Annotated in this window: 95 protein-coding genes, 8 tRNA genes, 1 other RNA gene and 1 pseudogene (2 of these 105 only partly in view); 34 read left to right on the top strand and 71 right to left on the bottom strand. The window is 52.0% G+C overall.

What is annotated here, in order from left to right:
- The 4 genes from CBE72_RS17485 to CBE72_RS17470 all read right to left on the bottom strand — a co-directional run.
- On the bottom strand, positions 1-402 hold the beginning of the coding sequence (locus CBE72_RS17485) for a CoA-acylating methylmalonate-semialdehyde dehydrogenase (RefSeq protein WP_025009786.1). It extends 1,092 nt beyond the left edge of the window; 402 of the gene's 1,494 nt are visible here — the first part of the coding sequence; the start codon lies at positions 400-402; the stop codon falls past the left edge of the window.
- A 125-nt stretch (positions 403-527) separates the two neighbouring features.
- Positions 528-1,709: a thiolase family protein gene (locus tag CBE72_RS17480; protein WP_093982682.1), complete on the bottom strand. Its 1,182-nt coding sequence runs from the start codon at positions 1,707-1,709 to the stop codon at positions 528-530.
- A gap of 375 nt (positions 1,710-2,084) precedes the next feature.
- Positions 2,085-3,029 (bottom strand): homoserine O-acetyltransferase MetA, encoded by a 945-nt coding sequence (metA, locus tag CBE72_RS17475; RefSeq protein WP_100145371.1) that lies wholly within the window; start codon positions 3,027-3,029, stop codon positions 2,085-2,087.
- Positions 3,030-3,080: 51 nt separating this feature from the next.
- The gene (locus CBE72_RS17470; protein ID WP_100145369.1) at positions 3,081-3,494 is read right to left on the bottom strand and encodes a YbaY family lipoprotein; all 414 of its coding nucleotides are present in this window, start codon (positions 3,492-3,494) and stop codon (positions 3,081-3,083) included.
- A gap of 117 nt (positions 3,495-3,611) precedes the next feature.
- On the opposite strand from CBE72_RS17470, the gene CBE72_RS17465 reads away from it, so the two are divergent.
- Complete coding sequence (locus tag CBE72_RS17465) at positions 3,612-4,358, top strand: SDR family NAD(P)-dependent oxidoreductase (protein ID WP_100145367.1); 747 nt, start codon at positions 3,612-3,614, stop codon at positions 4,356-4,358.
- A 102-nt stretch (positions 4,359-4,460) separates the two neighbouring features.
- Here CBE72_RS17465 and ompW read toward each other — a convergent pair whose 3' ends face one another.
- From ompW to purL, 6 genes are all read right to left on the bottom strand, one after another.
- Entirely contained in the window at positions 4,461-5,108 is a 648-nt protein-coding gene (gene ompW / locus CBE72_RS17460; protein WP_039032772.1) for an outer membrane protein OmpW, read from the bottom strand.
- Between the two features lie 482 nt (positions 5,109-5,590).
- Positions 5,591-6,181, bottom strand: coding sequence for a nucleotidyltransferase family protein (locus CBE72_RS17455; RefSeq protein ID WP_229671925.1), 591 nt, complete (start codon positions 6,179-6,181; stop codon positions 5,591-5,593).
- Positions 6,182-6,244: 63 nt separating this feature from the next.
- Positions 6,245-6,358: a cytochrome bd-I oxidase subunit CydX gene (cydX, locus tag CBE72_RS17450; RefSeq protein WP_039032771.1), complete on the bottom strand. Its 114-nt coding sequence runs from the start codon at positions 6,356-6,358 to the stop codon at positions 6,245-6,247.
- Positions 6,359-6,370: 12 nt separating this feature from the next.
- On the bottom strand, positions 6,371-7,510 hold the full coding sequence (cydB, locus tag CBE72_RS17445) for a cytochrome d ubiquinol oxidase subunit II (RefSeq protein ID WP_100145365.1): 1,140 nt from the start codon (positions 7,508-7,510) through the stop codon (positions 6,371-6,373).
- 16 nt (positions 7,511-7,526) lie between these two features.
- Positions 7,527-9,101, bottom strand: a complete 1,575-nt coding sequence (locus CBE72_RS17440) for a cytochrome ubiquinol oxidase subunit I (protein ID WP_100145363.1) — start codon at positions 9,099-9,101, stop codon at positions 7,527-7,529.
- 1,177 nt (positions 9,102-10,278) lie between these two features.
- Entirely contained in the window at positions 10,279-14,160 is a 3,882-nt protein-coding gene (purL, locus tag CBE72_RS17435; RefSeq protein ID WP_100145361.1) for a phosphoribosylformylglycinamidine synthase, read from the bottom strand.
- A 290-nt stretch (positions 14,161-14,450) separates the two neighbouring features.
- Between purL and mltF the strand changes: the two genes are divergently transcribed.
- Complete coding sequence (mltF, locus tag CBE72_RS17430; RefSeq protein WP_100145359.1) at positions 14,451-15,899, top strand: membrane-bound lytic murein transglycosylase MltF; 1,449 nt, start codon at positions 14,451-14,453, stop codon at positions 15,897-15,899.
- A gap of 244 nt (positions 15,900-16,143) precedes the next feature.
- On the opposite strand, the gene tadA is transcribed toward mltF, so the two are convergent.
- Together tadA and CBE72_RS17420 are read right to left on the bottom strand one after the other, a co-directional pair.
- Positions 16,144-16,656, bottom strand: a complete 513-nt coding sequence (gene tadA / locus CBE72_RS17425; RefSeq protein ID WP_100145803.1) for a tRNA adenosine(34) deaminase TadA — start codon at positions 16,654-16,656, stop codon at positions 16,144-16,146.
- A gap of 353 nt (positions 16,657-17,009) precedes the next feature.
- Entirely contained in the window at positions 17,010-18,266 is a 1,257-nt protein-coding gene (locus CBE72_RS17420; RefSeq protein WP_025886539.1) for an adenylosuccinate synthetase, read from the bottom strand.
- Between the two features lie 253 nt (positions 18,267-18,519).
- Between CBE72_RS17420 and CBE72_RS17415 the strand changes: the two genes are divergently transcribed.
- Positions 18,520-19,407: a LysR family transcriptional regulator gene (locus tag CBE72_RS17415; protein ID WP_025009774.1), complete on the top strand. Its 888-nt coding sequence runs from the start codon at positions 18,520-18,522 to the stop codon at positions 19,405-19,407.
- Between the two features lie 99 nt (positions 19,408-19,506).
- On the opposite strand, the gene CBE72_RS17410 is transcribed toward CBE72_RS17415, so the two are convergent.
- The 7 genes from CBE72_RS17410 to guaB form a co-directional block, all read right to left on the bottom strand.
- Positions 19,507-19,929: a VOC family protein gene (locus tag CBE72_RS17410; protein WP_045282449.1), complete on the bottom strand. Its 423-nt coding sequence runs from the start codon at positions 19,927-19,929 to the stop codon at positions 19,507-19,509.
- 105 nt (positions 19,930-20,034) lie between these two features.
- Positions 20,035-21,123 carry an alkene reductase gene (locus CBE72_RS17405; protein ID WP_100145357.1) on the bottom strand — a complete coding sequence of 363 codons (1,089 nt, stop codon included), beginning with the start codon at positions 21,121-21,123 and terminating at the stop codon, positions 20,035-20,037.
- An 8-nt stretch (positions 21,124-21,131) separates the two neighbouring features.
- Positions 21,132-22,229, bottom strand: a complete 1,098-nt coding sequence (locus CBE72_RS17400; RefSeq protein WP_100145355.1) for an alkene reductase — start codon at positions 22,227-22,229, stop codon at positions 21,132-21,134.
- Positions 22,230-22,465: 236 nt separating this feature from the next.
- Positions 22,466-23,347: a LysR family transcriptional regulator gene (locus tag CBE72_RS17395; RefSeq protein ID WP_100145801.1), complete on the bottom strand. Its 882-nt coding sequence runs from the start codon at positions 23,345-23,347 to the stop codon at positions 22,466-22,468.
- Between the two features lie 896 nt (positions 23,348-24,243).
- Positions 24,244-27,897, bottom strand: coding sequence for a restriction endonuclease (locus CBE72_RS17385; RefSeq protein ID WP_100145353.1), 3,654 nt, complete (start codon positions 27,895-27,897; stop codon positions 24,244-24,246).
- Positions 27,898-28,622: 725 nt separating this feature from the next.
- Positions 28,623-30,200, bottom strand: coding sequence for a glutamine-hydrolyzing GMP synthase (gene guaA / locus CBE72_RS17375; RefSeq protein WP_028779200.1), 1,578 nt, complete (start codon positions 30,198-30,200; stop codon positions 28,623-28,625).
- A 103-nt stretch (positions 30,201-30,303) separates the two neighbouring features.
- Positions 30,304-31,770, bottom strand: a complete 1,467-nt coding sequence (guaB, locus tag CBE72_RS17370; protein ID WP_100145351.1) for an IMP dehydrogenase — start codon at positions 31,768-31,770, stop codon at positions 30,304-30,306.
- Positions 31,771-31,887: 117 nt separating this feature from the next.
- On the opposite strand from guaB, the gene xseA reads away from it, so the two are divergent.
- Positions 31,888-33,231 (top strand): exodeoxyribonuclease VII large subunit, encoded by a 1,344-nt coding sequence (xseA, locus tag CBE72_RS17365; RefSeq protein WP_100145349.1) that lies wholly within the window; start codon positions 31,888-31,890, stop codon positions 33,229-33,231.
- Between the two features lie 172 nt (positions 33,232-33,403).
- Here xseA and der read toward each other — a convergent pair whose 3' ends face one another.
- From der to rlmN, 8 genes are all read right to left on the bottom strand, one after another.
- On the bottom strand, positions 33,404-34,870 hold the full coding sequence (gene der, locus CBE72_RS17360) for a ribosome biogenesis GTPase Der (protein WP_025887505.1): 1,467 nt from the start codon (positions 34,868-34,870) through the stop codon (positions 33,404-33,406).
- Between the two features lie 79 nt (positions 34,871-34,949).
- Positions 34,950-36,137 carry an outer membrane protein assembly factor BamB gene (gene bamB, locus CBE72_RS17355; RefSeq protein ID WP_100145347.1) on the bottom strand — a complete coding sequence of 396 codons (1,188 nt, stop codon included), beginning with the start codon at positions 36,135-36,137 and terminating at the stop codon, positions 34,950-34,952.
- 9 nt (positions 36,138-36,146) lie between these two features.
- On the bottom strand, positions 36,147-36,767 hold the full coding sequence (locus CBE72_RS17350; RefSeq protein ID WP_100145346.1) for a YfgM family protein: 621 nt from the start codon (positions 36,765-36,767) through the stop codon (positions 36,147-36,149).
- Between the two features lie 18 nt (positions 36,768-36,785).
- Complete coding sequence (gene hisS / locus CBE72_RS17345; protein WP_100145344.1) at positions 36,786-38,063, bottom strand: histidine--tRNA ligase; 1,278 nt, start codon at positions 38,061-38,063, stop codon at positions 36,786-36,788.
- Positions 38,064-38,181: 118 nt separating this feature from the next.
- A complete protein-coding gene (gene ispG, locus CBE72_RS17340) occupies positions 38,182-39,294 on the bottom strand; it encodes a flavodoxin-dependent (E)-4-hydroxy-3-methylbut-2-enyl-diphosphate synthase (protein ID WP_100145342.1) in 1,113 nt (370 codons plus the stop codon).
- A gap of 63 nt (positions 39,295-39,357) precedes the next feature.
- The gene (locus CBE72_RS17335) at positions 39,358-40,320 is read right to left on the bottom strand and encodes a RodZ domain-containing protein (protein ID WP_100145340.1); all 963 of its coding nucleotides are present in this window, start codon (positions 40,318-40,320) and stop codon (positions 39,358-39,360) included.
- Complete coding sequence (gene pilW, locus CBE72_RS17330) at positions 40,320-41,105, bottom strand: type IV pilus biogenesis/stability protein PilW (RefSeq protein WP_100145338.1); 786 nt, start codon at positions 41,103-41,105, stop codon at positions 40,320-40,322. The genes CBE72_RS17335 and pilW overlap by 1 nt, the downstream gene beginning before the upstream one ends.
- A 32-nt stretch (positions 41,106-41,137) precedes the next feature.
- Entirely contained in the window at positions 41,138-42,259 is a 1,122-nt protein-coding gene (gene rlmN / locus CBE72_RS17325; RefSeq protein ID WP_039035076.1) for a dual-specificity RNA methyltransferase RlmN, read from the bottom strand.
- Positions 42,260-42,461: 202 nt separating this feature from the next.
- Between rlmN and CBE72_RS17320 the strand changes: the two genes are divergently transcribed.
- Positions 42,462-43,538 (top strand): CNNM domain-containing protein, encoded by a 1,077-nt coding sequence (locus tag CBE72_RS17320; RefSeq protein ID WP_100145336.1) that lies wholly within the window; start codon positions 42,462-42,464, stop codon positions 43,536-43,538.
- Positions 43,539-43,675: 137 nt separating this feature from the next.
- Positions 43,676-45,421 (top strand): bifunctional metallophosphatase/5'-nucleotidase, encoded by a 1,746-nt coding sequence (locus tag CBE72_RS17315; RefSeq protein WP_100145334.1) that lies wholly within the window; start codon positions 43,676-43,678, stop codon positions 45,419-45,421.
- Positions 45,422-45,738: 317 nt separating this feature from the next.
- Here the strand turns inward: CBE72_RS17315 and CBE72_RS20175 are convergent, their stop codons facing one another.
- Positions 45,739-45,942, bottom strand: coding sequence for a hypothetical protein (locus CBE72_RS20175; protein ID WP_157929106.1), 204 nt, complete (start codon positions 45,940-45,942; stop codon positions 45,739-45,741).
- Between CBE72_RS20175 and CBE72_RS20450 the strand changes: the two are divergent.
- Positions 45,893-46,030, top strand: a pseudogene (locus CBE72_RS20450) (oxidoreductase); the annotation flags it as partial. The gene CBE72_RS20175 and the pseudogene CBE72_RS20450 sit on opposite strands and share 50 nt — an antisense overlap.
- Positions 46,022-46,237 carry a pirin family protein gene (locus CBE72_RS20170; protein WP_229671951.1) on the top strand — a complete coding sequence of 72 codons (216 nt, stop codon included), beginning with the start codon at positions 46,022-46,024 and terminating at the stop codon, positions 46,235-46,237. The pseudogene CBE72_RS20450 and the gene CBE72_RS20170, both read left to right, overlap by 9 nt.
- A 75-nt stretch (positions 46,238-46,312) precedes the next feature.
- On the opposite strand, the gene CBE72_RS17305 is transcribed toward CBE72_RS20170, so the two are convergent.
- The 4 genes from CBE72_RS17305 to CBE72_RS17290 form a co-directional block, all read right to left on the bottom strand.
- On the bottom strand, positions 46,313-46,810 hold the full coding sequence (locus CBE72_RS17305) for a GNAT family N-acetyltransferase (RefSeq protein WP_157929104.1): 498 nt from the start codon (positions 46,808-46,810) through the stop codon (positions 46,313-46,315).
- 19 nt (positions 46,811-46,829) lie between these two features.
- On the bottom strand, positions 46,830-47,351 hold the full coding sequence (locus CBE72_RS17300) for a GNAT family N-acetyltransferase (protein WP_100145330.1): 522 nt from the start codon (positions 47,349-47,351) through the stop codon (positions 46,830-46,832).
- Positions 47,352-47,476: 125 nt separating this feature from the next.
- Positions 47,477-47,776, bottom strand: a complete 300-nt coding sequence (locus CBE72_RS17295) for an NrfJ (RefSeq protein WP_100145328.1) — start codon at positions 47,774-47,776, stop codon at positions 47,477-47,479.
- An 88-nt stretch (positions 47,777-47,864) separates the two neighbouring features.
- Entirely contained in the window at positions 47,865-48,080 is a 216-nt protein-coding gene (locus CBE72_RS17290) for a DUF3820 family protein (RefSeq protein ID WP_028779188.1), read from the bottom strand.
- A gap of 701 nt (positions 48,081-48,781) precedes the next feature.
- Between CBE72_RS17290 and CBE72_RS17285 the strand changes: the two genes are divergently transcribed.
- The 4 genes from CBE72_RS17285 to CBE72_RS17270 all read left to right on the top strand — a co-directional run bounded on the left by CBE72_RS17285 (position 48,782) and on the right by CBE72_RS17270 (position 51,547).
- Positions 48,782-49,525, top strand: coding sequence for an AAA family ATPase (locus CBE72_RS17285; protein WP_100145326.1), 744 nt, complete (start codon positions 48,782-48,784; stop codon positions 49,523-49,525).
- Complete coding sequence (locus CBE72_RS17280; protein ID WP_100145324.1) at positions 49,485-49,889, top strand: CopG family transcriptional regulator; 405 nt, start codon at positions 49,485-49,487, stop codon at positions 49,887-49,889. Before CBE72_RS17285 ends, CBE72_RS17280 begins: the two co-directional genes overlap by 41 nt.
- A 179-nt stretch (positions 49,890-50,068) precedes the next feature.
- Positions 50,069-50,893: a M90 family metallopeptidase gene (locus CBE72_RS17275; RefSeq protein ID WP_100145322.1), complete on the top strand. Its 825-nt coding sequence runs from the start codon at positions 50,069-50,071 to the stop codon at positions 50,891-50,893.
- Between the two features lie 108 nt (positions 50,894-51,001).
- Entirely contained in the window at positions 51,002-51,547 is a 546-nt protein-coding gene (locus tag CBE72_RS17270) for a nuclear transport factor 2 family protein (protein ID WP_100145320.1), read from the top strand.
- On the opposite strand, the gene CBE72_RS17265 is transcribed toward CBE72_RS17270, so the two are convergent.
- From CBE72_RS17265 to aceB, 3 genes are all read right to left on the bottom strand, one after another.
- Positions 51,527-52,915 (bottom strand): HDOD domain-containing protein, encoded by a 1,389-nt coding sequence (locus CBE72_RS17265; RefSeq protein WP_100145799.1) that lies wholly within the window; start codon positions 52,913-52,915, stop codon positions 51,527-51,529. The two genes, CBE72_RS17270 and CBE72_RS17265, sit on opposite strands and share 21 nt — an antisense overlap.
- Positions 52,916-53,208: 293 nt before the next feature.
- Positions 53,209-54,531 (bottom strand): isocitrate lyase, encoded by a 1,323-nt coding sequence (gene aceA, locus CBE72_RS17260; protein WP_044734155.1) that lies wholly within the window; start codon positions 54,529-54,531, stop codon positions 53,209-53,211.
- 73 nt (positions 54,532-54,604) lie between these two features.
- Positions 54,605-56,215, bottom strand: a complete 1,611-nt coding sequence (gene aceB, locus CBE72_RS17255) for a malate synthase A (RefSeq protein WP_051472589.1) — start codon at positions 56,213-56,215, stop codon at positions 54,605-54,607.
- A 734-nt stretch (positions 56,216-56,949) separates the two neighbouring features.
- Here aceB and CBE72_RS17250 point away from each other — a divergent pair.
- Positions 56,950-59,376, top strand: coding sequence for a TonB-dependent receptor (locus tag CBE72_RS17250; RefSeq protein WP_100145319.1), 2,427 nt, complete (start codon positions 56,950-56,952; stop codon positions 59,374-59,376).
- Between the two features lie 45 nt (positions 59,377-59,421).
- Here CBE72_RS17250 and CBE72_RS17245 read toward each other — a convergent pair whose 3' ends face one another.
- The gene (locus CBE72_RS17245) at positions 59,422-61,191 is read right to left on the bottom strand and encodes a monovalent cation:proton antiporter-2 (CPA2) family protein (protein WP_100145317.1); all 1,770 of its coding nucleotides are present in this window, start codon (positions 61,189-61,191) and stop codon (positions 59,422-59,424) included.
- A 417-nt stretch (positions 61,192-61,608) separates the two neighbouring features.
- On the opposite strand from CBE72_RS17245, the gene CBE72_RS17240 reads away from it, so the two are divergent.
- A complete protein-coding gene (locus CBE72_RS17240) occupies positions 61,609-62,106 on the top strand; it encodes an outer membrane protein assembly factor BamE (protein WP_100145315.1) in 498 nt (165 codons plus the stop codon).
- Between the two features lie 85 nt (positions 62,107-62,191).
- Here CBE72_RS17240 and CBE72_RS17235 read toward each other — a convergent pair whose 3' ends face one another.
- Both CBE72_RS17235 and CBE72_RS17230 read right to left on the bottom strand, forming a co-directional pair.
- On the bottom strand, positions 62,192-62,527 hold the full coding sequence (locus tag CBE72_RS17235) for an RnfH family protein (RefSeq protein ID WP_100145313.1): 336 nt from the start codon (positions 62,525-62,527) through the stop codon (positions 62,192-62,194).
- Entirely contained in the window at positions 62,517-62,954 is a 438-nt protein-coding gene (locus CBE72_RS17230; RefSeq protein ID WP_025009744.1) for an SRPBCC family protein, read from the bottom strand. The genes CBE72_RS17235 and CBE72_RS17230 overlap by 11 nt, the downstream gene beginning before the upstream one ends.
- A 208-nt stretch (positions 62,955-63,162) precedes the next feature.
- Between CBE72_RS17230 and smpB the strand changes: the two genes are divergently transcribed.
- Together smpB and ssrA are read left to right on the top strand one after the other, a co-directional pair.
- Complete coding sequence (gene smpB / locus CBE72_RS17225) at positions 63,163-63,648, top strand: SsrA-binding protein SmpB (protein WP_025009743.1); 486 nt, start codon at positions 63,163-63,165, stop codon at positions 63,646-63,648.
- Between the two features lie 116 nt (positions 63,649-63,764).
- Positions 63,765-64,119, top strand: a transfer-messenger RNA (tmRNA) gene (gene ssrA / locus CBE72_RS17220).
- 467 nt (positions 64,120-64,586) lie between these two features.
- Here the strand turns inward: ssrA and CBE72_RS17215 are convergent.
- From CBE72_RS17215 to gltX, 14 genes are all read right to left on the bottom strand, one after another.
- Positions 64,587-64,850 (bottom strand): hypothetical protein, encoded by a 264-nt coding sequence (locus CBE72_RS17215; protein WP_100145311.1) that lies wholly within the window; start codon positions 64,848-64,850, stop codon positions 64,587-64,589.
- A gap of 215 nt (positions 64,851-65,065) precedes the next feature.
- Entirely contained in the window at positions 65,066-65,209 is a 144-nt protein-coding gene (locus tag CBE72_RS20165) for a hypothetical protein (protein ID WP_157929103.1), read from the bottom strand.
- Between the two features lie 164 nt (positions 65,210-65,373).
- Positions 65,374-65,622, bottom strand: a complete 249-nt coding sequence (locus CBE72_RS17210) for a DUF3297 family protein (RefSeq protein WP_025011888.1) — start codon at positions 65,620-65,622, stop codon at positions 65,374-65,376.
- A gap of 388 nt (positions 65,623-66,010) precedes the next feature.
- Positions 66,011-68,254, bottom strand: coding sequence for a catalase/peroxidase HPI (katG, locus tag CBE72_RS17205; protein WP_100145309.1), 2,244 nt, complete (start codon positions 68,252-68,254; stop codon positions 66,011-66,013).
- 401 nt (positions 68,255-68,655) lie between these two features.
- Positions 68,656-69,231 carry a dTDP-4-dehydrorhamnose 3,5-epimerase gene (rfbC, locus tag CBE72_RS17200; protein WP_229671922.1) on the bottom strand — a complete coding sequence of 192 codons (576 nt, stop codon included), beginning with the start codon at positions 69,229-69,231 and terminating at the stop codon, positions 68,656-68,658.
- A 313-nt stretch (positions 69,232-69,544) separates the two neighbouring features.
- Positions 69,545-69,620 (bottom strand) — tRNA-Ala (locus CBE72_RS17195).
- A 35-nt stretch (positions 69,621-69,655) separates the two neighbouring features.
- Positions 69,656-69,731, bottom strand: a tRNA-Glu gene (locus tag CBE72_RS17190).
- 62 nt (positions 69,732-69,793) lie between these two features.
- Positions 69,794-69,869 (bottom strand) — tRNA-Glu (locus tag CBE72_RS17185).
- 37 nt (positions 69,870-69,906) lie between these two features.
- Positions 69,907-69,982 (bottom strand) — tRNA-Ala (locus tag CBE72_RS17180).
- 35 nt (positions 69,983-70,017) lie between these two features.
- A tRNA-Glu gene (locus CBE72_RS17175) sits at positions 70,018-70,093 on the bottom strand.
- Between the two features lie 61 nt (positions 70,094-70,154).
- Positions 70,155-70,230: transfer RNA gene (locus CBE72_RS17170), tRNA-Glu, on the bottom strand.
- Positions 70,231-70,291: 61 nt separating this feature from the next.
- A tRNA-Glu gene (locus CBE72_RS17165) sits at positions 70,292-70,367 on the bottom strand.
- A gap of 51 nt (positions 70,368-70,418) precedes the next feature.
- A tRNA-Ala gene (locus tag CBE72_RS17160) sits at positions 70,419-70,494 on the bottom strand.
- 106 nt (positions 70,495-70,600) lie between these two features.
- Positions 70,601-72,010: a glutamate--tRNA ligase gene (gltX, locus tag CBE72_RS17155; RefSeq protein WP_100145307.1), complete on the bottom strand. Its 1,410-nt coding sequence runs from the start codon at positions 72,008-72,010 to the stop codon at positions 70,601-70,603.
- A gap of 263 nt (positions 72,011-72,273) precedes the next feature.
- Between gltX and CBE72_RS17150 the strand changes: the two genes are divergently transcribed.
- The 4 genes from CBE72_RS17150 (at position 72,274) to CBE72_RS17135 (ending at position 75,863) form a co-directional block, all read left to right on the top strand.
- Positions 72,274-72,501: a hypothetical protein gene (locus CBE72_RS17150; protein ID WP_025890110.1), complete on the top strand. Its 228-nt coding sequence runs from the start codon at positions 72,274-72,276 to the stop codon at positions 72,499-72,501.
- Positions 72,502-72,753: 252 nt separating this feature from the next.
- Positions 72,754-73,773, top strand: coding sequence for a TRAP transporter substrate-binding protein (locus CBE72_RS17145; protein WP_100145305.1), 1,020 nt, complete (start codon positions 72,754-72,756; stop codon positions 73,771-73,773).
- Positions 73,774-73,818: 45 nt separating this feature from the next.
- Positions 73,819-74,457, top strand: coding sequence for a TRAP transporter small permease (locus CBE72_RS17140; RefSeq protein WP_100145303.1), 639 nt, complete (start codon positions 73,819-73,821; stop codon positions 74,455-74,457).
- An 8-nt stretch (positions 74,458-74,465) separates the two neighbouring features.
- Positions 74,466-75,863: a TRAP transporter large permease gene (locus CBE72_RS17135; protein WP_100145301.1), complete on the top strand. Its 1,398-nt coding sequence runs from the start codon at positions 74,466-74,468 to the stop codon at positions 75,861-75,863.
- 207 nt (positions 75,864-76,070) lie between these two features.
- Here the strand turns inward: CBE72_RS17135 and CBE72_RS17130 are convergent, their stop codons facing one another.
- Positions 76,071-77,333: an MFS transporter gene (locus CBE72_RS17130; RefSeq protein ID WP_229672005.1), complete on the bottom strand. Its 1,263-nt coding sequence runs from the start codon at positions 77,331-77,333 to the stop codon at positions 76,071-76,073.
- Positions 77,334-77,480: 147 nt separating this feature from the next.
- Between CBE72_RS17130 and CBE72_RS17125 the strand changes: the two genes are divergently transcribed.
- Positions 77,481-78,362 (top strand): LysR family transcriptional regulator, encoded by an 882-nt coding sequence (locus CBE72_RS17125; RefSeq protein ID WP_100145297.1) that lies wholly within the window; start codon positions 77,481-77,483, stop codon positions 78,360-78,362.
- Positions 78,363-78,415: 53 nt separating this feature from the next.
- Here the strand turns inward: CBE72_RS17125 and CBE72_RS17120 are convergent, their stop codons facing one another.
- The 7 genes from CBE72_RS17120 to phhA all read right to left on the bottom strand — a co-directional run bounded on the left by CBE72_RS17120 (position 78,416) and on the right by phhA (position 86,458).
- Entirely contained in the window at positions 78,416-78,877 is a 462-nt protein-coding gene (locus tag CBE72_RS17120) for a hypothetical protein (protein WP_229672004.1), read from the bottom strand.
- Positions 78,878-78,887: 10 nt separating this feature from the next.
- Entirely contained in the window at positions 78,888-81,005 is a 2,118-nt protein-coding gene (locus tag CBE72_RS17115) for a S8 family serine peptidase (RefSeq protein WP_100145295.1), read from the bottom strand.
- Positions 81,006-81,467: 462 nt separating this feature from the next.
- Positions 81,468-82,127, bottom strand: a complete 660-nt coding sequence (maiA, locus tag CBE72_RS17110) for a maleylacetoacetate isomerase (protein WP_100145793.1) — start codon at positions 82,125-82,127, stop codon at positions 81,468-81,470.
- Positions 82,128-82,285: 158 nt separating this feature from the next.
- On the bottom strand, positions 82,286-83,275 hold the full coding sequence (locus tag CBE72_RS17105) for a fumarylacetoacetate hydrolase family protein (RefSeq protein ID WP_025010901.1): 990 nt from the start codon (positions 83,273-83,275) through the stop codon (positions 82,286-82,288).
- Positions 83,276-83,536: 261 nt separating this feature from the next.
- The gene (gene tyrR, locus CBE72_RS17100; protein ID WP_100145293.1) at positions 83,537-85,075 is read right to left on the bottom strand and encodes a transcriptional regulator TyrR; all 1,539 of its coding nucleotides are present in this window, start codon (positions 85,073-85,075) and stop codon (positions 83,537-83,539) included.
- Positions 85,076-85,273: 198 nt separating this feature from the next.
- A complete protein-coding gene (locus CBE72_RS17095) occupies positions 85,274-85,612 on the bottom strand; it encodes a 4a-hydroxytetrahydrobiopterin dehydratase (protein ID WP_025010903.1) in 339 nt (112 codons plus the stop codon).
- Positions 85,613-85,666: 54 nt separating this feature from the next.
- Positions 85,667-86,458 carry a phenylalanine 4-monooxygenase gene (gene phhA, locus CBE72_RS17090; protein ID WP_100145291.1) on the bottom strand — a complete coding sequence of 264 codons (792 nt, stop codon included), beginning with the start codon at positions 86,456-86,458 and terminating at the stop codon, positions 85,667-85,669.
- Between the two features lie 286 nt (positions 86,459-86,744).
- On the opposite strand from phhA, the gene galU reads away from it, so the two are divergent.
- The 6 genes from galU (at position 86,745) to CBE72_RS17060 (ending at position 93,319) form a co-directional block, all read left to right on the top strand.
- Entirely contained in the window at positions 86,745-87,656 is a 912-nt protein-coding gene (galU, locus tag CBE72_RS17085) for a UTP--glucose-1-phosphate uridylyltransferase GalU (protein WP_100145791.1), read from the top strand.
- Complete coding sequence (galE, locus tag CBE72_RS17080) at positions 87,653-88,666, top strand: UDP-glucose 4-epimerase GalE (RefSeq protein WP_100145289.1); 1,014 nt, start codon at positions 87,653-87,655, stop codon at positions 88,664-88,666. Before galU ends, galE begins: the two co-directional genes overlap by 4 nt.
- 2 nt (positions 88,667-88,668) lie before the next feature.
- Entirely contained in the window at positions 88,669-89,148 is a 480-nt protein-coding gene (gene napF / locus CBE72_RS17075; RefSeq protein ID WP_100145287.1) for a ferredoxin-type protein NapF, read from the top strand.
- 113 nt (positions 89,149-89,261) lie between these two features.
- Positions 89,262-89,666 (top strand): bactofilin family protein, encoded by a 405-nt coding sequence (locus CBE72_RS17070; protein ID WP_100145285.1) that lies wholly within the window; start codon positions 89,262-89,264, stop codon positions 89,664-89,666.
- A 141-nt stretch (positions 89,667-89,807) separates the two neighbouring features.
- Positions 89,808-90,770 (top strand): LysR family transcriptional regulator, encoded by a 963-nt coding sequence (locus tag CBE72_RS17065; protein WP_100145283.1) that lies wholly within the window; start codon positions 89,808-89,810, stop codon positions 90,768-90,770.
- Positions 90,771-91,051: 281 nt separating this feature from the next.
- Positions 91,052-93,319 (top strand): OmcA/MtrC family decaheme c-type cytochrome, encoded by a 2,268-nt coding sequence (locus tag CBE72_RS17060; protein ID WP_100145281.1) that lies wholly within the window; start codon positions 91,052-91,054, stop codon positions 93,317-93,319.
- A 106-nt stretch (positions 93,320-93,425) separates the two neighbouring features.
- On the opposite strand, the gene CBE72_RS17055 is transcribed toward CBE72_RS17060, so the two are convergent.
- The 7 genes from CBE72_RS17055 to CBE72_RS17025 all read right to left on the bottom strand — a co-directional run bounded on the left by CBE72_RS17055 (position 93,426) and on the right by CBE72_RS17025 (position 100,606).
- Positions 93,426-94,100, bottom strand: a complete 675-nt coding sequence (locus CBE72_RS17055; RefSeq protein WP_100145279.1) for a DUF2982 domain-containing protein — start codon at positions 94,098-94,100, stop codon at positions 93,426-93,428.
- A 68-nt stretch (positions 94,101-94,168) separates the two neighbouring features.
- Positions 94,169-94,948 (bottom strand): YdcF family protein, encoded by a 780-nt coding sequence (locus tag CBE72_RS17050; protein WP_308419687.1) that lies wholly within the window; start codon positions 94,946-94,948, stop codon positions 94,169-94,171.
- A 196-nt stretch (positions 94,949-95,144) separates the two neighbouring features.
- On the bottom strand, positions 95,145-96,047 hold the full coding sequence (gene mak / locus CBE72_RS17045) for a fructokinase (protein WP_100145276.1): 903 nt from the start codon (positions 96,045-96,047) through the stop codon (positions 95,145-95,147).
- Positions 96,048-96,075: 28 nt separating this feature from the next.
- On the bottom strand, positions 96,076-96,837 hold the full coding sequence (gene cysQ, locus CBE72_RS17040) for a 3'(2'),5'-bisphosphate nucleotidase CysQ (protein WP_100145787.1): 762 nt from the start codon (positions 96,835-96,837) through the stop codon (positions 96,076-96,078).
- A 188-nt stretch (positions 96,838-97,025) separates the two neighbouring features.
- Complete coding sequence (locus CBE72_RS17035) at positions 97,026-98,297, bottom strand: SDR family oxidoreductase (protein ID WP_157929102.1); 1,272 nt, start codon at positions 98,295-98,297, stop codon at positions 97,026-97,028.
- Positions 98,298-98,365: 68 nt separating this feature from the next.
- Entirely contained in the window at positions 98,366-99,127 is a 762-nt protein-coding gene (locus tag CBE72_RS17030) for a phosphatase (RefSeq protein ID WP_100145272.1), read from the bottom strand.
- A 255-nt stretch (positions 99,128-99,382) separates the two neighbouring features.
- Positions 99,383-100,606, bottom strand: coding sequence for a DEAD/DEAH box helicase (locus CBE72_RS17025; protein WP_100145270.1), 1,224 nt, complete (start codon positions 100,604-100,606; stop codon positions 99,383-99,385).
- 227 nt (positions 100,607-100,833) lie between these two features.
- Here CBE72_RS17025 and CBE72_RS17020 point away from each other — a divergent pair, with 227 nt between their 5' ends.
- The gene (locus tag CBE72_RS17020) at positions 100,834-103,212 is read left to right on the top strand and encodes a Lon protease family protein (protein WP_100145268.1); all 2,379 of its coding nucleotides are present in this window, start codon (positions 100,834-100,836) and stop codon (positions 103,210-103,212) included.
- A gap of 43 nt (positions 103,213-103,255) precedes the next feature.
- On the opposite strand, the gene CBE72_RS17015 is transcribed toward CBE72_RS17020, so the two are convergent.
- Positions 103,256-104,209, bottom strand: a complete 954-nt coding sequence (locus tag CBE72_RS17015) for a LysR substrate-binding domain-containing protein (protein WP_100145266.1) — start codon at positions 104,207-104,209, stop codon at positions 103,256-103,258.
- Between the two features lie 117 nt (positions 104,210-104,326).
- Between CBE72_RS17015 and CBE72_RS17010 the strand changes: the two genes are divergently transcribed.
- Entirely contained in the window at positions 104,327-106,114 is a 1,788-nt protein-coding gene (locus CBE72_RS17010; protein ID WP_100145264.1) for a flavocytochrome c, read from the top strand.
- A 210-nt stretch (positions 106,115-106,324) separates the two neighbouring features.
- The gene (locus CBE72_RS17005; RefSeq protein WP_100145262.1) at positions 106,325-108,193 is read left to right on the top strand and encodes a methyl-accepting chemotaxis protein; all 1,869 of its coding nucleotides are present in this window, start codon (positions 106,325-106,327) and stop codon (positions 108,191-108,193) included.
- 191 nt (positions 108,194-108,384) lie between these two features.
- On the opposite strand, the gene CBE72_RS17000 is transcribed toward CBE72_RS17005, so the two are convergent.
- Entirely contained in the window at positions 108,385-109,428 is a 1,044-nt protein-coding gene (locus CBE72_RS17000) for an alkene reductase (protein ID WP_100145260.1), read from the bottom strand.
- Positions 109,429-109,611: 183 nt separating this feature from the next.
- Here CBE72_RS17000 and CBE72_RS16995 point away from each other — a divergent pair, with 183 nt between their 5' ends.
- On the top strand, positions 109,612-110,193 hold the full coding sequence (locus CBE72_RS16995; RefSeq protein WP_028781551.1) for a TetR/AcrR family transcriptional regulator: 582 nt from the start codon (positions 109,612-109,614) through the stop codon (positions 110,191-110,193).
- Positions 110,194-110,239: 46 nt separating this feature from the next.
- On the opposite strand, the gene CBE72_RS16990 is transcribed toward CBE72_RS16995, so the two are convergent.
- Complete coding sequence (locus tag CBE72_RS16990; RefSeq protein WP_229672003.1) at positions 110,240-111,814, bottom strand: methyl-accepting chemotaxis protein; 1,575 nt, start codon at positions 111,812-111,814, stop codon at positions 110,240-110,242.
- Between the two features lie 262 nt (positions 111,815-112,076).
- On the opposite strand from CBE72_RS16990, the gene CBE72_RS16985 reads away from it, so the two are divergent.
- Positions 112,077-112,799, top strand: a complete 723-nt coding sequence (locus CBE72_RS16985) for a YebC/PmpR family DNA-binding transcriptional regulator (RefSeq protein ID WP_100145258.1) — start codon at positions 112,077-112,079, stop codon at positions 112,797-112,799.
- 75 nt (positions 112,800-112,874) lie between these two features.
- On the opposite strand, the gene hpf is transcribed toward CBE72_RS16985, so the two are convergent.
- Positions 112,875-113,231 carry a ribosome hibernation-promoting factor, HPF/YfiA family gene (gene hpf, locus CBE72_RS16980; protein ID WP_039033763.1) on the bottom strand — a complete coding sequence of 119 codons (357 nt, stop codon included), beginning with the start codon at positions 113,229-113,231 and terminating at the stop codon, positions 112,875-112,877.
- A gap of 362 nt (positions 113,232-113,593) precedes the next feature.
- On the opposite strand from hpf, the gene CBE72_RS16975 reads away from it, so the two are divergent.
- Together CBE72_RS16975 and CBE72_RS16970 are read left to right on the top strand one after the other, a co-directional pair.
- Positions 113,594-113,896, top strand: coding sequence for a hypothetical protein (locus tag CBE72_RS16975; RefSeq protein ID WP_100145256.1), 303 nt, complete (start codon positions 113,594-113,596; stop codon positions 113,894-113,896).
- Between the two features lies 1 nt (position 113,897).
- A protein-coding gene (locus tag CBE72_RS16970) for a PepSY-associated TM helix domain-containing protein (protein ID WP_100145254.1) crosses the window boundary here: on the top strand, positions 113,898-115,343 show its 5' portion. Its footprint extends 162 nt past the window's final position; 1,446 of the gene's 1,608 nt are visible here — the first part of the coding sequence; its start codon is at positions 113,898-113,900; its stop codon lies beyond the right edge, outside the window.

The following is a 115,343-nucleotide window of genomic DNA, read 5'->3' as shown; positions in this document are numbered from 1 at the left end:
GGTATCTATGCTGCGGGCCACGTTCTCAACCGTTTCACCCATCAGCAAGGAGGCGATGTTGCAGGCATGCTCGGCCACTTCAATGCCGCGCCAGACATCACCCTTGGCATCTTCAAAGGTTTTACCCGTTTCCTGGGCCAAAATGGTGGCCAGCTCGTCATGGTGTTCTTTCAAAAGGTGTTGATAGCGCAGCATAACCCGAGCGCGTTCGGAAACGGCCACTTCCTTCCAGCTCTTGAAGGCTTCCTTGGCGCTGGCGATGGCGCGCTCAACTTCCGGCTGGGTCGCACAGTTGATAAAGGCGATGGTTTCATTGTTGGCCGGATTGGTAACATTGATCTGCTTGCTGCCGGAACCGTTGACGAATTCGCCATCTATGTAGTGCTTGACTTGTGTGCTCATAAGAATTCCTTGTAAGTAGTGGAACGGCGCGGCAACAGCTCTTGTGGCTGCTTTTTGATGACGCCGTGTCCTGTCTTGTTGATAGCTTTAATTTGTTGTCGGCCGCTGCCGCGGCCGACGGGATATCAGATCTCAATCGCCATGGCAGTGGCTTCACCGCCACCTATGCACAGCGATGCCATACCACGCTTGAGGCCTCGGGCCTTGAGCGCATGAATGAGAGTCACCAGCAGACGGGCGCCGGAGCAACCTATCGGATGACCGAGCGCACAGGCACCGCCATTGACGTTGACCTTGGCGGCATCCAGTCCCAACTCGCTGATGGCCAACATGGTCACCATGGCGAAGGCTTCGTTGATTTCGAAAAGGTCGACCTCATCCTTGCTCCAGCCGGTCTGTGCCAAGAGTTTTTGCATAGCTCCCACGGGCGCCGTGGTAAACATGGCCGGCTCTTGGGAATGGGTAGCATGGCCCTTGATGGTGGCCATCACTGCCAGCCCCAGGTTTTCAGCCTGCTCACGGCTCATCAGCATCAAACTGGCGGCACCGTCGGAAATCGAACTGGAGTTGGCGGCGGTAATGGTGCCGTCTTTGGCAAAAGCGGGCCGTAGCGCCGGGATCTTGTCAGGGCGGGCATTGCCGGGCTGCTCATCGGTATCAATCAGAGTATCGCCGCGGCGGCTGCTTACGGTTACCGGGACTATCTCCGCCTTGAAGGCACCTGAGGCGATGGCCGCATTGGCTTTTTCCAGTGAGCTCAGGGCGAAGGCGTCCATGGCTTCACGGGTCAGGCCAAAATCATCGGCGGTTTTCTGGGCGAAAGTTCCCATGGCGCCACCTGTATAGGCATCTTCCAGCCCATCGAGGAACATATGATCCAGCACCTTACCGTGGCCCATACGCATGCCGCCGCGAGCCTTATCCAGCAGATACGGCGCCTGACTCATGCTCTCCATACCACCGGCAATCACGATATTGGCACTGCCGGCCTTGATAAGATCGTGCGCCAGCATCACGGTTTTCATCCCCGAGCCGCACACCTTATTGACTGTGGTTGCGCCAACAGACTGGGGCAAACCTGCCCCCAAAACCGCCTGTCTGGCAGGGGCCTGACCGAGGCCAGCCGGCAATACACATCCCATCAGCACTTCATCGACCTGTTCGCCCTTCACTCCTGTAGTTTCCATCAAGGCCTTGATGCTGGAAGCCGCCAGCTGAGGAGAAGGCACGGTGGAAAGACAGCCCTGAAAACCGCCCATGGCGGTTCGTTTGGCGGCGACGATAACAATATCCTGAGGACGACTCATTGTTGACTCCCTTGTTGGGCACCCAAACACCGGCCCAACAGCAGGCCGGCGGTGTAAGGTGCAGCAAATTTGCACTCTGTTGCTGCCACTTTGACGTTTACGCGAACGTAAGGCAAGTAATAATTAGTCTAATACGGACTCTGTTTATAGGTATTTTTGTCAGGGAGGATTTACAGCAGGATGACAGCGCGTGCCCTGAAAGAAAGCCAAAACACTGCGGCTTAGAAAAGGTTAGGGAAGGAAGTATCAGTTTGAGGAAGCATAAGCAGTAGAGGCCGACGCCATCTGGCTTGATATGAGCTAAGCCCTTTTGGACTTAGGCGACAGGAATCACAAGACTGCGACTCCCGCCAACAAAACATTTGGCGTTACGGCTCAGCCACTCTGTTCCCAGGGCGTAATAGCACTGAGATCCGATAAGTCATAAGGGGTCAACTGGTAGACATAATAGTTGAGCCAGTTGCTCACCAACAGACTACCGTGACTATACCAACGGGCAATCGCTTCCGCCTCTGGGTCATCGTTGCGGAAATAGTTTTGCGGGATCTTGGGCGCCAACCCGGCCGCTAGATCTCTTTGGTACTCATCTTTAAGGGTCGACTTGCGATACTCTGGATGCCCCATCACGAACAGGTTGCGATTATCCTTACTGATCACCAGGTAGGCACCTGCTTGATCTGACTCAGCCAGCACTGTCAGTTCGGGATGCGCCCTAAGCTCGTCCACATCCATCTGGGCATAACGGGAGTGCGGAGCATAAAACTCATCATCAAAGCCACGCAGCAAGGGCACGTGGGCGCGAATACGCCTATGCTGATAAACCCCGGAGCATTTTTCAGCGAGGATCTTACGCTCGAGTTGATACAGGTGATAAAAACCGGCGTGGGCCGCCCAGCAGAGAAACAGTACCGAGGTAACATGCTCCTGTGACCAATCGATAATCTCGCGGATATGATCCCAGTAGGTGACCTCCTCGAAATCCAGCTGTCCCAGGGGAGCACCAGTGATGATCAGGCCATCATAGTTGCGATGGCGTACATCTTCAAAGTCACGGTAAAAGGTATTGAGATGATCGCTCGGCGTATGTTTCGACTCTTTGTCGTGGATCCTCAGCAGGTCGATATCCACCTGCAACGGAGTGTTGCCCAACAGCCGCAGCAACTGGGTTTCTGTCTCAATCTTGTTGGGCATCAGATTGAGGATCAACACCTTCATCGGCCGTATATCCTGCATCGCCGCCCGGCTCTCGGACATAACGAAGATATTCTCCGACTCAAGAACGTCGGCGGCTGGCAGGTTATCGGGTATTCTTACGGGCATAAAGCGCCTCTCCTGAACTTTCAGGGCAAGGCGCTTGGCTTGGTATACCTGTTAGCGCCCTACCTTTTGCACCATGACGGATACCGGCTCAACCTTGTCGATATTGACAGGATAGGCCTGGGTATTGATAAAGAGTAAGTCATCCTTGAGGGTGATCCTGGCGCTGACACTGTAGCTGTGGCCACTCTGGAACTGATCCCGGGCAAGAATGAACTTAAAAGGCGTTGGGCTGGTTACGCTGTCGCGCTGAATAACCGCCAGCACTTCTGCCGGAGCATCCGCTTTGGAAACGTCCTGAACCTGAACCGTCAATACGGCTTCCGGTGGCAGGGCAATACGCTCGCGGTACCAGACATCGCCATCAATTTCGACTGTGGCATTCGGGGTCGCACAACCTGTGAGTGCCATCATTCCTGCTACAGCCGCCATCATTGGCATGCGCAGCCAGTTGCCTGTCATTTTCATTGCTAGCTCCTAATCATACACAAAGACTTCTGGATGTCTACACATCCAAGTTTAATCATTGAGAACCTGTGAGGATAATCCTATCATAGGACTCCATTTTTGAGTTCAAATATCCTTATGACACAAGCAACTGCGATTATTGTGGGCGCCAGCTCACTCCTCAGCCGTGAAATAGCCCGCCGCCTGGCCGATGAAGGCACTAAACTGGCATTGCTGGCACAGGATCCCGACTCATTGAAAGAGTTTGCCGCCACCCTGGCAACCGAGGCTCAAGTGTTTGGCCTGGACATAGATAAACCGCAAACCTTGATAGCCGAGCTGGAACAGATTTGGCAACAGTTGGGGGGCGCACATCTGGTGTTGGTCAATACCGGGCTCAACTCCTATCATCCGGATCTGCCTTGGCAGTTGGAAGATGAGATCATCAGTGTCAATGTCCGTGGCTTTGCCGCCGTTTGCAACACAGCTTTCAGGCTGTTTCGCGAGCAGGGATATGGCCAGCTTGCGGCTATCAACTCCATTGCCGGTCTTCGCGGTGGTCCCAGCGTAGCCTTTCATGCCTCCAAAGCCTTTGGGATGAACTATCTCGAAGGGCTGTCCATGCATGCCCAAAGACTCAAGCTACCGATCACCATTACGGATATTCAGTTGGGGTTGCTGGATAAGGCCGCGTTACAACAAAGTAAGCTGTGGTTATCCCCAGTCAACGTAGTCGCCGGACAAATCATCCGCGCCCTGCAAAAAGGCAAGCGCCGGGTCTATGTCACCAAACGCTGGGCGACAGTTGCCTGGCTCACCAAACTGCTGCCCGAGTTTATCTATAACACCCGCCATTGGAAGGTGAAGAAACGCAAGGGACAATAGGGATAAAATAGACTTCTCATTGTTTTTCATAAAAAAGGCGCCGACGGCGCCTTTTTTATGGTTGGGAGTTTGTTGGGTTTGGGAGCTTAGGTTTGAAAGAGATTAGAAGGTGTAACCTATGCTGACCATATAGACCCAAGGATCTATGTCAGTATCAACAACTTGTTCGGCACCGCCCATAGTGAATTTCACATCTGTACTGATCTTGGCATACCACACTGAAGCATTCACCAACCAGTTATCGTTGATCTGGTAATCCAGACCCGCTTGTGCGGCCCAGCCCCAGGAGTTGCTCAAACTCAGGTTGTCCAGACCCAGACCTTTAGCTTCATCGGTGAAGTCATTGTCAAAGAAGTTGGTGTAGTTAACACCGACACCCACGTAAGGACGCAGCTTGGACTCGGCATTACCGAAGTAGTACTGGGCCACCAAGGTAGGCGGCAGATGCTTGGTTTCAGCAATCTTGCCAAGTGCACCCAGAGATACGTCATGGCTGAACGGGGTCGCGGCCAGCAGTTCGATACCAAAGTTATCTGTCAGCATATAGCCGAAGTTCAAACCCAACTGAGTGTTATTGTCCACGCCAAAAGAGGCGATATCGGCCACAACCGGGCTGGACTCGTCCGGGGCGACTACAACGGCACCGGCACGAACGATAAAGTCACCGGCCTTGTGGGCCAGTGCAGGGGCAGCAACAGTGGAAAAAAGGGCGGCGGCAATCAATCCTGATACGATATTTTTTTTCATCATCTCACTCCGTAGCGACAACACAGCGCTTTGTTTTTTATTACATTCATAACAACTGAGGCCACACTGCCAGATTTATTCGTTCACATTTTTGATCTACATCAAACGCTTTGAGTGGTACCCAGTTTTAGATAGCGCAAGCGCGAAATAGATCACACAATCTAAAGGTTTATTGATATAGCACCTTTAAAATTAGTGAGCCGGTTCAAAACTCCACTAACCCCAAAGTGAAAGAAAAGTACATTTTTCAACCTACGCCACCCATAAGGTTTGCAACCAAAAATTAACAGACAGCAGCAGAGTGATATGCTGCACACTGCCATTTAAACAGCTTTTTAAACTAACAATCGACAGCAATGAGACCTCTGACAATGCAGCCAATGGCAGCATCAAGAAAGTGGTTTATCTGCAAAGACTTAATCAGGAGAAGGGCTCAAATTGTGCAAACGATTAGTGGGGGGCTTAATTAAAGGACGATTGAATCACTAGCTCTTAAGTGATGGGATCTTAAGTAATGGATAGTCTGCCAACCAATTCTTGGCCTTGAGCCGACTCTCGAATACTCCGGGAGTGCTCTTGGGGTTAGGACTGAGTTTCAGCGCCAGTAAAGGGCCAAGTGGGAACAGATTGAGCAGTTGCAACTCCCCTGCCCTTAACCTGACAGCCAACGCCGTTTGCTGCTCTGGCCAGTAGCTCATGGCATCAGACACTGAAACATAGGGGTTATGATTGTTTTTAAGGTGCATCCTGGCTTGGTTTTTTACCGACCAAGGTAAGTCGAGCATGGTAGATAACCTCACCTCATAGGCCCTATCGGTGACTTCCGAGCAGTCGTTCGGCTCATAGTAGATCACATCAATATCGCTTAGTGCTGTTACTGTGCCGTGCAACTTGTCCCACACCAGGTTGCGGACAAATCCCGCCGCCAGCCAGGCATCAATGACCCCAAGGTTTGCAACACACTCAAGTGCTTGCATCCGCATCCTATCTTGCCTGAGCCAGTTTTTGATCAGCTCAACCGCCTCGGTTTCGCTAACCTGCTGCGGCCCTTTCGGCTCAAGCTTATCATTTGCCACTATAGTCCCCTTGAAAAACAAAAGCCTCCGCAGAGCGGAGGCTTTCGATTCTAACTCAAGCTATCACTTATCTTCAGTATCTCTATCCATGTTCTCTGTATTTTCCAACCAGAGCGCATTGATAATGCCGAAAGAACAAGCCAATAAAATGCCGAGTATCCAAGTGAAATACCACATAATCCAGGCTCCTTAGTAAAGTGATGTGCTGTTGTTTTCAATGTGCTTGCGATTCAAGCGACCATACATCTTGAAGTAGGTCCAACAAGTGTAACTAAGCACAATAGGAACAAAGATAATTGCCACCCAAGTCATAACATTCAGTGCCATCTGGCTAGCAGTAGCATCCCACATGGTCAGACTGACGTTAGGATCCAGTGATGAAGGCATCACGAAGGGGAACATAGCTGCGCCACAGGTCAGGATGATACCGGCAATCGCCAGTGAGCTGAACAGGAAGGCGAAACCACTGCGGCCGAAACGGCTAGTCAGCAATACCAAGGCGGGTGCCAACAGGCCCAAGACCGGGAACAACATGGTCATTGGATACTTGTCATAGTTGGCCAGCCAGGCACCGGAAACCACTTCCACTGTCTTCTGAGTTGGATCAGATACGGCGTTAGTATCCAGCGCCGAAGTCACTACATAGCCATCGATACCGTAAGCCAGCCACACACCGGCGGCACCAAACAGTACTATCAGCAATACAGCAGTCAACTGAGCGGTAGCAGCGGCACGATTGCGCAGCTCACCTTCTGTCTTCATCTGTAGCCAGCAAGCACCCTGCATCATGAACATACAGGCACTGACCAGACCGGCTAGCAAGCCAAAGCCATTGAGCAGACCCAGCAGGCCGCCATCATAGTGGGCGCGCATATATTCATCGAAGCTGAATGGCACACCTTGCAGCAGGTTACCGAAGGCAACACCTATGATGAGTGGCGGTACAAACCCGGCCACAAACAGGGCCCAGTCCCAGCTCTTACGCCAGCGTGGATCTTCTATCTTGGAGCGATAGTCAAAACCCACAGGACGCAGGTACAGCGCCAATAACACTATGATCATGGCGACATAAAAGCCGGAGAATGATACGGCGTAAACAGTTGGCCAAGCGGCAAACAGAGCACCGGCACCGGTGATCAGCCATACTTGGTTACCATCCCAGTGAGGAGCAACCGAGTTAATCATGATCCGACGTTCAGTGTCGTCTTTGCCGAGGATAGGCAGCAAGGCACCTACCCCCATATCAAAGCCATCGGTGACCGCAAAGCCAATAAGCAAAACGCCAACCAACAACCACCAGACAAATCTTACTATTTCATAATCAAACATAATGAAATCCCTCTGCTCAGGCTTCTAGTTTTTCAAAGTGATAACGGCCGGTCTTGAGACTGCTAGGACCCAGGCGCGCAAACTTGAACATTAGGAAGAGTTCGATAACCAGCAGCACAGTGTAGAACAGAGTAATGCTGATGATACTGAACCAGAGATCGCCTGCGGTCAGGCTGGAAGCAGACACAAAGGTCGGCAACACTTCGGAGATAGTCCATGGCTGACGACCATACTCGGCCACAAACCAACCACACTCGATGGCGATCCAAGGCAGAGGTAAGCTGTAAAGTGCGGCTTTGAGTACCCACTTCTTCTCTTCGATCTGGTGACGGGTGCTCTGCCAGAATGCGGCCGCAAACACCACCAACATCACAACGCCCAGGCCCACCATGACACGGAAGCTCCAGAACAGCGGGGCTACGCTTGGAATAGAATCCAAAGCGGCAGCCTTAATCTGTTCTTCGGTGGCATCGACCACTTTATCTGTGTAACGCTTCAGCAGCAGACCATAACCCAGGTCAACTTTTTGCTCTTCGAAGGCGGCACGAACCGCTGGATCTTCTTCAATAGCAGGGTCGGCCTTGGCGGCACGCAGTTGCTCGAGCAATGCATAAGCCTTCATACCGTTACGGATACGAACTTCGTGCTCGGCTACCAGATCCTTAATGCCAGTCACTTCCTCGTCGATTGAACGAGTGGCGATAATCCCCATGACATATGGGATCTTGATGGCATAGTCGGTATGCATAGTTTCCTGATTAGGGAAACCAACCGCAGTAAAGGCCGCAGGAGCAGGTTCTGTATGCCATTCGGCTTCAATAGCCGCCAGCTTAACCCGCTGAGCTTCACCAACCTTGTAGCCGGATTCGTCACCCAGGACGATAACGGACAGGATAGAAGCCATACCAAAACTAGCCGCAATGGCGAAAGACCGGCGGGCAAATGGCAGGTCACGCTTCTTGAGGATGTAGTAGGCACTGATAGCCAGAACAAACATGGCACCGGCCACATAACCAGAGGCCACAGTGTGGACAAATTTAACCTGAGCGACAGGGTTGAGTACCACGTCTGCGAAACTGGTCATTTCCATACGCATGGTTTCATAGTTGAACACACTACCCACAGGGTTTTGCATCCAGCCGTTGGCAACCAGGATCCACAGCGCAGACAAGTTACTTCCCAAGGCTACCAGCCAGGTCACCGCCAAGTGTTGACGCTTGGAGAATCTGTCCCAACCGAAGAAGAACATACCCACGAAAGTGGATTCCAGGAAGAAGGCCATCAAACCTTCAATGGCGAGAGGAGCACCGAAAATGTCACCCACGTAGTGTGAGTAATAAGACCAGTTGGTACCGAACTGGAACTCCATTGCCAGACCTGTGGTAACCCCCAGGGCAAAGTTAATACCAAAAAGCTTGCCCCAGAATTTGGTCATGTCCTTGTAGATCTGCTTATCTGTCATCACATAGAGTGACTCCATGATTGCCAGCAGAAAGGCCAGACCCAAAGTCAATGGAACAAACAAGAAGTGATACATGGCTGTCAACGCAAATTGTATGCGCGATAGCTCAACGACTTCTTCAACTATCATTTGTGACTCCTTACATGGTGCTCCGCCCGTTGCCTTCAGATCCCCATCAAAGACAGCAGGTGGTGAGTTGGATAGCTTAGTTCATTAATTTCTTATCTACCCGAGGTTCCGGGTAAACCACCCAAATGATTCACTTTGTCGCGCTTTGGCCCGCCAAGAGCTTGAAAATCTGTATTTGACAAGCAAAGTGAGAGATGAATCACGCTTTTGCGAATGAACGAGATCCGCATCGGCTTTTGTCAGTGTCGTGATATTTCTAAATTATTAAATATCAGTCACTTGCATTATTAGTTCAGCTAAAAATTGCCCTAATTTTATACCACTTGAATTTGACGCAAATCAATCAAACTCCGGGCTTTAGCTGGGTTTTGCGGAGGGTGGCACAGACACCATTCGAGACGATTGACATAGAGGCGAAGTCATGCTAGGAAAAACTCAGCAATACATTTAAAGAAGCATTTTCTAACAGTTCAATGAAAAATCCACATAAAAGCCACAAAAACAACTTTTAAACATATTAAAAACCTAAATCAACTAATCCAGATATCATCAAATCTTAACGTTAAATCCATAACAAATTGTTTTTCAAAGACAAATATTAAAACAGACAAATATGGATTGATATAACCACAAATATGGATTAGATTTTCTAATCTCAAATTGAATTATTTCTAGTTTGAAAGTAAGGCGGGCAGCGAATAATATATAACCTGTGTTAAGGAGACGCTCAGGTCAGCCGAAAGCAACATCTGCAGACCTTCCTCCGCGCACATTGACTGAACTTTGTGTGGAGATATTGCTATGAAAAAATTTTTCGAACGTCTGGTTAACTGCTATAAGCCTGTTTTTGTTGAACTTTACAAGTCTCAACTGGTTTGCTAAACACTGTTGAGTAACTTCTTGTCTTGAAGTTTTGTTAGCGCAGAACGGCCCCATAGGCATGCCTATGGGGCTTTTTTATTTACATAAAGGGCAAAAAGGAATTAGGGGATGTAACCAGGTTTAGCCGGTTAAAGTCCATAAGGTCCAAATTCCTTTACTTCAACAGATGGGAATATACAAGAAAGTTTTTAACTCATTAAAATTAAACGACTTTAAAAAGTTAACAAAAGTGAAATAAAAAAGGCGGGTTATAAATACCCGCCTTTTTTTACCCTTTACGGGGTGATTTTTAACCTTATCCCAACTTCACTCTGGCGTTACGGAACATTCTCATCCAAGGGCTATCTTCGCCCCAGTTTTCCGGATGCCAGGAGTTGGCGACTGTGCGGAACACCCGCTCAGGGTGAGGCATCATGATGGTGACTTTGCCATCCAGGCTACAGATCCCGGACAAGCCGTTGGGCGAGCCGTTAGGGTTCTGTGGATACAAGCTGGCCACCTCACCTTTACCATTGACATAACGCAGCGCCACTGTGCCGCTCTGCTCGGCTGCTGCCATGGCGGCAGCTGAAGCAAACTCGGCACGCCCTTCCCCGTGGGAAACGGCAATCGGCATTCTGGAGCCGGCCATACCGCTGAAGAACAGCGATGGGCTTTGCTGCACTTCCACCAGGCTGAAACGCGCTTCAAAGCGTTCAGAGCGGTTACGAACAAAGTGCGGCCAATGCTCGGTACCCGGAATGATCTCCTTGAGGTTGGAGAGCATCTGGCAACCATTACAAACACCCAGAGCAAAGCTGTCGGCACGCTCGAAGAAGCGGCTGAAGTCCTCACGGGCACGGCTGTTGAACAGGATGGACTTGGCCCAACCTTCACCGGCGCCCAGTACGTCACCATAAGAGAAGCCACCACAGGCCACCAATCCCTGGAACTCTTCCAAGCTGATACGGCCACTGAGGATATCCGACATATGCACATCACGGCTTTCAAAACCGGCACGCTCGAAGGCGGCTGCCATCTCAATATGCGAGTTGACCCCTTGCTCCCGCAAAATCGCCATCTTGGGCGCAGCGCCCTTAAGGATATAAGGCGCGGCAACATCTTCTGCCGGATCAAAGCTTAAGTTAACCGTGAGGCCGGGATCGGTTTCATCCAGCTTGAGGTCAAACTCTTCACGGGCACACTCAGGGTTGTCCCTGAGCGCCTGCATTCTGTAGGTGGTTTCAGACCAGAGCTTACGCAGCTCGGTACGTGAAGCACTATAGATTTCAGCACCTTGATCCTGGATACGGATGAAGCCATCGTCGCTCAGCTCTGCTATGGGATGACAATCCACACCGGCATCTGTGTAAGCCTTGATAATCTCGGCGGCTTGGTCTTTGCTCACCTGCAGCACGGCGCCCAACTCTTCGTTGAACAGGCGCGCCAGGGCGCTGCCGGCCAGCGCAGAAATATCCACCTTCAGGCCAGTGTGACCGGCGAAGGCCATTTCCACCAAGGTGGTGAACAGACCGCCGTCACTCTTGTCGTGGTAAGCCAGCAAACTCCGCTCGGCCACCAACTGCTGAGTCACCTCGAAGAAACCTTTCAATACGGCTGCCTGATCCAGATCTGGCGCAATATCCCCCAGCTCACCAAACACCTGTGCTAGGCAGGAACCGCCCAGACGAGTCTTGCCATTGGCCAGATCGGCCAGCAGCAGTAGGGTTTCGCCCTTGTCGGTACGCAGCTCAGGAGTCACGGTATTACGAATGTCGCGCACCGCACCGAAGGCAGAGATGATCAGCGACATAGGGGCGGTAACCGCCTTCTGCTCGCCCTTGTCTTCCCAGGCGGTCTTCATCGACATTGAGTCTTTGCCCACGGGAATGGTCAGTTCAAGCTCGGGACACAGCTCTTCACCCACCGCCTTGACCGCCTCATAGAGGCCGGCATCTTCACCTGGGTGACCGGCGGCAGACATCCAGTTGGCCGACAGCTTAATGCGCTTCAGCGAGCCGATATCGGCACCGGCCATGTTCAGCAAGGATTCGGCCACGGCCATCCGCGCCGAGGCGCCAAAATCCAGCAAGGCCAGCGGAGTGCGCTCACCCATGGACATGGCTTCGCCCACATAGCTGTCGAACGAGGCGGCGGTAACGGCGCAATCCGCCACAGGTACCTGCCAGGGGCCGACCATCTGATCGCGGTTCACCAAGCCGGTTACCGTGCGATCGCCTATGGTGATCAAGAAGCTCTTGTCGGCAACGGTTGGCAGAGTCAGCACCCGCTTAACGGCTTGTGCCAGATCGATGGACGCTTCATCCAGCGCCTCAGACTGCGCCTTTTGACTCACTACATCACGGCTCATCTTGGGTGGTTTGCCCAACAAGACTTCCAGCGGCAAGTCGATAGGCTTGTTGTCAAAGTGCTCGTCGCTCAGGCTCAGGTGCTGCTCGGCAACCGCCTCGCCCACCACGGCAAATGGTGCACGCTCGCGCTCACAAATGGCGGCGAAGGTATCGAGGTTTTCGGCCGCCACAGACAGCACATAACGCTCCTGGGATTCGTTACACCAGATCTCCAGCGGGCTCATGCCTGGCTCATCGGAAGGCACGTTACGCAGCTCAAATTTACCGCCGCGACCGGCATCGCTTACCAGCTCAGGGAAGGCGTTGGACAAACCACCGGCGCCCACATCATGAATAAACTGGATTGGGTTGGCATCGCCCATCTGCCAGCAGCGGTCGATAACCTCCTGACAGCGGCGCTCCATTTCCGGGTTTTCCCGCTGCACCGAGGCAAAGTCCAGATCTTCACTGGACTGGCCGGACGCCATGGAGGAAGCCGCGCCGCCGCCAAGGCCAATGTTCATCGCCGGGCCACCCAGTACAATCAGCTTGGCACCTAAGGAGATCTCCCCTTTCTGTACGTGCTCTTCGCGAATGTTGCCAAGGCCACCAGCCAGCATAATAGGCTTGTGATAACCGCGCACCTCGACACCGTTATGGCTGCAAACCTGCTGCTCGTAGGTGCGGAAGTAACCCAACAGGGCCGGACGACCGAATTCGTTGTTGAAAGCGGCGCCGCCCAGAGGGCCGTCGATCATGATGTCAAAAGCGGTCACAATCCGGTCCGGCTTACCGTAGTCGCCTTCCCAAGGCTGCACAAAGCCTGGGATCTTGAGGTTGGATACACTAAAGCCGGTTAAACCCGCCTTGGGCTTGGAGCCGCGGCCGGTAGCGCCTTCGTCACGGATTTCACCGCCCGAGCCTGTGGCAGCACCAGGATAAGGACTGATGGCGGTCGGGTGGTTGTGGGTCTCCACCTTCATCAGAATATGCATCGGCTCTGTGTGATAGCGATAAACGCCGTCACTGTCGGGGAAGAAACGCCCGGCTTCAAAACCTGTCATTACCGCGGCGTTGTCTTTATAGGCCGACAACACATAGTCCGGGGTCTTCTCATAGGTATTCTTGATCATCTTGAACAGCGACTTGGGCTGCACTTCGCCGTCAATGGTCCAGTCGGCGTTGAAGATCTTGTGACGACAGTGCTCTGAGTTCGCCTGGGCGAACATCATAAGTTCAATGTCGTTGGGGTTGCGCTCAAGGCGCAGGAAATTGGTGACCAGGTAGTCGATTTCATCATCGGCCAGGGCCAGGCCCATTTCGCGGTTGGCGATTTCCAGCGCCCGGCGGCCTTCGCCGAGAATGTTGACGCTGACAAAAGGCTTGGGCTCAGTGCGGGCAAACAGCATATCGGCCGCTTCAAAGCTGTCCAGTACCACTTCCATCATGCGGTCGTGCAGCAGCGCCTTAAGGCTCTTGAGCTGTTCGCTGCTCAGAGCGTCGGATTCCACATAGTAAGCCAGACCGCGCTCCAGACGTTTTACCTGCTTGAGGCCGCAGTTGTGGGCGATGTCGGTGGCTTTGGAAGACCAGGGAGAAATTGTACCGGGACGGGGAGTTACAAAAAGAAGAGTGCCTTGAGGTTCGTGGGATTCGATGGCCGGACCGTAGGTTAGAATCTTACTCAACTGCGCTTGGTCATCGGGGTTGAGCGCTTCGCTCAAATAAGCCAAATGAACATATTCGGCATAGATTTGCTTTACCGGAAGCTGAGCGGCTTCACAGGCCTGCATCAACTTTTGCACTCTGAATGCCGAGAGTGCGGGGGCTCCGCGGATGATCTCCATCACGTCTTATCACCTTATTATTTATAATTACAGGGTCAGAGGTGGCGCTATTATAGGTAAATGCGCCCTACAAATCACCTCAGACTTTGCTTAAAACAGTGTTTCCTGTGATATAAAGTAATCCTATGGGGTAATATACCCTCCGGCGCAAAACCTCCGCTTAAATCAACGGGAAACAGCGCCGACAATCGATATACAATCCATTGAATTTATTTACAAATAAATCAGACAAAAGGAATAAACCCTATCCCGACAGTAAACGATAGGCTAAGAGCTTTTACCGATAGATAATGAAACGAATTACCGCGACTCTCACCCTGATCATCTTGCTGGCCGGCTGCCGGCAAGCTGTCGTGGATGAAACTCAGGTAACCCCGGCGGTGAAGGAAGCCAAAGAGCTCAGAGTGGGTACCCTCTATGGCCCACAAATCTATGTTTCCTCTACTCAAGGAAACACAGGGTTTGACTATGAGATGGCGGCGCGCTTTGCCGACTTTCTCGGCAAGCCGCTGGAGATGAAGCCCTATGGCAATATCAATGAGCTCTACCAGGCACTGAAACAAAACGAGATAGATTTGATTGCCGCCGGACTATCGGATACCCGCAGCCGCCGACAACAGTTTCGCCTCGGACCGCCGCTTTATCGGGTCAATCAGGTGATGGTCTACCGCGCCGGCACCCCTGCCCCCAAAGATCTCAACGCCTTGGATGCGCCTGTTACTGTGATAGCCGACTCGTCGTTTGTGGAAACCCTCAACCGACTCAAGGCAGATAATCCCAACCTTGAGTGGCAACAGGTCGCAGATAAAGATAATGAAGAGCTGCTGAGCATGATAGCCAGCGGCGAACTCAGCTACACCATCTCTGACTCCACCAGCATCAATATCAATCGCCGTTTTATGCCTGAGCTGAGATCCGGCCAGGTGCTGGAGCAACAACAGGCTGTGGTCTGGCTGTTGCCCCCCAGAGGCAGCGATCAACTGATGAGCCAACTGCTGCGTTTCTGGCATCAGGAACAAAGAGACGGCACACTGGAACACTTGGTGGAAAAGTACTTCGGCCATGTTAAACGTTTCGACTATGTCGACACCCGAGCCTTTATCCGTGCGGTGGACAGCAAGCTACCCAAGTACCGCCATCTGTTTGAAACCTATGCCGGTGAACTCGACTGGCGTAAGCTGGCCGCCACCAGTTATCAGGAGTCGCACTGGAACCCCAGGGCCCGCTCACCGACCGGCGTGCGCGGCATGATGATGCTGACCCTGGCAACCGCCAAACAGTTGGGGGTGGAGAATCGCCTCGATCCCGAGCAGAGCATCCGTGGCGGTGCCCGCTATCTGAGCGACATTTTGGTGCGCTTGCCTGAATCTATTCCGGAGGAGGAGCGGATGTGGTTTGCCCTCGCTTCTTACAACATAGGCTATGGCCATGTGGAGGATGCCCGTAAGTTGGCACAGGCCAAAGGCCTCAACCCCAGTGCCTGGAAAGATCTCAAACAGGTACTGCCCTTGTTGCAAAAGCGCAAATACTACCAACATACCCGCTATGGCTATGCCAGAGGTAACGAGGCGGTACACTATGTTGACAGTATCCGCCGTTACTACGACACCCTAGTGTGGATAGACAATCAAGCCAAGCAGGAAATGCTGGCTAAAGAACAAGCCCAGCAAGAAACCCAGGCTGAGGCGCAACGACAGAGCGAGGAAGCAACCGAGCTCAGTGGCGCCCAGCCCGACTGAAAACCCTGCACACGACTCATTTTCGCAACAAACTATCCAGCTTGGCCGGATCTGCCCTCATTTGGGGCTAGCGTAACGCTCGAGAAGCTGCTAGCTTGTCATTGATACCAAAACACTAACAAAAACATCTAAATAGACTAAGGTAAGCTTATGAGAAGAAAGATTATTAATAATACAATGGCCCGCCGCCGTAGCCTGGTTAAAACCCGTCACAAACGCATTCTCAACCGTCACAAACTCTTCTTCAATTTTCTGCAACAGGCGGATTAAGCTTCTTAGCCTGCTTCAATGCCTTCTGTTCTTGTCTGCGTCGTCTGAAAAAGGCACTCAGCTGTTCGCTGCATTCCTGCTCCATCACCCCGGCACTGACGGCCAGCTTGTGGTTGAATAGCGGATGACGCACCAGATCCAGTACAGAACCGGCCGCACCTGTCTTGGGATCGGCTGCGCCATAGACCAGACGACCAACTCTGGCATGCACCATGGCCCCGGCACACATGGCGCAAGGCTCTAGGGTCACATAGAGGGTAGTATCCAGCAGACGGTAGTTTTCCAGTTGACTGCCCGCCTGCCTGAGGCAGAGGATTTCTGCATGGGCACAGGGGTCGTTGGCGGCAATAGGTTGGTTCCAGCCGCAGGCAATGAGCTGGTCATCTTTGACCAGCACCGCCCCTACCGGCACTTCCCCTAGGGCCTCAGCCTTTTGCGCCATCTCCATGGCCAACTGCATCCAATGTAAGTCGCGATTCTCTGTCATTTTACCCATCCGTTCTCAATGCGGCGCCAGTATAACAGCATGCGTGATACCGCCAAACTGCCGCTCAGTAGCGGCGCTAACAACTTATCCCTTTGCCGCCCAGATTTTGGCTCTCAGTCTGTAGATTGAAACAAAGCGGCACACTTTCACACTCTTGCAGACTTGTGTGCTCATACCGGGAAATAAACGCAATCCAAAGCATTCACGTGAATAAGCAAGAGCTGCAAACGACAAGGCCTCATTCACCAACCGAGTGAATGAGGCCTTCAATATACAGCCTGTTGCTGTCAGAGACTTCCAGCGCATTGTTTTGGGGCGCTCACACACCCGCCCCAATGCACTGAGAAAAACCGTTAGCGGAGGATCATCTGCGCCCGCTCTGGGCCGACAGAGATCATTTTTACCGGTACGCCCATCAGCTCTTCAACCCGCTGCACATACTTTTGCGCCGCCAGAGGCAGGCTCTCAAAGGTACGGCAAGCCGTGATGTCTTCGCTCCAGCCTTCCATCTGCTCATAAACCGGCGCCAAGGCTGAGGTTTGTGGCCAAATCGGGTTTTCGCTGTGATCGCCCTGATAATCGATGCAGATTTTCAGATCCTGCATCCCACTTAAACAATCCAGCTTGGTCAGTGCCACTTCGGTTGCCGCTTGCAGCTCGACACCATTACGGGTGGCCACGGCATCGAAATAGCCCATATCACGAGGGCGCCCGGTTACCGCGCCGTACTCATTGGCGGCTTCGCGGAAGCTGTCCTGCTCTTCCATGGCGGTAATCAAGGTGCCGGTTCCCACTGATGAGCTGAAGGACTTGGCTACGGCAATCACCCGCTCGGGGCGCAGTGCTGGTAAACCACTGCCGAGACCGGCATAAGCGGCGGTCACGTTGGAAGAAGTGGTCCAAGGGTATTCACCGTAAACCAGGTCACGACCCGCGCCCAACTGGGCTTCAAACAACAGGTTTTCATCTTTTGCCTGCAGCGCTTTCAGTGGCTCGCTCACGTTGCAGATGGCATCACGCCAAGGGGCAGACACTTCCAGCAACCAAGCTGTCATCTCTTCTGCGGTTTGCGAAAATTCAAAGGAGGGATACAGCGCCTTGAGCTGCGGCAGTTTCCAGTCCAGCATAAACTGGATACGTTCACGCAGTACTTCAGGCTGCTTTAACCAACCCACCAGAATGCCTTTTTTCATTACCCGGTCACCGTAAGCCGGGGCAATGCCCTGGCGGGTAGAACCGTAAGCGCCGTCACCGAGACGCTCTTCTTCCAGAGTATCTTCAATGGCGTGGATTGGCAGGCACAGAGTCGCCCGGTCGGAAATGCACAGATTGACATTGACACCGGCGGCTTTTACCTCGGCAATCTCTTCGGAAAGTGGCGCCGGGCTTATCACCATGCCAGGGCCCAATACCGCCAAACAACCAGGATTGAATACGCCGCTAGGCAGTTGATGCAGTTTGAATGTACCAAAGTCATTCACCACTGTGTGGCCGGCATTATTGCCGCCCTGAAAACGTATACTCGCCGCTGCGCTATCTGCCAGATAGTCCACGATACGGCCTTTACCTTCATCACCCCAGTTTGCACCAACTACAACGATAGACGACATTTCCAGTTCTCCTAAACAAAAACCTGTCTATCCTATGACCACGGCATAAATAAGAAAAATTAATAATCATTATTGGCTTGATAAGAAATCCATATCGGGATATTTTGCTTCGGAATCGAAGATAGCGGGCAATTGTCGTGACCAAGGCCATGATTAAGGCCATGACTAAGACCAAGGCCAAGCCGCCAACCATAAGGCACCAGCCCTAACGCTGCAAAAGTACCGCTTAAAAAAAACTCTTAAAGAGGTTGCTATGCTCGAACTCCACTGGCTTAAAACCTTTGTCACCCTGGCCCGCCTCGAACACTTCGGCAAGGCAGCCAATGAGCTGCATATGACTCAACCCAATGTTAGCTTGCATATCAAGCAGTTGGAGCAAACTACCCGAGTAAAGCTGATTGAGCGTAATCCATTTCGGCTGACCCAAGCCGGTGAGCGTTTGCTAAGGAGTGCGCACAACACCCTGATGGAGTTGCAAAGTTGCCAAGCCGATCTCAACGCCATCAATGATCTGTGCCAGGGCACCATGACCATAGCCGCCAGCGATATTATTTCCAGATGGCTGCTGATAGGCCCGTTTCAGTCGTTCAAAACCGAATTCCCCGGCATCGACCTGACACTGCTGAACACCACCTCCTCGCAGGCGGCAGACCTGGTAAAAAGTGCCAAGGCCGATCTCGGCTTTGTGATGGCGCAAAAAGAGAGTCAGCCGCTGCATTTTACCGAGCTGAAACAAGTGAAATGGTACGCCTTGGGCAATGATCTCAAGGCCTGGCAGAGAGGAAAAGTCCCCAGCCCGCAGGAAGCACCAACCTTGATACTGCTGGGACACGACACCCGCACCCGGGATCTGATTGACCCGGCACTACCTGAGCTCAAACTGCCGGAATACCGCATCATGGAAGTGGGCAGCGTGGATGCCCAAATAGACTGGGCCGAAGCCGGCTTCGGCATCGCCATAGTGCCGGACTTCGCCCTGCACCCGAAACTCAATTTGCAGTCCAGCATTACCCCGCTGCCCAGCTTCCCCTCCGCCAGCCTGGGTTACATAGTGCGTCAGAACCAGGTGCTATCCAAAGCCATCAAGAAACTGCTCCATTGGGTGGATGAAGAGATATTGCAATCGCCGAGTGTGGGTTAACTGTGTGGAGTTAACAGGCATTCAACGACTTCCGGCTACAGGGAAACTTAACAAGCCAGCGTCAGGTGGGAAAATAACCATTGACGCCATAGCCATTTGTTATGCTTGCCTTTTCGCCATTGGATGCTCAGGATTCAACTGAAGTAAATCCCAAAGGTTGCCATACAAATCTTTAAATACCGCTACCGTACCGTAATCCTGCTCTTGGGGGTCACGTACAAACTCGATACCTACTGATTTCATACGCTCGTAGTCTCGCCAGAAGTCATCGGTATTCAAGAAAAGGAATACACGACCACCCGCCTGATTACCAATGAAGTCTAATTGCTCAGGTTTTGAAGCCCTTGCCAACAACAAAGCCACTCCGTGGGAATTGGGCGGCGCAACCACAACCCAGCGCTTATCTTGCTCTGGTTGGTAAGTGTCTTCAATAAGCTCAAATTGAAGCTTATTGGTATAAAAATCAATTGCTTCATCGTAGTCTTTTACTACTAGTGCAATATGGACAATGTTCTGTTTCATCTTCTTATTCTTACCTTATATGCTGAACTGACTTGGACATGATGTAACCCCAGATTTTATCCCCTCAGTATTCCTGCAGCAGGGAAACCAATGAACCCTGTCGGCTTATACCTCATAAGTTGGGTAATCGATATAACCTTGTTCACCACCACCATATAAAGTTAGCCTTGCATCTGCATCGAACTCAGCCAATGGCCAGTCATGGGTAAAACGGGCAACCAAGTCCGGATTGGTCACAAAAGGCGTACCAAAAGCAACAAAGTCGGCATACTGTTTGTCGAGTAAGCTTTGCGCTGTTTGCTTGGTCAGCTTGCCCGCCACCATAATAGGATTGCCATATACACTGCGAACCTGGCGACGAAATGCCTCGGGTACTACCGAGTAACGGGAGATATTCTCCGAAAAGTGTACATATGCAAGATTCATCGGCTGCAACTTTTCCAGCAAGGCCAACGTCAAAGGCACGATTTCCGGGTCCTCATTGGCAAAGCCTTCGTTAACATAAGGGGACAAACGTACAGAGACCTTGCCTGCGCCAATCGCCTCACAGAGCGCCTGTAGCGTTTCCAGCAAGAAACGCATCCGATTCTCTTGATTACCGCCATATTGATCTTGTCGTTGATTACTTTCCAGCCTTAAGAAAGTGTCGAACAGATAACCATGCGCGGCGTGCACTTCAACGCCGTCAAACCCCGCCTCCATTGCATTTTGGGCTGCTTGCACAAAATCTGCGGTAGTGGCTTTAATCTCAGCTTCCGTCATCGCTTTTGGCTGTTGTGTTGCCACCATACCGAAGCCGCCTTCAGCCAACGGGCCAAATACCTGATCTGGAATGCTAATTGCCGATGGTGCCAAAGGTTGCGAGCCGGCGATATTAACATGGCTGCGACGCCCCACATGCCAAAGCTGAACAAAGATTTTTCCCCCTTGCTGATGGACAGCTTGAGTGACTTTTTTCCAGCCTTGGATCTGCTCAGGGGTATAAATCCCGGGGGTCATCGAATAGCCTCTCGCGATGGCTGAAACCGGTGCTCCCTCTGTAATAATGAGCCCGGCACTGGCGCGTTGCCGATAATACTCCGCCATCATCTCATTGGGAATGTCTCCCGGTTGAGAAGTACGTGAACGTGTCATGGGAGCCATGACGATGCGATTGTTGGTCTTTAATACTTGACCATGGAATGCTGTTAACATGCTACCCCCTATGCCTGATAACTTGGATAATCAATGAGCCCTGCTTCACCGCCCCCAAATAGGGTGTTGGGATCATGTTCAGCCAAGGGATAGCCCTGTCGCAAACGCTCCGGCAGATCTGGATTGGCAACAAAAGGCCGACCAAAACCTATCATATCGGCAAGGCCAGCGTTAATGGCTTGCTCTGCCTTCTCCAAGTTATAGCGACCGGCATAAATCAACACTCCTTGATAGGCTTCACGGAGCGCTTGCTTGAACGAAAGCGGTGTATCGGGCGCATCGTCCCAGTCCACTTCGGCAATATGCAAATAAACAATGCGATGTCGATTGAGTAGCGCTGCAGCAGCGGTATAGGTTTCAATAGGGTTTGCATCCACGGTGCCGTTGAGTGTAGTCAGCGGTGCCAGACGCACCCCAACGCGATCTGCCCCAATGGCGTCAACCAATGCCGTAACCACTTCATCAAGAAAACGAAGACGGTTTTCAAGGCTGCCACCGTACTCATCACCACGATTGTTTGCTTCGGAATCAATAAACTGGTTAATCAAGTAGCCATTGGCGGCATGTAATTCAATACCATCAAAACCGGCTTCAATAGCATTGAGCGCTGCTTGACGATAATCAGCGATAACTTGCTCTATATCGGCCTTTGTCATTGCCCTGGGCTGAACCACCTCGACAAAACCGGGTTTGTCGCTGCCATTATCGACGAACACTTTCACGTTCTCAGCCTTAATGTCTGATGACGAGATAGGCTGCAAACCACCAATATTGTCCGGATGAGTCACTCTCCCCACATGCCACAACTGCGCAAAAATCGCACCGCCTTTGGCATGCACAGCCTCAGTAACTCTGCGCCAACCGACAATCTGCTCGGGAGTATAGATCCCCGGCGTCCACGCATAACCTTTGGCCATGGCGGAAATCTGTGTACCCTCAGAGACAATCAAGCCCGCACCGGCACGCTGCGCATAATAGGTTGCCATCATCTCGTTGGCCACATCGCCTGGTTGACTGGCTCTTGAGCGCGTCATAGGTGGCATGACAACTCGGTTGTTGAGCAATAGCTCACCCAGTTTGATCGATTGAAAAAGTGATTGCGTCATAGAAAAGCCCTCTCATGTGATGGCCGGCATAGTAACAAACCCCAAGAGAGGCATTGAGAGCAATAAAGACAAATCATTTTTGTCATATACGCAAAAATTGCCAAATAAAATGAAAGCCCAATGCCAGATAAGGAAAAGCATTCGACTCCCTTGAACCATGGAAGGTACAAATAACGTTAGAGGAGGACTGAATTATCGCCGACGCAAACCGCAAAGAGACCTTGCCCAAAGCCGAGTCATAGCATCAATTTAGGCTGAATAAAGTCAATAAAAGCAGAGATACGCTTGGCAACATTGGAGGATTTATAATAAACGGCATTAATCTGCTCTCGTCCTATATTGGTGATTTTTTCTCTTTCCAATAAAGGGATTAAACGTCCCTCACTGATATCTTTCTTCACCATAAATCCCGATAAGCAAGCGATACCATTGCCCTGTAATGCCAGTTGTCTCACCGTTTCACCGTTACTCGATGTTATTGTTGGGGTGATACGACCAATCCCTTTGAGCGGCCAATCGTTAAGGGTTTTAGGGCTGGAAAAACCCAATAAATCGTGATGAATAAGCTCACTGCTTTTATTGATAAATCCGCGTCTTGCCAGGTACTCAGGCGAAGCGACAACATAGAGCAAACTCTTTCCGAGCGGCCGTGCGTGCAGCGTCGAATCGCTTAAAGAACCTATTCGAATCGCTAAATCTGTCTTCTTTTCCAACAGATCAACAAACCCTTCGTTGGATGTCAGTTCCAGTTCAATATCCGGAAAGGCTTGCATAAAGGGCTGGATAAGCGGCACCAGTTGGTGAAACACAAACGGACTTGCGGCATCGACGCGTAGACGCCCCTTGGGTAATGTCCCTCTGGTGATAATCTCTTCTTCTGCTTGCTGAATTTGCGACAAACCAAGACGAACTGTATCAATAAACTGCCGTCCCTCCTCGGTTAATTCTATGCGGCGCGTAGTACGATTGAGTATTGAAACCCCAAGCTGACTCTCAACCTTACTCACCGCCCTTGAAACCCGCGAGACCTGGATATCCAAAAGCTCAGCTGCCGGAGAAAAGCCACCATTGTCTACAACCGCCAGCAGTATTGCCAAGTCATCGGAGCGTGTTTTCATCATTCTTACCTAAATACATCATCAGCATTTTTTGCATTTATAGCAAATATTACCAGCTGAAACACTCATTTTTAACAAACTGATTTCTACGGATAATGCTCGCAAACGCCGGAGTCCTCCTTTGGTATCGCGCCCCAAAACAGTAAAAAGGCGCCGAAGCGCCTTTTTAAATCACTATCCCGAGAGGGCTTGTTCTCCCCCTACTCCAATATCAATGGTAAGAAAATACACTTAAATAATAGGCAGTTAAAAATAAATTACTCTCGATAACATCATATATACCATGCGCATAATTTTTGTTCTTTGCTGCTCGTCGACGTTTTAGTTCGGCTTTGGCCCAGATGGAGGATTAGCCATATCACAACGAAGCGCTTGTTTCTCTTCAGCAATATGTAAATACGGACCAGATTTAGTTCTATCCATCATATGTCTCCCGCCTGTCGCTGGGGATTTTAAATCCAGCATCAAAACCTGAGTTACCAGCAAGAAACCTTGGGGATATTTTTGGATTATTTTTCATACACACCTTGAAAGCCATCGGCATTGCCCCAAGATCCCGCATGAGGAGTGTCCTCATTAAAAAAAGGATTAAATCATGGGTTTGAAACCAGGACCAAAACCAATAGCCAAGTCGACTGGCAAGCCAGATCAGCGTCGACGTGACAATAAAAAAACACCAGGAAACACTCCGGATCTAAAGCCGAGTAAATCCTCGACCAAGTAACGCTACCTCAATATCGAGTCAGAGTAAGTGGTACTGACTCTTGTTGCTAAAGCCCATAACACACTTTTGCCCCAAAGCGTGTCAGCACTAATCGCTCCCCAAACTTGCACATGAGGCTTTTGCAATATTTTGAGTAATGCCATGCAAAAAGCAAGGACTGAATCCAAGGTCTCTACAGTTTTTGGTAGTGTACCTTGTATGAGCCAAGCCAAATTCTGTAGATCCTTTCGATATAAACGTTGACATCCGTAGTGCGTTGACTTTCAAACTCCTCTAACTGCTCCTTAGTAAATAAGGTCAAAAAGAAGTTGATGTATTTATCAAACATTTGAGCAGAGACATCACTCCAGTTATGTGTGATAAAGCACGTTAGAAAGGAACGGGCTAAATTATCATTCCAATATTTATTATATAAAGCCTCTAATGTCGGATAGTACATATGGTGGGAAAGAAAGTATGGTAGATACTTTTCCAGTTGTATTAAAGGCATGCTTGATAAATTATTTTTAAGCAAGTAACTTACTTCAGAAACTCTAACAGAATCATCTTTTATTTGTTCTGCATAATTGTCTAGTGTGGCTCTATCTATTTTGTTTAATATGCTATATTTTGACAAGGCTATATCAGCCATGTGTTCACTGCATACTAACAGGAACTTTAGTGACATCTCTATGGAGAAATCAATTTCACTCACGCATTTAGATAGTATGTTAAAGATTGAGGCGTTAGGAAAATTAAATGAAATATATTGTTCTCTAGTTATCGTTTGGGGATCAAGATTACCAAATGTGCTATTAAATTCGTCAATAAGCAAGCTCTTTGCTAAATCTTTTGAACCATGTTTAAAATAGAAGTGGATGTAGTTGTGATAAATGCCTTTTAGTTCACTATCTAGTGATTTAAAATAATCATCTATCTTGTTTTTTAACTTTTGACTTATATCAAGAGAATCAAGCTTTGCTAGATAAGCGATAGCATTATTTATCTCCGAAGGATTATTTCGCAAATAAGCGGACTCTACCAAGGGCATAAATTTATCAGATTTAGTGGAATTAGCGATATACCAAAATAGATTGCAATAATAAAAATCACTTGGAAAATTTAGTTTTCTATACGCACTAATGAGCTTTTCAATATGTTCATCAGTTATTTTATTCTTGCAGATGAACTCAACGAAGCTATGCATTCCATACATATAGCTCTGGTCACTTAGTTCTTCTTGAGACTTTAGCCCTTGCTCAATAAAAAAAGTGATCTCATCATCAATATTGCAATTAAAATTAAGTGCTGTGAGGTTTTTCTTTGCCCAATATGACTTGTCATTTGAAGGTTCTGCCAATAGTTCTAGCGACTCTATCAGACACTCATTATCTATACTGTAAAGAGTCACGGCAGCATCATTAAACTCTTGCTCCTTTGATGTTTCCTGCAATATAAGTTTGATGTTAGAAATATCAGAATTATCACCAAAAATTCTCAAGGTTCTTAGGCTCATACAAACAGGAGTGGTTTGATCATTTTTCCAAGTATTCAGACGCTCTCTAGCGATCTCAGTAATAAGAGTTGGAGGACACTGAAACCAAATCTCATATTCACCTCCTGATATCTTCATAGGCATCTGTGCCTTGATCTCGTTATCTGCGAGAATGCTAATCAGTGTGTCACGGTCGCCATTGATAGCTAGCGCTCTTCGTCGCTGATATTGGTGATGAGGATCAAGTAAACCTTCACTAGATTTGAGCCGCTCAATACACTTCTGAGTACCCAAAATACCAAGAGAATATATAGCATTACTTCTAATTATCACTTCAAAGTTTTGTTCTAGTTCGAGTATTCTTTCTTCAACAAACTCTATAAAATCCCCGCCATATTGTTTAGCGACCTTGGTCGCTAGTGAAAGATCGCATTCGAACATAAATTCAATAAATTCTTGTTTTTCTTCATTGTTAATGAATGTGCTGCAATATAACCAAATATCATATTCAGAGTGTAGGTAGCTATTTTTATGGCTTCTCCAGTTTTTGCTTAACTCAATCGAAGCTAAGTATTCTGAGATTATCTTATGAGGCGTGGAGTAAACACCATCATTGTCCTTGACATATATTTCATGCTGTTCAAGCAACTCCAAGAATGACTCAAAGCTCAACATCTTCGCTACAGATAAACCTTGAGTAGTCAGCTCATTATATGTTTCCCCCAAAAGCTCCCAATAATCAGCTTCTGACAGAGAGGTTAAGCCCTTTTGAAAAATGGCTTTATATGTAACAAGTGAAAAAGCTTCTTTCACTTTAAAATAGGGTAGTTTATTTACAATGAGAGATGTATTCTTGATCCTACACTTATCAAGTTTAACTTTAGAAGAAATCCAGTTTTCAATAATTTCGTTTAAACTTTCAGGCAATTTCCCACAGTCTTGATAGTATTTAATTGAGAGTGATAGAGCAAAAGGAGAGAATAAAAAGTTAAATCCAACACTTCCTATTTTGTTTCTGTATAGATTACAAAATTTATTTTGCTCACTTTCTAGCATTGATTTTGAAGAAATATTTACAACATCCCGATAGGATAGAGGCTTGATCTCAAGACAGCAATCAACCTTTTCAGCAAGAGTTTCTACGGAAACACCTGTGTTTCTTGATGATAGAATAAAAGAATTATTACCAATTATTGCTGATAATTCGTCAAAAAAAGCCTGTGTATCGCTTTGAATCATTTCGTCTAATCCATCAAGAAGTAATATACATTTGTAGGGTAAACTCCTCCATGAACCATAAGAAATATCAAGTGATTGATTGATGGCTTTTTCTAAGTTACCTCTAGAGTAACTTCTTAATTTTATAAGTACAGGCAAAAATTCTATATCGAATGCATCTTTAACTAGCGTACTAGCTAAGTTAATTAAAGTACTAGACTTACCGCTGCCACCCAATGATGAGAGAACGACGTTGTTTCCACTTCTCAATAGATTAGCAATGTCTTCGGTTGACAGGAAACCGTTTCCTATTGTCTCTACACGTGTGTTGCTAACCAGATTATTCGGTAGGTTAGTATGGCTATACCAAAGCCCGACAAATCGAGTTCCTTTATTAGCTACTTTTTCACAATACTCTACTGTATTAAAGTTAGGCGTAGGTGAATCTTTTAATACTCTTTCAACAGAATAGTGTTTTTCAATGATATTAGTTAGCTTATCCCATACGATTAAGAGGTTATTTGTAAAATCGGTACCAGACCAAACTATCAGTTTTTTAATGTTGTCCAAGTAGTCGGAAACTAAGGTATAACTTGATAACCCTAGCTCTTTTACTTTGTTGAGCAAACTAGGCTGAAAATCACCTTTGGAAATGATTTCTTTACACTTAGATTTAATATCTGTGTAGTTGTCCTGCCTAAGAGCTATTCTTAAATTACCAGCTACTGTTCCTGAAGTGATAATGTAGTGTTGCTCAACTGTTGAACCGTTGATTGCCGCATCTAATGCAGCTTTAATGATCTCTTTAGCCGTAAGATCCACACTCAAGCTAGTGCTTGAGTATCGTTTGCACTGTATGCAAACGATACTGTTGGTATCCAGCGTTTTTGCAACGCAATCAAAACCTTGATCAGCAGCAGGCTGACGGCCACTTTGCATTTCGAGGCCGATATGCTCGCTCAAGATGGTTAAGCATTGATAAGTAAAGTCTTCAAAGTCCTCAGGCGTAAGTTGATTTAATGAAAGAGCGTGGCCTTGATATAGTGGTGGCTTAGTTACTGACTTTTTCTGCATAGGAACCAACTTGAACTTTATAGATTGACTAGTTTGACCTCTTAATAAAGGCTCTTTCATATTACCAGAAGGGCAGCAAATTTCACTCAAGTAGTAGAAGTAAATCAGATGGTTACTCCATCAAAATTTACTTGTTATTGTGTACTTTTTCCAATAAACGTAACGAAGTCGCTATTGCTGGGAAGGTTGCATTCTGATGCTTGGCTAGTAGTAGATGAGTGAATTTGGCCAATAGGTAGAGGTTTGCAGTACCCCATACAATCCGTTAAACACTAAATTAGCAAATACACCAACACACTTCTGTCCAGAAACGAGCTACAGCTTTACCATATATTGTGTGATCACCATATCGGTCAGATGTATATGGAAATGCGGACCGGTGCACCATCACAGGCAACATGTACCTTCTAACTACTTGTAGCTGCCAAACTGCCAGCGTCTCATTTTGTCGATTTGATCGACCGATCTCGTTATGTCCTTGTAGGCACGCCCGGCCAACCTGTTTTGGAATACCTCCATTTTGTCGGCAATGGCTTTCATCTTCGGGCCGTATACGGTGTTGTACAGCCACTGCCAAAAAATAGAAAGCCAGCATCAGAATGAAAATCAAAGCGAAGAAACCAAATACCTCCGCAAGGTTTTGGGGTAGAAAGCTAAACTCCATAATCAGTTTATGCCCAAAAAAACCTATAAAACTATTCACAAATCCCACAATTTAAGGCAGATAAAGTACCAATAGAAAAAAGGCGCCGAAGCGCCTTTTTAAAACCCGATCCCGAGAGGAATTATTCCCACTCTATCGTTGCCGGTGGCTTGCCTGAGATGTCGTACACCACGCGGGAGATACCGTCGATTTCATTGATGATGCGGTTGGACACCCGGCCGAGGAAGTCGTACGGCAGGTGAGCCCAATGGGCAGTCATAAAGTCGATGGTTTCCACGGCGCGCAGAGACACAACCCAGTCGTACTTACGGCCATCGCCCATTACACCTACGCTGCGAACCGGCAGGAACACAGTAAAGGCCTGACTGACACGGTCGTACAGTTCGGCTTTGCGCAGCTCTTCGATGAAGATGGCATCGGCGCGGCGCAGCAGATCGCAGTACTCTTTCTTGACTTCGCCGAGTACCCGTACACCCAGGCCTGGGCCAGGGAATGGGTGGCGATAGAGCATGTCGTAAGGCAGGCCCAGCTCCAGGCCAATCTTGCGTACTTCGTCTTTGAACAGTTCACGCAGCGGCTCAACCAGACCCAGCTCCATATCTTCCGGCAGGCCGCCGACGTTATGGTGTGACTTGATCACATGGGCCTTGCCTGTGGCACTGCCGGCAGACTCGATAACATCAGGGTAGATGGTGCCCTGGGCCAGCCACTTGGCGTTAACGCACTTACCGGCTTCTTCGTCGAAGATTTCCACAAATACCCGGCCGATGATCTTGCGCTTGGCTTCAGGGTCATTTTCGCCTTTAAGGGCATTGAGGAATCTGTCTTCGGCTTCAACCTTGATGATGTTGAGACCGAAGTGGTCGCCGAACATCTCCATCACTTGCTCGCCTTCGTTCAAACGCAACAGGCCGTTGTCGACAAACACACAGGTGAGTCTGTCGCCGATGGCGCGGTGCAGCAGCATGGCGGTAACAGAGGAGTCGACCCCACCGGAAAGCGCCAGGATTACTTCGTCGTCACCTATCTGCTTTTTCAGGCGCTCAACGGCGTCTTCGATGATGGAAGCGGGTTTCCACTTGGCTTCACAGCCACAGATCTCCAGCGCGAAATGCTCCAGCATGCGCTTGCCCTGACGGGTATGGGTCACTTCAGGGTGGAACTGCACGCCGTAGAAACCTTTGGCTTCATTGGCCATGGCGGCGAATGGGCAGGTTTCGGTCTTGGCAACCGCGACAAAACCTTCAGGGATGGCCGAGACCTTGTCACCGTGGCTCATCCATACATCCAGCAATGGACGACCGGCTTCATTAACGGCATCTTCGATGTTTTTGAACAGTGCAGATTCGGCCAGCAGTTCGATTTGCGCGTAACCGAACTCACCCTCGCCTATGCCCTGGATAACCTTGCCGCCCAGCTGTTCGCTCATGGTCTGCATGCCGTAGCAGATACCCAGTACAGGCACGCCTGCGTTAAACACATACTCAGGGGCACGGGGAGAATTGTCGGCGGTGACACTCTCGGGACCACCGGCCAGAATAATGCCCTGAGGGGCAAACTCGCGGATCTGCTCTTCACTGACATCCCAGGCCCAGAGTTCACAGTAAACGCCAATTTCGCGGATACGACGGGCAATCAGCTGGGTATACTGGGATCCGAAATCAAGGATCAGTATCTTGTGCTCATGAATATTGCTCATTGATAACCTTTATCTCTTTAGTTTGATTGCAGTGCCTGCCGTAACAGGCACAGTTTTTATCTGCTTATAAACCAAGGGCGACACTCATGCCGCCCCGAATTTGTTAAACGCCTGAACGGTAGTTCGGCGCTTCTTTGGAGATAGTCACATCGTGAACGTGGGATTCGCCCATACCGGCAGAAGTCACCTTGACGAACTGGGCCTTTTCACCCAATTCCTGAATGGTGGCGCAACCTGTCAGCCCCATACAGGAGCGCAGACCGCCCATGTACTGATGGATAATCTCTTTGATTTTGCCTTTATAGGGAACGCGGCCTTCGATACCTTCAGGTACCAGTTTGTCGGCAGCGTTGTCGCTCTGGAAGTAGCGATCAGAAGAGCCTTTTGACATGGCGCCCAGAGACCCCATACCACGGTATGACTTATAAGCACGGCCCTTGTAAAGTTCAGTTTCGCCTGGAGATTCATCGGTACCGGCAAACATGGAACCGGCCATGATGCATGATGCACCGGCCGCCAGCGCCTTGGCCAGATCGCCGGAGAAGCGAACACCACCATCGGCAATCACAGGGATGCCCAGGTGTTTAACAGCAGCGGCAGCATCAGAAACCGCAGTGATTTGTGGTACACCCACACCGGTAACGATACGGGTAGTACAAATGGAACCAGGGCCAATACCGACTTTAACCGCATTCACACCGGCCTCAACCAGCGCCAGGGCGCCTTCGGCTGTTGCCACGTTACCACCAACGATCTGCAGATCCGGGTATTTGGCACGGGTATCGCGAATACGTTGCAAAACGCCTTCAGAATGGCCGTGAGAAGAGTCAATCAAGAGTACATCGACACCGGCTTTGACCAGCGCATCAACACGCTCTTCGTTACCTGGACCGGCACCAACAGCGGCACCGACACGCAAACGACCCAGCTCATCTTTACAGGCATTGGGCTTACGTTCGGCTTTTTCGAAATCTTTAACTGTGATCAGCCCCTTGAGCTGGAATTCACTATTCACAACCAGTACTTTTTCAATGCGGTTGGAATGCATCAGCTTTTGTACTTCATCCAGCTTGGTGCCTTCAGGTACAGTCACCAGACGCTCTTTCGGGGTCATGATTTCAGAAACCAGGCGGTTGGTATCGGTCACGAAGCGCACGTCACGGCCAGTGATAATACCCACCAACTCATTGGCTTCATTTACTACCGGATAGCCGGCAAATCCGTTCTTTTCGGTTAATACCTTGAGTTCGGCCAGAGTCGTAGAAGGCTTCACAGTCACAGGCTGTTGGACTACACCTGCTTCATAGATCTTCACTTTACGAACTTCTTCAGCCTGTTGCTCAATACTCATATTCTTATGAATAAAGCCCAAACCACCTTCCTGCGCCATGGCAATCGCCAGACGAGCTTCGGTCACTGTATCCATTGCGGCGGATACCAAGGGAATATTCAGTTCGATCTTGTCGGTCAAACGGGTCTTGAGATTAGCGGTATTAGGGAGAACGGTCGAGTGGGCCGGAACCAGCAGCACATCGTCAAAGGTAAGCGCTTCTTTAATTAATCGTAGCATTGCAACATCTCCCCGGGGGTTAGATTGAAGGTGAAATATTGCGGCGGCATTATACCTTGCAACCCCGGGGTGGTAAATGGGAAAATAGAGAAAAATTCCAATTTGAACGCAAATTCCATGCCAGAGCCCAAAAAACAGGTATATACCGTCTCCCGCCTCAATGCCGAAGTTCGCGCCTTGTTGGAGGGAAACCTAGGCAGAATTTGGCTCAATGGTGAAATTTCCAACTTTGCCAGTCCAAGTTCGGGCCACTGGTATCTGACACTCAAGGACAATCATTCGCAAATTCGCTGCGCCATGTTCCGTGGCCGCAACCAGAACGTGACCTTTCGCCCGGTCAACGGCCAGCAAGTGCTGGTGCGAGCCGCCCTGAGTGTGTATGAGCCAAGGGGCGATTATCAACTGCTTATCGAAACCATGCTGCCGGCCGGTGATGGCTTGCTGGCACAGCAGTATGAAGCGCTGAAGCTGAAGCTCGCGGCCGAAGGCCTGTTTGCCGCCGATACCAAACGACCACTACCGGCCAATATCCAGCGCATCGGGGTGATCACCTCCCCCACTGGCGCTGCCATACGCGATGTACTGCATGTACTGAAACGCCGCGATCCTTCCATCGAAGTGGTGATCTACCCCTCACAGGTTCAGGGTGGTACTGCCACCAACCAGCTTATTGAGGCACTCACCGTGGCCAACCAGAGGCTGGAAGTGGATCTGTTACTGCTGACCCGCGGTGGCGGCAGCCTGGAAGATATGTGGTGTTTCAACGATGAAAATCTGGCCCACGCCATCTACAACAGCGCCCTGCCGGTAATTTCAGCGGTGGGCCATGAAGTGGATACCTGTATCAGTGACTATGTCGCCGATTTGCGTGCCCCTACCCCATCGGCCGCCGCCGAGCTAGTATCCCAGGATGTCGACAACAAGCGGCAAAAGCTGACCACTGCCATGGCCAGGCTGCGCCAGGGCTGGCAACACTGGCACTTAGCCAAACGCCAACAGCTGTCACTGCTGGATCACAAATTGCAACGCCAGGATCCCAAGCGGCGGCTGGAGCAGCTGGTACAGCAGTTTGATGAGCAGCAACTGAGAATGACGGCCGCCATCAACAATCGCTTGCACCGGCTGGAACACAGACAGCTACAGCTCAAGAGCCGCCTCGAATCCCAGAGCCCGGCCCACAAGCTGAGCCTGGAAGGCAGCAGATTGAATTATCTCGGTCAACAGTTGCAGGATGCCATAGCCGATAAACTGAAAGAGGCCAAGGCACGCCTGGGGGCCAGCGCCCATTCGCTGGAAAGTGTCAGCCCACTATCGACTCTGTCCAGAGGTTACAGCATCAGCAAGAACGAAGCCGGGAAAGTCCTCGAAAACAGCCAGGACGCCCTAGTCGGCGAGCAGATGCGCACCCAGTTGAAACAGGGCGCGCTGCTCTCAAGAATTGAAGCTATCATAGAGGAATAGCATCAATCAGATACATGCTCCTCGCTAGGAAAGGACCCAACTGTGAGTCGTTCGTAGATATTATTCCAGTTCACTGGCCCTTGATTAAACATCCCCCCCAATTCAGGTGTGATGTTGGCCATCAGAAACAACAAAGCCGGGTCAAACCCGGCTTTGTTTTGCGAAAACCCTATCAGGCTTTCTTGTTCTTGATGTGCGCCATCATCCGCTTGCGGCGTCTTTCCTGACTCAGGGTCAGTTTCTCCCCCTTGCCTTCAAAGGGGTTGGCCCCTTCTTGGAAGCGCAGCTGGATGGGCGTACCCACAACCTTCAGCGAGCGGCGGTAGTAGTTCATCATATAGCGCTTGTAGGAATCCGGCAGCTTGGATACCTGGTTGCCGTGTACCACCACGATAGGCGGGTTGTAACCACCGGCGTGAGCATACTTGAGTTTGACCCGGCGACCATTGACCAGAGGCGGCTGATGATCGTCCTGCGCCATCTGCATGATCTTGGTCAGCAGCGAAGTGGACACCCGTCTGGTAGCACTGTCGTAAGCTTCTTCGATGGATTCATACAGATGACCCACGCCTGTGCCATGCAGCGCCGAGATAAAGTGAATGCGGGCAAAGTCGATAAAGCCCAGACGACGGTCCAGCTCACTCTTGACCCTTTCCTTGACGTCGTTGTCTATGCCGTCCCACTTGTTGACCGCAATCACCAGCGCCCGACCGGCGTTGAGGGCAAAACCCAGCAAACCAAGGTCCTGCTCGGCGATACCTTCACGGGCATCGATAACCAAGAGCACCACGTTGGCGTCTTCAACCGCTTTCAGGGTTTTAATCACCGAGAACTTTTCAACGACTTCATGCACCTTGGCGCGGCGACGCACCCCGGCGGTATCTATGATGACGTACTCACGGCCTTCACGCTGCATTGGAATATAGATGGAGTCACGGGTGGTGCCCGGCTCATCATAAACCACTACCCGCTCTTCACCGAGGATGCGGTTGGTCAGGGTCGACTTGCCCACGTTGGGCTTGCCGATAATCGCCAGCTTGATAGGCAGGTCCTGCAGTCTGGCCTGTTCGGCTTCGGCTTCCTCTTCTGTGTATTGACGCTCGTCGACCTTCTCTTCCTCGGGCGCATCCGGGTTAATCCCCATCGCCTCGGCAAAAGGAGCCAGCGCATACTCAATCATATTGGTAACGCCGCGGCCATGAGCCGCCGCCATCTGATACACCTCACCCAGGCCCAGGGCCCAGAATTCGGCGCAGGCGGAATCGGCATCGATACCGTCAATCTTGTTGGCCACCACGAAGGTGGTCTTTTGCCGACTACGAAGATGTTGGGCTATGGCCTGATCGGCCGCGGTCAAACCGGCGCGGGCATCTGTCAGAAACAGCACTACATCCGCTTCTTCGATAGCCGCCAGCGATTGCTCGGCCATCTTGGTTTCTATGCCTTCTTCGGTGCCGTCAATACCGCCGGTATCCACCAGGATGAATTCGTAACCTGACAGATAGGCACGACCGTATTTACGATCCCGCGTCAAGCCTGGGTAATCCGCCACCAGTGCATCACGGGTGCGGGTCAGACGATTGAACAGGGTCGACTTACCGACATTGGGTCGCCCTACCAGGGCCACTACAGGAATCATCTTTTTGCCTCTTTAAAACTTCTCAATAAAAAGCCCCCGGAACACACTCCCAGGGGCTTGGCAGTATCAAAGCCTGGGTTCAGGGCAGAGTTACTGTGGCAATTTTGCCATCCCGGGTCTGCAGATAGATTTTGTCGTCAACCACCAGAGGTTGACTGAACAGGCCCGAGCTGTCGATCTGCACCCGACCGACAATTTGGCCGTTGCTGCGATCGATAAAGTGCAGATAACCTTCAAAGTCACCCACAACCACATAGTCCCGGAACACAGCCGGTGCGGTCAGATCCCGGTTGACCAGTTCCGAGTTACTCCACAGCTCCAGACCGTTACGTCTGTCCACTGAGTATACACGGCTATGATCGTCCACCAGAAACAGGCTCAAGCCAGCACTGTCTAGCTCGTGGAAACTGGAGTACTTGCGTGACCAAACAATACGGCCACTGCGCATTTCCATGCTCACCAGGTTACCGTTGTAGCTCACCGCGTACAGGTTATCACCCAGCAACAGCGGCGTCATATCGACATCGGCCATACGGCTGAACTCATTGCCACCTTTAGGGGTGTAGATCGGTTGCTCCCAAGCGGGTTGACCGTTGTTTTTGATAACAACGGCGACCTTGCCATCGGCCGTACCGACAAAGAAACCGCCCTGAGCATATGCCGGTGAACTGGTGCCTCGCAGAGTCAAGTTTGGTAAGGAAGCTTCATAGCTCCAAAGCTTTTCACCTGTGTCGACATTAAAGGCGTCCAGCGAGCCTGAGCTGCTGTTGACCACCACCATGTCTTCGGCCACTGCGGGCAAGGACAACAGCTCGCCATCGGCTACCGCGTGCCACAGCACTTCACCGGTTTCGGCATCAAGCGCTGCCAATAGGCCACTCTCACCGCCGACAAACACCTTGTTACGGGCTGCGGTCACACCTGATGCCAGACGGGCGCCCTTGTTCTTTTTCAGGGCACCATCACGGAACGCTTCACTGAAGTCGGTGCTCCAGACCTTCTCACCACTGGTTTCGTCAAAGGCGGTTACTTCACCATAGCGGTCGGCGACAAAGACTTTGCCGTAACGTACTGCGGGACGCAGACGGGAGTAATAATCGCCAACACCACTGCCAACCGAAGCGCTCCAGCTGACCTCTGGGAATACGCTGGCGTTGAGTTCCAGCAGTGGACTCACGGGTTCTTCTTCCACATCGCTGGAAGCACAACCTGTCAGTGCGCCTATGGCCATGCCACAAGCCAAAAGGGTTTTACACCACGACTTCATTGGCCTTCCTTATGCCTGATTCAGGTTATCGAGTTTCATCTGCAGCGCCGGACTGGTCGTCACGCCACCATTTTTAACGGCTTCCTGATAAGCGAGTCTCGCCTTGTCGGTTTCGCCCTGACGCAGCAACAGATCGCCTTTGAACTCATCTCTTTGGGTAGCAAAAGCACTATTTTTGACTTGATCCAGCGTGGTCAAAGCGGTAGCAACCTGGCCCTGCTCGGCTTGAATACGTGCCAGACGCAAGGTGGCAACCGCTGTCAGGGCATCACCCGGCTTAGCGGCAATCACGGTTTTGAGGGCTGCTTCAGCTTTTGCCAGATCGCCGGCCTCAACCGCGCTCTTGGCAACAATCAGTTGCATCAGTGCCGAGTAACCGGCCTGGGCATGCTGCTTGTCAAATTCGGCCGCAGCAGCCATCACTGTCGCTTCATCACCGCCTTGCATCAAGGCCTGGTTAAAAGCCTGAGAGGCGGCTTCGGCACGTTCCACTTTGACATCGGAATAGTAGTTCCAGCCATAAAGGCCACCCAGGCCAATTACGGCACCAGCGACTATCGAAACACCATAGTCTTTCCAGAACTGCTTGATCGCCTCAACTTGTTGTTCTTCTGTGCTGTAGATTTCCACCCGCACTTCCCCTCTAAATTATTTAATCAGTTCTGCCAAATAGTCGGCCAGGGCCTGGCGTTCAACATCCTGCTGAGCGCCATCACCCCGCAGCGGTTTCACCGCCACCTTATTGTTGGCCAGTTCGGTCTCACCGATAATCAGCGCAAAACCCGCGCCGCTCTTATCGGCTCTTTTCATCTGTTTCTTGAAGTTGCCACCACCGCAGTGACTCATCACCTTAAGCTTGGGCAGCTTCTCACGCAGTTCTTGGGCAATTTTCATCGCCTCAATTACGCAGTCATCGCCCATGGCGGTCACGTAGACATCCACTTCGGCAGCAACATCGGCGTTCAGCTCTAGGGTTTCCAGCAGCAGAACAATCCGCTCCAGTCCCATGGCAAAGCCTACTGCCGGCGTTTCTTTACCGCCAAGCTGGCTCACCAGACCGTCGTAACGACCACCGGCCAGCACAGTGCCCTGAGCGCCTAAACTATCGGTGACCCACTCAAATACGGTGCGGTTGTAGTAATCCAATCCGCGTACCAGGCGTGGGTTAACCTTGTATTGGATACCAACGGCCTCCAGGAGTTCACACAAGCGGGCAAAATGTGCCTTGGAGTCTTCACCCAGGTAGTCCATCAGCGCCGGAGCATCGGCCAGCAAGGATTGAACCTGCTGATCTTTAGAGTCCAGCACCCGCAGTGGGTTGCTGTACATGCGCCGCTGGCTGTCTTCATCCAGCTTGTCTTTATGTTGCTCGAGGAAGGCCACCAGCGCTTCACGATAGGCGGCGCGCTCGTCGCTGTCACCCAGAGTGTTCAGCTCGAGCGAAACATGTTCGGTCAATCCAAGCTTCTGCCACAAAGAGGCAGACAGCATCAACACTTCGGCGTCGATATCGGCGCTCTTAATGCCATAAACTTCAACCCCGAACTGATGGAACTGACGATAGCGCCCTTTCTGTGGCCGCTCATGGCGGAACATGGGGCCCATATACCACAAACGCTGTTCCTGGTTGTACAAGAGGCCATGTTCGTTACCGGCACGAACTGTCGAGGCGGTGCCTTCCGGGCGCAGGGTGAGGCTGTCACCGTTGCGATCGGCGAAGGTGTACATCTCCTTCTCGACAATATCTGTCACTTCCCCTATCGAACGCTTGAACAGGTCTGTGTTCTCAACGATAGGTGTGCGGATTTCACTGTAACCGAAAGAGGCAACCGAGGCGCGCAGTACCGCCTCCACTTTTTGCCATACGGGGCTTTGAGTTGGCAGAATGTCATTCATTCCGCGAATCGCTTGGATCTGTTTTGCCACTATCTCGACTCGTTTTGCTCTGGGGCTATAAATTCAAAAATGCCAGCCATTATAGGCGCTTCACCGGCAAACGTAAAACTGGCCAGCGCTGGCCAGTTCACATTCACGTCATCAGGGATTATTCGGCTTCTTTGACTGAAATACGGTTTTCCATCATTTGCGCCTTGGCGCGAATTTTGGCTTCGAGGGCATCGACCAGATTGTCGTTGTCGAAACGCTCTTTCTGACGCTCACCTTCGTCATAATAACCGCTCTTGCGGTTACCGCCGGTAAGGCCAATATGGGACACCAGGGCTTCCCCCGGGCCATTGACCACACAGCCTATGATGGAGACATCCATGGCAGTGGTAACATCTTCCAGGCGCTGCTCCAGGGCGTTGACCGTGCCTATCACATCAAACTCCTGCCTTGAGCAGGATGGGCAGGCGATAAAGTTAATTCCGCGGGAGCGAATGCGCAGTGACTTGAGGATATCGAAACCGACTTTGATCTCCTCTACTGGATCGGCAGCCAGCGATATTCTCAAGGTATCGCCTATGCCTTCGGCCAGCAGCATACCCAGACCCACGGCCGATTTAACGGCACCGGCACGGGCACCACCGGCTTCGGTGATCCCAAGGTGCAATGGCTGTTTAATCTGTTTCGCCAGCAAACGGTAGGACTCTACCGCCAAGAACACGTCCGATGCCTTCACCGAGACCTTGAACTGATCGAAGTTGAGCCTGTCGAGAATATCCACATGACGCATTGCCGATTCCAGCAAGGCTTCCGGGGTGGGCTCTTGGTATTTGTCCATCAAGTCTTTTTCGAGACTGCCGCCGTTTACCCCGATACGGATGGGGATATTCTTGTCACGGGCAGACTCAACCACTGCGCGGATACGCTCTTCATTGCCTATATTGCCTGGATTAATACGCAGACAGTCGGCGCCGTATTCCGCCACTTTAAGGGCTATGCGGTAGTCGAAATGAATATCGGCCACCAGCGGCACCTTGACTTGCTGTTTGATAAGCTTGAACGCTTCGGCGGCATCCATGGTAGGCACAGACACCCTCACGATATCGGCGCCTACGGTTTCCAGCGCCCGAATTTGCGCCACTGTGGCTTCTATATCTGTAGTGCGGGTATTGGTCATCGACTGCACTGCGATGGGAGCGCCATCACCTATAGGTACATTGCCGACATAGATGCGGGTGGAAGGACGGCGTTTTATCGGATTTTCACTGTACATCGTATTCTGCTCTGTTGACTCGGCGCCCTGGGTGCGCCACTTCAATTATCCTGCTTGGTGCTATTATGCCTGTGGCAGGGTCAGTCTGGCTACCCGGCCGCTGGGGAAATCGGCAAGGCTCACGGCCTGGCCGTTAAATGTCAGGCTAACTGTCTGCGGCGCGCCCAAGACCAGTTTAAAAGGCGCCTTACCCTGCACGCTGATGGTTTGCCCTGGCGATCTCAGGCCATCTATCAGGGTCTTGCCGTTGGCATCTGTGAGTTTGATCCAGCAGTCGCCATCAAGCTCTATGCCAACCGCAGCCAAGGCAGATTCTGTTGCCGGTTGCACTTCGGTCGTCTCGACATTGGCGATGGCACCGCTGGTGTTGTCCTCGGCACTGTCTGCCTCTACCTCAGCGCTTTCAGTATCACTCTCGGTTTCCAAGGCTGGGTTTGATGCCGCAGAGGCGCCCGGCTCACTGTCGGACAGCACTTCAACTGGCTGTTGCGGTGCATTCTGCTCAGCCATTTGCGCCTGGTGCGATTCAAACTCCTTGGCCTGCTGCATCTCTTCTGCCGTTGGTTTGGAGAAGTCGACATCGGACACCACAGAAGGCTTTTGCAGCCACCACACCACCAGCAGAGCCAGCAGCAGAAAACCGATGAGGTAAGTCACCAGCATCAAACGGCTGTCGCTGGCCTGACGGCTAGTCTTGCGCGAAAAGCTTTGCATGGTTGGCTCAGTCACCTTGGGGACCTGCCGCGCCAAACAAGCGTTGATAACGTCTTTATCCACGCCCAATATGCGAGCGTAATTCTTCACATAACCGCGAACATAGGTAGAGGAATCTATATTGCTAAAGCAGTCGGCCTCGATATCGGCCACAATACAGGGGCGTAAGTGCAGCCTGGTGGCCGCATCTTCTATGGTGATACCTTTTTGTTCGCGTGCGCTTTTCAATAATGACCCGAGCGTATCCTCTTGCCCGGGAACCTTTTGGTTCTCATCTTCATCCTTGTTGATTTGATTATTCAACTCTGTCATCAGTGCATACTTGCCCGGTATTGTTTGGCTTGGGGAGACGCTGGGAATTTGGCCAACAGCAGTATTCCATAACGCTTGGCGGCCGCGTCATCATTTAACCCTTGCTCAATGTGAATGCCCAACGCCAAACTCTCCGCTGTTTCGGGGACCACCCTATGGAGGCGTTCCAATTGTATTCTGGCTGCGGCATAGTTGTGGGCGTCAAGCTCCAATTCTGTCAGTTCCAGTAATGAAACCTGTCTTCTGGGTTCATACTTTAGCGCCATCTCAAAATAGAGTCGCGCTTTTTCCATTTCCCCGGCATCCCGGCTGCAAATACCCAGGTTTTCATAACTGGAGGCAGTGCGGGTATATCTGGGGTTGTCGATTGCCATTAGGAACATCTTCTCTGCCTTAGAGTATTTCTTCTGTTGACAGAGAAACACCCCAAAGTTGTTCATCGAGTCGCCACTGGCATTGCGGGTTTCAATGGCGGCTTCATAGGCCTGTTCGGCCTTCACCACTTCACCCACGGTTTGATAGTAATAAGCCATGGCAATATGCACATCCTCAAGATGAGGGGCGTATTCCATGGCCTTGTCGAGATTATATTTGGCTTGTTGGGAGTTGCCCTTTTGCAGATAGGTCAGGCCTAACTGTGTCCGTTCCTTGGCAGCGGCAATTTTGTCAAACTGGCGTTCCGAGACCGGAATGTCCGTGCCGGCATAAGTTCGCTCGGTCACACATCCGGGCAACATGGCCCCGAGCAATAACGCGAGCGTTAAACCTGGCAATCCGTGCTTCATTGGCAAACCTATAAATCTGGACAAACAAAGAGTTAATCCATTGTGACCGAAATTTGATTGGCTTGCATGCGTTTTTTCGCCAGACGCTTGGTTCTGTCACGTATATCCCCGGCCAACTGGCCACAGGCGGCATCGATATCATCGCCGCGAGTCTTACGCACTATCACTGTCAGGCCGTATTCCATCAGCACTTTGGCAAACCTGTCGATACGGGAATTGGAAGAACGCCCGTAAGGAGAACCCGGATAAGGATTGAATGGGATAAGGTTAACCTTGCAGGGGGTATCCTTCATCAACTTGGCAAGCTCATGGGCTTGCTCTGTGCTGTCGTTGATATGATCGAGCATCACATACTCCAGCGTGACCCGGCCGCGGTTAGCGTTGGACTTGGCGATATAACGACGAATAGCAGCCAAGAATTCATTGAGCGGATACTTCTTGTTGATAGGCACCAGCTCGTTACGCAACTCATCATTGGGAGCATGGATACTGACCGCCAGCGCTACATCGAGGGCGTCGCCCAGTTTATCCAGCGCCGGTACTACGCCTGATGTCGAAACTGTTACCCGCCGTTTGGACAGGGCAAAACCAAAGTCATCCAGCATGATATCCATCGCCGGGATCACATTGGCCAGATTCAGCAAGGGCTCACCCATGCCCATCATCACTACGTTGGTGACCGGACGCTCACCGGTTTCCTTCTGGAAGCCGAGAAAATGGGATACCCGCCAGATTTGGCCGACAATTTCAGACACTGTCAGGTTACGGTTAAAGCCCTGCTGAGCCGTGGAGCAGAAAGTGCACTCCAGCGCACATCCTACCTGAGAAGAGATACACAGAGTGGCCCTATCATCTTCCGGAATATAGACGGTTTCCACTTCCTGACCTTCGCCGACATTAATAGCAAACTTGATGGTGCCATCGGCCGACTTCTGATAGCTGGAGATCTCCGGCGCTACCACTTCACAGCGCTCTTTCAACTTGGCGCGCAGGTGTTTGTTGATATTGGTCATCTGGTCAAAGTCACTGATCCCGAAGTGATACAACCACTTCATCAGCTGTTCGGCACGGAATGGCTTATCGCCCAATTCAACGAAAAGCTCACGCATTGCCTTACGATCAAGATCCAAAAGATTGATCTTTTTTTCACTCATTTGACTTTCCTCAACACCAAAACCTGCAGCAGGGCGGCGAATTATACAGATAGCCCGCCACTATAGCCAGTAGTTCAGCGGTTGCTCTTATACCCATGAGTCGATCTGCAAAGCAGAAAATTAAGCTTCAACTCACAAGCTCTATGATAGAATAGCACCGGGCTAATATTGGCCTTTGCATCGGAGTGATAATTCCCCCCTTATGCTAACGCTTATCGTTATTGTATTAATCGCCATCGGCGTCTCTTTTCTCTGTAGTGTATTTGAAGCCGTACTGCTTTCGGTGACTCCCAGCTATATAGCCTCATTGAGGCAGTCCAATCCGGATGCTGCCGAACGTCTTCAAAAACAAAAAGACAATGTCGAATCTCCCCTGGTTGCCATTTTGACACTCAACACCATAGCTCATACTGTGGGTGCGGCAGTGGCCGGTGCCCAGGCAGCCAAAGTGTTTGGCGATGAGATGTTAGGGGTATTCTCCGGGGTACTGACCTTCCTCATTCTATTCTTTTCCGAAATCATCCCCAAAACCATAGGTGCCAACTACTGGCGAGCCATGGCCCCCAGCGTGTCTGTTGCACTGGTGTGGATGGAACGACTCACTCTGCCGCTTATCTGGATGTCCAATAAGGTTACCCGTTTGCTCGGCAAAGGTGATTCTGGCCAATATATCCGCCAAGAGATGAGCGCCATGGCCAAGATAGGTCATGAGTCCGGTGAACTGGATGAACAGGAAAGTAAAATTCTGACCCAGATGCTGAGCGTCAAGGAGATGCCGGTTACCGCCATCATGACTCCAAGAACCGTGATGTTCACTCTACCGGCCGCCCTGACTCAACACGAATTTGTCAGCCAGCACATCAACAAGCCTTTCACCCGGGTACCTATCTTCGATAAGGACCACGACGATATCATAGGCTATGTCAATCGTACCGATGTGCTGCTGAATGAACGGGATAATCCCGATGCGCCTCTGGGTAACCTCAGACGTAGTTTGGTGATAGTGCCGGAAACCGCCCGCATCCTGCCACTGTTTGAACTGATGATCAAACGCAACGCACAGATAGCCATGGTGGTGGACGAGTACGGCAGTGGTCAAGGTCTGGTAACGCTGGAAGACATAATCGAATCCTTGCTGGGACTAGAGATTGTCGATATCAATGACCCGGCCACCGACATGCAGCAGTTGGCAAGACGTCTTTGGAAACGCCGCATGAAAGATAAGGGGATCCGCCTCTCGGATGACAGAGAGCCAGCCAATGAATCACAGGGTTTTTGACGTGCTATTAGACATAGCTGAAGGTTAATAACTCTAAACACGCTATCTGCACCAACATCATTCAAAGGGGAGCTCAGGCTCCCCTTTTTCATCCGCCTCTGGAGGTGTACAATCCCCGCTCGCAGAATGAGGATGATATGCACACAGATTATGTTTTAAAGCTTGCCCATCTCAACGACACCCACTCACACTTGGATCCCAGCCGGGTTCAGTTCAAGATTGACTCTCAGGGACGCGAGTTTGATCTTCACAGTCACAGTGGTGGCTACGCGCGGATCTCGGCTCAGGTCAAGGCCGCAAGAGACGCTGCCCAAGCACAAGACCTGCCTTTTATCCTGCTCCACGGCGGCGATTGTTTCCAGGGCACCTTGTATTACAACCAGTTCAAAGGCCGGGCCAACGCCAAACTACTGAAGATGTTGGCACCCGATGCCATGGTCATAGGCAACCATGACATTGACGATGGCAACGCCCTGCTGGCCGGTTTTATCAAAGAGGTCGGCTTCCCTGTGCTGGCGGCCAATATGGATCTCAGCGGCGAAGCTGAAGATAAGCCCGGGCGTCTTCGAGGGCTGGCCAACCTCCATGATCTGGATACCACCTCTGGCATCGGCCGCTGCCTGATAAAACCTTTCTATGACAAGCAGCTGGCCATAGTCGGTATTACTCTGGATCAAATGAAAGCCATCGCCAGGCCGGATCCCGATACCAAATTTGCCGATGCCTTTGTCACTACCAGGAAGACTGTTGAAGCCCTCAGAGCCAAAGGCATAGTGCATATCATAGTGCTGAGTCACTTAGGGTTGGATCAAGACAGATTACTGGCCGAAACCATCCCCGGGATCAGCCTGATAGTTGGCGGCCACACCCATACCCTGATGGGTGATTTCCGCGGTTTTGGCCTGCCATGCCTGCCCTATGGTGAAAACGTCAACGGCGTGCCTATCCTCCATGCAGGTAAACATGCCGAAACCCTGGGGCTCGCCGACATTCAGTTCGATGACGCCGGCCGGGTGACCCGGCTCGAAGGCAGTAACATCTTTATGCTGGACCGTCAGTTTCTGCTGAGCGGCCCACTAGCTGCCACCGAAGCCGACTACCAAGCCGCCAAGGTCATGTTGGAGCAACATCCAGGGATTCACTGGGATAATACCGATGAAGCCATGGAGCAAGTGATTGCCAACGAATTCCGCCCGGCGATCAGCAGCATGGCAAATCAGGTGCTGGCACTGGTACCCAAGGCCCTAGTGCACACCCGTCTGCCAAGCCGCACCCTACCCCATGGCAGTGAAATTGCCCCCTGGGTCAGCCGCAGCATGTTTCTTGAGTCCAGAGCTAAAGACCAAAGAGTGGACTTTGCGCTGCATAACGCCGGTGGCGTGCGTCAATCTGTGCCCCAGGGGCGGCTGACCAAAGCCGATGTGCTCGGGCGCCTGTTACCGTTCGAATTGCCGTTGGTTAAATATGAAATTGCCGGGGAACACCTCTACCAGGCACTGGAGTCAGCCATCAACGCCGCCACCAACAACGGCGTGCGTGGCACTGGCGCCGGCAGTTTCCCCTATACCTATGGGCTGAGATATTTCTATGATGGCCGCAAAGAGCAGGGAGAAAGACTATTCCGGCTGGAGCTATTGCGGGCAAATGGCCTGTGGCAAGCACTGGCGCCGGAGCAGCACTATATCGGAGTGTCCACCTGTTACACCACAGCCGGGAAAGAGGGCTATGAACCCCTGTTGCAAGCCCGCTGGCAGGAGTCGATGCCGTCGCTGACATTACCGGGCGCCTTCATCAACTTTTTGAAAAAGGCCCCCAAACTGGATGAATTGCTATTGCCCCATGTGCACTATACCAGCCATAGGGCCGAAGCTGCCGGCGAATAAGCCGGTAGCATTCAAAGCGGTTATCCCTCCCCCTTTGAGCTGACAAACCAACCGCTTCATAAACCAAAGTCACAGCCTTGCAGGCGCTCGGCAAACCAGCCTCGCGCCTTTCCCATCTCCCCTTTTCGCCAGTCCATATAGATGGGCAGCGAAGGCCTGGCAAGGCCACTTTGCGCTGCACCAACTCTCCTTTGGCCAAGGCGCCCCGGATCAAATGCAGCGGCAGAAAGCCCCTCCTATTCCCATCTTCTGTGCGGTTGGAATAAAGCGCATCCCAGCCGCCAAGGGTCTCATGGGGCACGCTGACGGTGAGCTGTTTACCCAGTGATTAATGAAAGCAGCGGCGCCTGTGGCAAGACAGTATCCAGCGCCAATGTCAGTTGCGCCTCCCAGCCGGTTTCCAATTGCCTCACGGCATCCTCAAGCCGGGCAGTGACCGCCAGGTTCTCCCGCCCCTGAGTCAACACCAAACGCCCTACTGCCGCGGTGTTGGCCTTCACCATGCTGATGGCGATAGTCACAGTACACCTGGACAACGGCTTGTTTATGTCCAACAACGGTTACGAGTTTGGTCTGGCATTGCTGGCCGCCACTGTATCCGTGGCAATCTACCGCCTAGAGTTGACCGCTGCCAAGCAGACAAGCTTCAAGTTGGCAAAGGGACGCAACTTCTATGCTCAAGTGGTGGAAGGAGAGCTGCAACTGGCAGGTGAAACTCTGCAAAGTGGCGATGGCATTCACATCAACGAACGTGAGGAGTTTGCCATCAAGGCCGGCAACAAGCGTATCGTCGCCCTGGTGTTTGATTTACCATAACAAGCAGCATTTCTTGGCATTTGCCCAAGGCCGCCCTTGGCACTTCATTTGGGTGATTTTCTAGGACAGCTTAGGTTATAACTGCAGCTGCATACTGAAATTGATCAGCACTTCCCCGTGGCGTTGATGCTGATTACGCTTCAAGGTTGTAAAGCCTTGCTTGCTGAAAAACGCTTTAGCATAGAAAGAAGCTTCAACCCTCAAACACTGCACCCCGGAATCGACGGCGTATCTCAATAGCTGCCGGTAGAGCTTGGCGGCGATCCCCCGGCGCTGGGCATTGGGGTGAGTAAAGAGGCAATCTATCTCGGCTTCACCCGGCGCATTCAAAGGCTTTAGGTTAATAAATCCGAGCAAATTGCGACCATCTTCGGCAACCCAAAGCGCCGTCCCCAGCAAACGTTGCCGCCACTCATCTTCGCTGCGCTTTGCAGGCGACCAAGCCTGGCATTGCGCCTGGCTGTAATGCTCAGTGCTGGCGTTTACCACCAGATGAAACAGCTCGGCGATTGCCGCGCAGTCCTCGGGGCGACCTTGGCGAACAATAAAACCGTGCTCGGCTTGAGTGGGCATTGGTGAATTCATCGGCGGCTTAGCTCTTATGCACCAAAGGCGCCAGTATCAGCTTCATAAAGTAGCTGCCGAACATCTGGCCAGATTTTTCCTGGTAGCTTTTATGATGCAATCGGAACCCGGCGCGTTCAAACACTGGCTTGGACAAAGAGGAAGCATCGGTTGTCAGGTGATGATAGCCTTGAGTGAGTGCCCACTTCTTGGCGGCTTCAAGCAAAGCGGAAGCAACTCCCTGACGCTGGCTATCGGGCGCCACATAAAGGCAGGCGATATAACCTCGCTCACGGAAGGTGGTCTCCAGCAACATAAACCCCACACATTGAGGGTTTTGCTCATCGCCCTTAAGCATCACCCAGGCCTGAGCTCGTTTAAGCCTCAATTGCCAGTAACGCCCCGAGCGAGGCGCTGTCGACCAAACCAGACGCTGAGCCGCACTATAGCGAGTATCATCTATGGCAGAAACGGCACTATGGTACAGATTGGCTATCTGTTCCCCCAAGTGCCTGTGACGAGAGTGAGAATAAACCTCTACCCGCAACATGATTATGTGTACCAAGCCAGTTGAATTGCGGGCATTTTGCCCGACAATTACGCTTAGGCAAAGCCCTGGAGCACAAATAAAAAAGCCGCGAACAGAGTCGCGACTTTAATAGAGAGCGGATGAAATCACTTCTTATCGATTTCACCAACAAACATCAGCTTGTCAAAGGTACGGTTGAGGGTCTTGCTAGTGAAGTTATTCATCCACATCTGCTCGGTTACCTGCACCTTGTCACCCTTGGCCACCGCTACCTGAGGCCCTGCCGCCCAGAATGTCTTATCGGCTTCCTTAATCTGTACATAGGTATAACCACCGCTGTTCATGGTGTCGACTACTGTGCCTTCGTGCACCACACCTTGTGCCCAGGCTGAAGAGATACCCATTGCCAAAGCCGCGGTTGCCAAGATCTTTGCCAGTTTTGCCATTGTCTATTGTTTCCTGTTGTCGTTGGAAATTTAATTAAAGCATGAGCTACATCATAAATCGCTAATAGGGCTCACACTTTTGACAGCTTCAAGGGCGCAGTAAGGGTCGCAGCATGGACTCAAGACCATTGAGCTTTACCTCATAGATAAGCGCCAACTGCTGCCCAAGCTTACCCTCTGGGAACCCTTTGGAATGAAACCACACCAGATAAGGCTCGGGCAACTCCAATAACTTGCGTCCGGCGTACTTGCCAAAAGGCATGGTCTGATTGATGGCTTCCAACAACTGCTGTTCCGGCTGCATGCTCTCTCCGTTGGCAGATAAAGAGGGGAGTATACCTTGTCGAGAATCGGCGATACCAGCGGCAAAGACATGCAATCATAGGTTCAAAAACAACGAAAAAGCTAATCAATACAAGAACCAGGCTAGAACGAAAACCAATTCAAACGCACAATATAATTTGGCAAGGTCTACAGCACGGCCCAGGCGGTAAAATCTTAAGAATTTGATTAATTGTCAAATCGAGTAAGATCACATTTATTTATACTTTTTAAATCTAAAAAATTATTTTTAATTCCGATAAGCGGCATCGACTGCGTCATAAAAGCAACTCCGGCGATTCCACCCCAAACATCGAGCCGATTTAACAAATAAATGACGCGGAAACATTTTTTTAACAGCATAATTTTATTGATAATTTCCCAGGCCACTTCCCCTCACCGGCAACACTGCCATTATTACGGCAACCCAAGGAACAACGCCAAAAACATGACGCAATAAAAACAGTAAAAACCAATAAAAATCATCAAGTTGACCAACAGATAATTAACTTTTACATTTGCTTTACCGTTCACTGTCCATCTCCGCCAGCGACAACTTTTCGGAGTGCAGAAAAGCAGCGACACGGCAAACATCAGGTTGGGAACACTCCCGAACCAAGGAAAGTTGTAAGCCATCAGGGAAAGAGCAAATAACTTAATAACAGGCTTTCAGAGGGCAAGACAATGATCATACTCGTTGGCGGTGAAAAGGGGGGCAGCGGCAAGAGCTGCCTGGCACAAAACATTGCCGTTTTTCTCACGGTGGAATGTGGCGCATCGGTGATCATGGTGGATTGCGACCCTCAGCGAACCACCTCTGATTGGATCCAGGCCCGCAACAACGACAGCAAGCTAGCCGGGATCAACTGCGTTCAACTCTATGGCAAAATCCGCAACGATCTGCTGAGTCTGGAGCAACACTACGACTATGTGATAGTCGATTGCGGCGGCCAGGACAACCTGGCGCTGCGTGCCACCATGTCAGTGGCCTCCCATGTACTCATGCCCCTCAGGCCCAAGCGCCGCGATCTTAAAACCGTCAGCCATATGGACGACATAGTCGCTACCTGCATGATGATAAACCCCAAGATGCGCGCCTCTTTTGTCATCACCCAATGCCCTAACCTGCCCAACCAGGCCAGCCGTATTATCGAGGCCAAGGAAGTCTGCAAAACCTATGATATCAATGTGCTGGATGCCATTACCTACAGCCGCAACATCTATGATGACAGCGAAGAGTCCGGCCGCTCGGTAATTGAATTCGAGCCCAAGGGCAAGGCCGCCGCCGAGATCCGTGCCATCGCCTGCGAAATGCTGCAGGCACAGAATGCCACTGAGATCCGCAGCCGCCTGATGACCAACCAACTCAACAGCATGAGGACTCAGTATGGGACTGGCCGATCTGAAGAAAAACGTTACGCCATCTGAGGTCGATGCCCGTAAGCGTATGTTGGCCATGCAATCCCTGGATGAGTTTATCGACGGTGCCATCTATTACGCCATGGGGCAAACACAGCAATCGGCGGCAACTATGCCGGTCGAGCAGCGGTATTCCAATACAGCTTCCGCCAAGCAGGAAGCTACTCAGCAAAAGCTGATACCCAAACGCCGCCACGAACCTTTTCGCAAGGCAACTTTCACCCTGAGTGAAACGGCTATCAGCCACCTGGCCGAAATGGCCAGCGACTGTGATATTGCCAAGTCACGCCTGATACGTTTGCTTATCAAGCATCATCACAGCCTGACGCCGCAAGCGCGCCGCGAGTTGGAGCAGAAGTTTATGCCTGACTGATTCCTTTCCCTTGAACTGCGTGGACTGTTTGACACTCCCACCCTTTGCTGACAGCCGATAACAGGTTTCAACCTCTTTGCTGTCAGCTTTTTTTTGCTTATTTTTCATGCGCCGAGCTTGAGTTATTCCCACTGAGCCCCCACAGATCTGATTAGACGCTTTAGCCATGGAGCCGGATCATGCTGGCCATTCTGATCACCCTCGCCGCCGGCGCCAGCGCCATAGGTTGGCTCCTCAGCCAGTCCTGGCGGGATCGCAGACGCAGAGACAAGATACGCGCCAAGCCTTTCCCCAAAGAATGGCGCACTATCCTGAAAAAACGTATGCCCTATTTCCGTTCCCTGCCCAGTGACCTGCAACTGCAGCTCAAGAAACACATCCAGGTGTTTCTGGCGGAAAAGCAGTTTGTCGGTTGCGACGGATTGGAGATAGATGATGAAATCCGCCTGACCATAGCCGCGCAGGCCTGTCTCTTGTTACTCAATCGCCAAACCGACTATTACCCTAACCTGAGACAAATTCTGGTGTACCCATCGGCCTTTATTGTTCGCCAGCAGCAGCGGGATGCCAATGGCCTGGAATGGCACAGCCAAAGGTTATTGGCGGGAGAATCCTGGGGTCAGGGGAAGGTCGTCCTTTCCTGGCAAAATACCCTGGATGACGCCGCCGATCCGGCAGACGGCCGGAATGTTGTGATCCATGAATTTGCCCATCAACTGGATCAGGAAGCAGGCGATGCCAATGGCGCTCCTAGGCTCGGCGAGTTCAACGCCTACCCTGTGTGGTCGCAGGTGCTTGGCCGAGAGTTTGCCAAACTGCAGGCTCAGGCCGCCAGTGGTGAGCCAAGCCTATTCAGTTACTACGGCGCCACCAATCCGGCCGAGTTCTTTGCCGTCATAAGCGAGGTGTTCTTCGAACAGCCGCAGCAGATGAGAGCCGATTATCCGTCACTCTACCAGGAGCTGAGCCGCTTCTATCGTCTCGATCCCCTGAGTTGGCACTAGGCCAGCTTTCAACTGCATACCTGCAAACAGAAAACCCTTTTGGCTCACATCTTGTGCCCAATTGGGTTAAGCTGGGGCCGACAATAAAAATTTATAAGAGGAAACATTATGTTGCACCTTAAGCCTCTGCTGCTGACTACAGCGTTGCTGCTACCGATTTACGGCCATTCAGCCTTGGCAAATAGCCTGGAAGCCAGCAATCAAAACGGCCAGGAGCAAACCGGCCAGCTCGATGATAGCCAAGCTCAGGCCGCTTCGGTATTGGATAAGCTGCACCAAAGTGCTGCCAATGCCGACTGGGACAGTTACTTTAGCCTCTTCAGCCCCGATGCGGGGTTTATCGGTACAGATGCCAGTGAATACTGGAATATGGTTGAATTTGAGCAGTATGCCCGTGCCACCAAGGGCTGGACTTACCAAAGTTCCTCGCGCCGCCTGGTACAACACGGCGATGTGATAGTGTTCGATGAACTACTGGACAGCCAGTCCTATGGGCTTGGACGGGGCACAGGCACGCTTGTCAAAACCGAAAAAGGCTGGCAAATACTGCAATACAGCCTGAGTTTCCCCATTCCCAACGCCCTGGCGCCCAGAATTACCGATCAGATAAAGCTGTATCGCAAAAAGCAGAAATCAGTGCCTGAAGGCAACTGAGAAACAGATGTTGGCCAGCTGTACGAAGTGGCCAAAGCTGTCAAAATCTTCAGGATGAATGTCCCGGCCCGAACTGGCCTTGTCGGCGTAATAGACGCCTATTACCTTATTGTCCACTTTCAGCGGTGCCAGCATAAAACCACTGGCGGGGACTTTTCTCGCCAGCTGTTCTCCTAATACGGCTTTGTCGGCCCCCTCGCCCTGCCAGGCCAGTTTCTGATTTTCAATACAATCCCTCAGCAAGGTGCCGCGGCCTTCCAGCTCGAGAATAAAGTCGTTTTTCATCTCCTCGGCGCCGTCCCCAAGCGCGATTCTCGGTTGCAACATGCGCCTGCTCGGTGACAGCAAGAGCACGGCGCAGCGGTCGAGACCAATACCCTCGAGTATTCCCTCCAATGCCGTGGTCACTACCTTATTGAAATCAGTCTTCTCAACGGCAAAGCCGGTCAGCTCTCTGAGTTTTTTCAGCTGGAACGCAAGATTTGCCTCGCGCACTACAACCTCAGCCACCCTCTCCTGGGGCAGCAGCTGATCTGTGTCCGGCAGATACTCGATAAGCACCTTGGCGCCATAGGCTTCGGCCAACTTAGCAGTAGCGTTGGAGCAGCGAAGGACCCGGCCACGAAACTCATCTGTATCCAGCTGCAGCATATCGGCGGCTTGTTTTAGGCGCCGCTCCAGCTCCTCGGGTTTGAGTGCGGCGCCGGCCAGCGCTTCGCTGAGTTTATTGGCCAGAAAAATACTGCGAATTTCCGGCGTGCGTTCATCGGGATTGCTGAGCGACTTGCACAAGAGTTCACCCAGGCCCCAACTGCGGGCCAGCCCCTGGCTGAGCTGATTGAATGAAGCCCCGACCGCCTCACGCACCAGATTGAGCCTGTTTACGGCATCACTCTCGGCGCTGAGGGCAGAATCCAGCTCCTCGGCCAGTTCGGCTCCCGTGCTCCAAAAGGCACTCTCACCCAAGTGATAGAGCAGCGCGGCAATAAACGCCTCTTCCTGCAACTCCTCATCGTAGCCATCGAGCATCATCTTGGCCAACATGGCGGCCTGAAACGCCTGAGCCATCAGCTTAAGCAACCTTTGATAAACCGAGGGCGCCAGATTTTTGCTTTCCAGCAAACTGGAGAGGAGTTTGGCGGTAATGCAGATATTGCGGATGGTGTCGAACCCCAGTACCACGGCAGCGCGGCTGACCGTTGTAACAGGGCTTATTCCCTTGTTATAGATGGCGCTGTTGGCCACCCGCAAAATACGGGAAGTGAGCGCATTGTCGTGCATTATGCTGCGCCCCAGAATCGCCATGGAGGAGACATCGTCCTTGGCGAGTTTTTCCAATGTCCTTATTGTTGAGCAAAGTGCGGGCATTTCCTGATCACTGATCCTGCGGGTCCAGTAATCCACCCCCTTGTTGGCTGATTTCAAATACGACTCAACTCTTTCAGGTATTGGCCCAGTGGTGGGCTTGAGAATGGAACTCTTGTTATGAATAAAGCACAAACTTCAAAGAAATAACACAATTACAACAAAAAAAGGCGACTCAATGAGTCGCCAAAACACAAGCAACAAGGCTCAAATGACTGGGAAGTCACAAATTACCCCCGAAAATGGCGTAGGTTCATTTCCGGGGAAGTGGCGCCCGAGGACGCCAACACAGGGGATTAAAACTGCTCTTCTTCGGTCGAACCACTCAGAGCCGTGACAGAGGACTGGCCGCCCTGGATAACATTGGTCACCTGATCAAAGTAACCTGTACCCACTTCCTGCTGATGCGCCACAAAAGTGTATCCCTTCTGCGCAGCAGCGAATTCGGCTTCCTGAACCTTCTCAACATAGTGCTTCATGCCTTCGCCGCGGGCGTAGTCGTAGGCGAGATCGAACATGTTGTACCACATGTTGTGAATACCGGCCAAAGTGATGAACTGGTACTTGTAGCCCATGTTGGCAAGCTCCTGCTGGAACTTGGCAATGGTGGCGTCATCCAGGTTCTTCTTCCAGTTGAACGAAGGAGAACAGTTATAGGCCAACAGTTGATCCGGATACTGGGCATGGATGGCTTCGGCAAAGCGGCGCGCCTCCTCCAGATCTGGCTTGGCGGTTTCACACCAGATAAGGTCGGCATAAGGTGCGTAGGCAAGCCCGCGGGAAATGGCTTGATCCAAACCAGCCTTCACCCGGTAGAAACCTTCCTGGGTACGCTCTCCGGTGATGAAGTCGCGATCATAGGGATCGCAATCTGAGGTCAGCAGATCAGCGGCGTTGGCATCGGTACGGGCAATCACCAGAGTATCCACTCCAGATACGTCGGCTGCCAGACGGGCCGCCACCAGCTTCTGTACCGCTTCCTGAGTCGGCACCAAAACCTTGCCGCCCATGTGACCACATTTTTTCACTGAGGCCAGCTGATCTTCGAAGTGCACCCCGGCGGCGCCGGCGTCTATCATGGACTTCATCAACTCATAGGCGTTCAGCACGCCACCGAATCCGGCTTCCGCATCGGCTACAATCGGCAGGAAGTAATCGACATAGCCCTCATCTTCCGGGTTTTTGCCTTGGTTCCATTGGATCTGATCGGCGCGGCGGAAAGAGTTATTGATCCGTCCCACCACAGCAGGCACAGAGTTGGCCGGATAGAGTGACTGATCCGGGTACATGGTGCCCGCCAGGTTGGCATCGGCCGCCACCTGCCAGCCTGAAAGGTAGATGGCCTCGATACCGGCCTTGGCCTGCTGCACGGCCTGACCGCCGGTCAAAGCGCCGAGAGAGTTAACATAGCCCTTCTTCGCGCCGCCGTTAACCAGTTCCCACAACTTAGCTGCGCCGCGCTTGGCGATAGTGTTTTCAGGAACCACTGAACCGCGCAATGCCACAACTTCTTCGGCGGTATATGGACGGCGAACGCCCTGCCAACGTGGATTTTCAGCCCAATCTTTTTTCAAAGCTTCTATCTGCGCCTGACGTGAATTCTGTGTTGCCTTGGTCATTTTAACTCTCCTTCGTAGGGTAATTTGGCAGCCACCCAGCCCCCGCGGGCAACTGCCGTAAATGGTTATGAGGTTATCGGGTAAGCAGCTCGTAGCCCGGCAAAGTCAGGAAGGTCACCAGCTCATCGGCTGTGGTGATCTCTTCCAATAAGCTTGCCGCCTGCTTGAATTGGCCGTTATCGAAACGCTCGCTGCCGAGCTCTTCACGCACATTGGCCAACTCTTCTTTCAACATGGCGCTGAACAGCGCCTTGGTCACCGGCTTGCCGTTGGAAAGCTTTTGCCCGTGCTGAATCCATTGCCAGATAGAGGCGCGGCTGATTTCCGCTGTGGCTGCGTCTTCCATCAAGCCATAGATGGGCACACAACCATTGCCGCCAATCCAAGCTTCTATGTACTGCAGTGCAATACGGATATTGAGTCGCATCCCCTCTTCGGTGCGTTCACCATCACAGGGTTTGAGCAGCTCGGCCGCCAGGATGGGTGCGTCCACGTCGCGGGTGATATGCAGCTGGTTGGCGTGCTCTTCACCTATATATTCGTTGAAAATCCCCATGGCGGTATCAGCCAGGCCAGGGTGTGCCACCCAGGTACCGTCATGGCCGTTTCGGGCCTCAAGCTCTTTGTCCTTGCGAACCCGCTCCAGCACCTGGGCATTGGTTTGCGGATCCTTGGCGGGAATAAAGGCCGCCATGCCGCCCATCGCCAGAGCGCCGCGCTTGTGGCAGGTCTTGATCAGCAGGCGTGAATAGGCGCTGAGAAACGGCTTATCCATGGTCACTTGCTGGCGGTCCGGCAAAATACGATCAGGATGCTTCTTCAAGGTCTTGATATAGCTGAAAATGTAATCCCAACGGCCACAATTGAGCGCCACTATGTTGGAGCGCAGCTCATAGAGGATCTCCTCCATCTCAAACACGGCCGGCAGAGTTTCAATCAGGCAGGTGCACTTGATGGTGCCGCTCTGCAGGCAGAAACGCTCTTCGGCGAAGGCAAACACCTTGGCCCACCAGCGCGCCTCAAGATGGCTCTCCAACTTGGGAATATAGAAGTAAGGTCCACTGCCCTTGGCAAGCAGTTGGCGATAGTTATGATAAAAGTACAAAGCAAAGTCGAATAAGCAGCCGGGAATAGGCTTACCGTTGAATTCGACATGCGCCTCCGGCAGGTGCAACCCCCGCACTCTGGCAATCAATACCGCGGGGTTGGCCTGCAATTGATAGTGTTTGCCGGTTTCCGGCGCGGTGAAATCAATTTCACCGCGGACGGCGTCACGCAGATTGATTTGGCCCTCGACCACCTTCTGCCAGCTGGGTGCCAGTGAATCTTCGAAGTCGGCCATAAAGACTTTTACATTGGCGTTGAGCGCATTGATGATCATCTTGCGATCCACAGGCCCGGTGATCTCGACCCGTCTATCTTTAAGATCCGCCGGTATACCGCGAATTTGCCAATCACCATCTCGAATGGCTCGGGTTTGCGGTAAAAAGTCCGGCAACTCGCCGCCGTCTATCCGCTGCTGACGTTGCTCACGCTTTTCCAGCAAGCTGGCCACTTCCGGAGCAAACTCCCGACACAGAGCCTCGAGGAAGTTGAGCGCACCTTCAGTAAAAAGGCTCTGCTGCTGCGGTATTTCGGCCCCCTTAATACTGAGCCCTTGCTGTGCGACTGTCTCTGCTATCATCTTGCTGTCTCCCTGGGAGGCAGAATAAAGCCTGCCAAACCCTGCAAATGTTCGTTTCGTACTAAAACCTATCGATAAACATTTGTATTTGCAACAGTCAAAATGTCGAAAAAACCGTCAAAAACTAAGCTTTAACTTGACTCAAAATTGGTATTACCAAGCCAAAACAAAATAACCAATATGCTGTTTTAAAACGAAAAAATTCAAAACAGCAAGGACTCAACCTTCAGATTTAAGAAAAATGTCAGACAACTTGACCACACTAGTAGCAAAGTAATTTATTACGAAAATTAATAACACAATGTAAAAAATAATTTCCGCGTAACACACTTAAAACTTAAGTCTAATCCACCTTTTTCTGTTTCGAACTCCCGCTAGGGTCAACTCAAAATAGCCAACAAAAATAAACATTTAACAAAAACGCAACCAAGGCAGATGTTAAACGAGCGTTTGAAGTTAACCTTTACGTAAAGGTTATATGTGAATGTGATCGAGATCTGTTTTTTATGACTTGCGTATAGTGATCAACAAGGGCCAATTCTTTGGTCAGCCCGAATAAAAAAGTGGTTTTTTTTAAATTTTTTTCAAAAACTTGCCAATTCTTGCATCCAAAACAGGATTTGAGTGAGTTAGTTAAAAAATATCCATTCAACTGACACAATTTGAAACTTTTGTTGCAACTCAAATAAAAACCATTATCATTCGCAACCTACTTTAGAGGGGGATGATCTCAAATGCAGCAATCCGCAATATCTCTGGCTGTGACGGCTTGTTTGTCGCTGACCATGGCACAGGCCGCACAGGCAAACCAAGCGACTCAGTCACAACAAGTATCACAGGATGTGGAACGCATTACTGTTTATGGCAAACAAAACAAGGTGGTAATGAATTCAGGGCTGGCGACAAAATCAGATATGTCGCTGATGGAAACTCCGGCGGCTTTGGTGGTGATAGATAAAGAGCTGTTTGCCGCCCAGGGGGCCGACTCGCTGCAGGATCTGGTGCGTAACATCAGTGGTGTTACCCAAGCAGGCAACAACTACGGCATAGGTGATAACCTGGTGATCCGTGGCCTGGACGCCAACTACACCTATGACGGCATGTACGGTGGCGCAGGACTCGGCAACACTTTTAATCCCACTCGCTCCATGACCAATGTGGAAGCGGTTGAGGTGCTCAAAGGCCCGGCGACCGGACTTTATGGTATGGGCAGCGCCGGCGGGATCATCAACCTTATTGAAAAGAAACCTCAATTTCAGGACAGCACAGAAGTCAGCGCCGAAGTGGGCTCCTGGAACAGTTACAACCTGGGGCTCGACTCTACCGGAGGCTTGAGCGACACCCTGGCCTATCGCCTGGTGGCCAAACATGCCCGTAGCGATGGCTATCGTGATATCGGCAGCGACAGAGATGAAGTCTATGCCTCGTTGAAAATTCTGCCTTCAAACGCTCAAGATCTGGTGCTGTCGGCTGCCTGGATTAAAGACTCTGTTCAAGTAGACTCTGTAGGCCACCCGATACGTATCTACAACGCCGCCTCTACCGGTGGCCTGAGCGGCGCACAAGTCAGCTGGCAAGATTTGGTTAACGACCCCAATGGCGCCGGCATTCAACTGATCGAGGCGCAGCGGCAACAACTGGCCGACTCCCTGGTGGCGAGCGATGGAATCGAACCCTTCGACATAGGCGATACCAGCCTGGCCTCTCCCATCAGCAGACCCAATGAAGGCGAAGAGTGGCGCTTCAAGTTGAACCACAACATCGCCCTCAGTGACAATCTGCAACTTAATCAGCAGTTACAGTATCGAGACTATCAGTCCGGGTTCATCCGCCAGACTGGCGCCTATAACTATGTGTACTGGAAACGCAAGGTCAAATCCGTAGACGTGATCAACGCCGATCCCCGCGCGCCACTGGTGATTGATGATGTCTTGTACCCTTATGCTGCCAGAAGACAGGAATACCGCAAGGTAGATGCCCACGAGAAATCCTGGCAGTACTTTGCCGATATGCGCTACAACTTCAGCTTGGCAGGGATAGACAGTGAGCTGTTGCTGAATGCCAACCTGGAAGACAGAGATATCGCCTATAAGAGCTGGGCACTATACGACAAAGATGGCGGCGGTGAACTACCTTATATTCTGGATATCCGTAACCCCAACTGGGGCGACAAAGCCTTTGAGGACTACAACCCTGATCTCAAGGACAACTACAACAAGCAAGTCCGCGCCTGGGGCCTGGGCATGCAGTATGTGGGTTACCTGAGTGAAACCTTTACTGCCAGGGTGGGTGTGGCATTCAATGAGATTGAGCAGAAGTACACTCATCTGGGCACCCCTAAAAAAGATCCGACTCCGGAGCAGGACAGCAAAGATCACGGTATGACCTATAATCTGGGTCTGACTTATATGCCGACCGATAACCTGTCATTCTTCGTCAATCATGCCAAGGGGCGCACGGCTTACAGCGTGCTCGGTGCCGTAACGGGCGCACAGAGTGGCCGCGCAGCGGACAGAAAGGATTCAGAGTCCCTGAGCTATGATCTCGGTATGCGCTTCAAGGGCTTTGACGATCAGTTGCTCGGCTCCTTGGTCCTGTTCCAGAGCGAGCGCACTAACCTGCGCTACGGCAACCCGGAATACAATGACAAAGAAGGCGCGCCTGATTACAACATCTCAGTGCCCGAGTTCTTCTACGATGGCAAGGACAAGACCACAGGTGCCGAGCTGGATCTCAACGCCCACCTCAATGAAGAATGGTTGATAAACCTCAATGGTCTGTATCAGGATGCACGCAACAAGAATGACCCCAACTCCAGCGGCTACAACAGCCGCCAGAAAGGGGTTCCTCAGGTCAGTGCCAGTGCCTGGGTCACTTACAGTCATCAGTGGCAGGCGCTGCCGCACCCCTTATCTATAAGCTTTGGGGTTCGTTATGTCGACGAGCGCAGCACCAACTCGGATTCCTTCGGGATCCCGGATGGCAAAGTGCCCGCCTACACAGTTTGGGACTCGGCCATCGCCTACAAGGCCGATGACTGGAATGTGCAGCTGAACCTCAATAACCTGTTCAACACCCGCTACTACGACAAGGCAATGTTCCTTGGCGGCATGCCGGGAGCCGAACGCAACGCCAAGTTGAGTGTCAGCTACCGCTTCTAAACCACAAAAGCGCGTCGATTGGCGCGCTTTCGGTATCAGGGGCCTTTACAGGCCCTTGTCTTTATCTGCACGCATCAATGACTCCAGCTCCGCCCTGCCCTTGTTGGACAAACGAATAAGCGCCTTGAGGTCGTCCTTATGTTTGGCCCCGGCCTCGACCTGCGCCTTGTCATGTTCGGCGAATATTTTCACTCTCTCATTGGCCTGTACCTGACTCAGCCCCAGTGTTTGCAACACACTCTCACTGGCACTGAGCGCTGAGCCAAAGGTTTCCCGAAATACCGAAGTCACCCCCAGGCTCATCAAACGATAGGCATGGTTACGGTCACGAGCCCTGGCGATAACGGCCACATGGGGGAAGTGAGTCTTCACCTGAGTCACTATTTGCAATGAATCTTCCACATTATTAACCGCCACCAAGATCACCCGCGCCTTGGGCAAACCGGCCGAAAACAGCATATCGAGCCGCTTGGCATCACCAAAGTACACCTCACCACCAAACTGGCGCACCACATCAACGTGGCGGGCGTCTTTATCCAACGCCACAAACGGGATCCCAGAGGATGCCAAAATACGGCCGGTTATCTGCCCCATGCGACCGAAACCAGCGATCACCACTTCACTGTCGGCAGCTTCTATCACATCCGGCAGACGGCTGGCTTCGGCCGGTTTGCCAAGTAGTCTAAATAGCTTAAGCAGATAAGGGGTTATCGCCATCGACAAACCTATGGCCAACACTAACATCTGGCTGATTTTTTCAGACAAAATCCCCGACAGCTGCGCTTGGGAAAGCAGGACAAAAGCAAATTCACCGCCTTCTGCCAGGATCAAACCCAGCACCATGGCACTGCGCCAGGTATGGTGCCTAAATTTTCCTAGCAACATCAGCACCAGAGTCTTGACCGCCAACATGCCAAAGAGGATCGCCAGCAACGCCAAAGGCTCCTTCAGCAGCAAGCCAAGATCCATGGTCATGCCCACGGCCATAAAGAACAGCCCCAGTAGTAAGCCCTTAAAGGGTTCTATATCGGTTTCAAGCTGATGACGGTACCCAGAGTTGGCCAACATGATACCGGCCAAAAAAGCCCCCATACCGGCCGACAGCCCGAGCCAGGCCATCAGTGCCGCACTGCCCATCACGAGTAACAGCGAAAATGCCGTCAGCACTTCGCGCACCCCACTGGCCGCCACCAACTGCAATACTTTGGGAAGCAGGTACTTACCTACCAGCAAAAAGCCCAGTAGCGCCACACAGGTCCAATACCAGGGCACGGCATGATGAGCAGGATCGGCGCCGCTCGGCGCCAGGTAAGTAATCAGCAGCATCATGGGGATCACCGCCAGATCCTGCATCAGCAAGACACCAAAGGCATCACGTCCAACTGGAGTAGTAAGCAGCCGCTGCTCATTCATCAACTGCACCGCAAAGGCGGTGGAAGATAACGCAAGCGCCGCGCCAATAATCACGGCGGCTTCAATCGAAAGCCCAAAACTGAACGCCAAGGCGCTGACCGCGACCCAGGATAGCAGCAACTGACCGCTGCCAAGGCCAAATATGGCACTGCGAAGCTCCCAGAGTTTGCCGGGGGTTAATTCCAACCCCATCACAAACAACATGAGGATCACCCCAAGCTCGGCAAAATGAAGTACTGCCGCTGGCTCAGACACAACAGCAACGCCGCCGGGACCAAGTAAGACCCCGGCGGCGAGGTAAGAGAGAATGGGACCTATACCGAAGCGTTTGCCCAGCGGAACCAATACTACGGCGGCGAGCAAAAACATGAGCACTGAAGTAAAGATGTTGGCCTGGTCCATCAACACTCCTCAAAACATGACGACATGAAGGCTATTCCTCAAGTGGCGGGAATATTTGACTCATTATGACAGAGTTAAGCGCTAAAAATGAGTGGCTACTAATGAAAATCTTCTTCGATTAACCCTCTAAAATAAAATGATTTTCAATGGTTATACGGGTTTATTACCAGCGGGCCGACTTCCATTCCACATCAATATGTTCCATATCGGCTAACAGACATAAAAGCTACAGCTAAACGACCCGTTTCATCTGTTTGCCCAGCATTGATCGATGCTAATACAACAATTTGGCAACAGCGAAACGAACCAAGTCACTTTAATGTTGTCGAAGCCTCAAGCGCCGAGTCAATAGCCCTTGTCAGCACGGGCTGGGCTTGGGTATTATGGCCGACAGTTTTTCATGAAGTAGCACATTCAATGTCAATTAAAAAGCAAAGTCTTACCCTGCTGAGCGTCAGCGCGCTCACCCTCTCTCTCAGTGCCTGCAGTGTCTTTGACTGGCTGGTGTACAAGCCTGATATTCCACAGGGCAACTATATGGAGCCTCAGCAGGTGGAAAAGCTGCGCATCGACATGACCAAGGAACAGGTGGAATTTGTGCTTGGGCGTCCGGTGCTGCGTGACAGCTTCAAGGATGATACCTGGTACTATGTTTACCATTACAAGAGTGGTCGTGATGCCAGTATTACCCATAAGGAACTGATCCTACACTTCAAGGGCGATCAATTGGCCAAAGTCACAGGGGATTATGAACTGAGTAATGAATTCAATACCCCGCTGGAACAAAGCAGCCTGCCAATGGCCAACAGCCCAGAGCTGACGCCGCAGATCCCGCAGCAACGCGGTGATGAAAAGCCTCTGGTTGAAGAGCAAGATCCCGCTAAGATGAATAAGCACGAGCAGGACGGCAAGTAATTTCGAATTCCAAGCTTGCACAGACAAAGAGATTAAAAAAGCGCCAATGGGCGCTTTTTTAATCTCTTGCTTTTACCCAAGTCACTCAGCTGATTTTGGCGCCGGTCACTTTATTGATCCGCCCTTCCTCGGCCGCTTTTTCGGCGCGCTTGCGGCGCACCTCTTTGGGGTCGGCAATCAAGGGGCGATAGATTTCGATTCTCTGCCCGGGTTCAACTTCATCATCGTGTTTGACCTGACGGCTGAAGGTGCCGAGTTTCACCGTCTCCAAATCAATCTCAGGGAAAAAAGCCTGGATATTACTCTGACGCACAGCCTCGATAAAACTGGTACCCGGCGTCACGGAAACACTGATCACCTTCTGTTGTGTCGGTAAGGCATAAATGACATCAACACTGAATTTTTCCTGTTCACTTGCCACTGTATACTTCCTTTGCCCGTTGAGTAAAAGCCGTCACCATAGAGGTAACCAACTCTTTGAACACCTTGCCGAATGCCATACCAACCAAGGAACTGGAGAACTCAAAATTCAACTCAAACTCCACCTTACAGGCGTCCTCGGCCAATTCGGTAAAATACCAATGGCCGGTCAAATGCTTGAAAGGACCATTCTCCAGTTGCAGTTCGATACTCTTACCTTCCACCACCTGATTACGGGTGGTAAAGGTTTTGCTGATCCCAGCCTTACTGATATCCACCGACGCCAGCATGGTTTTGCCATCAAACTCCAGCACCTTACCGCCAACGCAACCGGGAAGAAACTCTTTATAGGACTCGACATCATTGACTAGCTGGTACATCTGCATCGCGCTGTAACGCACCAGAACACTACGGGAAATCTGTGGCATCCGTTGGTTGATACTCTTGGCTGACTCAAAAACAGACCCGGATTTTAGCATGCCGGTCAAAAAACGCATCCTTTGTTCCCCTGCAATGGGAGCGGCCACCATAAGCGCTCAAAAAGCCAGCAACAAAACCCTAAGCTACTGCCCACAACTCAAAATATTCTTCCAGGCCAATTCCAAATTGGTGGCTGCTGCGTATAATAGCCAGCCTATGGCTAAGAAGAATGCAAAAAAATCCGCGAACGCTCCGGCAACTATTGCCCGGAACAAGCGTGCGACCTTTGAATATCGCTTCGATGAAAAATTCGAGGCCGGTCTGTCCCTGATGGGATGGGAGGTCAAATCCATCCGCGCCGGCAAGGTGAATCTGTCGGAAAGCTTTGTCATGCTGAAAAATGGCGAAGCCTTCCTGCACAACTGTAATATCACCCCACTCAGCGCGGCATCGACTCATGTGGTCTGCGACCCAACCCGCATGCGTAAACTGCTGCTCAATCGCCGTGAGCTGGACCGTCTGGCCGGTTTGGTTGAAAGGCAGGGTTACGCCATAGTGCCCATCTCCATGTACTGGCGCAAAGGGGCCTGGGTCAAGGTTGAGATAGGCTTGGGTAAAGGTAAGAAAGCCCACGATAAGCGCGACGATATTAAACAACGTGACTGGGCTATCGAAAAAGCCCGGGTCATGAAAAGCAAGTAACTGATATTTTGCCGTTATTTCGCATGCAAATTGTGCGGATAACCAGCAAGTGATTGTCCTTTGCCAATTAAAGCCTTGGTAAGCCGGCGGTAAAGGGGTTACAATCAAAACATCACGGGGGCGATTCTGGATTCGACGGGATTCGCGAAACTCCGGGAGCATGCCGAGGGGCGGTTGGCCTCGTAAAAAGCCGCACAGTTATAGTTGCAAACGACGATAACTACGCTCTAGCAGCCTAAGGCCGCTAGCCATCTACCACAGGTCTCGCACATGGGCAGTGGATTTGATGGTCACCTTACATAGTGCTAGCGAGGGAACCTTGTCTGGGGGTGAACCGCGAAACAGTACCAGGCTCACCGTTTGGAATCCTGTCTTTCGGAGCTCAACCGGTTAAATAAAAGAGAGACTAAGCATGTAGCGCCTTGAGCGTAGGTTTTTCGGACGCGGGTTCAAGTCCCGCCGCCTCCACCAAATAAAACAAAGGGTTAGCAGAAATGCTAACCCTTTTTCTTTGCCAATTTAGTAGAAATGGCAGCAAAGTGGCAGCAGAGAAATTACTGGTGCTGCCACATCCATCCTTTTCAGTTCTGGATCCTTTTAATGTCTTATTGATCAACTGCTTTAGTATGGCCGCCGTTTTCTGGTTTTCTCTCATACCCTCACGGAATCCACGCAAAACCCCGTGCTGCTGCGGCTTTTACGCCTGCACCCATGGTCAACCCAACCTAGTAGAACTGTAAAACAGTGAAATTAACCACGATCTTTTCAGATCTTCGATCCTTTCTCAGGCCCAGTGTCTGCGCTTGGTGGTACCATAAACTGAACAAATTCAAAACTGAAAAAATTTTGAGGTGCAAACCGCGCAGGAGGGTGAGGAAGAGTGCGGATGGCCTGAAATAAAAATGGAGGCGCTAGGCCTCCAAGTCAGAGTGCAGGTTTCACCTCTTCCGTCGTCTGTATGCGGATTCATGCAATTTCTTACGTTCAGCTTCAAGGTCTACATCAGGAAATCCAAAGCCAATATCGAGGCTTACTCTGTTGCTGTCAGCGTAGTGCATTACTGCCTCAACCTTAAACACTGCTCCTTCACGTTCAATAAATTCACCTGCTACCGGCACTCGTTTAAGCTTCAACTTCAGGTTAACGTCTTTTTGCTCGGCTTCATCAGAACTCAAACGAGTGGTCACTTCTATATCATTCATAACTTTCCCATTATTTGTGTTGAATTGAATACATGAGGATGTCGTGCGCAAATATCTCGTTAATCTCTAAATGCACTGTTTCTTGGAGCTGAATACCCGTAGGTATGAACGCCTATGAGACATTATCGGAAGCCTGTTCATTTCCCCATTTTGAAACTGACCAAGTATCGAGAATAGTCTGTGATGACTGTGCTGCAGCGCGAACTGATTTGGGTTTACTTGGTGATGGGGTAGAACCTGGCCTTTTGTGCTTCTACTGCACTCGCCTTGCGGGAGAAGTCTCCAACCTCATTCGATGCTGGGCGGGTGCTGTGGGTATGACTGGCAAAGATATTTGCCAACTCTGCTACCGTTCCCATAAGTTCAGATAGCTGCTTGAGCACGTTTTCATCTTCACTGCCCAGCCACGTTTTTGGGCTGCGATAATCCTCCCTATGGTCAGTGACCTTGGCAGTTCAATTTCCAAGTAACAAAAAAGGGCCATCCTTACGGATAGCCCTCAGGGGTTAATTGGCAGATAAGCTTACTTATAAAAAGCTTCTACTGTGCCTTTGATGGTCATCAGCAGGGGCTGGCCGCGACGGTCGAGTGCTTTGTGAGAGGCGACTTTAATCCAGCCTTCGCTGATGCAGTATTCTTCCACGTCATTGCGCTCTTTGCCATTGATGCGAATGCCCACATCGAACTCAAACACTTCGGCCACATGGTGTGGGCTGCGTGGGTTGATAGAAAGGCGATCCGGCAGAGCGGGGGGTACTTTGGTATCGGTCATAATCTTCATCTTGGGTAAATAAAACTCGCGATATTGTAGGCAATCCCCCAATCTGGCTCAATAGCGGCTAATGGCTTTATCCACACGGTTTATGCTCTTTTATAAATCCAATCAGCCAATTTGGTTATTTGGCCATGGGCTAAACTTTATCTGACTCGATTGCACGTCCGTTGATATGTGAATCAATAGAGTCAGGTTCTAAAAAATTAACTGCGTATGCGACGAGCCGGAAGCTGAAGTTTTGTGTTTGACCGAACAGCTCATCCCCAAATCCAATAGAAATAGCGCTTGGGAAAGCCCCAAGAAAAATCGGCGCAAAGCCAAAGCCTGCGCCGATTTCATGAGATGGATTATCTCTCTCTTACTTGTTTACATCAGCCGTCAACGATTACTGCAAATCGAACCTATCCAGCTCCATCACCTTGGTCCAGGCTTTGGCAAAGTCCTCAACGAAGCGGGTCTTGCCATCGTCTGCGGCATACACTTCAGCAACGGCTCTGAGTTCTGAATGGGAACCAAACACCAAGTCGACCGGCGTAGCCGTCCATTTGAGTTTGCCGGACTGACGATCAAGGCCCTGATAGAGACCTAGCTCCTTATCCTTTTCCCAACGAGTGGACATATCCAGCAGGTTTACAAAGAAGTCGTTACTGAGCTTGCCTGGACTTTGGGTGAACACCCCATGCTTGCTGCCACCGCTGTTGGCATTCAGCACTCTGAGACCGCCGACCAATACCGTCATTTCAGGAACCGTCAGGTTTAGGAAGTTCGCCTTTTCAATCAGAGCTTCGGTCGGTGATGCCGGGCTTTGATCACTGAAATAGTTTCTGAAGCCATCGGCCTTGGGCTCAAGTACGGCAAAGGAATTTACATCTGTTTGGGCCTGAGTCGCGTCCATCCGCCCGGGATGAAAGGCAACATTGACTTTAAACCCGGCATCGGCCGCAGCTTTTTCTATGGCTGCACTGCCGCCCAAGACAATGAGATCGGCCAACGACACCGTTTTACCGCCCTTGGCTTTCTTGTTGAAATTCTTTTGGATTTTCTCAAGTTTACCAATGACTTTCGCCAATGCCTTGGGGTCATTTGCCGTCCAATCGCTCTGGGGCTTCAGAGCGATTCTGGCACCATTGGCGCCGCCACGCATATCTGTGCCACGGAAAGATGACGCCGCGGCCCAGGCGGTTTTCACCAGCTCAGGCACGCTGAGGCCTGAATCAAAAATAGCCGCTTTCAGTTGTTTGGTATCGGCCGCATCGATCAAAACATGATCGACCGCTGGGATAGGGTCTTGCCAGATCAGATCTTCAGCAGGCGCGTCTTTGCCCAGGTAGCGGGTCTTCGGCCCCATATCTCTGTGGGTCAACTTGAACCAAGCCTTAGCGAAGGCCAGCTCAAACTCGGCCGGATTATTGAGGAAACGGGTCGTGATTTCGCGGTAAATCGGGTCTTCCTTCAGCGCGATATCACTGGTGAACATGATGGGAGCATGACGTTTGTCGGGGATATGGGCGTCAGGCACCAAATTGGCGGCCTTGCCATCGGCAGGGATCCATTGAATGTGGCCGGCCGGACTCTTGGTTTGTACCCAATCGAAGGTGTAGAGCCAGGTTAAGTATTCCATGGTCCACTTGGTGGGGTTGGAAGACCAGGCACCTTCCAGGCCGCTGGAAACCGTATCTTCCGAGTGACCTTTACCGCAGCGGTTTTTCCAGCCAAGGCCCTGCTCCTCTATTCCGGCGGCAGCGGGTTCTGCGCCGACACACTTGGCAGGATCATGGGCGCCGTGAGCCTTACCGAAGGTGTGACCACCGGCGATCAGCGCCACGGTTTCTTCATCATTCATGGCCATACGGCCAAAGGTATCACGGATCTCCTGGGCGGATGCCAAGGGATCGGGCACGCCGTTGGGACCTTCCGGGTTCACATAGATGAGCCCCATCTGGGTGGCTCCCAAGGGTTTTGCCAATTCACCCTTTTCATTGTGGCGTTTATTGTCGAGCCACTGTTTTTCGGCGCCCCAGTTAACCTTTTCGGCTTCCCAGTCATCAGTGCGGCCACCGGCAAACCCGAAGGTCTTAAAGCCCATGGACTCCAGGGATACGTTACCGGCCAGCACCATGAGATCGGCCCAGGAGATCTGGCTGCCATACTTTTGCTTAATTGGCCAAAGTAAGCGGCGAGCCTTGTCGAGACTGACGTTATCGGGCCAACTGTTGAGAGGTTCAAAACGCTGCTGACCACCACTGGCACCGCCGCGACCGTCAAAGATGCGATAAACACCGGCACTGTGCCAGGCCATACGGATAAAGAAAGGGCCATAGTGACCATAGTCGGCGGGCCACCAGTTCTGGGAAGTGATCAACGTGGTTTTGATGTCGGCTTTGACGGCGTCCAAATCCAAAGAGCCAAAGGCCTTGGCATAGTCGTAATCGGCGCCGTAGGGATTGGATTCAGCGCCGTGCTGGCGCAGTGGCGATAGATCCAGTTGCTGCGGCCACCAGTAGGCGTTGGTTGTTACGGCCTGAGACTGAGCGGCCGATGGCGACTGCGCCGCTTGGGTACTGGCTGCGCCAAATACCATGGCAACAGACAGCGCCACCGCGGTCAGAGATGGGATACTTGATTTCATGTTGGAAGTCCTCTTCCTTGGTGAAGGGGGGATAAGCCACTCCCCAGATTCAAGTGCCGCGAATGCCGGCGCCTTTAGTAAGCGCGCCTTAACAAACGAGCACAGTTAAACAGCGGCGAATACGGCCTGCCGCTGCTCACTCCAAAGTAATGAGGAAACTTATTCGCGACTAACGATTAAATCAGATTGTCGTAATCTAAAAAGAAGTGCCATCTAATTTAGAGAATGGTGTTCTATAGTTATCCAACTATCTCCGGTGCATTCCTAACCCGGTGAGATTGACTCCATTTCAGCCAGCTCAAAAACACAAACCTGCTATTAAGCCATTCTGCTTAACCATTCTCTAAGCCATTCTCTAAGCCAAAGATTGGAAGTCAGTAATTGCTATCAAATATTCGTGTTTAAACCCACTTTTGAGCGCAAAAGGGCTTGGCCTGTCTGTCTTTGGCTGAGAGTAATGGCTCACCCATTGCGGTATTCAGCGGCCAGTCTATCGCTAAGTCGGCATCGTTCCAGACAATGGCGCCTTCATCGCCGGGCTGATAATAATCGCTGCACTTGTATATCACCTCGGCCGGGCCCTTGGTCACATAAAAACCATGGGCAAACCCCGGTGGGATCCACAGCTGACAGCGGTTCTGTGCCGATAAATACAAACCGTGCCACTTTCCAAAGGTGGGAGATTGGGGACGAATATCGACGGCGACATCGTAGATCTCACCGCTGATAACCCGAATCAACTTACCCTGGGGATATTGGCACTGAAAATGAAGCCCCCTAAGCACTCCAGCGCCAGAGCAACTGTGATTTTCCTGCACCAGAGTCACTGGGGGCTGAGCAGAATCCGCTAAGGCTTGTTCAAAAACCGAAGCGCGGAAACACTCCATAAAAGAGCCTCGCTCATCCTTAAGCATCTTTGCTGTAAACAGGATAAGGCCGGGTAGAGGTAGAAATTCAATATCCATCAACAATGACATAATAAGCAACTATATACGGGCATAATATCATTTCGCATACGTGTTGACTCGCCGAGTCAAAAGTGAAAAGTACCTCAATTCCAAATTGATTGGTACTTATCATAATTTAATTGACCACCTTAATAATGATGTGGTTGCAGAATTTTGATTTAAACCATTGCCGGGTATTGGGGCGATACACGCCGAAATGTAACGGCAAGCCACAGCGGCACCTGGATAGCTAACCGAGTCATGATGAAACAAGGGACATAAGGAGGGATAGATAATAAAAAACCACCCGAAGGTGGTTTTAATTCACCTTATTAAAGGTGAGTGGTGGAGCTAGACGGGATCGAACCGTCGACCTCTTGCATGCCATGCAAGCGCTCTCCCAGCTGAGCTATAGCCCCGAAATTCTGTCAAAAACAAAATATCTCGAAAAATATGGCATCCCCTAGGGGATTCGAACCCCTGTTACCGCCGTGAAAGGGCGGTGTCCTAGGCCTCTAGACGAAGGGGACCCCGGACTCACTGTTTAGACTCCGTGATAAGGAGTACAGGTTTTACGAAACGCTGCAAAAATTGGCATCCCCTAGGGGATTCGAACCCCTGTTACCGCCGTGAAAGGGCGGTGTCCTAGGCCTCTAGACGAAGGGGACCCCGGACTCACTGTTTAAACTCTGTGATAAGAGTATTTGGTGGAGCTAGACGGGATCGAACCGTCGACCTCTTGCATGCCATGCAAGCGCTCTCCCAGCTGAGCTATAGCCCCGAAATTCTGTCAAAAAACAAAATCTCTCGAAAATGTGGCATCCCCTAGGGGATTCGAACCCCTGTTACCGCCGTGAAAGGGCGGTGTCCTAGGCCTCTAGACGAAGGGGACCCCGGACTCACTATTTAAACTCTGTGATAAGAGTACAGGTTTTACGAAACGCTGCGAAAATTGGCATCCCCTAGGGGATTCGAACCCCTGTTACCGCCGTGAAAGGGCGGTGTCCTAGGCCTCTAGACGAAGGGGACCCCGGACTCACTATTTAAACTCTGTGATAAGAGTACAGGTTTTACGAAACGCTGCGAAAATTGGCATCCCCTAGGGGATTCGAACCCCTGTTACCGCCGTGAAAGGGCGGTGTCCTAGGCCTCTAGACGAAGGGGACCCCGGACTTAAGCATTTAAACTCGGCTTAAAAAGAGCTTATTGAGAGAAGTTGGTGGAGCTAGACGGGATCGAACCGTCGACCTCTTGCATGCCATGCAAGCGCTCTCCCAGCTGAGCTATAGCCCCAAGCTATCTCTCATTGCATTTGAGTGTACTGCCAGCAACTTGCTGCCCTGTGTCTCAACTGCGAGGCGCATTCTATGCAGCACACCCAAATGTGTCAACGCCTTTTTTAGGAATTTATTCTAGCTGCTACAAATTCAACCGCTTTGGAGATTCTTTGCTCGCAACGAGCTTTCCCAATGAGAAATAAGGTTAAATCCACAGCTGGAGACTGACCGGCACCTGTCACGGCCACCCGTAAAGGCATACCGACTTTACCCATTCCCACCTCAAGTTCGGCCGCCGTTGACTCAATGGCATTGTGAATCGCTTCCACGGTCCACTCAGGCAGAGCCGCTAACTTCTGCTGTACCAGTTGCAAGGGCTCCAATGCTACCCCGCGCAAGTGTTTCTTGGCCTGTGCTTCATCAAACGCTTCGAAGTCTTCATAGAAGTAACGGCTGGAGGCAGCCATCTCTTTGAGTGTCTTGCTACGCTCTGCCAATGCAGTAACAATTTCAGCCAGTGCCGGACCATTGCTGGTATCTATCTGCTGATCACGCATGTGCCATTCGAGGAAACCGGCCACATATTCTGGATCCAGCGACTTCATATAGTGCTGGTTCAACCAAATCAGCTTCTCGGTATTGAATGCCGAAGCCGCCTTATTGATATCGTCCAATTTGAAGAACTGCTTCATCTCCTCCAGAGAGAAGATCTCCTGATCGCCATGGGACCAGCCCAAACGCACCAGATAGTTCAGCAATGCTTCCGGCAGATAACCGTCATCACGATACTGCATTACGCTCACGGCGCCGTGACGCTTGGAAAGCTTGGCACCATCGTCACCCAGGATCATGGATACGTGGGCATACTCAGGGACAGGTGCACCGAGGGCCTTGAGGATATTGATCTGTCTAGGAGTGTTGTTGATATGGTCTTCACCGCGAACCACGCAAGTGATACCCATATCCCAGTCATCAACTACCACACAAAAGTTATAGGTAGGTGTACCATCGCTGCGGGCAATGATTAGGTCATCCAGTTCTTCGTTGGCAATTTCAATCCGGCCGCGAACATGATCATCAAAAACCACGCTGCCTTCCTGGGGGTTTTTGAAACGCACGACATATGGTTCATCTGTATCACGGGGAGCGGCATCACGGCAGCAGCCATCATACTTCTGGCGTTCACCCTTGGCGGCCTGCTCTTCACGCAAAGCTTCGATGCGCTCACGAGAGCAATAACACTTGTAAGCTGTGCCCTCTTTCAGCATCTGAGCGATGATCTCATTGTAACGATCGAAGCGCTTGGTCTGATAGTAAGGACCCTCGTCCCAATTCAGGCCCAACCATTCCATCCCTTCCAGAATGGCATCAACCGCCTCCTGAGTAGAACGCTCAAGATCCGTATCTTCGATACGCAGCACAAACTCGCCATTATTGGCACGGGCGTGCAACCAGGAGTATAGAGCCGTACGGGCACCGCCCACATGAAGAAAGCCGGTAGGGCTGGGAGCAAAACGCGTCTTGGTGGTCATAATTGAACACTAACCTTAAGAATAAACGCCTGTCTGGCAGGCAAATGAAAAGTGTGCATATTCTAGCAGCCTAACCCTACAGGGGAAAAGGGCTCTGGCCGACAGTCTCCGAGATAGGTATTGCTCCCATAGCATGTTCAGCCGAGCCTTAGCTCGGACAGCGGAGGCTTTAGCTCTATCGACCATAATCCCAATGCATCTTTCACGTTGACTAAATTTTCAACTACGCTTCAAGAAACCATCTTTTTTGTGGAATAGAGGCGATGACAGGAATCAGTCAGTCGGCTTCCCTCGCCAGCATTGCGGCCTATTTGAAGCACACCAACGACTACGACGAGCAAACCGCGCAAAAAGAAGCCAGAGAAGTGATGCATAATCTGGTGACCATGCGTCAAAAAGGTTTTATTACCGGCTGGTACTTTGATGAGCAGGGACACCTTGAGCTGTTACCCAGTGACGCTGTACTCAAGCGTATAGACCCACCCAAGTAATCTCTAACCCCATTAGTGCCCATCACCGGCAACACTGTGAGCTGGGTCTCAGCGTACAGCAAAAAGCCGTAACCGACATCAAATGAACTACACTTTAGCAACCAACAAGTTACAACCAAGTCCCAGGGTTGGCGCACGACTTTGCGTTACCCAATACAGACCTTAGGGAAAGTCGGCTGTATTCCCGCTGGAGATACGCACTTTGGGGTACGTATTTTTCAATAACTCAAGAGCATATAAAAAGGACACATCATGAGTGCATTCAATCCATCCACACTCTTTACCCAGCCACTGAAAAACCTTGCCAAAGTGACGGCTTTGGCCGGCGCATTGGCGAGCTTCTCGGTTCAGGCAGAACCGGTAGAGATAAAGTTTTCCCACGTTGTGGCAGAAAACACTCCCAAGGGCCAGATGGCACTCAAGTTCAAGGCCTTGGTCGAAGAACGCCTGCCGGGTGAATATCAGGTCAGTGTGTTCCCCAATTCACAACTCTTCGGAGACAACAATGAACTGGCCGCGCTGCTGCTCAACGATGTGCAGTTGGTTGCGCCATCACTTTCCAAGTTCGAGCGTTACACCAAAAAACTGCAATTGTTCGATCTGCCGTTTCTGTTCAAAGACATGGCCGCTGTCGACAAGTTCCAGCAGAGTGAAGCCGGGCAAAAACTGCTGAACTCCATGAAACGAAAAGGCGTTGTTGGTCTCGGCTATCTGCACAATGGTATGAAGCAGTTCTCTGCCAATGAGCCGCTGCTGTTGCCCAAAGACGCCAGCGGCAAAAAATTCCGGGTTATGGCCTCTGATGTGCTGGCGGCCCAGTTTGCCGCCGTTGATGCAACTGCAGTGAAAAAGCCCTTCTCCGAGGTGTTTACCTTGTTGCAAACCCGCGCCATAGATGGTCAGGAAAACACTTGGTCCAATATCTACTCCAAAAAATTCTTCGAGGTGCAGAGCCATATCACCGAAAGTAACCATGGTGTACTCGACTACATGGTGGTGACCTCTAACACGTTCTGGAAGAGCCTGCCCGGCGATAAGCGGAAAATCATCAAGGAAGCGCTCGATGAAGCCATTGCCTATGGCAACAAAATTGCCGGTGACAAGAATGACCAGGACCGCCAGTTGATCATCGACTCCAAACGCTCTTTGGTAGTTGAGCTCACCCCTGAGCAACGCCAAGCCTGGGTTGATGCAATGAAACCGGTCTGGGCCAAATTTGAAGACCAAATCGGCAAAGATGTGATAGATGCCGCCGTGGCCGCCAACCAGTAAGTCAGTATGGGGGCTCCGGCCCCCGCAATTTCTGCGGAGAGCAATATGATTTCACGCGCCTTGGGCTACTTTGAGGAAGGCTTTCTCAACTTATTGATCACCCTGATGACGGTGCTTGTCTTTGTCGAAGTCGTTGCCCGCTTCTTTTTCAATACAGGGTTTCTCTGGATGCAAGAGCTGACATTGACCCTTTGTGGTTGGTTTGTCCTCTTTGGCATGTCATACGGCGTTAAAGTCGGTGCCCATATAGGTGTCGATGCCTTCGTCAAAAAGCTTCCCAGGACAGGCCGCAAATACGCCGCCATGCTGGCTGCGGTCATCTGTTTGATCTATTGCGGCCTGTTCCTTAAAGGCAGCTGGGATTACCTCAGCCAGATGTATCAGATTGGGATACCCATGGAAGATATCGACTTCCCCCATGCCCTGGTGGCCAAACTGGACCCCGACTTTGCCTGGGAGACCTTGCGCATAGATGTGGAAGATCCGGCGGTGCCACTGTGGATCTCCCAAAGCATTCTGATTATCGGTTTTGCCATGTTGACCTGGCGTTTCATTGAACTGTTTTTTGCCATTCTGACCAACCGCTCACAAGGATTCAACTTCCACGATGAAGCCAAGGAAAGCATGCACCTGGCAGACGAAAACGAAGCCAGCGAAGACAAAAACAACTCCAAGCATGAGTAGGTAATGCCATGACAATAGCGACCCTCTTTATCGTCTTATTTGTTTGTATGCTGCTCGGCATGCCCATTGCCATTGCACTGGGTTTCTCCAGCATGCTGACTATTTTACTGTTTTCCAACGATTCGCTGGCCTCTGTGGCCCTGAAGCTCTATGAGTCCACTTCAGAGCACTACACTTTGCTGGCGATCCCTTTCTTTATTCTGTCCTCGGCCTTTCTCTCTACCGGCGGCGTTGCCAGGCGGATCATCGACTTTGCCATGGACAGTGTCGGCCATATCCGCGGCGGTTTGGCCATGGCCTCGGTCATGGCCTGTATGTTGTTTGCCGCCGTCTCCGGCTCTTCTCCAGCCACTGTGGCGGCTATCGGCTCCATAGTTATCGTCGGCATGATCCGCGCCGGATATCCGGAAAAATTTGCCGCCGGGGTCATTACCACCTCAGGTACCCTGGGAATACTGATCCCACCATCGATTGTGATGCTGGTGTATTCGGCGGCCACTGAAGTGTCCGCAGCGCGGATGTTTATGGCCGGACTGATCCCGGGGTTACTGGCGGGGATGCTGATCATGCTGGCCATCTATATAGTGGCCCGTATCAAGGGATTACCTTCCCTGCCCTTCCCCGGCATTGGCAAGCTCTCTATCTCAACGGCCAAGGCGCTGGGTGGCCTGATGCTGATTGTCATAGTGCTGGGTTCCATTTACGGCGGGGTCGCCAGCCCCACGGAAGCCTCGGCGGTCGCCTGTATCTATGCCTATTTCATTGCCGTCTTCGGCTATCGCGATATCGGGCCACTGAAAAATGTCGCCTGGCGCAATCCTGGTGAGCCAATAGTCAAAGCCATAGGCCGCAATCTGGGGTACAGCTTACTGGGGTTACTCAAGACACCGGCCGACAGAGAGATACGCGCCGTCGTCAGGGATGGCGCCAAAGTCAGTATCATGCTGCTGTTTATCATAGGCAACGCCATGCTGTTCGCCCATGTATTGACCACAGAGCGGATCCCTCACATGATTGCCGAAAATATAGTCGGCATGGGCCTGCCGGCCTGGGGCTTTCTCATCATAGTCAACCTGTTGTTGCTGGCCGCAGGTAACTTTATGGAGCCATCAGCCATTTTGCTTATCATGGCGCCCATCCTCTTTCCCATCGCCACCCAGTTGGGGATCGACCCCATTCACCTTGGGATCATCATGGTGGTCAATATGGAGATAGGAATGCTGACGCCGCCGGTGGGGCTTAATCTGTTTGTGACCTCGGGGATCACAGGCAAGAGCATAGGTTGGGTAATCCACGCATGCCTACCTTGGCTGCTGCTGTTACTGGGGTTCCTTATTCTGATCACCTATGTTCCTCAAGTGTCCCTGTTCCTGCCTGAATACTTGGATTCACTGCGAGGATTTTAATCATTGAAGTCAAAGGCACTATCGGCAGCAGTGATGGCTGTCGAAGCACCATATTGTTAACCTAATAGAAGCGCGTTTCCGAAATGGTGGCAGATTGAATAAGCCCTTGCTCCAGGCAAGGGCTTATTCAAAAGGATACACAAACTGTCGAGGTTTTTATCCAACCCCTACCGACAAGATGCATAGATATGACTTTGCATATAAAGACTACCTCAACGATACCCCCTGAGGCGTGTCCAGCTCCTGTTTGAGCGGCTGCTTTTGCCGCCAACTAAGGCGCCAGACAGCCAATGAAGTCAAAAACAGCAAAATCATCGACCCAGTCACCACGCCTTGCCATTCTCCCCGCTGCCAGAACAGCATCAGGAAGGGCCCGCCCATTGCGGCGCCGAGGTAATAACAGCACAGATACAGAGAAGTCGCCTTGGCTCTATGGCTGCTGGCACGCATAGCCACAAAGGAGTTACAACAGCTGTGGGTGATAAAGAAACCGCAGGAGGTCAGTAAAAAGCCCACACAGATCCACACCTGAGTATCCAGCAAAGTCAGCAGGCTGCCACACAACATCAGTGGTAGGGCGATCCTAAACAGCGGCAACTGCCCATAGCGGGTGATCCATCGAGCCGTATAATAAGATGCCAGCGTGCCGCTTAAATAGCAGAGAAAGATCAACGTCGCCTCAAACCGGCTCCAGTTATACGGTGATGCCATCAAGTGCAGTTGAATAAAGCTGTACTGGTTGACCATCATCATAAACGCCAATCCACCGATTAAATAAGCCAATCGCATTTGATTGTCGTTGAGATGATACACAAAGCCCCGCAGGTCTTCCCGGGCACCGCGCCAGAAGCGCCACTGTTTTGGCAACCGTTCTCGCTTGGCGGCACTGACCGCATTGGGCAACAAGTAACTGACCAGCGCCACTCCGAAAAGACTCACCGCCAGCAGCAACCACATGGCATCCTGCCACAACAGATGTTGCGACATAATCCCGCCCAATAAACGTCCACTGATCCCCCCAAGGCTGTTGGCGGCAATGTACACTGCCGCCGCCTTGAGCATGGTCGGTGGACTGAGTTGCTCCTTGAAGTAAGCCATGGCGATGGCTGGCACCGCCGCCAGCAAGATCCCCTGCAACAACCTCACCGCCACCAGGGCATTGAAGTCTTTGACAAAGACCAACAAAATATTGGACAGCGCCAGAACCCAGAGGCTGATAACAATCGGCTGATGACGACCAATCCTGTCCGAGACGATGGCATAACCGAGCAAGGAAAACGCTAGCGTAAAGCTGGTAACTGAAAGCACCAGAGTCGACTTGGCCGCCGTTACCTGAAAATGCTCGGCAATGAGGGGCAGCATCCCCTGCATCAGATACAAGTTGATATAAACCACCACAGATGCCACACACAGCGCCCAAATCAAACGGGTATCCCTTAGCTGTCGTCCAGCCGTTTCCACCTTTCTCACTCTGGTCCTCAATACAAAAACTACTACTGCGGTAAAGGTTAGCACCGAGCCAAACATAACAATAATAGATAAATAATATCGTTTTCATCAATTTTTGTTATGCTAAAAAACAGACTCCCAAGAATAAATGGCGATGTAAGGCAAGACGTGGATATCAGACAATTAAAACACTTAGATACCTTGGTTAAATACGGCAGTTTTACCCGGGCGGCAGAGAAACTGAACTTGGCCCAACCCGCCCTCAGTCAGAGTATCAAACGACTGGAACAATCCCTCGGTGTCACTCTGGTCGATCGCAGTGGCAGTCGTCAGGAGAGTGGCATTCGCCTCACTGCCGAGGGGCTGGCACTGCACCAGCATGCGGTATTGATCCTCAAACAGCTGAGTCAGGCCGAGGCGCATATTCGGGCCATGGCCGAGCTGGCCAAGGGGGAAGTGCGAATTGCCGTGCCCGGTATGTTGGGCTCTTTCTACCTGCCATCACGGGTGATGGCTTTTCGCCATCAGTACCCGGACTTGAAGCTGTCGCTGTTTGAGGGAGGCACCCGCGATGCCCTGAGGATGCTGGAGCAGGAAGAGGTAGACATAGCCATCATTACCGCCAATGACCTCAAGCCCGAATTCGAATCCTGTCTACTGGTCAAAGAGCAGATGGTGGTGGCTTCAAGCCCTGAACACCCCTTAGCCACGAACGAGGCCGTAACGCTAGAGCAGTTTTTCGCCCATGAGTTGGTGATGTTCAAACCCGGTTATTTTCATCGTGAATGGATGCTGAGCCGAGCCAGAGAGCTGCAACTCGAGCCTAGGATCGCCTTTGAAACTAACCTGATCAACCTGATAAAACAGATTGTCAGTCAAGGATTTGCCGTCACCAGCGTGTTGGAAATGGTGGTCAATGAAAGGGATGACATCATAGCCCTGCCCTTCTCACCGCCTGTACATCTCGACCTGCATATTGCCTGGAAGAAGCAGCGCCCGGTGAGCCAGGCCGACCGGGCCTTTGTAGAGTTTTTGTTGGCCAATAAATAACAGGCCCGGCGGAACCCGGGCCTTTCGATGTATTAGTGGCTCATCTCAGCGGATCACATGGGCTCGTGTTTAAGTACCGCCCTATCCAGCTTGACTCTCATCACTTGCGGATCCCGCTTCAGCTTTTCAAGCACAGCCAGGAGATCGCTGCCTTCACTGGCGGCCAACACCAGCAGCTGAGTGTCATTTTGCCAATCCAACCTCAGGCCTGAATCGGCAGCAAAGGCCGCGGCATCAATACCAGGCTTGAGTTTGACCACCAGCTTTCCGGTCACTGTCGCAAATGGCTCGCCGGCCTCAGTCACCAGTTGCTCTCCCTGGCTCAACCTGCTGGCTTTCTGCACACCTTTGTCTGTCTTGACATAAAAAGTATCCTTCAGTCCGAGGAAGTCGGCTCTATCGCCCTGTTGCTGATACTGCTCGCCGTTATCTGCAAAAGGATTTTTATCATGCGCCATCGTAGGAGCCGCCAAAAGTGTTAGCCCCATGGCCATCATTGCTGTTGAAATCTTCATCTGTTACTCCTTAAGATGCTGCCTTGGCCTTGTGGCCATGAAAACGAATGGACCAGCCCTTCAACATACCGTTACTCTCATTGGGAATACTGATATAGCCCTTGTCATATTTGAGGAACTGATATTCACCGCTGTTCACATCTATCAGCTTAATGGTCCACACACCTTTGGTGTTTTCACCATAGAAAGCATTTGAGAGCATAGGCGTCTTATCATAGCCTTTGACCAGGTCATCCGGATCGTTGGGATCCATCACGCCCTGATACACCAAGCCATTGAAAGGCGTCATCAACACACTGCGGGTACCTGCCGGAGACACCAGCTCAACCGCCAGATCAGGAAGACGCAGATGATCGGCACTGAGCTCAATCTGCACCGCTTCCACCACCATATCCTCGGCAACCTCAAGAGAGTCTGAAACCCCGGCAAGACTGGCATCCGGAATCACCTTATCGAGATCCTTTTCACTGGCAATCCAGTCAGTCAATAGATACTCACCCAAATCTGCCTTATAGTCCTTGGCCATAGCCACAGCCGCACTGACATCTACCCGGCCAAAACCATACTCATTGTGGAAATGAAATCCTGCGGCGTTGTCCTGCCAGGCTGAGATCGCCTCATAGACAGGCGCCTTATCCCCCTCACCGATAGTAACCGTCTTGGCGGGTATATCGGCATCCACCTTGGTGGCAGTCGAAGCCAAGATATGGCGAATATCACGCCAGGAAAGTGAAGGGTTGGCACTCATAATCATGGCGACTGCACCACTGGTATTGGGCGCTGCTGACGATGTCCCGTTCATGGTAGAACGATAGTCACATTCCAGATTGAGTGGATGCAGGCCGCCATCAAAAGGCGTTGATGGGCGCTCTTCGGTAACCGAACTGCCCTTGTCACAGCCGGCTCTGTCCGTGGTCACAATGGCGGGGTCATCGTCACCATATTCCCCACCCGGCGCAGTAACGAACACATTGGAACCGACAGAAGAATAACTTGAGCGCTTACCGGCTGCATTGATTGCCGATACCAGGAGGTTATATACGTTGGCATTGTCGGAGGACATATTGGCATTATGGAAGGGCAAACCGTGGTTGGGCACTTTGCCTTCCTTTGGGGCACTGAAATAATCACCGGGGATCCAGAAGGTATTGAACGCCTTGTAATATTTGTAGCCATTACCGGCAGACTTGACGAAGATGCTGCCCTTGCCGTCAAAACTGTTTTGGCTAATGGCGCCATAGACCTCATTTTCATCTTCATCGAATCCATGGGGGAAAGGCACTGAATAACCATAGCTCTGGTTAAACACCCTGGCATTGTCACTGTAAGCACTGGCACCGTGGGACTTGGCGAAGTTCTCAAAGGTTTGCACGCTCTTGACCTGACCGCTGGGATCTCTATCCAGGAAGTTAAAGCCGATAAGATTGGCATCGGGGGCAACACCACGGCCGCCAAGGCCATTCCAACCGGCAGCGGCGATAATCCCGCCTACAGAAGTACCGTGCGATGCACTGTCGGCAAATGGCGTAGGATCGATAGTGCCGGTGATCAGGTTATAGGAACCGCCTTCAATAACATTGGCCTTGAGATCCGGGTGAAGCCCCTCCAGACCATCATCGACCACAGCAACTATGATGCCTTTGCCGGTAACACCCGAGGCAATGGCCTCGCTGACATTCATGTCTTCACCGGCCACACCGCGATTCTTGGCAAAGGCGTTTTGGCCGGTGTTTTTCAAGTGCCACTGATGCTGATACAAAGGGTCGCCACCGTCGATACGCAATGTCAGCGTTGAGACAGACTCGCTCTTGCCGTCACTGACTTTGAAGCGCACGACTTCAGTGCCTTCCAACGCATCGGTCTGATAGCTGAAGCTGCCCTTGGCCGCATCATTGATGGTCAAAGTCCCTAACTTGACTTCGCCGGGATCCACTAACGAAAAGGTTATCCCTCCTTCGGCATCTCTTCCTTCCAGTTGACCATCCAGGCGTACCGACTGACGAACGTCATAGGTCACATCCTGACTCTCAGGGGCTGTATTAACCGGCTCAGGTGCCTTGTTGTTGTCACTGCCACACCCCGCCAATAAGACTGCGGCTATGCTCAGCGCAATAATCGACTTATGCATACTTCTTTTCCTTTTGATAATAAAACGCCATACCGCCGAAAACAGGTTTTCGGAAGCAGATTTTTAATAGGTATGGCGTATTTTTTATTGTTATAGCTTGGTCAAAATCAAGCGTTAACATATGTATCACATGTAACAATCAATTCAACAAGAGAAAAGTAACAAGCAGGAAAAATCCTAAATATAATACGGAATACGTTATTTGAGTTGCTTTATGGTAAGCTAAACAATGAACCCATAAGCTGATGAATATAAAAACAATTATGCATCGAGAACAGATTATAAACATAATAAAAACAGCATATTGTTTAAATAATTAGTTACAAATTGCTGAACAGGCTTTATTTTTAAAAAGCCGATTATTAACAGAAAGGTATCATTTTATAAGAGAGGTTTTTCAAACGCGGGAAAATTTTAAGGTTATTTTATAGTCACCGCATAGATGACTATAAAATAATAAAATTACTGGGCATCTGGTTGATTTTCAGGTGCTGCATCAATAAAGGCCGGCAGAGTCAGGCACTCATCATTAATACGGCAAATATTGGGGTAAGGAGACAAGTCGATATTAAAACGCTTGGCATTATAAACTTGAGGAACCAGACAGATATCCACCAGGCTGACCTGGTCACCGAAACAATACCTGCCCGAGTATTGCTGCAGTTGTTGCTCCAATGCACCAAAACCCTGTTCGACCCAGTGGCGATACCAATCATTCTTGGCCGCGTCATCCAACTTGAGCGTTCCAGTCAAATACTGCAACACCCGTAAGTTGTTCAAAGGATGGATCTCACAGGCAATTCCCATCGCCATGGCCCTGACCAGCGCCCGCTGCTCAATATCACCCGGCAACAGAGGTTCACCGCCAAAGGCTTCATCCAGATATTCAATGATCGCCAGCGATTGGGACAGCACCAGCTCGGCGCGTTCGTCAGTGTCGTCCGTCACCACCAAAGCCGGTACCAACTCCTGCGGGTTAAGCGCCTTGAAAGCGGCCTGATGCTGCTCGCCGCCATTGCGCACCAGATGAACCGAGAGCTGCTCGGCGCAAAGCCCCTTGAGGTTGAGCGCAATCCGCACCCGATAAGCGGCGCTGGAGCGCCAGTAACCATATAATTTCAACATTAAGTTGTTCTCCCAAAGCTCGCTAGCCTTAGATTGCGACTCCGCTCTGGTAACGCTGTATCCAAAACCTTCAAACTAACACATTCAGAGGCAACACCAAGCCGGTATAAAAACCAACGGGGCTTCAGAGGGCCCCGTTTTGTTATCGAGTTATTTTACTCGGCTATATACTCAACTACCTGCTGATCTATCGTGCCGAAGATGCTGTGCCCGGCATCATCCAGCATTTCGATTCTGACCCTGTCTCCAAAGCCCATAAATGGCGTTACCGCCTTGCCCTCGGCAATCACTTCCAGCATGCGCTTTTCGGCCAAACAGCTGGAACCTGCGCTTCTGTCATAGTTGGAAATAGTGCCAGAACCAATGATGGCACCGGCGCCCAAGGGGCGGGTCTTGGTGACATGGGCAATCAGCTCGGCAAAGTTGAAGGTCATATCCACCCCGGCATTGGGCTTGCCGAATAGTTCGTTGTTCAGATGGGTGATCAGCGGCAGGTGAACCCGAGTGTCCTGCCATTTATCTCCCAGCTCATCCGGTGTGATTGCCACCGGTGAGAAACTGCTGGAAGGTTTGGACTGGAAGAAGCCAAAGCCCTTGGCCAGCTCGGCAGGGATCAAGTTACGCAACGACACATCGTTAACCAGCATCAACAGCTTGATGTGAGAAGCGGCGTTTTCAGCACTCACGCCCATGGGCACATCATCTGTGACCACGGCAATTTCCGACTCGAAATCTATGCCCCAATCTTCGCTTGCCAGCGGGATATCAGCTCTGGGAGCGATAAAACTGTCTGAACCGCCCTGATAAACCAGGGGATCTGTCCAGAAAGACTCCGGCATTTCGGCGCCGCGGGCCTTGCGTACCAGCTCAACATGATTGACATAAGCGCTGCCGTCGGCCCACTGATAAGCGCGGGGAAAAGGTGACAGACAACGACTCTCATCGAAGTCCTGAGTATTGTCCAACATGCCGGCATTCAGGGCATCGGAAAGCTCTCTGAGCTGAGGTTCCAGCAGTGACCAACTGTCGAGCAATTGCTGCATGGTCTGGGCTATGGCGGGAACAGCCACTGTCTTCTTCAAATCTCGGCTGACCAACATGAGTTGACCATCGCGGCGTCCATTGTCATATGTCGCTAATTTCATACCTGCTCCTTCCTGTCTCTGCCCGGATTAATGGTTTTCATCAGGCTATGTGCCCGACTCAATCCGTTTCTGTTATCCCGCCAGTAATACCTCATGCCGCGGGCAATGAAAACTCTGTGACTCACTTCACATTTAGCCGCTCTAAGAACGGGTTTGTAAACTTTCACTGACACTTGCGCCCCGCAAGCGCCGGCAAAGGCTTTGCGCTCAAGGAATGGCTAAATATCAGCCATTCCGGCGGCAAATCCGCTTTACAGGGCTTCAGCGCTTCTTGCTGATCTCATATTCCCTGAGTTTATTGGCAATGGCGGTATGGGATACCCCCAACTTTTTCGCCAGTTGGCGGGTACTGGGGTACGCCGGATAGAGACGCCGCAGCAAACCGGCTTCAAACTGTTTCATGGCCTGATCCAAGGTGCCTTCAAACTCCTTGTCGAAATAGCCAAAACCTTCGGCATAGGAAGGCAGTTTCAACTGCTCTACGGTCAATTCGGCCGAACCATCCCACATGGATACCGCTCTGAACACGGCGTTTTTCAGTTGCCGCACGTTACCGGGCCAGGCATAGGTCAACAGGTGATCACGACAGGACGCCGAGATCCGCCGCACCGGGCTGGACAGTTGCTGGCTGTAGTGTTCGAGAAACATTTCCGTCAACGGAATAATATCGACCCTGCGTTCACGCAGCGCAGGCATATGGAAACTCAGTACGTGAATGCGGTAGTAGAGATCTTCACGGAACTCGCCGGTCTGACACAGCTCCGCCAAATTCTTCTGAGTCGAACAGATGATACGGACATCGGCGCGCACCTCTACATCACCGCCGATACGGCGGAAGCTGCCATCCTGCAGTAAACGCAACAATTTGACCTGAGCGGCCTTGGACATCTCGGCTATTTCATCGAGGAAGACGGTGCCGCCCTTGGCCTCTTCGAAGAAACCCCGTTTAACCACTTCTCCGTTGCTGACATAACCAAACAGCTCCTCTTCCGCGGCGCTGTCGGGCATGGCGGCGCAGTTGATGGCGATAAAGGGTTTCTCCCTTCGCATGCTGGCATCGTGACAGGCTCTGGCCATCAGCTCTTTGCCTGTGCCGGTTTCCCCGGTGATCAGCAAAGGCGCATCCAGCTGCGCCATACGCTTGGCTTGCTTGAGTACCTCTTTCATCTTGTCGCTGACGGCCAGCACTGAATCGAAGCCACTGCTCTGGCTCTGCAGCGCGTTGAACTGTTTGCCCACCCGCGCTGGCGACTTGAGTGCCACCACGGCGCCGGCGAGAATACTCTTGTCGTTTTCATCCGGTAGATAGATGGGCAGCATTTCGGCCAGATATTCATTGTTGCCAATAGAGACCCGAGTGGCCTGCGCCAACACCTGGGGCTCGCTGAGCCAACGGCCGAAATTAAAACCTTGCACCCAATGATTGAGGGATTCCTCTATCACTTCATGTTCGGCCATGTCCAGAATAAGCAAGGCCGACTCGTTAACGATACGAATTCGCCCCTTACCGTCGAGGGAGAACACGGCATCCGGCAGGGTTTTCAAGAGGGTTTTGAGGGCGTAATGCTCCTGCTCCGAGGGCATAAAGGAAACGGTTCTGACGTCGTGCACCCCTTCTACCTTACGGATCTGGGGCATCAACTCACTCAAGGTCTCGAAGCCGACCTCGGCAAACTGCAAATATAAGAATCCCTTGTTACTGGCATCGATAGCGATAAGGTTAATCCCGTATCGCTCCAGCACCATTAAAATATCCTTGGCTAAACCAACGCGATCCTGACAACTGACTTCCAAGCGCATAACTGTCATTCCCTTTTATAATTCAGATTCTTTGGGATTATCGCCTGCATAAAGAGGTCGGCAGACGATGTAAAAATGCGCCCTATACGTTAGAAGGTTCTGAGACAAGTGGCAAGCTCGCTTTACAGCGGATTTGTAACAAAGGGAAAGGATTCAGTGTGAAGGGATAATCAACACACTGAATATATTAGAAAAAGATTAATCCAACAACTGGTCTGTCTTGGCAGCCATGATAAAGTCGTTACGATGCAGCCCCTTAATGGAGTGCGACCACCAGGTCACAGTCACCTTGCCCCATTCAGTCAGGATCCCCGGGTGGTGAAACTCTTCTTCAGCCAAGTCCGCCAGCTTATTGCTAAAGGCCATCGCCTGGCGGAAATTTTTAAACTTGTAAACCCGCTCCAGCTGCATGATGCCATCGCGCACCTGCACGCCCCAATCCGGGATCATCCGAATAAGCTCGGCAAGCTCGGCATCTGTCACCTTGGGAGCATCGGCGCGGCATGCTTCGCACTTCATATTGGCCAGTTCAGTCATAACATCTCCTTGAAAGTGGCCAGCATGCTTGCACACAGGCCATTACCGCCAGTATCAGCTGGCTTTGGGTTGAAATTTGGGGGTAAAGAGTCCCAGTCGTTTGGCTTGGGTAACCGCCTTCATAATGTCCATGCGGGCGATTTCATCCAGAAAATCGATATGCTCTATCTCGTAATAGATGGGCTGCATAATGTCTATCCGATAGGGAGTGCGCAACACATCCAGCAGTTCAAAGGGTCTGCGCTCCGGTGTGTCGCTGAAGGCGTACAGCGTCTCGCCAGGCGAGCTCAAAATGCCGCCACCGTAAATTCTCAGGCCGTCGGTCTGGGTACGCAGCAAACCAAACTCCACGGTAAACCAGTAGAGACGCGCCAAAAAGACCCTGTCTTCCTTGCTGGCATCCAGCCCCAACTGACCATAAATATGGGAGAAATGAGCAAAGGCCGGGTTGGTCAGCAAGGGACAATGACCGAAAATCTCATGAAAGATATCCGGCTCCTGCAGGTAATCAAACTCCTCCCTGCTGCGGATAAAAGTCGCCACCGGAAACTCCTTATTCGCCAGGAGTTCAAAGAAGCGCCCGAATGAGATAAGCGCCGGCACCGCCGCTGTCTTCCAGCCCGTGGTATCCTGCAACACGGCATCCAGCTCGCCCAGTTGCGGGATCCTGTCTTTGGGCAAGTCCAACGCCTTGAGCCCCTGCATGTATTCGTCGCAGGCGCGACCTGGCAAGTTGTGTTCCTGGCGGGCATACAGCTCCTGCCAGATGGCGTGTTCATCTTGCGGGTAATCTATTCGGCCATCACTGCCTGGGTGACGAGCCACATATTGAGTTGCTTTACTCATGGTCCATACTCACTGCCTGAATCGTTTCTGATTTCATGTTCACTCAAGGCCGCACTTTTGTTAACCAGGTCACACTTTATTTCCGGCGCCAAGTGAAGAAAATTTGTAAAGATTGAGTTACAAATTGGTATTTAACTCTGTGAGGTCAGAAGCTTATTTTTGTGCTCCAAACAGGCTTTTTTGCATATCCCCAGGGAAATTAGCCCTTTTTGCAAATGGCTTTTCGGTGCCACTGCATTACAATAGGGGCTGATTTATCCCGAGCACCCAAGGTATCTGAATGCCGATAAAATCGACCACCATCCGCAAGGCGGTAATCCCCGTTGCGGGTCTTGGCACCCGAATGCTGCCGGCCACCAAGGCCATTCCCAAAGAGATGCTGCCGGTAGTAGATAAACCCTTGATCCAATATGTTGTCAGCGAAGCCATTGCCGCCGGCATCAAGGAGATCGTGCTGGTTACCCACGCCAGTAAAAACTCCATTGAAAACCATTTCGATACCAGTTTTGAACTGGAAGCCCAGCTGGAACGGCGGGTAAAGCGGCAACTGCTCAATGAAGTGCAGTCCATCTGCCCGCAAAATGTCACTGTGATCAGCGTCCGCCAGGCTCAGGCCAAAGGGCTGGGACACGCCATTCTCTGTGCTCGTCCGGTAGTAGGTGATGAGCCGTTCGCCGTGCTACTGCCGGATGTGTTGATAGACGATGCCGCCAGCGATCTTTCCCGCGATAACCTGGCCGAAATGGTTAGCCTGTTCGATCGCACAGGAACCGGGCAGATCATGGTCGAGGGTGTGCCTCACGAGAAGGTAGACCAATACGGAATAGCCGATGTCAACGGCCACGACCTTAAGCCGGGCGAATCCCAGCCTCTGCTTAAGTTGGTTGAAAAACCGGATGTCGATGAAGCCCCCTCCAACCTGGCTGTAGTGGGTCGCTATGTGCTGCCTGCCGCTATCTGGCCCTTGCTTGGCAAAACCCCGGCCGGAGCCGGTGATGAAATCCAGCTCACAGATGCCATTGCCATGTTGATGCAAAGCCAGCAGGTCAATGCTTACTACATGCGTGGCAAGAGCCATGACTGTGGCAACAAGTTGGGTTATATGCAGGCAACGGTGGAACATGCATTGCGCCACCCCGAGCTTGGACGTGAATTTGCCGCCTATCTGGGCGATTTGGTTAAAGGAAGTAAAGCATGACAATTTTGGTCACCGGCGGAGCCGGTTATATTGGCACCCACACTCTGGTTGAACTTCTGGCCGCGGGCAAAGAGGTGGTGGTGATTGACAACCTGAGCAACTCAAGTGTCGAAGCTCTGGCCAGAGTCGAAGAAATCAGCGGCAAGAGCGTGCTCTTTTATCAGGGCGATATTCTCAATAAGGCATTCCTGCAGAAAGTCTTCAGTGACCACAGCTTCGAAGCCGTGATTCACTTCGCCGGCCTCAAGGCAGTGGGTGAATCCGTCGCCCAACCGCTGAGATACTATGAAAACAATGTCACCGGCACCCTTATTCTGTGTCAGGTGATGAAAGAATATGGCGTTCGCAACCTGGTATTCAGCTCATCGGCCACAGTTTACGGCGATCCCGCCAGTCTGCCGATCACCGAGGACTTCCCCACCGGCGCCACCAACCCTTATGGTCAGTCCAAACTGATGGTGGAACATATTCTGGCGGATCTGGCCGCGGCCGATGCCAGCTGGAACATTGCCCGCTTGCGTTATTTCAACCCGGTCGGCGCCCACAAGAGCGGCCGCATCGGTGAAGATCCCAACGATATCCCTAACAATCTGATGCCCTTTATCGCTCAGGTTGCCGTCGGTAAGCGCGAGAAACTCAGCGTATTTGGCAATGACTATCCCACAATAGATGGCACAGGTGTGCGCGACTATATCCACGTGGTGGACCTGGCAATAGGTCACCTCAAAGCTCTGGACAAGCTTGCCACCAATCCTGGTCTGGTCACCTATAATCTGGGAACTGGCCAGGGCTACAGCGTACTTGAGATGGTCAAAGCCTTTGAGAAAGCCTGCAATAAGGCGATCCCCTTCGAGTTTGCCCCGCGTCGGCCCGGCGATATCGCCGCCTGTTATGCCGACCCCTCCCATGCCGCCAAAGAGCTGGGCTGGAAAGCAGAGCGTAGCCTGCAGGATATGGCCGACTCCAGCTGGAACTGGCAATCCAACAATCCTAACGGTTACAAGGGTTAGTCATGGATCTGTCCCGCAGACGCCTGTTCAGTCGCCGCAAGAGTGGTGTGGTTCGTCCGCCCTGGAGCAAACCGGAAGCGGAATTTACCGACGCCTGTACTCGCTGCGGCGCCTGTGTAGATGCCTGCGAGACTCAAGTGATAATCAAGGGGGATGGCGGCTTTCCGGAGCTTGACTTTCAGCGCGCCGAATGCAGCTTTTGTCAGGCCTGTGTCACCCACTGTGAACAGCCGGTATTCAGGCCTCTTGGCGAAGCGCCTTGGCGGCTCATGGCCCAATTTGCCGACAGTTGCCTCGCCCGCCAGGGGATTGTCTGCCAGAGCTGCAAGGATGCCTGCGACGAGCGGGCGATCCGCTTTCCGCCCCTTTTAGGGGCTACCGCCCTGCCGGTACTGGATGCCGAGCGCTGCAGCGGCTGCGGCGCCTGCGTTGCCCCCTGCCCCGCCTCAGCCATCGAGTTACGAGAGCCGAATCCTGACTGACTCTCAGTCAAGAGCCAAAAATCTGACTCCTTAGCGCCAAATTTTAGTGGTTTTGTTCTTTTTCAATAAGGGGTAACATCAGCAGCCCCGAGAAAAAACTGTTAAAAAGCATTATGTTTGGTAAAAGAAAAAAAACAACCGGGCTCACCTATATTGCCCAGGGCAGCAAGATCACCGGCGAGAGTCACTTCGATGGCGAGACCCTGGTCGGTGGTGCCATTTATGGCAAAATCAACGCCGAAAGCAAGCTGACCATTGAAGCCAACGGCTTGGTTGATGGCGAACTTAACTGCCAGGAACTCAAGGTTTCCGGACTATTTCGCGGCAAACTCTGCTGTGAAAAATTGATTATCTGCAGCACAGGAACAGTCGAAGGGGAAGTGGCCAGCAAGTCGATGGAAATCTTCGAAGGCGGCCAGTTTATCGGCATGAGAGTCAAGGAAGAAGTCAACCTTATCAAAGAGTTAAATAGCGATATCGAGTCATCTCCGAGTCTCGAATTTCAAACTCAAGAATAAATGGCAAATAAACGAACCGAGTGTTTCAATAGTTGATTATTGTTCACAAAAATTTTACCAAATTGCACCATGTCACAGTAATTGAGTCACAAAACAACTAACCTCAACCACTAAATAGGTATCAACCTATGGAATGAGGGAATGACGAGTCAATTACTGAAACAGCTGTGTGAGCTGGATATTTTTACCCTCATGGTGTTCAAAAACATTTATGAGACGAGTCACGCCAACTGCGCGGCTAGAGAATTGGCAGTCTCTGCCCCCAAGGTAAGCCGCTGCCTGGCGGCTCTTAGATTAGCCTTCGATGATGAGCTATTCTATCGCCGCCAGCAACAGCTCAAACCTACACCTCTGGCTGAAAACCTTTACCTACCCGTCTGCGATTTTATCCATTCAGTACATCGTTTGGAACAACAGGTTCATCAGAGCCGTCTACCCTCGAGCGACATCTGTATCCATATTGCCGTGGCGCATGGACTGCTTTCCTCACTGGCAATCAAGCTGGGAAGAGAAAACGCACAGCAACAGTGGGGGCAGTTTAGACTCTATCCCTGGCAGGAAGACTCGGCGGAAAAGATTCACCAAGGACAACTGGACTTGGGGATCAGCCTCGAGCCTCCTGAGCAGTGGGAGCTGATATTGAGCTCGCTTGGCCAAACCATGGGCGTTTGTTTAGCCTGCCGCGAAGACCACCCTTTGTGGCAAAGTACATCAACGCCCACGCTCGAAGATATCAGCCCATATTCCTTCGTCCATATGGGCATAAAGAGTTTCAATGAACGCATGGAACTCTTCTGTCAGCAACAAGCTATACCGCTACCCCAGGTGCACGCAGTGCACGACAGGGAAGAGTGGTATGCCCACCTACTGACCATGGGCAGCGTGGCTTTTATTACCCCTAGCGAAATGGCACTTATCGAGGGTATGCCGGGTTTGCGGGTGCAACATCTGCCGGAAACCGAAGTGGCTAAACTCCAGCGGGCTTTTTCACTACCAAGCTATACCTTGGTGGAAAAAGCGCCTGAATATCGCCGTTACTCCGAACCACAAAGGAAACAGTTGCTGCAGCTGCTCACCCAAGAACTCAGTCCCCATGCCAAATAGTGCTGACAAGCCGAGTTCATCTCGGCTGCAATAAACACATTCTCTCAGTAAAACCCCCTGCTATTCTCCAAGATTAACCTTGGCATCAAACCTTTGATTTTCAGCGCCCGGCGTCATCAATTTCAAAAAACGCAATTATCGATTTCAACTTCAGCCATTTCTTTATCAATTTTTTAACTCGCAATTCACAAATGCGACAATCAATTGAATACATCTTTTTAGGTATCTCTATATTCAAGTTACTGCACAAGCAGTACCTATAATTTGAATAAAGGGACGCTATGATGAAAAACCATAATAAGTCATTACTGGCGCTGGCTCTGACCAGTCTATTGTGCCTTACCGCATGCGGGGACGGTGAGGACGGAAAAGACGGAGCCCCCGGTGAACCTGGCATACCAGGCGAACCCGGACAGCCAGGAGCCCCCGCAGGTTCAGGTACTTCCACCATTATCAGTGCCGGCGATGTCAGTTTCGAGATAGTGCCGGCCGACAACACACTGGCAGGCGGCGAAGCCTTCGCCCTCAAGTTCAAGGCCTCGGCCACCAATGGCTCAGGGGAGCGAGTCCCACTGACTGGCCTGGATCAGGTCGCCCTCTACTCTATTACCGCCATGAGCAATAGTTCCGGCAGCGGTGCGCCGCTGCAATGGGTCAATAATGCCACGGCTCAGGAACTGGGCAGCTCCATGTATTGCACCCTGGATGGCACCTATAGCTCCAGAGGTCAGACTGGCAATGCCTGTCTCCTGGTTGAAGATCCGGCCGAGCCAGGTACCTATACCGGCACTTGGGAACATGACGGCGTCGCTCCCATTATGAATGCCAATGATGACCTCAACGCACCTCATCGCTTGTTCCTGCGCGCCTATAACCTCAAGGATGCCAGCGGCGCAGCCATAGCAGACAAGGTGCTCTCTACACCGCTGGATTATATTCCGGCATCCGGCGAGCTGGTTGAAGCCACAGGTAAAGATACGGTAACAGATGCCGCCTGTATCGCCTGCCACGGCGAAGTCGAAGGCCGCATCGCCAAGATAAACGCGCACCACAACTACCAAAGCACTGAGAAGTGCGTTGCCTGCCACAACCCGGCTCTGGTACCGGACGAAGCCCAAAAAGCCGAAGGTTGGGTATTTGATTTCGGCCCCATGGTTCACAGGCTGCATGCCGGCCATCACATCGCGGGTTTCCTCTCCGGTGAAGCCAAAGAGTACTTCGGTGAAATCGGCTTCCCGGCAGAACTCAACAACTGCGCCAGTTGCCACAACAACGGTGACTCCTGGAACGCCAATATCTACCGCGAAGCCTGTGTCGGCTGTCATATCAATGTCAACTTTGAAACCGGCGTAGGCCACTCAGACTTCAACCTGGCTCAGGCCGACGACAGCCAGTGTCAGTCTTGCCATGGCAGCGGAGCACTCAGCCCTATGCAGGCTCACAAGGTGGGTAAACGGGCTGAATATGCCGAGCTGTTGACTGTGGAGTTCACCTCGGCCACTGCGGCGGCTTCTACCACGGCGGGCAATAAACTGGTTACCATCACAGCCAATGTCAGCTTCAATGGTCAACCACTGACAGATGCAGCTCAACTGGCGGTGCTCAATAAAGACGCTACTTTGATAGGCAATGTGGATACCAGAGGCGAAGTCACCCGCTGGGGCAGCAGGCCAGGTCTTGCCAGCGGCAGCGCCGTCAATGGCGTGCTGACCCTGACTGCTGATGTACCGGAAGCTCAGGCGATGGGCACCATTTACGTCGGTACCGAGGCCAACTTCTGTGTCGATAACTCAGGTAAGATAGCCGCCTGTGCCGAAGGCATGCCCTTCGATGCCGTCAATCCGATTGGCGCCACTTCAAGCGTTAAGTTCTATAACCTTGACGGTGGTGATGCTGTCACAGCCCGCTTTGCCATTGCAGAGCGGATGAGCGCCAGTGAAGCCAAGTGTAATGCCTGTCACGGCACCCTGGACTACATCAAGGGTACCCGCCACGGCACCTACACCTTCGATCAGTGTATGGACTGCCACAACAACAGCTATTACGGCTCCTATCATGGCACCTCAGAGTACAACACGGGTAATCTGGACGCCGATGGCAAGCCGATATTTGCCGAAGTCCCCGGACTCCTGTATGCCAACCGCGATCTGATGACAGTCGCCCACCGCTTCCACAGTGGTAACTGGGGTGAAGCTGCCATCTTCCGTGACGCTTCAGGCGAGCTGCACGGCTACCCAGGTGTGGAAACCGAGTGTGCCGCCTGCCACAAAGACGAGACACCGCTGTTCGCCGCCGATGGTGGCCTGACATCCGCCAAGCGTGCAATCAAGATTTCGGCTAGCGAGTATATCTCTCCGGTTGCCGAATCCTGCCGTACCTGTCACGCTCACTCTGATGCGGCCGCTCTGGCCCACTTCAAGAGTAATGGTGCCTTAGTTGCCGGTGATGCTGCCACAGACGCCAACCTGCCGGTTGAGTCCTGTGCCACCTGTCACGCCGAAGGCAAGACCTATGGCGTAGATAAGGTACACGCAGGGGGTGCTCACTAGTACCGTACCTTGAGGGCTGTCCCTGCAAGGCCCTCCCTCAACTCTGCAACAACAAGGGGACCCAACCGGGTCCCCTTGCCTTTTCTCAACTCACTCAAGCCAGAAATTACCGCTCAGTAGCCGACACCCTCTGCTGCCACAGTTGCCGCAGTTTACGAACAAAGCTCTCCGGCGGTTGATCCAATGCGTCCACGGGAATATAGAGGTGATAACCCAAGTACTTGTCCAGCGTCAGGCAACGGCGGCCAAACATGGCCAATACGCCTCTGTAACGCTCATCATTGACCGTCAGGGGTTCAAACTCGGCGCTGAGTGCCGCTTCCAGTGTTTGCAGCTCTTCATCCTGGGCGGCAGCTGTCATCAGCAAGGGCCGCTGCTCCGACAAGAGCCCGGTCGCCAACCTGGGCGAAATGGCATCCAGCAGCGGATTGATACGTTTGAGCTTGAACCCGACATAGGGCAGCGTCAGTTGCTCCATGCCTTGGATGACTCTGGGCTGATCCAGCCGCTGAATATTATCCCAGGCCACAAACAAGCTGCCGCGGCGATGAAAGAACCTCAGCCCTTCGGCGCTGAATTCAAGACTGACATGGGGCTCGAGCTGCTTGGCAATACCCAGCACCAAAGACACGGCCCCCAGGGCAAAACACACTATGCCCGGGGCAAACATCCAGGGCCAACCGATAAACAACACCAAACCCAGGACTATGCCCAGCCCTCCGGCCAGAGTCAGTGTAATGCCATTGCGCTTGCTGCCCGGCCTTATTGTGATAGTTTCCATAACGCTTTTGCTCTATTGTCAGCGGCTTGTCAGCCGTTTATTCATTCTATAACCAGGGTTCAGGACCATTAGCGGCCGGTAACAGTCAACCAGGCCAATCCCAGATATTCGTGCAGCGCCTTTTGTGATTTATCCAGATTGGATGTGGTCAGGCGCCACCAGTGATCGCGCCTGAGCAGAAAGTCGGTCGGTGCCGCCTGAGGCTCAAGCCCGGTCGAGCGGAATATTCGCATCGCCCTTGGCATATGGCTGGCGGAGGTGACCAGGATCAGTTGTCTGCCACCCAAGGCATCTATCCCTTTATCATCAGCGCCGGCACCGAAGGCCTGCCGCAGCGCCAGGGCTTCTTCTATGGTATCGCGGGCCGACTCCAACATTAGAATTCGCGATGGCTCGGCCCCCAACTCGATGGCGGCCTCGGCCATACGCCGGGCATGACTCTGCTGCTCAAGGCCGCCGCTCCAACCACTGACCGCCAGCAGGCAATCTTTGCTGTTGGCCGCTTTGAGTTGCGCCACCCCTTCACTGAGACGCTCAAGCGCCGTTGCCGACAACATATGTCGCGCGAGTCCGCCAACCTGATCATCATGGCCCGAACCCAGTACCATCACCACACAGGAGCGCGCCGGCGCTGCGGTATAAAGTGGATACTGACGCTCAAGCCCGGCAAGCAGTGTATTGCTGCCGATAGAGCTGGAAAGCAGTAGCACCCAAGTGATGGCAAAAACCACCAGGGCGCGCGCTACACCCGGCCTGCGACGGATATAAAAACAGGCCAGCAGCAGAGTGACCAAGGTTAGAGGGATGGGCATAAAGAATTGAGAGAGGATTTTTTTCAGCCAGAACACGCTTGATATCCGAAGGTTGGCAAAAGTAGCCATAGCTTACAGAAGCGTTACTCGGCTGACCAGTGATTGGCGAAGGGCGATGGACTCACTTGCCCCAATACATGTTCGAGCGCTTTTCACTTTTGTCTAAAGTGCCTAGAGTGTCTAAAGTGCCTAAGTCGAATATCAGTAATACGGTCCTGGCGCCTCGCCAAACTCAGTCCCGGCCCCACAGCCAAGCGGCGCCGCGTACCCCGGAGGAGCAGCCGTAGAGATTGGCCAACACAGGGGTTCGGCACTCGCCGCCGACCACATAGTGCTTGAGCCTTTCCGGCAATGCCGGATAGATGGCCTGCACATTGGACATACCGCCGCCAAGTACTATGGCGTCAGGATCCAGCAGATTGATCACATGGGCCAGAGAACGGGCCAGACGGTCAAGATAGCGCTCAAAGGCCGCGCTAGCCTCGGCATCCCCCTGCTCCACCAATGCCATCACCTCGGCGCCTGAGCTGAGCTGCGCACCGGCAGCCTGGTTATAGTCGCGGACAAACCCGGTTCCCGAAATAAAGGTTTCGATGCAGTCATGCTTGCCGCAAAAACACTCAGTGCTGTTGAACTCCTCGGCGCGTATCCAGGGCAAGGGATTATGGCCCCACTCACCACCTATACCATTGCCCCCCTGATGTACCCTGCCATTGATGGCAATGCCGGCACCGCAGCCTGTGCCTATGATCACCCCGAACACCACCTCTTTGCCTGCGGCGGCGCCATCCAGCGCCTCGGAGACCGCAAAACAGTTGGCATCATTGGCTACCCGCACTTTGCGCCCCAGACGCTGCTCGAGATCTCTATCGAGCGGATGGCCATTTAACCAAGTGGAGTTGGCGTTTTTCACCAAACCGGAAAAGGGCGAGATCACCCCGGGAATGCCAATACCCACAGTTCCTGTCATTTCCAGCTGCGTCTCGGCTTCATCGACCAAGGCACAGATGGCCTCAAGGGTCGCCTGATAGTCTCTGGGGGTGGCAATTCGCTTGCGAAACAGCTCACTCCCTTCGCCACTCAGAGCCACCAATTCAATCTTAGTGCCGCCCAAATCAACGCCGATACGCATCATGCTTGCAACTCCGGTGTGTATATCTGCTTCAATCGCAAGGCCAATCGGCACTGTATGCGATAAACCAAGGATTGAGGATAGTTTCTTTTTGGTTATATTTTAAGTTGTTGCCTGCTGGATATTCCAAAACCCGGCCACCGGCACTCTCAAGCACGGCCTGAGCCGCCGCCGTGTCCCATTCACTGGTAGGGCCCAATCTGGGGTAGATGTCCGCCTTGCCCTCAGCAAGCAGGCAGAATTTGAGTGATGAGCCGACGCTCTTCTTTTCGTGCTCGCCAAGCTGCTGCAGATACTCGCCAAGCCCCGGGCTCGAGTGCGAGCGACTGCCGACAATCACAGGAACCTGACGCTTAACCCCGGCCCGGGCATTCAATTCCACCCGCTGGTATCCAGCCGCATTTGGAGTCTCACGCCAGGCACCGAGTCCCAGCGCACCCAAATAGCACACGGCTGTGGCAGGCACATAGACAACACCGGCGACCGCCTGGCCTCGGTGAATAAGCGCAATGTTGACGGTAAATTCGCCGTTGCCCTTGATAAACTCCTTGGTGCCATCGAGTGGGTCGATAAGCCAATAGGTTTCCCAGCCCCGCCGCTGCGCCCAGGGGATATCCGCCGCTTCTTCCGACATCTGTGGCCAGGCTGGAAACTCACGCGCCAGCGCCTGTTGCAACAGGGCGTGACTGGCAAGATCGGCAGCCGTGACCGGACTGTCATCGGCCTTGCGCTCAATCGCCAGTTCGCCGCCCTGATAGTAGTGCATTATCGCCTCTCCGGCGGCGCGGGCCATCTCGGCCAAGAGTGTCAGCTGCTTGGCATCAAGCAAGGTCTTGGGGGGATTATTCGACAAGGTTTCATCCTTTGGATCAACAAGATAGTTTATTATGCCAGCCACTCGGCTTTGGTGGGTATAACCTTTAGCTACTGGTTATAATCTACAGCTGATTTTGTGTTACTTTTCATCCTGTTTAAGCCCATTCAATCCAAGGAAGGTGCACCAAGCCCCGAAAGCATCAGCGCCAGCTGCGCCTGCCAGGAAAGCCAGATGGGTGACGGATAATCTTTTGACAAATAGCAGCGAAACGCCGAAGGCATGGCCGCCATGGCATCTTTAAGAGCGCTTGAGTCGAGCGCCGAATACGCCGGGCGCGGCGCCTGCGCTCGATTCAATAAGGCGCCGTATTCTGCTGTGCTGACAGGTGTTATCCGGCACCCTGGCGTGATTGGCGCCGGGTTTGCTGGTGAATGTAATGTAGCTTGAGAATGCAATGTAGCTTGAGATTGCAACGCGGCCTGAGATGGCGACGCGGTTTGCAATGGCACCGCCGCCTGAGAGCTGCTCACTGAATTGCACTGCTGCTTAGCAATTTGCTCGGCTATCTCTTGGGTGAAAAGATACCAGCTGCACTGCCCCGTTGCCGCGTAATGAAAGCAGCCGCTCAGCACCGCGGACTTCTCTGATTTAAGATGAAACCAGATGAGCAACTGCCAGATAAGCCGCGCCAACGCCTCGGCCCAGGTTGGCGTACCGACTTGATCTGCCACCACCTTGAGTTCCGGACGCTCGGTCAACAATCGCCGCATGGTCAACACAAAGTTGCTGCCAAAACGGCTGTAAAGCCAAGAGGTTCGCAGCACCAGGGCGCCGGGATTGGCCTTAAGCAAGCGCTGCTCGCCGGCGAGCTTGCTCTGGCCGTACATACTCAAAGGCTCGCAAACATCGCTCTCGGTCAAGGCTCTGGGCGCATTCCCGAGCATATTGGTAGCTGCATTTCCAGAAACGTTTCCGAAAACACTTCCCAAATCATTCCCGAAGACATTCCCGAAGACATAGTCGCTCGAAATATGGATAAGCCAAGCACCCTGTTGCCGGCACCAGAGGGCCAAACGCTCCGGCGCCTCGGCATTAAGCGCCATCGCGGCAGCCATATCCTGCTCAGCCGCATCCACGGCGTTGTAGGCGGCGCAGTTGATTATCACATCGGCATTGATTTCACTGAGCCGCTCGGGCAAATCTGCCGAGGTTAAATCCAGCTGCTGATGCCCGAGCGCCACAATTTCAATTGCGCTGCCAGGTGCTACAGCACTGCGGGGCTCTACAGCTCTGCCGGGTACCAGTCTTGCCTCAGGTATCTCCATTCGCAGCCTGGAAGGCGAAAACTCGGGCAACCAAGGCAAATTCGCCAGCAGCGCTTGTCCGAGCTGGCCATGAGCGCCGGTGATCAATATTCGGGTAGTCTTGGCTGTCACGATTCGGAATTCATGGCTAATCAGTTGATGGATTTTGTGGCTCGTATACTTAAAGCAGGCGAACCAGGTTAGCCTGCAACCGCCTCACGCTCAAAGTAGTCGATTAACTCACCAAGCGTCTTGTGGCCTCGCTGCTGCAAGAAATTCAGCAGCGCCAATGGCTCGCGATTGAGCAGCCTGTCTCTTGGATAACCGGCGGCATCCACTATCTCAAGCGCCAGCGGGAACTCACCCAGACTGAAGGCAACATGGGAATCTGATCCCATCACCAATTGGGCGTCGAATCGTTTCGCCAGTTTGGCAATATTGAGGCAGCTGTCTTCACTGCCCTTGCGGGAGCAGGCAAAAGAGGAGTTATTGATCTCCAGCGCCACATTATGCTCGGCGGCGGCGCGGACAATCAGCTCCTGATCCAGTGGATATTTGGGGTTGCCTGGGTGGGTAATGATATCGACCTTGCCGCTGCGAATGCAGTTCAGCAGCGCCTGAGTATGGCTGTCACTGTCGGCGGGAGGGAATACCGGCTCGTGAAACCCGGCCTGCACCAAGTCCAGCTCTTCCAGGAACTCACCAAAGAAGTCGATGTCCCCCTCCAGATTGGTAATATTGGCTTCAATCCCGCGCAATATCCCCACGCCGTCGACTATCCGCGGCAACACCCTGAGATTCACGAAATGCCAGAAATGCGGTGCATCGGCCATCGCCGGACCATGATCTGTGGTGGCAAACAAACGGATCCCTTTCTGCTTGGCGACTGCCAGATAATCATGGATCGTGCTGTAGGCGTGAGTAGAGGCAACTGTGTGGGTATGGGTATCGACTACGAACATGGCTCCCCCAGGAGACTGTTTCTTGAAAACCGGGCCACTAGCTTAGCGCAACTGACCCACTTTGGCGAATGAACCCAATAGCGTTTCCTACCTATCGGCCACCCCAAAGATAAAGGGGATGCATCGACTCAAACGGCTTGAACAGCATAGGTTTACACTCGGCAAAACTCTCAAGCATCTGCCGTGGGCTTTCGTCCTAACGGCTTCTCGGCACGCCGTGAAATCATCCCTGATGGCTCTACTAAATCAGACTTGCTATCTTTTACCAAGCGCTCTCTTGCGGGCCCGCTGCTTTTGGGCAGCTTTACTCTGGTTTCTCGGCGCGTCAAAACTGCGGTTGAGATCCGGCTCAAACCCGGGCAGCCATTCTCTGGGGAGGCGTCTGTCGAGCATGGCTTCCAGCTCTTCGAGGAGGCGCTCGTCGTCACGACTGAATAGGGTGATGGCGAGCCCTTCCATGCCGGCGCGGCCGGTGCGGCCAATGCGGTGCAGATAATCTTCGCGCTTGAACGGCAGCTCCAGATTGATAACGCAAGGCAAGGCCGCTACATCCAGGCCTCTGGCGGCAACATCTGTGGCCACCAGCAAACGGCATTCACCCGCCTTGAACGCCTGATAGGTCTGCTCCCGCTGAGCCTGACTCAGATCTGAGTGCAGCGCACTGGCGGCCAAGCCCTCGGCACTGAGCTCACAGACCAGTTTGTCGGCGCCCTCCTTGGTGCGGCTGAACAGCAACACCTGACGCCAGTCGTGCCGGCGACAAAGGGCGGCAACGGCGGCGGCCTTACGCTCGCTATCGAGCTCAATCAATCGCTCCTTGATACTGCCATCCTGCTCTGATGCTTGCAGCTCCAGCACTTTGGGAGACTGCAGCAAAGTCTTTGCCAGACGCCAGATGTTGTCGTTGAAGGTGGCGGAAAACAGCAGAGTCTGGCGCTGTTTGGCCATCTTTTTCATCAGCGCCGAGATCTCATCTTCAAACCCCATATCCAACATGCGGTCGGCCTCATCAAACACCAGGGTCTCAACCTTATCCAGCCTGAGACTGCGCTTTTTAAGGTGATCCAGCAGGCGCCCGGGCGTGGCGACCAAGAGATCGACGCCATCCTTGAAGTTCTTTAGCTGCCCATCGAGCGGCACACCGCCATAGGCAATGGCAATCTTCAGCTCGCAGCCCTTGGCATAGCTTTTAATGTTATCGAAAACCTGCTGCGCCAACTCCCGGGTAGGCACCAGCACCAGAGCCTTGGGCGCTGCGGGTTTTACTGCTCTATCAGTCGTGGCGGGCAGTAAACGCGCCAGCAGCGGCAAAGCAAAGGCGGCGGTTTTCCCTGTGCCCGTCTGTGCCTGCACCAGGAGATCGCTGCCGGCGAGCACCAAAGGAATGGCCTCTGCCTGCACTTGGGTTGCCTTGCTAAAACCCAGTCCGGCCAGATTGGTCAGTAGCGGTTCGGGCAGAGAAAAAGCGGCAAATTCCATGGAGAGTCCTTCAAAAATAAAGCTTAGGGCAAACCGCCATTATACTCTGCTACCCGGTGACAGGTAGGTGTTATCCCTGGGTTCAGGCAGCAAATGTTGCTTACGGGTGAAAAATTAACCGCCCGAGAGACTTATTCGGCTTGACGTTTGCTTTAGGCTGCAGCGCATCTTATTGTCATAAAAAGCAGTTTTACTTTTCTCTGCCCTATTTGAACAAGGAAGCGCCCATGGCCGTCACCAACTTAGATGCCAGTCAGGTATATCGTCCCGCCAATCTCGACAATCTGGGAGACGAGGTCAAGTCTACCCGCGAACTGGAGCCGCTGGATGACATCATAGGCCAGGAGCGGGCCCAGAGTGCGGTGGAATTTGCCATGTCCATCAAGGAGAAGGGCTACAACATCTATGCCATAGGCCAAAATGGTCTGGGCAAACGCACCATGATGTTGCGTTATCTCAAGCGCCATGAATTTACCGACAAGACACTTAACGACTGGTGTTATGTGGCCAACTTCGACCAGACCCGTACCCCCAAGGTGCTCAAACTGCCCGCCGGCAAGGGCGTCACTTTCAAGAAAGAGATGGAAAAACTGGTTCTCAGGCTGGTCAAGGCGCTGCCGTTGGCGTTTGACAACGAGATGTATTACCGCCGCGCCGACAAGCTCAAGAGTCAGTTGGCGCAAAAACAGGAAGCGGCGCTGCTGGCTCTGAGCGAAGAAGCCAAGGGGATGAAAATAAGCCTCTCCATCAACACTCAGGGCGAGTATCAGTTGATGGCGCTGAACGGCGAAGAGCCGCATACCGAGGAAACCTATCTCGCCCTGCCAGAAGCCGAGCAACAGCTGTTTGAACAGAATATCAAGCACTTGGAATCGCGCCTGCGTGGCATTATCCGCCAACTGACCGAATGGGAAGAGGAGTTCAGCACCAAGCAACAGGAACACGATGAACAGGTGGCCCGCGAAGTACTGAGCCATTTCTTCAAGCCGCTCAAGGATGAATACCGCAGCCTGCCGGAGATCCGCTCTTTTCTGACGGCGATGCAGAAAGATATGCTCGGCAATCTGGATATCTTCCTAGAGGAGAGTGAAGACCAACTGGCGCTGGCCTATGCCTCGCTGGAAAAGAAGATGCCCAGGCGCTATCAGGTCAACCTGCTGGTGGGTCAGGAGGAGCAGAAATTCCCTGTGGTGGTAGAGGAAAACCCCACCTATCACGGCCTGTTTGGTTATGTGGAAAACGCCACTTACCGCGGCACTGTCTTTACCGACTTTTCGCTGATCCGCCCCGGCAGCCTGCACAAGGCCAATGGCGGGGTGCTGCTGATGGATGCGGTCAAGGTGCTGGAACGGCCCTATGTTTGGGACGGACTCAAGCGGGCACTGCGTTCCCGCAGTCTGGATCTCAGCTCGCTGGAGCGTGAAGTCTCCCTGTCCGGCACAGTTTCACTGGCGCCGGAGCCTATCCCTCTGGATGTCAAAATCGTGCTCTTCGGTGATAACCAGACCTACCAGTTACTGCAGCATTATGATCCCGACTTCAGCGAGCTGTTTCGGGTAACCGCCGACTTTGAAGATGTGATGCCAAGAAGTCCGAAGGCCGAATGCTTCTATGCCAGATTTATCTCCTCGATAGTGCACGACAACCAGATGCTGCACTGCGATCGCAGCGCCATTGCGCGGATAATCGAATTCAGCTCGCGCCAGGCCGATGACCAAACCCAACTGTCACTGCATTCGGCCAATATCGCCAATCTGCTGCGGGAGACCCACTACTGCGCCAAGGCGGCCAACGCCCGCAGTATTCGCCTCGCCCATGTGGAGCAGGCACTGGCGCAGCAGGAGCAAAGGGTATCGCGTCTCAGGGATCAACTGATGCAGAGCTTTCACAAGGGCACCACCCTGATTGATGTGCACGGCAAGGTCTGTGGCCAGGTCAACGCCCTGTCGGTTATCGCCACCACAGATCATCAGTTTGGCCTGCCCAACCGCATCAGCGCGACCACAGCCTTTGGCAAAGGCGAAGTGTTGGATATAGAACATAAGGTGCGCCTCGGCGGCCGTATTCACTCCAAGGGGGTGTGGATCCTCTCGGCCTATATCAAAACCCTGTTGGGACGCGAGGCCGATATTCCGCTAACCACCTCCCTGACCTTCGAGCAATCTTATTCCGGGGTCGATGGCGATAGTGCCTCCATGGCCGAATGCTGCGCCATTATCTCTGCAATCGCCCAGGTTCCCCTGCGCCAGGATATTGCCATCACAGGCTCAATGAACCAGTTCGGTGAAGCCCAGCCCATAGGCGGGGTCAATGAAAAGATTGAAGGCTTTTTCGATGTCTGTGCCATCAAGGGGCGTAGACATACCCAAGGGGTGATCATTCCCGCGGCCAACGCCCACAACCTGATGTTGAAAAAGCCTGTGGTGGACGCCATCAGCAAGGGCAAGTTCCATATCTGGACGGTCGAGCATGTGACCGAGGCGATGGCATTGCTGTGCAATATGGAAACCGGCAAGGCCGACAAGCGCGGTCATTACCCGAATGGCAGTTTACTGGGACTGGCCTCGGCCAGGCTGTCAGCTTTAAAAGCCAAAGATAAAGCGTAATCCAACGTTAAAGTAAGCAGCGCCGCTCAAGGGCGGCGTTTGATTATCCCAAAGGGATTGAACCCCCCAACCGCTGCCGACCTGTGCTGACAGAAGAACGCTCCGGGATACGTTTTACCTCTTCCAGAATAGACTGATAAATCAGCGCAGTAGATTCATGTTGCATCCGCTCGAAGGTGCTGACCAGATGATATGAAGGCGATTTGTGCTCAGGCATGCGGATCTCAAACGGGATCACCAAACGCTGTTTCTCCAGCTCCTTCTCCACCAGCAAGCGGTTGACATAGGCAATTCCCGCGCCCAAGACCGCGGCTTCTATGGCCTGAACTGAATTTTGAAATACCAATCTGGACTGTTGTGCTCGCCGTTCAATGTTAAAGTACTGTAATACTATATCCCACTGTACCAATCTATTATTGGTATATATTAAAGTCATATTATCGACGGCATTTTGCGTCAAAGATTCATAATTAACCGCATAATATTCAGGGTGACAAACGGCAACCATTTCCTCATCAAAAAGATGTACCGAATAATAGTTATCCCAAGAGTCATAACCGTATCTAATTGCCAAATCCAGACCATTGCTACCAAAATCAAGATATTCCAGGGTGTCAATAAATTCGATACTGATCCCCTTATGATAAATATGGCTCTGGCTCATTCTTGGCAATAGCCAGTTTTTCAGGAGTGACGGCGGCACAGCCACCTTCAATGAAGGGCTATGCCCCTGAACCCCAAGATCTATGGTGGCCTCCTCCATATTTTGTAGAATAATTGCGACTCTGGCGAAATATTTTCGGCCGCTGTGAGTGAGCTCCAATTGCCTGTGACTACGATCAAATAATTCTTTACCAACAAAGTTTTCCAATGCGGCGATTTGATGACTGATTGCGCCCGGCGTCACATTCAGTTCAACCGCTGCCAATTTAAAACTCTTGAGTCTAGCAGCCGCTTCAAAACAAATCACCGCCTTCATTGGTGGAATTATTCTCATATTTTCTCTTAACACTTTAGTTTTTTTAACGTCACAGACGAAAACGATTGGTTTGATAACTCACCCATGCATTAACAATATTATCAAGGCATAACAAAACTATGTGTGAGGATATTCATGAAAAGAATAATGTTATTGGCCGGTACTGCATTTCTGTATACCGGCATGGTATCTGCTGCGGGTCTGGCCGAGCACCATATCAAACAGGCTGGCGCCGATTGTCAGTCCTGCCACAGTCAGCCCATAGAGGTAAAAGACAACGAGGCTCGGGAAAACCAGGCTTGTATCAGTTGCCACGGCTCGCTGCAGGAGTTGGCTCAGCAGGTAAAGCAACCGCTTTCGCCCCACCACAGTCATCTTATTGACCTGTCCTGCACCAGTTGCCACTCAGGCCACAAGGAGCCTGTGATGGTGTGTCAGACCTGCCATGATAGCTTCAAGAGCAGTTTTCATATCCCCTTCTCCGCGAACGATAAGGTAGCGGATACCTATGTCTTCCCCGAAGTATCTCAGCAAGCCATAGACAAGGCGCTGGCCGCAGGTCCGGTGGAACAGCATGAGCTTCTGGTCATTGGCGCCGGTGCCGCCGGGCATGCGGCGGCCGTATCGGCCCGCCAGCACGGCATCAAGGATGTGGTTTTACTTGAGAAACAACCCTATATAGGTGGCAATGGCATGCTGGCCGCCGGTGGCATGGCTTCGGCAGAGACCCTGACCCAGGCGTTTCGTGGTTATCAGGACAGCAAGGCGCTCTGGTATCAGGACACAATGAAGGGTGGGCACCAACTCAATAACCCGGATCTGGTGCATACCCTGGTCAACAACGGCAGTGCCGGTATCGATTGGTTGATGGCCTTGGGCGCAGATATGACTTCCGCGGCCAGTGCCGGTGGCCACAGTGCCGAACGTCTGCACCGGCCCAGCGGCGGCGCCAAGTCCGGCCCGGAAATCATCAATACCTTGAAAAATGCGGCCGAAAAACTTGGAGTTGAAACTCGTACCAACAGCAAGGTGATACGCTTAGTGCAAGATAAACAAGGCAAAATCACCGGAGTACTGGTGCAAGGGAAACACAGTGGGGTGAACCTGTTGGCAGCCAAGGCCGTGGTGATCGCCTCCGGCGGCTTTGCCCGCAACAATGCCTTGGTCGCCAAATACAGACCGGATCTCAAGGGGGTGGACTCTACCAATAACCCAGGTAATGTTGGCGATGCGCTCACCTTTGCCACCGCCATTGGCGTGGATACTGTAGATATCGACCAAATCCAGGCCTTCCCTACAGCAGCGGCCGGTAAAAGGGTCATCTCCGGCACAGCACGCGGCGCCGGTGCCATATTGCTGAACCGCGATGGTGCCAGATTCTGTGACGAGATGGGCCCCAGGGACAAAGTCTCCGAGTGCATCTGGGCTCAACCCGGAAAAGACGCCTGGCTGGTATTTGATGAAACCGTGTTTGAACGTCTGGGGCAACTGCGGGGCATGCTGGAGCTGGGTATCATCTACAAAGCCGCCGATGCCAAAGAGCTGGCCGCCAAAACCCAAATGAATGCCGAAACGGCAGCCGCCGCCGTCAAACGCTATAACGGTTTTCAGGCCAGTGGCAAGGACAGCGATTTTGGCCGCAAGAATATGGCCGATGATCTGCATTTCCCGCTCTATGCCGTGCAGGTTAAGCCTGCGGTTCACCACACTATGGGCGGCCTTAAAATCGCCACTGACACCCGGGCATTGACTAAAGACGGCAAGCCTATTGTAGGACTTTATGCCGCAGGGGAAGTCACTGGTGGTGTCCATGGTGCCAACCGCCTGGCGGGTAATGCGATAGCCGATACCATAGTCTTTGGTCGCATAGCCGGTGAAAATGTCGCTAACTTTATCAAGCAGATGGCAGACGATAACCAATAATCCATGCAGCCCCTTGTTCAGCAGAGCGAGGGGCTAACCTGGGACAAGATTCAATACCAACCGCACCCAATGCCTCGGCATCTCGGCAGCAATATTCGGCTTGCACTATTCTTGTAAAACAAATATCGCCTATTGTCCTGGCTGCAATGGCTGGTGGGCTGATTTCTGTCTATATATTTATGGGATACATCAAATATCAGAGGATAAACAATGAAGTTCAGCCACAAGATTGTCGCCGCCTCCTCTGCATTGCTATTGGTAACAGTTGCACTGCTTTCCAGCAAACAATACTTTGCAGTTCAGGAACAGCTGCAGGCTCAGGTAGGAGCCAGCGTGACCGAAATCATGGATGGACTCAAAAACACGGTTTCTGCCGAGCTGGACTCGCGCAAGAAACTGGCCGCCTATTCAACCAGCTTGCTGGAAACCGATCTCTCGCCTGAGCACATCCGCGATGTGATCACCCGTCCCGTAATAAAAAACAGTTTTCTACTGGTGGGTTTCGGTTATGAAAGCGATGGTTCGAACATCAACAATGATCCCAACTGGGATCCTGGCGCCAATTGGGATCCCAGGACTCGCCCCTGGTATAAAGATGCCAAGCGAGCCAATGGCTTGATCATCACCTCTCCTTATACCGATGCGGCTTCCGGGGAAATGCTGGTTTCCATTGCCACTCCGGTAAAAGATGCAGGACAATTTATCGGCGCCATCTTCTACGATGTCAGTTTGATTCGACTGGCCAACCTGGTTAACGAAGTACAACTCTTCAATGCCGGTTACGTATTTATCGTTACCGGCGATGGCACTATCGTCGCTCACCCCAAATCCGAGTTTAACGGTAAGCCCATGAGTCATTTTCTACCGAAAGTGACGTTGACCGAAGGCAACCAATCAATAGAAATTGATGGAAAACCTTATACTCTGGATTTTGCCAAGGTTAGCGGTGAAAACTGGTATGTTGGCGCCCTGCTGGATGAAGAGATCGCCTATGCCGCCGTCAGCGAGTTACGCAACAGTTCCGTTTTGTATAGCATTATCGCCGTCATCATCAGTATTTCACTGTTATTGATGTTGATCAAAGCCCTGATGCGACCATTGGAAACCCTCAACAAGGCGATACAGGACGTGGCCTCAGGCGAAGGCGATCTGACCCAGAGACTGGATACAGACACTGATGCCGAGTTTTCGGCTCTGGCATCAGGTTTCAACAGTTTTACCGCCAGTCTGCAGCAACTCATCACCCAGTCCAAGAACATAGGACAGCAGATATTGCAGAGTTCTGAAATGACCTCCGCCGAACTGCAGCAATCCACAAACGCCATGAAGTCCCAGCTGCATGAATTGGAGCAGCTTGCCACCGCCATGCATGAGATGGCCACCACTTCATCGGATGTGGCTCGTAATGCCCAGGGCGCAGCCACCGCGGCCAAAGACGCCGACAGCGCCACCAGTGTTGGTACTCAAGTGGTCAGCGCCACTACAGATGCAATTAACGCCCTATCAGAACGGATAGAGATGGCAGTACAAGAGGTCAAAGAACTGGAAACCGCCACCAGCAATATCGCAACGATTCTGAGTGTTATCAATGATATTGCCGATCAGACCAATCTACTGGCACTCAACGCTGCCATCGAAGCCGCCCGGGCCGGAGACTCGGGCCGCGGCTTTGCCGTGGTGGCCGATGAAGTGCGCACTCTGGCACAGCGTACCCAAGAATCCACCACAGAAATTCGCGCCATGATAGAGCAGTTGCAGGCCGGTTCCCGCGCCGTGGCCGATGTGATGAATCAAAGTAAGGACACCACTCAAGAAGCCGTTACCAAGGCCGAAGGCGCCAACGAAGCATTGAACCGGATCCGCGATGCCATTCAACAGATCACCGACATGAATCTGCAAATTGCCTCGGCCGCCGAAGAGCAGAGTCTGGTGGCCGAAGAGATCAACAACAACACTGTCAGGATCAAGGATCTATCGGTACAGGTATCTGATTCGGCAATGCAGGCCAACTCGGCGATGCAGACCCAGACCGAGCATGTCAGGGAACAAGATGCCATTCTCAACAAATTTATTGTTTGAAATCAGATGTCCCTGAATTAATGCTGTAGTTCAATCTAGGACTGGAGACAATCAAAAAAACGGCGAGTATGCCAAAATACTCGCCAAATATGGGGTAATTCTACAAGGACGCCGGGCGTCGCCAATACTGCATCTCGATGGCACCATGGCTAAGCGGGTTAAGGATAAGACTCCGAACGGGATGTTCTGCTTCAGTCGAGAGTGGCCAGCATCTCATCCGAGTAATCCTGCAGGCGCTCGCCGCTGCGAACCTTGGCGATATAGTCAGGGTTAGCAATAAAGGGACGGCCTATGGCGACCAGGTCAAAACGCCCGGCAGCAATCGCCTCGGCGGCCGTTTCCGGGCTGTAGCCACCCACACCCACCAGATTTCCCTGGTAGTGACGGCGCATGTAGTCCGATACCCGGCCATCAAGGAAGTCAAAGCGCATGCTGTCGTCAAACATGCCCTCGTGCAGATAGGCCAATCGGCGGCAGCCAAGCTCGGCGAGCAGATAATCAAACACCTGACGGTCACGGGGATCGGCGCTCATATTAAAGTATGCCCCGGGTGACAAACGCAGCGCCGTGCGATCTGCACCTATGGCGGCTATGGTGGCATCCACAACTTCCAGGGCAAAGCGGCTCATGTTTTCAGGCGTTTGACCGTACTCATCTTCACGTCGGTTGCTGTCATAATGCAGGAACTGATCGATGAGATAACCGTTGGCACCGTGGATCTCCACACCATCGAAACCGGCCTCAATGGCATTTTCTGCCGCCTTGGCGTAATCACGCACCAGTTCGGCAATCTCGGCCTTGCTGGCCGCCTTTGGAGTTTGGTAGCTCAGCTCGCGCATTCTCGGCACTGTACCTTCAACGCCCACGGCAGATGGTGCCAACACATGCTCACCATTAAAGAAGTGCGGATGCGCGACCCTGCCTGTGTGCCACAGCTGGGCAAAAATCTTACCGCCCTTTTCATGCACGGCATCTGTCACCCGGCGCCAACCGGCAATCTGAGTCTGGGTAAAGATCCCAGGAGTGTTGGGGTAGCCCTGCCCATCCGGGCGAATGATGGTGGCTTCACTGATGATCAGCCCAGCCTCGGCGCGGCGGGCGTAGTAAGCCAACATGGCATCGGTCGGCACCAAATCGGCATCGGCCATACAACGGGTGAGCGGCGCCATCATAAAGCGGTTATTGAGTGTGATGCTGTCATTGAGACGATACTGTTCAAACAAGTTCTGGTACATGGTTCCTGCCCTTGGCGAGTTAACGGCTCAGTCACTGGCATTCGCCTTATTCAGAGCCTGAGGAGCTGAGCCCCTATTTGAATGTTCGTTCAAGATAAAGATTGTTGAATGATCATTCAAGCCTTTTTTGAACAAATATTCAAATTGCAGTAAACTCGGCGCATCACAGTGGGAAATCATCTTATGAGAAACGCCGAATTCGATCGCGAGAAAGTGCTGCGCAGCGCCATGAATGCCTTTATGGCCAAGGGTTACAGCAAGACAAGTATGCAGGATCTGACCCGGGCAACCGGCTTGCATCCGGGGTCTATCTATTGTGCCTTTGACAATAAGCACGGGCTGTTTCTGGCGGCGATTGATCAGTACCACGCCGATCGCGAGCAGCAGCTACAGGGCTTTTTCCCGGCCGAGGGTTCACGGCTCGAATGCCTGCGGCGTTATCTGGACAACATAGTCAGCGAGTGCCTCAGCTGTGATGCCAGCCAGGCCTGCCTTTTGGTCAAAGCCTTGAGCGAAGTGGGTGAGCAAGATCTGGCTGTACAACAGAGAGTGAGCCAACATCTACAGCAATGGCAAACGGCGTTGCAGCAGATACTGCAGCAGGCCCAGGTGCAAGGTGAACTGGCCGCCGATAAAGATCCGGCGCAGCTGACCCGGTTTCTGATGATGGGTATTTATGGCCTGCGCACTTATGCCCATACTCATCCGAGCGCCGATGAACTCAGTGCCCTGGCCACAGAGCTGTTTGAGCATCTGAGTCTCTGAGCCAGCCGCAAGCCTTGAGCGCCCAAGGCGCAGTAGCACTACAGCATCACTGGGCCTTGAAGCCTATCCGAAAGCCACCCCAGTGTTTGCCCTTAACATAGATGGGCACAGAAAGATCGTGCATCACCTCACCCGTGTCACGCTTGTAGGTCTGCAGCAGCACCGGCTCTGTGTGCTGGCCGCAGCGGATCCCAGTTGGGTCGTTGAACAATCTCTTGGTGCGGTTTTGCAGCATATCCCGCTCCCTATCACCGGTCAACGGCTGGCAAAAACGCTGATTGTGAGTCGGAAAGTAGCCCTTCTTATCGACCGCACCGGCGTAAATCACCTCCCGGTGACGCTCCAGTATCGGCTCCTGCAAGGCCGGAAAGTGCTTGTCGGTAAAACCGTCAAAGGCGGTGTTGTATTTGGGTGGCTCAGTCGCCGCTATCGGCCGATATTGCGGCGAAAACAGCTGCTGCTCAGTAAACTTGCCTTCCGCCAACCCTTGCTCCAACGCTTGGCCGCAAGCCTTGGCGGCCTGCTGCGCTTCTTTGAGAATAAGCTGATCGAAACTGCCGGTATCCCAATGCGAAAGCGCCCGGAACATTCCCTCTGTGGTCTGCGACAGCCCAAAAGCCTGACGGGAGATCTGCTCGCTGCGATGACCTGTATCTGTCAGCGACTCGCTGATATGGGTAATGGCATTGGAAATATCTGCCGTCGTGCCGCGATATTCACGCAACGCGGCCTCAATCTGCTCCAACGCCTGCGCCGAGTCCTCGACACCCGAAGCGATACTGTCAAACCTCTGTTCCAGTGAATTCATGGCATCCACGGCGCCGGCCGTTTGGCTAACCACCTGATTCATTAGTTGTGAGGTGCCATCGGTCAGCTCTCTAATCTGGGTCAACATGGCGGCAATATTCTGAGTAGCCTCTGCGGTCTTGGCCGCCAGACTGCGCACCTCATCGGCCACCACGGCAAAGCCCCTGCCAGCCTCTCCGGCTCTGGCGGCTTCAATGGCGGCATTGAGCGCCAACAGATTGGTCTGGGCAGCAACACTGTCAATCACTTCGGTGATTTTGCCTATGGCATCGGCCTGCGCCTTGAGTTGCCCCACGCCGGAGGCGGCCTTATCGACATCCTGGCTCAAGGCTTCAACCGCACGAAAACCGCTGGCGGCATACTGACGCCCTTCGATGCTGACACTGCGCGATGCCTGTGCCTGATTGAGCACCACTTCGGCATGTTCGCTCAAAGCCACTGTAGTATGACTCAGCTGATTGGCCGCCACGGCAATTTGCCCGGCTTGCTGGCCGCTGGAATCCAGAGTGAATTTAAGTTGGTCAACAAAGTGAGACACTTCGGCAGCGCCGATAGCGATACGACTGGCATCCCGGCCCAGTTGCTGCGCCGCCTTGTCATCACCTACGCTCTTGCTGGATGCCTGCTTGGCATTTTGAACCACAGGGCGGGAAGCCCAGCGCAGCGCCAATACAGGGCCAATAAGCGCAAGACACCATCCAAACAGTGAAAGCAATAGATTGTCGGCACTTAAAGCCAACTGGACACACCCCAGCGCCAGCGCCCCGAGCAGCAAACCCGCCAGCATAGGCCAAATACGGTTTTCCTCAGACATGCAGCCTCCCTTCCTATCCTTATTGTTGGTTTGCACCAAATAAGGGATCCTTGAGTTTTCAGCATAACCCAAAGCATGGCGCTCTGCCGAATTGGACATAAGTCTATAGTGAGGCAATGAGCTTCTACGGCGGGAGACGGTAAGCATGATCAGGCGTAGCTTCACACTGCCGGCAGCCCAACGGGCCGACAGGTGCATTTAGTGCGGGAAAGCTGCTAGAATCTGCCACTCTTTTTCAACGCATTGATGAGACATTGCAAAGATGGGCAGAGCATATCAAAACCGCAAGGAATCCATGGCCAAAACGGCCGCACAGAAGACCAAGGTCTACTCCCGTTACGGAAAAGAGATCTACGTGTGTGCCAAGGGTGGCGGTGTCGATCCCGACGGTAACCTGGCACTGCGGCGCCTGATTGAGCGCGCCAAGAAAGATCAGGTACCGGCACACGTCATCGACCGGGCCATCGACAAGGCCAAAGGCGGTGGCGGTGAAGACTATGATACTGCCCGCTATGAAGGTTTCGGCCCGGGTAACTGCATGGTGATCGTCGACTGTCTGACCGACAACGGCAAGCGCACCTTCACCGAGGTTCGTCAGGCCTTTGTGAAGAATGATGCCAAGCTGGGTGGCCCAGGCACTGTGGCCCACATGTTCGATCACCAGGCGGTATTTGTCTTCCCCGGTGAAGATGATGAAGTGGTGCTCGAGGTTCTGATGATGGCCGATGTCGATGTTGCCGATGTCGAGTTGGAAGACGGCATGATCAGTGTCTACGCCCCCAACACCGAATTCTACAAGGCCAAGACGGCATTGCTGGAAGCCTTCCCCGAGATCAACTTTGAGATGGAAGAGATCACTTTCGTGCCACAGAACATGGTGGAAGTGTCCGGTGAAGATGTCGCCCAGTTCGATAAGTTTATTGCCGCACTGGAAGACTGTGATGACGTGCAAAATGTCTATCACAACGCCGAGATCATCGAATAATCTCAAAGATTTAGAATATGAAAAAGGGACCATCTGGTCCCTTTTCTATTTCTGCATCAAGGTTAAGTTCTTGAATTAACGCAGTTCCATTTCCTGGATGATCTCGTGGGCTATTTCCGGCGTGGTCACCTCGGGTTTTTCATGAAGATCGGCCTTGAGTTGCCCCTTTCTGTGCTTAAGCGCCGCTTCCAGTTTTTTGCCTGCCTCGGCGATAGCCGGATACATGACTTCGTTCTTGCCGGAGGCCGCGACTGCCACCCCCTCGTAATTAGTTCGAATATCAACCTGATGTACGCCATGCTCTTTGGCAATGATGATGTCCAAGCCGATCAGGCTGGGAAAATGCTTGGCGATTTTGGAAAACTTCTCTTCGATATGGCTACGTACTGCTGCTGTGACTTCAACATGATGACCTGAAAGCTGAATTTTCATAGGTTTTCCTTTTTTCTGCTGATTCACTTATAGAGCTTGGGGCTTTCAGCGTAAAACACAAGGGCCAATGTTCAAATAAGTGCCTTATTCCTCTCTCATTTGGTCAAAATTAATCCAGAGTTCATCTTTTTGAACAGCTTTGCACCAATGGTGACCCCGATATCACTTCCGTTTGAGCCATCTATATTGGTTTCCGAGCTCATTAGACCAATACTTCGCCTCTTTAATATCAAACCGGGTTAGGTTGGGCCCTAAGTTATTTACAGGTAAAACACGAATGGTAATGTTTATCATTAATTATTATTAAGCTAGAATCAGCGCACCAGTTTCCCTTAGTGGCCAATGCACTATCCGCAACAATGATGAAATCTCTATCTCTGTTACAGTTTTCCAGGCGCCATCCCCAAGCCCTGACCATTATCAGCAGGGCGCTGGCATCCATTTTGGGCGGTTATCTTATCGCTTCTTTGGCCTGTGCCCTATTGGCTGTAAGCCTGCCTATGAGCCGTATCGACAGTACAGTAAGCGCCATGATGCTGTCTTTTCTGATCTACGCCCTGGTGGTTATCAGGGTATTTTGCGTCAAACGCAGTTTGCGGGCCTGGCAAGAAATCCTGCTGCTGGCGGTCGCCTTGTTTGGCACACTGAAACTGCTGGGGGTTTGAGATGAAAGACAGTTTTTTCCGAACCATGACCTGGCTCCACACCTGGGTGGGTCTGCTGGTATGTTGGGTGCTGCTACTGGTGTTTTTTGCCGGAACCCTGAGCTACTATCGCCATGAAATCAGCCTGTGGAATCAGCCCGAGCTACACAAGGAGGTGTTCCAATCCTACGATAACACCCGCCTTACTGAGCAATTGAGTCTGGGCGAGGATTATCTCAGGCAGAATGCGGTCAACGCCCAGCGCTGGCTGATTGAATTCCCCACAGAGCGCCACCCCATGTTGAGTTATGGCTGGCAACAGCCGCCGGAGCCGGGGCAGCGCCGCGGCGCCTTCAGTGAACATCTAGTCAAGGCCGATAACAGCGGCTATGTGACTGAAGTGCGGGAGAGCCGCGGCGGTAACTTCTTTTACCGCCTGCATTTCGATCTGCACTATATCTCTGCCATCACGGCCCGCTGGATTGTCGGTTTCTGCACCATGTTTATGTTGCTGGCGATCATCTCAGGAATAGTGATCCATAAGCGCATCTTCAAGGACTTCTTCAGCTTCCGTCCCGGCAAGGGTAGCCGTTCCTGGCTCGATGCCCATAATGTCAGCTCGGTACTGGCGCTGCCGTTTCATCTGATGATCACTTATACCGGGCTTATCACCCTGATGATCATCTATATGCCTTGGGGCATATTGGTCAACTATGACAGTGACCGCCGGGAATTTATCAATGAAGCCCGTCCCGGCAGCAGCTTTACCCGCATAGCTGCCGCCAATGAAGCCGCGCCTCAATTGCCACTGGCAAGCTTCCTGCCCAAGGTGCAGCAAACCTTTGCCGAACTGCCGCTCAAGTCGGTGTCAGTGATCAACCCGGATGATGCCAACAGCCGGGTCATGGTCACTTTCAACACAGGCGAGCAAGTCACAGAGCGGGAGCTGTTTATGGTGTTCAGCGGTACTGATGGCGATCTTCTCTACAGCGCGGACAGTGACATCAGCGCCGCCAAGGCGACTCACGACGCCATGATGTCCTTGCACACCGCCCGTTTCTCCGGCCCCGCACTGAGGGGGATCTTCTTCCTTCTGGGGCTGAGCGGCTGCGTGATGATAGCCAGCGGCACCTTGATGTGGGCGGTTAAGATTCGCCAGAAACAACAAAAAGCCATCAGTCAGGGCGCCAAGCCCAGCCTGGGTCTGCGCCTGGTGGAAACGCTGAACCTGATGTTTATCCTCGGCCTGCCTCTGGGTACAGTGGCCTTTTTCTATGCCAATCGCCTGCTGCCGACCTCTTTGCCTGGCCGCAGTCAATGGGAGGTTCACAGTTTCTTTATTCTGCTGCTGATCAGTGGCTTGCTGGCTATCTGGCGCAGAGACAGAGCCATGTGGCGCGCTCAACTAGCGGCGCTGACTGCCGCACTGGCGTTCTTGCCGCTGCTGAACGCCCTGACCTCGCCAGCC

It is taken from the genome of Shewanella carassii, from assembly GCF_002777975.1.
GTDB classification, from domain to species: domain Bacteria; phylum Pseudomonadota; class Gammaproteobacteria; order Enterobacterales; family Shewanellaceae; genus Shewanella; species Shewanella carassii.
This window is presented reverse-complemented; position numbering and strand designations above follow the sequence as displayed.

What these genes read in the sequence shown, in the direction of transcription:
- CBE72_RS17115 (WP_100145295.1), bottom strand. Translation starts at nt 81,005, where the DNA reads ATGCATAAGTCGATTATTGCGCTGAGCATAGCCGCAGTCTTATTGGCG.
- katG (WP_100145309.1), bottom strand. Translation starts at nt 68,254, where the DNA reads ATGAAATCAAGTATCCCATCTCTGACCGCGGTGGCGCTGTCTGTTGCC.
- CBE72_RS17030 (WP_100145272.1), bottom strand. Translation starts at nt 99,127, where the DNA reads ATGTTCGTAGTCGATACCCATACCCACACAGTTGCCTCTACTCACGCC.
- napF (WP_100145287.1), top strand. Translation starts at nt 88,669, where the DNA reads ATGGATCTGTCCCGCAGACGCCTGTTCAGTCGCCGCAAGAGTGGTGTG.
- guaA (WP_028779200.1), bottom strand. Translation starts at nt 30,200, where the DNA reads ATGAGCAATATTCATGAGCACAAGATACTGATCCTTGATTTCGGATCC.
- CBE72_RS17095 (WP_025010903.1), bottom strand. Translation starts at nt 85,612, where the DNA reads ATGACTGAACTGGCCAATATGAAGTGCGAAGCATGCCGCGCCGATGCT.
- CBE72_RS17410 (WP_045282449.1), bottom strand. Translation starts at nt 19,929, where the DNA reads ATGAAACAGAACATTGTCCATATTGCACTAGTAGTAAAAGACTACGAT.
- CBE72_RS17025 (WP_100145270.1), bottom strand. Translation starts at nt 100,606, where the DNA reads ATGGAATTTGCCGCTTTTTCTCTGCCCGAACCGCTACTGACCAATCTG.
- ispG (WP_100145342.1), bottom strand. Translation starts at nt 39,294, where the DNA reads ATGTACAGTGAAAATCCGATAAAACGCCGTCCTTCCACCCGCATCTAT.
- tyrR (WP_100145293.1), bottom strand. Translation starts at nt 85,075, where the DNA reads ATGCGCTTGGAAGTCAGTTGTCAGGATCGCGTTGGTTTAGCCAAGGAT.
- CBE72_RS16975 (WP_100145256.1), top strand. Translation starts at nt 113,594, where the DNA reads ATGAAATCTCTATCTCTGTTACAGTTTTCCAGGCGCCATCCCCAAGCC.
- mak (WP_100145276.1), bottom strand. Translation starts at nt 96,047, where the DNA reads ATGATGCGTATCGGCGTTGATTTGGGCGGCACTAAGATTGAATTGGTG.
- CBE72_RS17250 (WP_100145319.1), top strand. Translation starts at nt 56,950, where the DNA reads ATGCAGCAATCCGCAATATCTCTGGCTGTGACGGCTTGTTTGTCGCTG.
- galE (WP_100145289.1), top strand. Translation starts at nt 87,653, where the DNA reads ATGACAATTTTGGTCACCGGCGGAGCCGGTTATATTGGCACCCACACT.
- CBE72_RS17020 (WP_100145268.1), top strand. Translation starts at nt 100,834, where the DNA reads ATGGCCGTCACCAACTTAGATGCCAGTCAGGTATATCGTCCCGCCAAT.
- CBE72_RS17305 (WP_157929104.1), bottom strand. Translation starts at nt 46,810, where the DNA reads ATGCCCACTCAAGCCGAGCACGGTTTTATTGTTCGCCAAGGTCGCCCC.
- CBE72_RS17385 (WP_100145353.1), bottom strand. Translation starts at nt 27,897, where the DNA reads ATGAAAGAGCCTTTATTAAGAGGTCAAACTAGTCAATCTATAAAGTTC.
- CBE72_RS17400 (WP_100145355.1), bottom strand. Translation starts at nt 22,229, where the DNA reads ATGACGCAATCACTTTTTCAATCGATCAAACTGGGTGAGCTATTGCTC.
- hpf (WP_039033763.1), bottom strand. Translation starts at nt 113,231, where the DNA reads ATGAAAATTCAGCTTTCAGGTCATCATGTTGAAGTCACAGCAGCAGTA.
- CBE72_RS17300 (WP_100145330.1), bottom strand. Translation starts at nt 47,351, where the DNA reads ATGTTGCGGGTAGAGGTTTATTCTCACTCTCGTCACAGGCACTTGGGG.
- CBE72_RS17215 (WP_100145311.1), bottom strand. Translation starts at nt 64,850, where the DNA reads ATGAATGATATAGAAGTGACCACTCGTTTGAGTTCTGATGAAGCCGAG.
- CBE72_RS17290 (WP_028779188.1), bottom strand. Translation starts at nt 48,080, where the DNA reads ATGCAGCCGGAACAGCAGTTGTTGGAAGCCATCAATCAGACCATGCCT.
- CBE72_RS17015 (WP_100145266.1), bottom strand. Translation starts at nt 104,209, where the DNA reads ATGAGAATAATTCCACCAATGAAGGCGGTGATTTGTTTTGAAGCGGCT.
- CBE72_RS17280 (WP_100145324.1), top strand. Translation starts at nt 49,485, where the DNA reads ATGGGACTGGCCGATCTGAAGAAAAACGTTACGCCATCTGAGGTCGAT.
- CBE72_RS17320 (WP_100145336.1), top strand. Translation starts at nt 42,462, where the DNA reads ATGCTAACGCTTATCGTTATTGTATTAATCGCCATCGGCGTCTCTTTT.
- CBE72_RS17210 (WP_025011888.1), bottom strand. Translation starts at nt 65,622, where the DNA reads ATGACCGATACCAAAGTACCCCCCGCTCTGCCGGATCGCCTTTCTATC.
- CBE72_RS17065 (WP_100145283.1), top strand. Translation starts at nt 89,808, where the DNA reads ATGACGAGTCAATTACTGAAACAGCTGTGTGAGCTGGATATTTTTACC.
- CBE72_RS17140 (WP_100145303.1), top strand. Translation starts at nt 73,819, where the DNA reads ATGATTTCACGCGCCTTGGGCTACTTTGAGGAAGGCTTTCTCAACTTA.
- CBE72_RS17150 (WP_025890110.1), top strand. Translation starts at nt 72,274, where the DNA reads ATGACAGGAATCAGTCAGTCGGCTTCCCTCGCCAGCATTGCGGCCTAT.
- smpB (WP_025009743.1), top strand. Translation starts at nt 63,163, where the DNA reads ATGGCTAAGAAGAATGCAAAAAAATCCGCGAACGCTCCGGCAACTATT.
- CBE72_RS16990 (WP_229672003.1), bottom strand. Translation starts at nt 111,814, where the DNA reads ATGTCTGAGGAAAACCGTATTTGGCCTATGCTGGCGGGTTTGCTGCTC.
- CBE72_RS17245 (WP_100145317.1), bottom strand. Translation starts at nt 61,191, where the DNA reads ATGGACCAGGCCAACATCTTTACTTCAGTGCTCATGTTTTTGCTCGCC.
- CBE72_RS17010 (WP_100145264.1), top strand. Translation starts at nt 104,327, where the DNA reads ATGAAAAGAATAATGTTATTGGCCGGTACTGCATTTCTGTATACCGGC.
- CBE72_RS17230 (WP_025009744.1), bottom strand. Translation starts at nt 62,954, where the DNA reads ATGCCACAGATTTCCCGTAGTGTTCTGGTGCGTTACAGCGCGATGCAG.
- CBE72_RS17285 (WP_100145326.1), top strand. Translation starts at nt 48,782, where the DNA reads ATGATCATACTCGTTGGCGGTGAAAAGGGGGGCAGCGGCAAGAGCTGC.
- metA (WP_100145371.1), bottom strand. Translation starts at nt 3,029, where the DNA reads ATGCCCGTAAGAATACCCGATAACCTGCCAGCCGCCGACGTTCTTGAG.
- CBE72_RS17395 (WP_100145801.1), bottom strand. Translation starts at nt 23,347, where the DNA reads ATGAAAACACGCTCCGATGACTTGGCAATACTGCTGGCGGTTGTAGAC.
- der (WP_025887505.1), bottom strand. Translation starts at nt 34,870, where the DNA reads ATGATTCCTGTAGTGGCCCTGGTAGGGCGACCCAATGTCGGTAAGTCG.
- xseA (WP_100145349.1), top strand. Translation starts at nt 31,888, where the DNA reads ATGCCAGAGCCCAAAAAACAGGTATATACCGTCTCCCGCCTCAATGCC.
- CBE72_RS17405 (WP_100145357.1), bottom strand. Translation starts at nt 21,123, where the DNA reads ATGTTAACAGCATTCCATGGTCAAGTATTAAAGACCAACAATCGCATC.
- CBE72_RS17420 (WP_025886539.1), bottom strand. Translation starts at nt 18,266, where the DNA reads ATGTCGTCTATCGTTGTAGTTGGTGCAAACTGGGGTGATGAAGGTAAA.
- CBE72_RS17440 (WP_100145363.1), bottom strand. Translation starts at nt 9,101, where the DNA reads ATGATAGTTGAAGAAGTCGTTGAGCTATCGCGCATACAATTTGCGTTG.
- CBE72_RS17060 (WP_100145281.1), top strand. Translation starts at nt 91,052, where the DNA reads ATGATGAAAAACCATAATAAGTCATTACTGGCGCTGGCTCTGACCAGT.
- rlmN (WP_039035076.1), bottom strand. Translation starts at nt 42,259, where the DNA reads ATGAGTGAAAAAAAGATCAATCTTTTGGATCTTGATCGTAAGGCAATG.
- CBE72_RS17055 (WP_100145279.1), bottom strand. Translation starts at nt 94,100, where the DNA reads ATGGAAACTATCACAATAAGGCCGGGCAGCAAGCGCAATGGCATTACA.
- mltF (WP_100145359.1), top strand. Translation starts at nt 14,451, where the DNA reads ATGAAACGAATTACCGCGACTCTCACCCTGATCATCTTGCTGGCCGGC.
- guaB (WP_100145351.1), bottom strand. Translation starts at nt 31,770, where the DNA reads ATGCTACGATTAATTAAAGAAGCGCTTACCTTTGACGATGTGCTGCTG.
- tadA (WP_100145803.1), bottom strand. Translation starts at nt 16,656, where the DNA reads ATGACAGAGAATCGCGACTTACATTGGATGCAGTTGGCCATGGAGATG.
- CBE72_RS17480 (WP_093982682.1), bottom strand. Translation starts at nt 1,709, where the DNA reads ATGAGTCGTCCTCAGGATATTGTTATCGTCGCCGCCAAACGAACCGCC.
- CBE72_RS17265 (WP_100145799.1), bottom strand. Translation starts at nt 52,915, where the DNA reads ATGCCCGCACTTTGCTCAACAATAAGGACATTGGAAAAACTCGCCAAG.
- CBE72_RS17070 (WP_100145285.1), top strand. Translation starts at nt 89,262, where the DNA reads ATGTTTGGTAAAAGAAAAAAAACAACCGGGCTCACCTATATTGCCCAG.
- CBE72_RS17270 (WP_100145320.1), top strand. Translation starts at nt 51,002, where the DNA reads ATGTTGCACCTTAAGCCTCTGCTGCTGACTACAGCGTTGCTGCTACCG.
- rfbC (WP_229671922.1), bottom strand. Translation starts at nt 69,231, where the DNA reads ATGTCATTGTTGATGGATATTGAATTTCTACCTCTACCCGGCCTTATC.
- CBE72_RS17145 (WP_100145305.1), top strand. Translation starts at nt 72,754, where the DNA reads ATGAGTGCATTCAATCCATCCACACTCTTTACCCAGCCACTGAAAAAC.
- cysQ (WP_100145787.1), bottom strand. Translation starts at nt 96,837, where the DNA reads ATGGCCCGCGCCGCCGGAGAGGCGATAATGCACTACTATCAGGGCGGC.
- CBE72_RS17000 (WP_100145260.1), bottom strand. Translation starts at nt 109,428, where the DNA reads ATGTACCAGAACTTGTTTGAACAGTATCGTCTCAATGACAGCATCACA.
- ompW (WP_039032772.1), bottom strand. Translation starts at nt 5,108, where the DNA reads ATGATGAAAAAAAATATCGTATCAGGATTGATTGCCGCCGCCCTTTTT.
- CBE72_RS17415 (WP_025009774.1), top strand. Translation starts at nt 18,520, where the DNA reads ATGCTCGAACTCCACTGGCTTAAAACCTTTGTCACCCTGGCCCGCCTC.
- CBE72_RS17465 (WP_100145367.1), top strand. Translation starts at nt 3,612, where the DNA reads ATGACACAAGCAACTGCGATTATTGTGGGCGCCAGCTCACTCCTCAGC.
- CBE72_RS17335 (WP_100145340.1), bottom strand. Translation starts at nt 40,320, where the DNA reads ATGACAGAGTTGAATAATCAAATCAACAAGGATGAAGATGAGAACCAA.
- aceA (WP_044734155.1), bottom strand. Translation starts at nt 54,531, where the DNA reads ATGACCAAGGCAACACAGAATTCACGTCAGGCGCAGATAGAAGCTTTG.
- CBE72_RS16995 (WP_028781551.1), top strand. Translation starts at nt 109,612, where the DNA reads ATGAGAAACGCCGAATTCGATCGCGAGAAAGTGCTGCGCAGCGCCATG.
- CBE72_RS17240 (WP_100145315.1), top strand. Translation starts at nt 61,609, where the DNA reads ATGTCAATTAAAAAGCAAAGTCTTACCCTGCTGAGCGTCAGCGCGCTC.
- gltX (WP_100145307.1), bottom strand. Translation starts at nt 72,010, where the DNA reads ATGACCACCAAGACGCGTTTTGCTCCCAGCCCTACCGGCTTTCTTCAT.
- CBE72_RS20165 (WP_157929103.1), bottom strand. Translation starts at nt 65,209, where the DNA reads ATGGGAACGGTAGCAGAGTTGGCAAATATCTTTGCCAGTCATACCCAC.
- CBE72_RS17135 (WP_100145301.1), top strand. Translation starts at nt 74,466, where the DNA reads ATGACAATAGCGACCCTCTTTATCGTCTTATTTGTTTGTATGCTGCTC.
- cydX (WP_039032771.1), bottom strand. Translation starts at nt 6,358, where the DNA reads ATGTGGTATTTCACTTGGATACTCGGCATTTTATTGGCTTGTTCTTTC.
- purL (WP_100145361.1), bottom strand. Translation starts at nt 14,160, where the DNA reads ATGGAGATCATCCGCGGAGCCCCCGCACTCTCGGCATTCAGAGTGCAA.
- CBE72_RS17295 (WP_100145328.1), bottom strand. Translation starts at nt 47,776, where the DNA reads ATGGCAAAACTGGCAAAGATCTTGGCAACCGCGGCTTTGGCAATGGGT.
- CBE72_RS17315 (WP_100145334.1), top strand. Translation starts at nt 43,676, where the DNA reads ATGCACACAGATTATGTTTTAAAGCTTGCCCATCTCAACGACACCCAC.
- CBE72_RS17470 (WP_100145369.1), bottom strand. Translation starts at nt 3,494, where the DNA reads ATGAAAATGACAGGCAACTGGCTGCGCATGCCAATGATGGCGGCTGTA.
- bamB (WP_100145347.1), bottom strand. Translation starts at nt 36,137, where the DNA reads ATGAAGTCGTGGTGTAAAACCCTTTTGGCTTGTGGCATGGCCATAGGC.
- CBE72_RS16985 (WP_100145258.1), top strand. Translation starts at nt 112,077, where the DNA reads ATGGGCAGAGCATATCAAAACCGCAAGGAATCCATGGCCAAAACGGCC.
- phhA (WP_100145291.1), bottom strand. Translation starts at nt 86,458, where the DNA reads ATGAGTAAAGCAACTCAATATGTGGCTCGTCACCCAGGCAGTGATGGC.
- CBE72_RS17275 (WP_100145322.1), top strand. Translation starts at nt 50,069, where the DNA reads ATGCTGGCCATTCTGATCACCCTCGCCGCCGGCGCCAGCGCCATAGGT.
- CBE72_RS17105 (WP_025010901.1), bottom strand. Translation starts at nt 83,275, where the DNA reads ATGAAATTAGCGACATATGACAATGGACGCCGCGATGGTCAACTCATG.
- CBE72_RS17120 (WP_229672004.1), bottom strand. Translation starts at nt 78,877, where the DNA reads ATGAAGATTTCAACAGCAATGATGGCCATGGGGCTAACACTTTTGGCG.
- cydB (WP_100145365.1), bottom strand. Translation starts at nt 7,510, where the DNA reads ATGTTTGATTATGAAATAGTAAGATTTGTCTGGTGGTTGTTGGTTGGC.
- CBE72_RS17005 (WP_100145262.1), top strand. Translation starts at nt 106,325, where the DNA reads ATGAAGTTCAGCCACAAGATTGTCGCCGCCTCCTCTGCATTGCTATTG.
- aceB (WP_051472589.1), bottom strand. Translation starts at nt 56,215, where the DNA reads ATGATAGCAGAGACAGTCGCACAGCAAGGGCTCAGTATTAAGGGGGCC.
- pilW (WP_100145338.1), bottom strand. Translation starts at nt 41,105, where the DNA reads ATGAAGCACGGATTGCCAGGTTTAACGCTCGCGTTATTGCTCGGGGCC.